At 58.1% G+C, this 114720-nt stretch carries 105 protein-coding genes and 1 tRNA gene (1 of these 106 only partly in view); 46 read left to right on the top strand and 60 right to left on the bottom strand.

Translation table 11 applies throughout. The annotated features are described in order from the left end of the window. A protein-coding gene (locus H3Z84_RS11470; RefSeq protein ID WP_058340887.1) for a phasin family protein crosses the window boundary here: on the top strand, positions 1 to 92 show its 3' portion. 331 nt of this gene lie to the left of the window's left edge; only the last 92 of its 423 coding nucleotides appear in the window; the start codon falls outside the window, past its left edge; its stop codon occupies positions 90 to 92. A 3-nt stretch (positions 93 to 95) separates the two neighbouring features. On the opposite strand, the gene H3Z84_RS11465 is transcribed toward H3Z84_RS11470, so the two are convergent. The 10 genes from H3Z84_RS11465 to H3Z84_RS11420 all read right to left on the bottom strand — a co-directional run bounded on the left by H3Z84_RS11465 (position 96) and on the right by H3Z84_RS11420 (position 8573). Beyond that, positions 96 to 725, bottom strand: coding sequence for a TetR/AcrR family transcriptional regulator (locus H3Z84_RS11465; RefSeq protein ID WP_199457547.1), 630 nt, complete (start codon positions 723 to 725; stop codon positions 96 to 98). Between the two features lie 18 nt (positions 726 to 743). Further along, complete coding sequence (gene xthA, locus H3Z84_RS11460) at positions 744 to 1556, bottom strand: exodeoxyribonuclease III (RefSeq protein WP_199457546.1); 813 nt, start codon at positions 1554 to 1556, stop codon at positions 744 to 746. A gap of 78 nt (positions 1557 to 1634) precedes the next feature. Next, positions 1635 to 2372 (bottom strand): hypothetical protein, encoded by a 738-nt coding sequence (locus H3Z84_RS11455; RefSeq protein WP_199457545.1) that lies wholly within the window; start codon positions 2370 to 2372, stop codon positions 1635 to 1637. Then, the gene (locus H3Z84_RS11450; protein WP_022988204.1) at positions 2369 to 2893 is read right to left on the bottom strand and encodes a DUF2878 domain-containing protein; all 525 of its coding nucleotides are present in this window, start codon (positions 2891 to 2893) and stop codon (positions 2369 to 2371) included. The genes H3Z84_RS11455 and H3Z84_RS11450 overlap by 4 nt, the downstream gene beginning before the upstream one ends. Then, entirely contained in the window at positions 2890 to 4164 is a 1275-nt protein-coding gene (locus H3Z84_RS11445; RefSeq protein ID WP_199457544.1) for an SAM-dependent methyltransferase, read from the bottom strand. Before H3Z84_RS11445 ends, H3Z84_RS11450 begins: the two co-directional genes overlap by 4 nt. Further along, the gene (locus H3Z84_RS11440; RefSeq protein ID WP_199457543.1) at positions 4152 to 5048 is read right to left on the bottom strand and encodes a DUF1365 domain-containing protein; all 897 of its coding nucleotides are present in this window, start codon (positions 5046 to 5048) and stop codon (positions 4152 to 4154) included. The genes H3Z84_RS11445 and H3Z84_RS11440 overlap by 13 nt, the downstream gene beginning before the upstream one ends. Before the next feature lie 2 nt (positions 5049 to 5050). Further along, on the bottom strand, positions 5051 to 6316 hold the full coding sequence (locus H3Z84_RS11435) for an NAD(P)/FAD-dependent oxidoreductase (RefSeq protein ID WP_199457542.1): 1266 nt from the start codon (positions 6314 to 6316) through the stop codon (positions 5051 to 5053). Between the two features lie 42 nt (positions 6317 to 6358). Further along, positions 6359 to 7147, bottom strand: coding sequence for an SDR family NAD(P)-dependent oxidoreductase (locus H3Z84_RS11430; protein WP_199457541.1), 789 nt, complete (start codon positions 7145 to 7147; stop codon positions 6359 to 6361). Further along, entirely contained in the window at positions 7144 to 7614 is a 471-nt protein-coding gene (locus H3Z84_RS11425; protein ID WP_058340894.1) for a nuclear transport factor 2 family protein, read from the bottom strand. Before H3Z84_RS11425 ends, H3Z84_RS11430 begins: the two co-directional genes overlap by 4 nt. Beyond that, a complete protein-coding gene (locus tag H3Z84_RS11420; protein WP_094624015.1) occupies positions 7611 to 8573 on the bottom strand; it encodes an acyl-CoA desaturase in 963 nt (320 codons plus the stop codon). Before H3Z84_RS11420 ends, H3Z84_RS11425 begins: the two co-directional genes overlap by 4 nt. Before the next feature lie 8 nt (positions 8574 to 8581). On the opposite strand from H3Z84_RS11420, the gene H3Z84_RS11415 reads away from it, so the two are divergent. Continuing rightward, positions 8582 to 9592 (top strand): NAD(P)/FAD-dependent oxidoreductase, encoded by a 1011-nt coding sequence (locus H3Z84_RS11415; protein WP_199457540.1) that lies wholly within the window; start codon positions 8582 to 8584, stop codon positions 9590 to 9592. Here the strand turns inward: H3Z84_RS11415 and H3Z84_RS11410 are convergent, their stop codons facing one another. Further along, entirely contained in the window at positions 9593 to 11077 is a 1485-nt protein-coding gene (locus H3Z84_RS11410; RefSeq protein WP_058340897.1) for an HD domain-containing protein, read from the bottom strand. Between the two features lie 114 nt (positions 11078 to 11191). Between H3Z84_RS11410 and H3Z84_RS11405 the strand changes: the two genes are divergently transcribed. From H3Z84_RS11405 to H3Z84_RS11375, 7 genes are all read left to right on the top strand, one after another. After that, positions 11192 to 12400 (top strand): PP2C family protein-serine/threonine phosphatase, encoded by a 1209-nt coding sequence (locus tag H3Z84_RS11405; RefSeq protein WP_058340898.1) that lies wholly within the window; start codon positions 11192 to 11194, stop codon positions 12398 to 12400. A gap of 14 nt (positions 12401 to 12414) precedes the next feature. After that, positions 12415 to 12906, top strand: a complete 492-nt coding sequence (locus tag H3Z84_RS11400; RefSeq protein WP_022988214.1) for an STAS domain-containing protein — start codon at positions 12415 to 12417, stop codon at positions 12904 to 12906. Positions 12907 to 12957: 51 nt separating this feature from the next. Further along, entirely contained in the window at positions 12958 to 14019 is a 1062-nt protein-coding gene (locus H3Z84_RS11395) for an NAD(P)H-dependent glycerol-3-phosphate dehydrogenase (RefSeq protein ID WP_199457539.1), read from the top strand. A gap of 25 nt (positions 14020 to 14044) precedes the next feature. Further along, the gene (gene sixA, locus H3Z84_RS11390; protein ID WP_199457538.1) at positions 14045 to 14494 is read left to right on the top strand and encodes a phosphohistidine phosphatase SixA; all 450 of its coding nucleotides are present in this window, start codon (positions 14045 to 14047) and stop codon (positions 14492 to 14494) included. Between the two features lie 40 nt (positions 14495 to 14534). Then, on the top strand, positions 14535 to 15431 hold the full coding sequence (locus tag H3Z84_RS11385; RefSeq protein ID WP_094624012.1) for a radical SAM protein: 897 nt from the start codon (positions 14535 to 14537) through the stop codon (positions 15429 to 15431). A 15-nt stretch (positions 15432 to 15446) separates the two neighbouring features. Then, on the top strand, positions 15447 to 16013 hold the full coding sequence (locus H3Z84_RS11380) for a DUF1285 domain-containing protein (RefSeq protein ID WP_022988218.1): 567 nt from the start codon (positions 15447 to 15449) through the stop codon (positions 16011 to 16013). A gap of 201 nt (positions 16014 to 16214) precedes the next feature. Further along, positions 16215 to 16676, top strand: coding sequence for an FKBP-type peptidyl-prolyl cis-trans isomerase (locus H3Z84_RS11375; protein WP_199457537.1), 462 nt, complete (start codon positions 16215 to 16217; stop codon positions 16674 to 16676). A 144-nt stretch (positions 16677 to 16820) separates the two neighbouring features. Here the strand turns inward: H3Z84_RS11375 and H3Z84_RS11370 are convergent, their stop codons facing one another. Continuing rightward, on the bottom strand, positions 16821 to 18473 hold the full coding sequence (locus H3Z84_RS11370) for an electron transfer flavoprotein-ubiquinone oxidoreductase (RefSeq protein ID WP_199457536.1): 1653 nt from the start codon (positions 18471 to 18473) through the stop codon (positions 16821 to 16823). A 233-nt stretch (positions 18474 to 18706) separates the two neighbouring features. Between H3Z84_RS11370 and H3Z84_RS11365 the strand changes: the two genes are divergently transcribed. Then, entirely contained in the window at positions 18707 to 19456 is a 750-nt protein-coding gene (locus tag H3Z84_RS11365) for an electron transfer flavoprotein subunit beta/FixA family protein (protein WP_199457535.1), read from the top strand. After that, positions 19457 to 20398 (top strand): electron transfer flavoprotein subunit alpha/FixB family protein, encoded by a 942-nt coding sequence (locus H3Z84_RS11360; protein ID WP_058340905.1) that lies wholly within the window; start codon positions 19457 to 19459, stop codon positions 20396 to 20398. A 30-nt stretch (positions 20399 to 20428) separates the two neighbouring features. Here H3Z84_RS11360 and H3Z84_RS11355 read toward each other — a convergent pair whose 3' ends face one another. Both H3Z84_RS11355 and H3Z84_RS11350 read right to left on the bottom strand, forming a co-directional pair. Then, positions 20429 to 20884: a hypothetical protein gene (locus H3Z84_RS11355; protein WP_199457534.1), complete on the bottom strand. Its 456-nt coding sequence runs from the start codon at positions 20882 to 20884 to the stop codon at positions 20429 to 20431. A 12-nt stretch (positions 20885 to 20896) separates the two neighbouring features. After that, positions 20897 to 21226, bottom strand: coding sequence for a hypothetical protein (locus H3Z84_RS11350; protein ID WP_022988224.1), 330 nt, complete (start codon positions 21224 to 21226; stop codon positions 20897 to 20899). A gap of 164 nt (positions 21227 to 21390) precedes the next feature. Here H3Z84_RS11350 and H3Z84_RS11345 point away from each other — a divergent pair, with 164 nt between their 5' ends. Next, positions 21391 to 22632 (top strand): saccharopine dehydrogenase family protein, encoded by a 1242-nt coding sequence (locus H3Z84_RS11345; RefSeq protein WP_022988225.1) that lies wholly within the window; start codon positions 21391 to 21393, stop codon positions 22630 to 22632. Positions 22633 to 22636: 4 nt separating this feature from the next. Here H3Z84_RS11345 and cydC read toward each other — a convergent pair whose 3' ends face one another. The 4 genes from cydC to H3Z84_RS11325 are packed head-to-tail and all read right to left on the bottom strand — an operon-like array spanning position 22637 to position 28378. Then, on the bottom strand, positions 22637 to 24259 hold the full coding sequence (gene cydC / locus H3Z84_RS11340; protein WP_199457533.1) for a thiol reductant ABC exporter subunit CydC: 1623 nt from the start codon (positions 24257 to 24259) through the stop codon (positions 22637 to 22639). Further along, positions 24252 to 25931, bottom strand: a complete 1680-nt coding sequence (gene cydD, locus H3Z84_RS11335; RefSeq protein ID WP_199457532.1) for a thiol reductant ABC exporter subunit CydD — start codon at positions 25929 to 25931, stop codon at positions 24252 to 24254. Before cydD ends, cydC begins: the two co-directional genes overlap by 8 nt. Beyond that, positions 25932 to 26933, bottom strand: a complete 1002-nt coding sequence (gene cydB, locus H3Z84_RS11330) for a cytochrome d ubiquinol oxidase subunit II (RefSeq protein WP_199457531.1) — start codon at positions 26931 to 26933, stop codon at positions 25932 to 25934. Beyond that, positions 26933 to 28378, bottom strand: a complete 1446-nt coding sequence (locus tag H3Z84_RS11325) for a cytochrome ubiquinol oxidase subunit I (protein ID WP_199457530.1) — start codon at positions 28376 to 28378, stop codon at positions 26933 to 26935. Before H3Z84_RS11325 ends, cydB begins: the two co-directional genes overlap by 1 nt. 180 nt (positions 28379 to 28558) lie before the next feature. On the opposite strand from H3Z84_RS11325, the gene H3Z84_RS11320 reads away from it, so the two are divergent. Together H3Z84_RS11320 and H3Z84_RS11315 are read left to right on the top strand one after the other, a co-directional pair. After that, positions 28559 to 29182, top strand: coding sequence for a class I SAM-dependent methyltransferase (locus tag H3Z84_RS11320; protein ID WP_199457529.1), 624 nt, complete (start codon positions 28559 to 28561; stop codon positions 29180 to 29182). 105 nt (positions 29183 to 29287) lie between these two features. Continuing rightward, positions 29288 to 29374 (top strand) — tRNA-Leu (locus H3Z84_RS11315). A gap of 19 nt (positions 29375 to 29393) precedes the next feature. Here the strand turns inward: H3Z84_RS11315 and H3Z84_RS11310 are convergent. Continuing rightward, positions 29394 to 30995: a diguanylate cyclase domain-containing protein gene (locus tag H3Z84_RS11310; RefSeq protein ID WP_199457528.1), complete on the bottom strand. Its 1602-nt coding sequence runs from the start codon at positions 30993 to 30995 to the stop codon at positions 29394 to 29396. A gap of 195 nt (positions 30996 to 31190) precedes the next feature. On the opposite strand from H3Z84_RS11310, the gene H3Z84_RS11305 reads away from it, so the two are divergent. Then, positions 31191 to 31982, top strand: coding sequence for an enoyl-CoA hydratase (locus H3Z84_RS11305; RefSeq protein ID WP_199457527.1), 792 nt, complete (start codon positions 31191 to 31193; stop codon positions 31980 to 31982). Between the two features lie 11 nt (positions 31983 to 31993). Here H3Z84_RS11305 and H3Z84_RS11300 read toward each other — a convergent pair whose 3' ends face one another. The 3 genes from H3Z84_RS11300 to H3Z84_RS11290 are packed head-to-tail and all read right to left on the bottom strand — an operon-like array spanning position 31994 to position 34190. Next, the gene (locus tag H3Z84_RS11300; protein WP_199457592.1) at positions 31994 to 32485 is read right to left on the bottom strand and encodes a DUF192 domain-containing protein; all 492 of its coding nucleotides are present in this window, start codon (positions 32483 to 32485) and stop codon (positions 31994 to 31996) included. After that, the gene (locus H3Z84_RS11295; protein ID WP_022988234.1) at positions 32485 to 33246 is read right to left on the bottom strand and encodes an ABC transporter permease; all 762 of its coding nucleotides are present in this window, start codon (positions 33244 to 33246) and stop codon (positions 32485 to 32487) included. The genes H3Z84_RS11300 and H3Z84_RS11295 overlap by 1 nt, the downstream gene beginning before the upstream one ends. Before the next feature lie 23 nt (positions 33247 to 33269). Further along, positions 33270 to 34190 carry an ABC transporter ATP-binding protein gene (locus H3Z84_RS11290; RefSeq protein WP_199457526.1) on the bottom strand — a complete coding sequence of 307 codons (921 nt, stop codon included), beginning with the start codon at positions 34188 to 34190 and terminating at the stop codon, positions 33270 to 33272. Positions 34191 to 34328: 138 nt separating this feature from the next. On the opposite strand from H3Z84_RS11290, the gene H3Z84_RS11285 reads away from it, so the two are divergent. Next, positions 34329 to 34778, top strand: a complete 450-nt coding sequence (locus H3Z84_RS11285) for a hypothetical protein (RefSeq protein WP_199457525.1) — start codon at positions 34329 to 34331, stop codon at positions 34776 to 34778. 40 nt (positions 34779 to 34818) lie between these two features. Then, the gene (locus H3Z84_RS11280; protein WP_058340923.1) at positions 34819 to 35115 is read left to right on the top strand and encodes a hypothetical protein; all 297 of its coding nucleotides are present in this window, start codon (positions 34819 to 34821) and stop codon (positions 35113 to 35115) included. Here H3Z84_RS11280 and H3Z84_RS11275 read toward each other — a convergent pair. The 4 genes from H3Z84_RS11275 to H3Z84_RS11260 form a co-directional block, all read right to left on the bottom strand. After that, the gene (locus H3Z84_RS11275; RefSeq protein WP_199457524.1) at positions 35108 to 35686 is read right to left on the bottom strand and encodes a hypothetical protein; all 579 of its coding nucleotides are present in this window, start codon (positions 35684 to 35686) and stop codon (positions 35108 to 35110) included. The two genes, H3Z84_RS11280 and H3Z84_RS11275, sit on opposite strands and share 8 nt — an antisense overlap. A gap of 142 nt (positions 35687 to 35828) precedes the next feature. Continuing rightward, positions 35829 to 37295 (bottom strand): PhnE/PtxC family ABC transporter permease, encoded by a 1467-nt coding sequence (locus tag H3Z84_RS11270; RefSeq protein ID WP_199457523.1) that lies wholly within the window; start codon positions 37293 to 37295, stop codon positions 35829 to 35831. A 17-nt stretch (positions 37296 to 37312) separates the two neighbouring features. Continuing rightward, complete coding sequence (locus H3Z84_RS11265; protein ID WP_199457522.1) at positions 37313 to 37963, bottom strand: ATP-binding cassette domain-containing protein; 651 nt, start codon at positions 37961 to 37963, stop codon at positions 37313 to 37315. Next, the gene (locus H3Z84_RS11260) at positions 37963 to 38841 is read right to left on the bottom strand and encodes a putative selenate ABC transporter substrate-binding protein (protein ID WP_094623996.1); all 879 of its coding nucleotides are present in this window, start codon (positions 38839 to 38841) and stop codon (positions 37963 to 37965) included. Before H3Z84_RS11260 ends, H3Z84_RS11265 begins: the two co-directional genes overlap by 1 nt. A 164-nt stretch (positions 38842 to 39005) precedes the next feature. Here H3Z84_RS11260 and senB point away from each other — a divergent pair, with 164 nt between their 5' ends. Next, the gene (gene senB, locus H3Z84_RS11255) at positions 39006 to 39977 is read left to right on the top strand and encodes a selenoneine biosynthesis selenosugar synthase SenB (RefSeq protein WP_199457521.1); all 972 of its coding nucleotides are present in this window, start codon (positions 39006 to 39008) and stop codon (positions 39975 to 39977) included. Positions 39978 to 39985: 8 nt separating this feature from the next. Here the strand turns inward: senB and H3Z84_RS11250 are convergent, their stop codons facing one another. The 5 genes from H3Z84_RS11250 to recQ all read right to left on the bottom strand — a co-directional run bounded on the left by H3Z84_RS11250 (position 39986) and on the right by recQ (position 45807). After that, entirely contained in the window at positions 39986 to 40600 is a 615-nt protein-coding gene (locus tag H3Z84_RS11250; protein WP_094623994.1) for a helix-hairpin-helix domain-containing protein, read from the bottom strand. 46 nt (positions 40601 to 40646) lie between these two features. Further along, positions 40647 to 41045: a hypothetical protein gene (locus H3Z84_RS11245; RefSeq protein ID WP_199457520.1), complete on the bottom strand. Its 399-nt coding sequence runs from the start codon at positions 41043 to 41045 to the stop codon at positions 40647 to 40649. A 158-nt stretch (positions 41046 to 41203) separates the two neighbouring features. Beyond that, a complete protein-coding gene (locus H3Z84_RS11240; RefSeq protein WP_199457519.1) occupies positions 41204 to 42724 on the bottom strand; it encodes a carbon-nitrogen hydrolase family protein in 1521 nt (506 codons plus the stop codon). An 84-nt stretch (positions 42725 to 42808) separates the two neighbouring features. Further along, positions 42809 to 43663 carry a transporter substrate-binding domain-containing protein gene (locus H3Z84_RS11235; protein ID WP_199457518.1) on the bottom strand — a complete coding sequence of 285 codons (855 nt, stop codon included), beginning with the start codon at positions 43661 to 43663 and terminating at the stop codon, positions 42809 to 42811. A 269-nt stretch (positions 43664 to 43932) separates the two neighbouring features. Further along, positions 43933 to 45807 (bottom strand): DNA helicase RecQ, encoded by a 1875-nt coding sequence (gene recQ, locus H3Z84_RS11230; RefSeq protein ID WP_199457591.1) that lies wholly within the window; start codon positions 45805 to 45807, stop codon positions 43933 to 43935. Positions 45808 to 45978: 171 nt separating this feature from the next. Here recQ and H3Z84_RS11225 point away from each other — a divergent pair, with 171 nt between their 5' ends. Next, positions 45979 to 47184, top strand: coding sequence for a 1-acyl-sn-glycerol-3-phosphate acyltransferase (locus tag H3Z84_RS11225; RefSeq protein ID WP_199457517.1), 1206 nt, complete (start codon positions 45979 to 45981; stop codon positions 47182 to 47184). A 1-nt stretch (position 47185) separates the two neighbouring features. On the opposite strand, the gene glgP (H3Z84_RS11220) is transcribed toward H3Z84_RS11225, so the two are convergent. The 3 genes from glgP (H3Z84_RS11220) to glgB are packed head-to-tail and all read right to left on the bottom strand — an operon-like array spanning position 47186 to position 53098. Further along, entirely contained in the window at positions 47186 to 49738 is a 2553-nt protein-coding gene (gene glgP / locus H3Z84_RS11220) for an alpha-glucan family phosphorylase (RefSeq protein WP_199457516.1), read from the bottom strand. 19 nt (positions 49739 to 49757) lie between these two features. After that, positions 49758 to 51206 (bottom strand): glycogen synthase GlgA, encoded by a 1449-nt coding sequence (gene glgA / locus H3Z84_RS11215; RefSeq protein ID WP_199457515.1) that lies wholly within the window; start codon positions 51204 to 51206, stop codon positions 49758 to 49760. Then, positions 51203 to 53098, bottom strand: coding sequence for a 1,4-alpha-glucan branching protein GlgB (glgB, locus tag H3Z84_RS11210; protein WP_199457514.1), 1896 nt, complete (start codon positions 53096 to 53098; stop codon positions 51203 to 51205). The genes glgA and glgB overlap by 4 nt, the downstream gene beginning before the upstream one ends. 210 nt (positions 53099 to 53308) lie before the next feature. On the opposite strand from glgB, the gene glgC reads away from it, so the two are divergent. The 6 genes from glgC to glgP (H3Z84_RS11180) all read left to right on the top strand — a co-directional run bounded on the left by glgC (position 53309) and on the right by glgP (H3Z84_RS11180) (position 61479). Beyond that, positions 53309 to 54568, top strand: coding sequence for a glucose-1-phosphate adenylyltransferase (glgC, locus tag H3Z84_RS11205; protein WP_228285824.1), 1260 nt, complete (start codon positions 53309 to 53311; stop codon positions 54566 to 54568). Then, positions 54558 to 56285 carry a glycoside hydrolase family 57 protein gene (locus H3Z84_RS11200; protein ID WP_199457512.1) on the top strand — a complete coding sequence of 576 codons (1728 nt, stop codon included), beginning with the start codon at positions 54558 to 54560 and terminating at the stop codon, positions 56283 to 56285. Before glgC ends, H3Z84_RS11200 begins: the two co-directional genes overlap by 11 nt. Beyond that, a complete protein-coding gene (malQ, locus tag H3Z84_RS11195) occupies positions 56282 to 57676 on the top strand; it encodes a 4-alpha-glucanotransferase (RefSeq protein ID WP_199457511.1) in 1395 nt (464 codons plus the stop codon). The genes H3Z84_RS11200 and malQ overlap by 4 nt, the downstream gene beginning before the upstream one ends. A gap of 122 nt (positions 57677 to 57798) precedes the next feature. After that, complete coding sequence (locus H3Z84_RS11190) at positions 57799 to 58158, top strand: PilZ domain-containing protein (RefSeq protein WP_199457510.1); 360 nt, start codon at positions 57799 to 57801, stop codon at positions 58156 to 58158. 28 nt (positions 58159 to 58186) lie between these two features. Beyond that, positions 58187 to 58957 (top strand): SDR family NAD(P)-dependent oxidoreductase, encoded by a 771-nt coding sequence (locus H3Z84_RS11185; RefSeq protein WP_199457509.1) that lies wholly within the window; start codon positions 58187 to 58189, stop codon positions 58955 to 58957. Positions 58958 to 58974: 17 nt separating this feature from the next. Then, positions 58975 to 61479, top strand: a complete 2505-nt coding sequence (gene glgP, locus H3Z84_RS11180; RefSeq protein WP_199457508.1) for an alpha-glucan family phosphorylase — start codon at positions 58975 to 58977, stop codon at positions 61477 to 61479. Positions 61480 to 61481: 2 nt separating this feature from the next. Here glgP (H3Z84_RS11180) and H3Z84_RS11175 read toward each other — a convergent pair whose 3' ends face one another. Further along, entirely contained in the window at positions 61482 to 62900 is a 1419-nt protein-coding gene (locus tag H3Z84_RS11175) for a TrkH family potassium uptake protein (protein WP_094623981.1), read from the bottom strand. 256 nt (positions 62901 to 63156) lie between these two features. Between H3Z84_RS11175 and H3Z84_RS11170 the strand changes: the two genes are divergently transcribed. Then, entirely contained in the window at positions 63157 to 63696 is a 540-nt protein-coding gene (locus H3Z84_RS11170; protein WP_022988260.1) for a porin family protein, read from the top strand. A 58-nt stretch (positions 63697 to 63754) separates the two neighbouring features. Here H3Z84_RS11170 and nhaD read toward each other — a convergent pair whose 3' ends face one another. Together nhaD and H3Z84_RS11160 are read right to left on the bottom strand one after the other, a co-directional pair. Next, entirely contained in the window at positions 63755 to 65008 is a 1254-nt protein-coding gene (gene nhaD / locus H3Z84_RS11165) for a sodium:proton antiporter NhaD (protein WP_199457507.1), read from the bottom strand. A 228-nt stretch (positions 65009 to 65236) separates the two neighbouring features. After that, positions 65237 to 65611, bottom strand: coding sequence for a hypothetical protein (locus H3Z84_RS11160; RefSeq protein WP_199457506.1), 375 nt, complete (start codon positions 65609 to 65611; stop codon positions 65237 to 65239). A 202-nt stretch (positions 65612 to 65813) separates the two neighbouring features. On the opposite strand from H3Z84_RS11160, the gene H3Z84_RS11155 reads away from it, so the two are divergent. After that, complete coding sequence (locus H3Z84_RS11155) at positions 65814 to 67082, top strand: tyrosine-type recombinase/integrase (protein ID WP_199457505.1); 1269 nt, start codon at positions 65814 to 65816, stop codon at positions 67080 to 67082. A 12-nt stretch (positions 67083 to 67094) separates the two neighbouring features. Here H3Z84_RS11155 and H3Z84_RS11150 read toward each other — a convergent pair whose 3' ends face one another. Both H3Z84_RS11150 and H3Z84_RS11145 read right to left on the bottom strand, forming a co-directional pair. Next, entirely contained in the window at positions 67095 to 68543 is a 1449-nt protein-coding gene (locus tag H3Z84_RS11150) for a malate:quinone oxidoreductase (RefSeq protein WP_199457504.1), read from the bottom strand. A 64-nt stretch (positions 68544 to 68607) separates the two neighbouring features. Further along, positions 68608 to 69180, bottom strand: a complete 573-nt coding sequence (locus H3Z84_RS11145; RefSeq protein WP_199457503.1) for a hypothetical protein — start codon at positions 69178 to 69180, stop codon at positions 68608 to 68610. A gap of 123 nt (positions 69181 to 69303) precedes the next feature. Between H3Z84_RS11145 and H3Z84_RS11140 the strand changes: the two genes are divergently transcribed. The 9 genes from H3Z84_RS11140 (at position 69304) to H3Z84_RS11100 (ending at position 78797) form a co-directional block, all read left to right on the top strand. Then, entirely contained in the window at positions 69304 to 70359 is a 1056-nt protein-coding gene (locus tag H3Z84_RS11140; protein ID WP_199457502.1) for an NAD(P)-dependent alcohol dehydrogenase, read from the top strand. A gap of 131 nt (positions 70360 to 70490) precedes the next feature. Further along, positions 70491 to 71459 carry a beta-ketoacyl-ACP synthase III gene (locus H3Z84_RS11135; protein ID WP_199457501.1) on the top strand — a complete coding sequence of 323 codons (969 nt, stop codon included), beginning with the start codon at positions 70491 to 70493 and terminating at the stop codon, positions 71457 to 71459. A gap of 109 nt (positions 71460 to 71568) precedes the next feature. Beyond that, positions 71569 to 72570, top strand: a complete 1002-nt coding sequence (gene cysP, locus H3Z84_RS11130) for a thiosulfate ABC transporter substrate-binding protein CysP (RefSeq protein WP_199457500.1) — start codon at positions 71569 to 71571, stop codon at positions 72568 to 72570. Positions 72571 to 72579: 9 nt separating this feature from the next. Continuing rightward, positions 72580 to 73452, top strand: coding sequence for a sulfate ABC transporter permease subunit CysT (gene cysT, locus H3Z84_RS11125; protein ID WP_199457499.1), 873 nt, complete (start codon positions 72580 to 72582; stop codon positions 73450 to 73452). Next, positions 73453 to 74310, top strand: coding sequence for a sulfate ABC transporter permease subunit CysW (cysW, locus tag H3Z84_RS11120; RefSeq protein WP_058340951.1), 858 nt, complete (start codon positions 73453 to 73455; stop codon positions 74308 to 74310). It begins immediately after the preceding gene. A 1-nt stretch (position 74311) separates the two neighbouring features. Further along, positions 74312 to 75433: a sulfate/molybdate ABC transporter ATP-binding protein gene (locus H3Z84_RS11115; protein WP_199457498.1), complete on the top strand. Its 1122-nt coding sequence runs from the start codon at positions 74312 to 74314 to the stop codon at positions 75431 to 75433. 100 nt (positions 75434 to 75533) lie between these two features. Next, entirely contained in the window at positions 75534 to 77030 is a 1497-nt protein-coding gene (locus tag H3Z84_RS11110; protein WP_199457497.1) for a flavin-containing monooxygenase, read from the top strand. An 87-nt stretch (positions 77031 to 77117) separates the two neighbouring features. Beyond that, on the top strand, positions 77118 to 77792 hold the full coding sequence (locus H3Z84_RS11105) for a FadR/GntR family transcriptional regulator (RefSeq protein ID WP_199457496.1): 675 nt from the start codon (positions 77118 to 77120) through the stop codon (positions 77790 to 77792). Positions 77793 to 77795: 3 nt separating this feature from the next. Beyond that, a complete protein-coding gene (locus H3Z84_RS11100; RefSeq protein WP_199457495.1) occupies positions 77796 to 78797 on the top strand; it encodes a bile acid:sodium symporter family protein in 1002 nt (333 codons plus the stop codon). Here the strand turns inward: H3Z84_RS11100 and H3Z84_RS11095 are convergent. Beyond that, on the bottom strand, positions 78771 to 79436 hold the full coding sequence (locus H3Z84_RS11095; protein ID WP_199457494.1) for a J domain-containing protein: 666 nt from the start codon (positions 79434 to 79436) through the stop codon (positions 78771 to 78773). The two genes, H3Z84_RS11100 and H3Z84_RS11095, sit on opposite strands and share 27 nt — an antisense overlap. A gap of 123 nt (positions 79437 to 79559) precedes the next feature. Between H3Z84_RS11095 and H3Z84_RS11090 the strand changes: the two genes are divergently transcribed. From H3Z84_RS11090 to H3Z84_RS11080, 3 genes are read left to right on the top strand one after another with little or no spacing between them, the layout of a single operon-like run. Next, positions 79560 to 81779 carry a TonB-dependent receptor plug domain-containing protein gene (locus H3Z84_RS11090; RefSeq protein WP_199457493.1) on the top strand — a complete coding sequence of 740 codons (2220 nt, stop codon included), beginning with the start codon at positions 79560 to 79562 and terminating at the stop codon, positions 81777 to 81779. 18 nt (positions 81780 to 81797) lie between these two features. After that, a complete protein-coding gene (locus H3Z84_RS11085) occupies positions 81798 to 82781 on the top strand; it encodes an ABC transporter substrate-binding protein (RefSeq protein ID WP_228285823.1) in 984 nt (327 codons plus the stop codon). After that, entirely contained in the window at positions 82778 to 84292 is a 1515-nt protein-coding gene (locus H3Z84_RS11080) for a sensor histidine kinase (RefSeq protein WP_199457492.1), read from the top strand. The genes H3Z84_RS11085 and H3Z84_RS11080 overlap by 4 nt, the downstream gene beginning before the upstream one ends. On the opposite strand, the gene gorA is transcribed toward H3Z84_RS11080, so the two are convergent. The 10 genes from gorA to gspE are packed head-to-tail and all read right to left on the bottom strand — an operon-like array spanning position 84289 to position 93437. Continuing rightward, entirely contained in the window at positions 84289 to 85650 is a 1362-nt protein-coding gene (gorA, locus tag H3Z84_RS11075) for a glutathione-disulfide reductase (protein WP_199457491.1), read from the bottom strand. The two genes, H3Z84_RS11080 and gorA, sit on opposite strands and share 4 nt — an antisense overlap. A gap of 56 nt (positions 85651 to 85706) precedes the next feature. Beyond that, a complete protein-coding gene (gspM, locus tag H3Z84_RS11070; protein WP_199457490.1) occupies positions 85707 to 86240 on the bottom strand; it encodes a type II secretion system protein GspM in 534 nt (177 codons plus the stop codon). Positions 86241 to 86244: 4 nt separating this feature from the next. Then, a complete protein-coding gene (gene gspL / locus H3Z84_RS11065; protein WP_094625116.1) occupies positions 86245 to 87552 on the bottom strand; it encodes a type II secretion system protein GspL in 1308 nt (435 codons plus the stop codon). A gap of 2 nt (positions 87553 to 87554) precedes the next feature. Next, entirely contained in the window at positions 87555 to 88544 is a 990-nt protein-coding gene (gene gspK, locus H3Z84_RS11060) for a type II secretion system minor pseudopilin GspK (protein WP_199457489.1), read from the bottom strand. Next, complete coding sequence (gspJ, locus tag H3Z84_RS11055; protein WP_199457488.1) at positions 88544 to 89299, bottom strand: type II secretion system minor pseudopilin GspJ; 756 nt, start codon at positions 89297 to 89299, stop codon at positions 88544 to 88546. Before gspJ ends, gspK begins: the two co-directional genes overlap by 1 nt. Beyond that, positions 89296 to 89673, bottom strand: a complete 378-nt coding sequence (gene gspI, locus H3Z84_RS11050; protein WP_022988991.1) for a type II secretion system minor pseudopilin GspI — start codon at positions 89671 to 89673, stop codon at positions 89296 to 89298. The genes gspJ and gspI overlap by 4 nt, the downstream gene beginning before the upstream one ends. After that, positions 89667 to 90197, bottom strand: a complete 531-nt coding sequence (gene gspH, locus H3Z84_RS11045) for a type II secretion system minor pseudopilin GspH (protein ID WP_094625113.1) — start codon at positions 90195 to 90197, stop codon at positions 89667 to 89669. Before gspH ends, gspI begins: the two co-directional genes overlap by 7 nt. 6 nt (positions 90198 to 90203) lie before the next feature. Beyond that, entirely contained in the window at positions 90204 to 90656 is a 453-nt protein-coding gene (gene gspG / locus H3Z84_RS11040) for a type II secretion system major pseudopilin GspG (RefSeq protein ID WP_058340998.1), read from the bottom strand. A gap of 57 nt (positions 90657 to 90713) precedes the next feature. Further along, positions 90714 to 91925 carry a type II secretion system inner membrane protein GspF gene (gene gspF, locus H3Z84_RS11035; protein ID WP_022988988.1) on the bottom strand — a complete coding sequence of 404 codons (1212 nt, stop codon included), beginning with the start codon at positions 91923 to 91925 and terminating at the stop codon, positions 90714 to 90716. A gap of 3 nt (positions 91926 to 91928) precedes the next feature. Beyond that, on the bottom strand, positions 91929 to 93437 hold the full coding sequence (gene gspE / locus H3Z84_RS11030; RefSeq protein WP_206768931.1) for a type II secretion system ATPase GspE: 1509 nt from the start codon (positions 93435 to 93437) through the stop codon (positions 91929 to 91931). Between the two features lie 200 nt (positions 93438 to 93637). Between gspE and H3Z84_RS11025 the strand changes: the two genes are divergently transcribed. Both H3Z84_RS11025 and H3Z84_RS11020 read left to right on the top strand, forming a co-directional pair. Then, positions 93638 to 94291, top strand: a complete 654-nt coding sequence (locus H3Z84_RS11025) for a type II secretion system protein N (RefSeq protein ID WP_094625112.1) — start codon at positions 93638 to 93640, stop codon at positions 94289 to 94291. A gap of 8 nt (positions 94292 to 94299) precedes the next feature. Beyond that, positions 94300 to 94971 (top strand): transglutaminase-like cysteine peptidase, encoded by a 672-nt coding sequence (locus H3Z84_RS11020; protein ID WP_094625111.1) that lies wholly within the window; start codon positions 94300 to 94302, stop codon positions 94969 to 94971. Here H3Z84_RS11020 and H3Z84_RS11015 read toward each other — a convergent pair. The 4 genes from H3Z84_RS11015 to H3Z84_RS11000 form a co-directional block, all read right to left on the bottom strand. Beyond that, complete coding sequence (locus H3Z84_RS11015; RefSeq protein ID WP_199457487.1) at positions 94961 to 96352, bottom strand: efflux transporter outer membrane subunit; 1392 nt, start codon at positions 96350 to 96352, stop codon at positions 94961 to 94963. The genes H3Z84_RS11020 and H3Z84_RS11015 overlap by 11 nt on opposite strands. 4 nt (positions 96353 to 96356) lie before the next feature. Next, positions 96357 to 98297 carry a MacB family efflux pump subunit gene (locus H3Z84_RS11010; protein ID WP_199457486.1) on the bottom strand — a complete coding sequence of 647 codons (1941 nt, stop codon included), beginning with the start codon at positions 98295 to 98297 and terminating at the stop codon, positions 96357 to 96359. After that, positions 98294 to 99439 carry an efflux RND transporter periplasmic adaptor subunit gene (locus tag H3Z84_RS11005; RefSeq protein WP_199457485.1) on the bottom strand — a complete coding sequence of 382 codons (1146 nt, stop codon included), beginning with the start codon at positions 99437 to 99439 and terminating at the stop codon, positions 98294 to 98296. Before H3Z84_RS11005 ends, H3Z84_RS11010 begins: the two co-directional genes overlap by 4 nt. An 88-nt stretch (positions 99440 to 99527) precedes the next feature. Next, on the bottom strand, positions 99528 to 101879 hold the full coding sequence (locus H3Z84_RS11000; RefSeq protein ID WP_199457484.1) for an EAL domain-containing protein: 2352 nt from the start codon (positions 101877 to 101879) through the stop codon (positions 99528 to 99530). 325 nt (positions 101880 to 102204) lie between these two features. On the opposite strand from H3Z84_RS11000, the gene H3Z84_RS10995 reads away from it, so the two are divergent. Beyond that, positions 102205 to 102411 (top strand): cold-shock protein, encoded by a 207-nt coding sequence (locus tag H3Z84_RS10995; RefSeq protein WP_022988980.1) that lies wholly within the window; start codon positions 102205 to 102207, stop codon positions 102409 to 102411. 333 nt (positions 102412 to 102744) lie between these two features. Beyond that, complete coding sequence (locus H3Z84_RS10990; protein WP_199457483.1) at positions 102745 to 103491, top strand: DUF3581 family protein; 747 nt, start codon at positions 102745 to 102747, stop codon at positions 103489 to 103491. On the opposite strand, the gene H3Z84_RS10985 is transcribed toward H3Z84_RS10990, so the two are convergent. Further along, on the bottom strand, positions 103473 to 104327 hold the full coding sequence (locus H3Z84_RS10985; protein ID WP_199457482.1) for a putative RNA methyltransferase: 855 nt from the start codon (positions 104325 to 104327) through the stop codon (positions 103473 to 103475). The genes H3Z84_RS10990 and H3Z84_RS10985 overlap by 19 nt on opposite strands. Before the next feature lie 247 nt (positions 104328 to 104574). On the opposite strand from H3Z84_RS10985, the gene H3Z84_RS10980 reads away from it, so the two are divergent. Continuing rightward, positions 104575 to 106800 (top strand): putative bifunctional diguanylate cyclase/phosphodiesterase, encoded by a 2226-nt coding sequence (locus tag H3Z84_RS10980; RefSeq protein WP_199457481.1) that lies wholly within the window; start codon positions 104575 to 104577, stop codon positions 106798 to 106800. Between the two features lie 53 nt (positions 106801 to 106853). Further along, positions 106854 to 108782, top strand: a complete 1929-nt coding sequence (locus tag H3Z84_RS10975) for a diguanylate cyclase (protein ID WP_323126985.1) — start codon at positions 106854 to 106856, stop codon at positions 108780 to 108782. Here the strand turns inward: H3Z84_RS10975 and H3Z84_RS17095 are convergent. The 5 genes from H3Z84_RS17095 to H3Z84_RS10955 all read right to left on the bottom strand — a co-directional run bounded on the left by H3Z84_RS17095 (position 108724) and on the right by H3Z84_RS10955 (position 113820). Continuing rightward, a complete protein-coding gene (locus tag H3Z84_RS17095; RefSeq protein WP_323126984.1) occupies positions 108724 to 110157 on the bottom strand; it encodes a molybdopterin oxidoreductase family protein in 1434 nt (477 codons plus the stop codon). The two genes, H3Z84_RS10975 and H3Z84_RS17095, sit on opposite strands and share 59 nt — an antisense overlap. Before the next feature lie 41 nt (positions 110158 to 110198). Next, positions 110199 to 111161: a 2Fe-2S iron-sulfur cluster-binding protein gene (locus H3Z84_RS17090; protein WP_228285822.1), complete on the bottom strand. Its 963-nt coding sequence runs from the start codon at positions 111159 to 111161 to the stop codon at positions 110199 to 110201. Between the two features lie 11 nt (positions 111162 to 111172). Further along, positions 111173 to 112888: an NADH-ubiquinone oxidoreductase-F iron-sulfur binding region domain-containing protein gene (locus H3Z84_RS10965; RefSeq protein ID WP_199457479.1), complete on the bottom strand. Its 1716-nt coding sequence runs from the start codon at positions 112886 to 112888 to the stop codon at positions 111173 to 111175. Positions 112889 to 112962: 74 nt separating this feature from the next. Continuing rightward, the gene (locus H3Z84_RS10960; RefSeq protein ID WP_199457478.1) at positions 112963 to 113160 is read right to left on the bottom strand and encodes a helix-turn-helix domain-containing protein; all 198 of its coding nucleotides are present in this window, start codon (positions 113158 to 113160) and stop codon (positions 112963 to 112965) included. A 45-nt stretch (positions 113161 to 113205) separates the two neighbouring features. Continuing rightward, positions 113206 to 113820 carry a TetR/AcrR family transcriptional regulator gene (locus tag H3Z84_RS10955; protein ID WP_058340978.1) on the bottom strand — a complete coding sequence of 205 codons (615 nt, stop codon included), beginning with the start codon at positions 113818 to 113820 and terminating at the stop codon, positions 113206 to 113208. Between the two features lie 274 nt (positions 113821 to 114094). Here H3Z84_RS10955 and H3Z84_RS10950 point away from each other — a divergent pair, with 274 nt between their 5' ends. Beyond that, positions 114095 to 114610, top strand: a complete 516-nt coding sequence (locus H3Z84_RS10950) for an alpha/beta fold hydrolase (protein ID WP_228285821.1) — start codon at positions 114095 to 114097, stop codon at positions 114608 to 114610. Positions 114611 to 114720 lie beyond the last annotated feature (110 nt).

The raw sequence follows: 114720 nt of genomic DNA, 5'->3' as shown, positions 1-114720 counted from the left end.
TCGAAGCCCTCGAACATCGTATTGCGGCTCTTGAATCTGAACTGACCCGCCTTCGCGATTCCGACTCGCTGGCCCGTGACGAAGAAGAATAAGCCTTACAGATACGTGTGGCTGGTGAGACGGATCTGTTCCTGTTCCTCAGCCGCCATGTAGGGCAGTAACAGGTGCAGCATCTGGTACACCCCTTTGCCTGGATCCACCGACTCCCGGTTATCCAGGTGTGACAGCGTGTCGAAACTGCTCCAGTAGCACACGGTCAGCGTGAGCTGTTCACACAGGGATTCTAGTTCTGCCTCTTCAATGGCCATGGTCTGCTGGCCGCGAAAACTCTCGCACAGGGTACGAAACGCTGTCGTTTTCTTTTTGAGAATGCGCCGGAAACGGACTTGCAACTGGCTGTAGCGCGACAGCACATTGACCAGGTCCTGGTACATAAACCGGTAACGGGCTACCGCCTCAAACAGCATGTGCAGGAAGAATCCGAACTGGTCCAGTGAAATCTCCACATCTTCCGGCACCGCCAGCAGGTCGAGCATCTCGGCCTCGAAGCCGTCGAACAGTTCCTCGACAATATCGCCCTTGCTCTTGAAGTGGTAATACAGGTTACCCGGGCTGATCTCCAGTTCGTCGGAGATCAGCAGCGTGGTGACATTGGGTTCGCCCAGGCTGTTGAACAGTTGCAGGCTGGTGTCGAGAATCCTGTCTCTGGTTTTGACCTTTTTCATAAGGGCAGTAGCGCGCCTTTACAGCTCGAAGCTGGCCCAGACCGGGCAGTGGTCGGATGGCCGCTCCATGGCACGGATGTCGTAGGACACCCCGGCTGCCCTGGCTTTCGGCAGCAGGCTGTCGCTGGCCATGATCAAGTCGATACGCAAGCCCCGTTTCGGCTCCCGCTCGAAGCCCTTGCTGCGATAGTCGAACCAGCTGAAGGTATCGGTTTCATCCGGGTGCAGGTGGCGGAAGACGTCGGTATAGCCACGTTTTTCCACTTCTCCCAGCCATTCCCGTTCTTCAGGCAGGAAGCTGCATTTTCCGGTGCGCAGCCAGCGCTTGGCGTTGTCCGGGCCGATGCCGATGTCTTTGTCGGTGGGGGAGATGTTCATATCGCCCATCACCACCACATGGCCCGGTTGCTGTTTCAGGTCGTCCAGATAGGCCATCAGGTCCGCGTAGAATTTCTGCTTGGCCGGGAACTTCACCGGGTGGTCGCGGCTTTCGCCCTGGGGGAAGTAACCGTTGATGACCGTCAGCGGCTCACCATTTACGGTAAAACGGCCGGCAATCAGGCGGCGCTGGGAATCCTCGCCATCAGACGGATAGCCTTTAACCACATGCTCCGGTTCCATCCGCGACAGCAACGCCACGCCATAGTGGGTTTTCTGGCCATGGAAATGCACGTGGTAGCCCAGCTGGCGGATGGCTTCTTCCGGAAATTCCGCATCGGTCACCTTGGTTTCCTGCAGGCCGATAAAGTCAGGATTCAGCTCTTTAATCACGGCTTCAAGCTGGTGCAGGCGGGTGCGGATACTGTTTACGTTAAACGACACAAACATCATGGCGTGGAATCTCCGGATCAGTTTGCCCGGGAGTTTACCATAAGGGATGGTCTATGCCGTGTGGCTGAAGGGGCGCAGTCAGTCTGTCAGTTCACACTCCGGGTATCGGATGACCCGGTAGTTGATTGCAGCGGTGTGATTGGCATCTGCGTTCTTGCGAATGTTGGTCAGCCCCAGGTAGTGGGTCAGGGCGCCCTGGCGGTTGTAGCCGAGCACAATCGGATCAACCAGCACTCTCAGCATCAGGCTGGTGGGGCGGATTTGCACCACAATGTCGGCATCTACCCGGTTTTTCGGGCCGGGTTCCAGCACAAAGCCGTAGTAATCGCCCCGTGTGGGTGCCAGGAAATCGAATTCCACAGACTGACCGCTGGTTACCGCGGCCCAGTTGGCGCGTACGAACTGGTCAAAGCCGGCATCCACCACCAGTTTGCTGCCAAAGCGCAGCTCGACCATGGCGGTTTCGCTGGAAGGCTTCTGCCAGGTGATGTCCAGTGTGTTGGCTTCGGGGTAGCTGATCTCCAGGCGCTCGTTGAACTCCGGCTGGTGAAAATCCACCTCCGGCAGCTGGACAGATTGCCGGTAAGTCAGTTGCTTGCTGGCAAAGCCCGTGTCGTCACTTGCCCTCAGGTAATCGACCCGGTGTTGCTCCGGAACGAATACGCCGGGTTCACACGTGCCGCTGACGGCATGGTGTTCCTGGTAGATCGGCCTGTCGTCATCAAGGCTCCGGGCGCTGCCATGGAACTCGAAGACAGCGGCACCGGCATGACTGCAACCGAGCAGGGCGCCAACAACCGCTGTTGTCATTTTCATGGCTCAAGCTCCGTGTACAAACTTTTCCGGATAAACAGCAGCAGCGGGAAGATCACCAGCCAGCCCAGCGCGATGGCCGCTACCGACAGGGCAGTGTCCGGCAGTGTGACTGCGCCTAGCTTGGCGGCAGACCAGTAAGCCAGTGCCCCGGCAAACGGTGCCAGCACAAACGGCAGCCATCGGTGCTGGCCGATCCACGCCAGTGAGTGACACAGGGTGGTCATGAACAGGGCCCAAATAGCCACCAGCCAGGGCGGCACAACGGCAATTTCTTCGATACCCGGGATGCCGAGAATGCCAAGCCGGAACCAGAGCGTGTCCAGCAGCCCGCCAAGTACAACACCGACCCCGATAAACTGCAGTTCCGAAAAGCGCTTCTGGCTCACCAGCAGCATATGGACCATGAAAAGCCCCAATGCCAGGGCTGTCACCGGCAGCCCCGGGTACAGCACACAAGCGAACCAGCCGGCCTGGAACAGTACGAAGTTCAGGACATTCCGGACCGTTTCCGAGGTGATCATAGGCTGATGATGTTGGCGCGCTTGTTGGCGGGCTTGGCCATCAGCAAATGGGCCACACCAATGGCACGCTCACTGAAGCCCGCTTCGCAGTAGGCGAAGTAGAAGTGCCACAGTCGCTGGAAGGCGGTGTCGTAACCCAGGGCATCCAGTTCGCTGCGCTTTGCCATGAAGCGTTCGCACCAATCCCGAAGCGTGCGGGCGTAATGGAAGCCGAAGTCTTCGTTATGGGTGAGTACCAGGTCTGACCCGCGGCCCATGGACTGCAGGATCGCCCCAAACGAAGGAATAAAGCTGCCCGGGAAGATATATCGCTGGATAAAGTCCACGTTCTTCAGGGCACGCTCGTAACGCTGTTCCGGCATATTGATCGCCTGCACCAGGGCCAGGCCATCCGGCTTCAGCAACTTGCTGATCTGGGACAGGTAGCTGTCCAGGAACTGCGGTCCTACCGCTTCAATCATTTCAATAGACACCAGCTTGTCGAACTGGCCGGTGAGGTCGCGGTAATCATCGAACAGCAGGGTAATGCGATCTTCCAGCCCTTCAGCCTTCACACGCTCCCGGGCCAGCTCCAGCTGTTCCTTCGAGATGGTGGTGGTGGTTACGTGGCAGCCGTAATGTTTGGCGGCATGGATGGCAAAGCCGCCCCAGCCGGTGCCGATCTCCATCACCTTGTCGCCGGGTTGCAGGTCGAGCTTTCGGCAAATGACATCCAGTTTGTGAACCGCAGCCTGTTCCAGTGTGGACTCCTCGCCCGGATAAATGGCGGAGGAATACATCATGGTGGGGTCCAGGAACAGCTGGAACAGGTCGTTGCCCAGGTCGTAGTGGGCGCTGATGTTCTTGCGGGACCCTTCCGGGGTATTGCGGTTCAGCCAGTGCAGGGCCTTCAGGGCCGGTTTGCTGATCCAGCTGAACTTGTCCTCGAAGGCATTCATGGTATCGAGGTTACGGGTGAAGAAGCGCAACAGGGCGGTCAGGTCCGGTGAACTCCAGTCCCCAGCCACGTAGGATTCCGCGGCACCCACGCTGCCACCGGTAACCAGGTCCCGCCAGGTGCTGTGGTTGTGAATGATCAGTTCTGCGGTCGGGTAACGCTCGTCGTTGTCGCCGAATACCTGGTCGTCGTAACCTTGTTCACGTACCACCAGTTTGCCGTGCCCCAGCATGGACAACTGATGGCACACCAGTTTGCGGGCAACCCGGCTAATGGTGCCGGTGTTGGCAACGCTGGATTCCTGGCTGGTGACGGAGGTATTCAGGTTCTCCATGAGCTTACCCTTCCTGAAGATTGTTCATTTGACGCGTTGATGGCCGGTTCACTGACATCGACCCCCTGATCTTCCACTCCCCGGCGGAACTCCGGTACCTGTGGCTCCAGTTTGTCCGGGTGGGTGTAGAAGGGGGCGCCCTTGAGTTTCAGTTTCAGGGCGTTCCAGTAAATACCGGCGGTGCCTTTGAGAGTTTCCAGGGGGAAACGTCGCAGGCTTCGATGCAGGGTTTTACGATCAAGTACCTGCCGTTGGACTACCAGGGTGGCATCAAAATGTTTGTGATCTTCCTGTTCCACGTTCATGTGGATGCGCAGTTCCGGGCCCCGGAAGCTGAATAGCCACTGGTAGTGCTGGTTCATGCCGTTAAACGGCGACACGTGGAAACGCTTGCTGAAGGAAAAACGCTCGGTTTGCCAGTTGCTTGCATCGCCCGGCCCGTGATTTCGGCATTCCAGGCAATACACGTGGCGTTCCTTCCAGGGGGTATTGGTAATCTGGGCCAGAATCACCCGGGGCACGTCACCCCGGGCCGGGTCCTGGCCCTTTTCGTAGCACAGGTAAAAGCTGACCGGGTTGAAAATATACCCCAGATACCGCGGGTGGGTGATCAGTTGAACCGGCCCGTCCGGCTGCCAGCCGGTGGCGATCTGAACCCGCTGCACCACTGCCTGGTGCAGGTTCGGGATGTGCGGGTCCAGGTAATCTTTCCGGCAAAGCCCCAGCCAGTTGAACCGTTCCAGTGAGAAAAAGCGGCTGATGGAAGTGACAGAAGACCACTCCTCAAGGTCCAGTGCCAGCATGTCAATGTTGTACAGAAACTCATGCTGTACCGGCAACTTACGGCGATGTCTTATAGTGCCTTCTAGCCACTGGCTGGCCATGCTCAAAGCTCCACACCAAAGGCCTGTGTCACCCGCAGGGCGCTGCGCACGCCGTCTTCGTGAAAGCCGTTAAACCAGTACGCGCCGCAGAAGTGCGTGCGGTTATGGTTGCCGATTTCGTCATAGCGCTGTTGGGCGGCAACAGCCTCCAGGGTGAACACCGGGTGGTCGTATTCGAACCGCTTGATCACCTTGGCTGGATCGATATCCCGGCTGCGGTTCAGGGTTACGCAGAATGTCTCCGGAGCGTCGTCGAAGTTCTGCAGGATATTCATATTGTAGGTGACAGATACCGGATGGGTGCTGTGCTCGGGAATCATGTAGTTCCAGGCCGCCCAGGCCCGACGGTTGGAGGGCAGCACGCTGGCATCGGTGTGCAGCACAACATCGTTCTTCTGGTAGCCGATGGCGCCCAGAATGTCCCGCTCTTGGTCACTCGCGTCGCTCAGCATGGCCAGTGCCTGGTTGCTGTGGCAGGCGAGGATAACCTGGTCGAAGCGGTGGTTTTTCCCGTTAACAACCAGCGTTACGCCGTTTTCATCCCGCTGGATGGCGGAGACAGGGCTGTTCAGGTGGGTTTTGTCGCCCAGCCTCTGCATCATGCGGGTGACATAGCTGGCGGAACCGCCGGAAATGACCCTCCAGGTGGGCCGGTCATCTACCGACAACATGCCGTGGTTGTTGAAGAACTGCAGGAAAAACCGGATCGGGAACTGCTCCAGCACGATTTCCGGCGCGGACCAGATGGCCGCTCCCATGGGCACGATGTAGTTGTTGCGGAAGTATCGGCTGTAATGGTTGCGGTTCAGGTATTCGCCCAGGGTTTCGCCTTCGGGAATGTCACCGGCGGCCAGGTCTGCCCGGGTTTCCTTGTTGAAGCGCAGGATCTCCCGGATCATTTTCAGGAAATGCAGGTTCAGGGCGTTCTTTCGCTGGGCAAACAGGGTGTTCAGGCTGGTGCCGTTGTATTGCAGGCCGCTGGTGTGGCAATCCACGCTGAAGCTCATATCGCTGACTTCCGAGGCCACGCCCAGCCGGTCCATCAGTTTGATGAAGTTCGGGTAGGTCCAGTCATTGAAGACGATAAAGCCCGTGTTGACCGGCCAGGTACGACCCCCGGCCTTGACCAGCTCGGTGTTGGTGTGGCCGCCGGCATAGTCGGCGGCTTCGAACAATTCTACGTCGTGGTGTTCACTGAGCAGCCAGGCGGCGGTCAGTCCTGAAACACCGGCGCCAATAACTGCAATGCGCTGACGGTCCTGATTCATTGATGGTTTTCCTTAAGCGGTTTGTTCACAAAATAGGTTTGGTCAGGAATTCTGGTCGGCTTTGCGGGCCATGGATGCTGCCATGCGATCCACCACTCCTTGAGGCAAGGCGCCCAGCGCTTTCAGCAGCCAGGTAAACCGTCTAGGGAAAGCAATCTCGTTGCGGCCTTTGGCCAGCCCGTTGGCAATCCTTTGTGCGGCATCGTCTGCGGTCACCATAAACGGCATGGGAAAGTCGTTCCGATCGGTCAACGGTGTTTTTACAAAGCCCGGTGAGACCACCACAACATCAATGCCTTCGGCAGCCAGGTCTGCCCGCAGGGCATGGGCAAAGTAGGTCAGGGCGGCCTTGGATGCGCCATAACCTTCGGCCCGGCCAAACGGAAACCACCAGGCCGACGAGCTGACAATCACCAGGGTTGATGGCTTGCCCTTTGCCCGGGTGGCCCGCAATGCGGGCAGGGCGATGTCCAGGCTGCGGGCGGTGCCCAGCACGTTGGTAGTGATATTGGCCTCGATGACCTGGCTGTTGTAGTTGGCGACTTCCAGGTACTCGCAGGTGCCGGCGTTCAGAATGGCCATGTCCAGGTCGCCAAAATGCTGGAGATCGCCCTGAATGGCAGACAAATCGTCCAGGCTGGTGGTGTCTGCCACGGCGGATGTAATCCGGTTCGGGTGTTGGCTGGCCAGCTTGTCCAGCGCCTCGGCCCGCCGGCCGGTAATCACCAGGTTGTGGCCCCGGTTTGCCAGTTCATGCACCAGGGCCTCGCCGATTCCGGAAGACGCGCCGGTAACCCAGATGTTCGATGCGGATTGCAGTCGTTTGTTCATCCTGCCTGCCTCTTCACCCAGCGGATAGCGCCACCGACCACCGGCAGGTTTTCGTAAAGCAGTTGCCCGGCGTCAAAATAGTCCCGATGGAAGCGCACCTTGCCGTTGCTGATTTCCAGGTGACTGATGCCGTCTACGAACACGGTCTTTCCGTTACGGATGCGCTTGTGGCGCAGCTCCATTACCCAGGGGATGGTGCACCATTGCTGCTGGATAACCGGCGAGCTGAAACGGAACTGGCAGTGGAGTACGTTGCCATAAGCCCCGGCCATGTATTCGGTAAGCTCGTTCAACCCGGACACCTGGCCGAACGGATCCTGGAAGTGGATATCCTGGCTGTACACGTCCTTGAGCTGGCTCAGGTTGCCTTTGTCGAGCTGGTTGTACAGTGTGCAGAAGCGCTCAAGCACTTCCGGTAGTTCAGCAACCGGTGTGCTGGTGTCTACGCTGGAAAGGTGTTGGCTCATTGGCTTGCCCTCCCGGTACGGTTGCGGTCGAGTTCGAGGGTTTCCTTACGGATATGGTCGGGGATCGGATTCAGGTCCCAGATAATGCCCAGTTTCGACAATACCCACAGGCCGTACCAGGTAATGTCTATTTCATACCAGCGGAAGCCCTGGCGAACCGCCGTCGGCCAGCGATGGTGGTTGTTGTGCCAGCCTTCGCCCAGCGTGATCAGTGCCAGCCAGAAGTTGTTGCGGCTGTCATCGCTGGTTTCAAAGCGGCGCTTGCCCCACACGTGGGACAGGGAATTAATAGAGACGGTGGCGTGAAACAGCACCACGGTGGAGATAAAGAAGCCCCAAACCAGTAGTTGCAGGCCGTTGGTGCCCAGCCCGGGCGCCCAGGCAGCCAGTGCTTCGCCAAGCAGGTAAATGGCGACTGCGAAGGCGGCAGGCACCAGGGAGTCGAAGCGATTGATAAAGCGCAGTTCCGGGAACTTGAGCCAGTCCTTTACCCGGCGCTCGTTCATGGCAAAACCGGCATCGCAGGTAAACCATCCCACGTGGGACCACCAGAATCCGCCCTGGTGGGGGGAGTGAAGGTCTTCCTCGCGGTCTGAATGCTGGTGATGGTGCCGGTGGTGCGCCGCCCACCAGAGAGGACCGCGCTGCGCGGCGCTGGCGCCCAGAACGGCAAACACAAATTGCGCGGGCCGGCTGGTTTTGAAGGATTTGTGGGAAAAGTAGCGGTGATAGAAGCCGGTAATCGCGAACATCCGAACCAGGAAAAATCCAAGGGCAAACACCATTGCGAAGGTGCTTGTGCCGGTCACCAATACCAGGAGACAAGCCAGGTGCAGTGCAATAAACGGGAGTACCCGTACCCAGTTAAAGGTTCGGGACGAGGTATCCAGGTGATCTGATCCCGCTTCGGAATCGAACCATCTCAGAATGTTTGTCAGCCAGTAATTCACTCGGGTCATAAATAACCATGCTCAATGTAACGTCAGACACCCCATCAATACGAAGTATCGCGATTATTGGTTCAGGCCTTGCGGGCCTTACCGCAGGAATTCTGCTTGGCCGAAAGGGCCATAATGTCAGGGTCTTCGAGAAAAGTCGTGGCCCCGGTGGCCGTATGTCGTCTAAACGGGTTTCGGGAAGCTCGGCGGACATCGGAGCCCAGTATTTCACGGCCCGTCACCCGGAGTTTCTGGCGTTTTTGAGGGCGTTTGCCGGAGCAGACAATTTTGGCCCCTGGCAGGGCCGTTTCGGCTTTCAGGGCGAGGATAAACAGTGGCAGGCGTTCCCCGAGGAAACCCGCTACGTAGGCGTACCCCGAATGACCGCCATTACCCGGGCGTTGTCCGAACACGTTCCGGTAACCGCGCAGGTACGGATTGCGAAACTGGAGCGGGTCGGGGAGCAATGGCGCTTGATCTGCACCGAAGGCAATGACCACGGCAGCTACGACCAGGTGATCATCACAGCGCCTCCGGCCCAGGCCCGGGATCTGCTGGAGGCGAGTGGGCTGAATGAACTGGCTGGCAACCTTGGCCATTCTGAAGACAGTATTCTGGCCTGCTGGGCAGTGGCCGCGCACTTTAAAGAAACTCCCAGCAATGAATTCGACGCCATGCGGCCGGATTCCGACGTGCTTTACTGGGTGGCTAACAACTCCTCCAAACCGGAGCGCAACGATCAGGGCCAGTGGTGGGTGCTGCATGCCACGCCGGAATGGACGCAGGCCCATGTAGAGGAGCCCGCCGAAAAAGTGTCGGAGAAACTGCTGGCTGCCTTTTACGAACTGACCGGGTATCAGGGCGTTGCGACCGATGCCGTAGCGCACAGGTGGCTTTACGCCCGCTCGGTGCAGCAGGAACAGCCCGGCTATCTGCTGGAGCCCGCGCTGGGCGTAGGCCTGGCAGGAGACTGGCTCAATGGCGGCCGGGTAGAAGGCGCCTGGGAAAGCGCCACTCGCCTGGTTGAAGCCCTGGGCTGATTATTCCATCAGGTCGGAAGGGGCCCGGGTGGTCACTTCCGGCCGGTGGTAGAAGTGGGTGATGGTGCCATCGCCAAACTTGGAGAAGAACGCGCTGACATCGGTGATCTTCCGCAGCGACCGCTCCCGGCTGACTGGATTCTTCACCAGTACCTTGATGCCGTTGAAATTGTCCTGGATGTTGGAAAACCGGGCCCGCATGGAGCAGGTGACCACATCCACCGGGTTCAGGCCCAGCTCTCCGGCCAGCCAGTTGCCGTGTTGGGTAATCTCTGCCTTGGCCATGTTCTCCCGGGTGTCCAGGTGCTTGAGCTTCACCCGGTTCACAATGCTGAAGGAATAGCTCTTCGGCTGCCGTCTTGCCACTTTCCGGAACGCCTCCCAGAAGAAACTGTCGGTCAGTTCGGCGAAGTAGTTCATATCGCTCAGGCAGGTATCGATCCACTCGAAACTTTCCGGGTCTTCCAGGACTTCGTTAATCGCCTCGCGCAGCAGCCAGTCAAAGCCCAGGGCGGTCTTGTGGGCATAGACCTTGCGGTACATCTGGTAACGGCTGTACACAAAGTCTTCCAGCGCGCCCAGGCCTTTCTGGGTAATGGCCAGCCCCATCCAGGGTTCGGTTACGTCCCAGCCAAACCGCAGGTTGCTGAGCAGGTGGTCCAGGTTAAAGCCACCGATGGTGACGGAGCTGTGGAAACCGTCCCGCAGCATGTAATCGGCCCGGTCGGCATCAATCTCGCCCGATACAATGGACGACAACAGTCCCATGACCAGCCCGGGTACGTCGCGTTCCGGAATCGCCCCGGCAACGGCATCGTCGCCGGCGATGAAATCCCAGAAGGTGCGTGCGTGGCGGCAGAAGGTGTCGCTGGGGGTGACGTCTGTGGTCTCCATAATGCCGATCACATCCACCGCATCCAGGCCGGCGCTTTCCAGGTCGACCGAGGTCAGCACTTCGTGCGCCACCCGCACCGAATAATGCTCATGCTCCAGTTCGTCCGGCTCGCCCTGGTGATAGCGCGAGTAATCCACGCCCTGCCAGAGGTCGGCAAACCGTCCGGGGCGGGACATCAGCTCCCGGATGCGCCGGGCCTGGGTAAACTGGTGGGAAAAGCTGGAATGGCCACTGTCGTGCAGCAGGCACCCCAGCCGGATGGTCTTGGCAAGGTAGTCGATGGCATCCAGCTGGCTCAGGCTCAGGTCCATGCGCTCGCTCAGTTGCCGCTCCCGCAGGTAGGCATCGATCATCGAACGGAACATCCGGGTGCCCACATGCATCACACCGATGCTGTGCAGAAACCGGGAGTGGGTGGCACCGGGGAACACCAGGCTGAGAATGTCGTTCTGGCAGATGTTGCGTAAACGCTGGAACAGCGGGTGGTCAATAACCTGTATTTCATGGCGGTACAGGGGAATACCCCCGTGAACCGGGTCCATGATCAGCTTGTCGTAGGCTCCGAGCAGGTCGTTGACGGCACGTCGCATGGTTACAATTCTCCCAAAATGATGACAGCGACCTTGTTATATCACAGGGGCATGCCAGAATAGGCGATATGACCCGAATTTCTCTTTTATCGCTGGTAGTTTAAGGCAATCAACATGAACTCGCGCACCGAGCGCATACTGATTATCGATGCCGACGAACAGGCTCGAAACGATTTGTCACGCTACCTTGAAGCGAGGGGTTTCTACGTGACCGGGTATCCCGATATCCAGTCCGCCCGCGGCTTGTTCGAAGATAAACTCCCGGACGTCATCTTTGCAGACCTGCCCGCCGACGCCATCCGTGATCTCACCACCCGGCTGGCAGACTCTGAAAGCTTTATTCCGGTGGTTACCTGCACGGCCAGCAACTCCAGTACCGATGTTATCCAGGCGTTGCGTGCCGGTGCCGCCGATGTGGTGCTCAAGCCCTGCAACGACGACAAAGGCGCACTGGATGATGTGATCGGTAAACTGTTCGACCGGGTGCGGGTTAACCGCCTGAACCAGCTGTACCGACAGGAACTGGAAGAAACCAACCGGGAGCTGCGCAGCGGTATTGCGGAGCTGAGGGCAGACCAGAACGCCGGGCGCAAAGTGCAGCTGCGAATGCTTCCGGACCACGATTTGCAGATTTCCGGGCTGCAGGTCGACCACAAGATCAAACCCTCGCTCTACCTGAGCGGCGATTTCCTCGATTATTTCCGCATCTCCGAAGACAAAGTGCTGGTGTACATCGCCGATGTTTCCGGCCACGGTGCCAGCTCTGCCTTTGTCACCGTCTTGCTGAAAAACCTGACCAATCGTTTGCAGCGCAACCTCAAGCGGCAGTCCAGCGACGACATCCTTCACCCGGAGCGCTTTCTCGAGCGGATCAACTCGGAACTGCTCGATACCGGCCTGGGTAAACACGTAACCGTGTTTGTGGGGATAATTTCCATATCTGAACGTATACTGAGTTATGCGGTGGGTGCACATTTCCCGATGCCGATTTTGTCGTTTGAAGACGGCGAAACCCGGTTTCTGGAAGGCAATGGCCTGCCGGTGGGGTTATTCGAAGATCCCGAATGGGAGGTGTATCAGGTTCATCTGGACCGGCCGTTCAGGTTGTTGATGTTTTCAGACGGCATTCTGGAAGTAATTGCTCCGAAATCGCTGGATGAAAAGGAACGAACACTACTTGAACTCGTGTCTGGAGGTAGTCACACTATCGCATCGCTGAGTGAGGCTCTGGGATTGGATACCATCTCCGAGTTGCCCGACGATATCGCGATAGTTTCGGTAACTGATGCCCTTGACGGGCCAGATAACACGTCGTCGACGTAGTGGCAGTGTGAAAAATGGCTGGTTATAAGATCCTGCAGGCAGAAAAGCAGGGAATTTACGTCCTGAAGTTTATTGGGGAAATCCGGCTGAACCTGTGTTCGACGCTGGACAATCTGGTTGAGACCATCACGGGTAACCCGCAGTTCAAAACGGTAATTATTGATCTGACAGAGACCGAAATTATCGACAGCACCACCCTCGGGTTGCTGGCCAAGATTGCCCTGGCTGCCCGAAAGCAGAGCCGCTTCCTGCCGACTCTGATCTCGACCAACCCTGATATTACCCGCATTATTACCTCAATGGGTTTCGACAAGATCTTTATCATTGTGCGCGAGCCCGCTTCCCGGATAGAAGAACTCGAAGAAATTCCCGTACTCAAGGCCAGCGAGCAGCAGGTGAGAGACAAGGTTCTGGACGCCCATAAAATCCTGATGGGTATGAACAGCAAGAACAGGGAAGAATTCAAGAATCTGGTGCGTGCCCTCGAGTGTGAAGAAACCGGCTAGGTTTCAGCACGCCACGGGTGCGCTGCCCGTACGCAATAAAACGGAAATGATATGCCTGAAAACACCACTCCCCCGAAAGACGGGGCGAAGTCTTACGACGTTGCAGTGCTGGGTGGCGGTAGCTTTGGTACCGCCATGGCCAAGGTTCTTGGCGAAAACGGCCACACCGTCCATTTCTGGATGCGCGATGAAGCCCAGGCGAAGGAAGTTCGCCGTACCCGTGTGAACAAGCGCTACATGCCGGATGTCACCATTGAAGGCGACGTGCAGCCCACCACAGACCTGGCCGAAGCCGTTGCCAGGGCCGAAGTGGTATTGGTCGCTATCCCTTCCAAGGCCTTTCGCTCTGTGATCCGCGAGAATGCCGACGCATTCCGGGAAGGGCAGATTGTAGTCAGCCTGACCAAGGGTATTGAAGAACACGGCTTCAAGCTGATGAGCGAAATCCTGATGGAGGAGCTTCCACGCTGTCGCTCCGGGGTGCTCAGCGGCCCGAACCTGGCGGCCGAAATCGTCAATCGTGAGCTGACCGCCACGGTCATTGCCGCCAAGGATCCGGAAGTTCGCCGCACAGTGCAGGATCTGCTGGGGTGCGAGTATTTCCGGGTATACGCCAACGTAGACGTGTATGGCGTAGAGCTGGCCGGCGCCCTCAAGAACATTTACGCCATTGTGGCCGGCCTGGCCTCGGCGCTGGAGATGGGTGAAAACGCCCGGGCCATGCTGATTACCCGAGGGCTGGCGGAAATGAGCCGCTTTGCCGTAAGCCTTGGAGCCAACCCGATGACCTTTATGGGGCTGGCGGGCGTTGGCGACCTGATTGCCACCTGCACATCGAACAAAAGCCGGAACTACCGGATTGGTTACGCGGTGGGCAAGGGCAAGCAACTGGACGAAGCGGTGAAAGAGCTGGGCCAGGTAGCCGAGGGCATCTACACCCTGAAACTGGTGCGGGAGAAATCGGAATCCATCGGCATTTACATGCCGCTGGTGCGGGGGCTTTACGAGATTCTGTACAACGGTGCTTCGATCAACGCGGTCATCAGCAGCCTGATGATGGCGGTACAGAACTCTGACGTAGAATTTATTCTGCCCCGGACTATCACCCAGTAAAGGCTTCTGCGAACGAGGAGCGCTTATGCAACTGATCATCATGCGCCATGGCGAAGCCGGCTGGCACAGCCTGGACCAGGAACGGGAGCTCACCGATGTGGGTCGGCACGGGGCTGCAGCCGTGGCCGCGGCAATCGGCAAATCCTCCTGGCGCCCGGACCGGATCTGGTGCAGCCCCTACACCAGGGCCCGGCAAACCGCAGCGATTGTCTCTGAAGTGCTGAATTGCCCGGTAGACGAAAAGCCGTTCATTACCCCGGACGATGATCCTGGGCTTTGCCTTGACGCTTTACTGGAAACCGATATTTCCCGTTTGATGCTGGTGTCCCACATGCCCCTGGTGGGCAGCCTGTCTACCTTGCTGGTGGACGGCCATCGCAAGGGCATTCCCTTTATGACCGCCCAGGCCGTGGTGCTGGATCTGCCGGTGGTGGGCCCGGGCTGCGCTGACTTGAAAGAGCAGTTTCTGCCCTGATCTTTACCCTGTCATTCCATTTCTCAAGTTTCGAGACGCCATGTACAGCTTTCCGATCGAGTATATCGAACCCGTGTTCCGCCCGCCGAGCGAGGCAAAGTCCCTGATCCTGCCGGTGACCAACGGCTGCTCCTGGAACCAGTGTACGTTTTGCGAAATGTACACCCAGCCCCAGAAGAAATTCCGGGCCAGGAAGCCTGAGGACATCCGGGCCGATATCGCAAAGGCTGCCGAGGCCTTCGGTGACGTCCGCCGGGTGTTTCTGGCCGATGGCGATGCCATGGTGCTGCCAACCCGCCGGTTGCTGGAAATCCTGAGCGACTTGAAAGCCGCCTTTCCGGGACTCCAGCGTGTTTCAAGCTACTGCCTGCCACGGAACCTGGCGAAGAAATCTGTTGAAGACCTGGTGCAGTTGCGCGAAGCCGGGCTTGGCATCCTGTACGTGGGCATGGAATCCGGCGACGATGAGGTGTTGAAACGCATCAATAAAGGTGAGAGCTGGGAATCCACCCGTTCCGCCCTGACCAAGATTCGCGAGGCAGGCCTAACCAGCTCTGTGATGGTGCTTAACGGCCTGGGTGGTGAAACCCTGTCGCGCCAGCATGCCATCAACACCGCCACCCTGTGCAACGAAACCCAGCCGGATTACCTGTCGACACTGGTTGTCAGCTTTCCCCAGGGCGAAGAGCGTTTCCGGGAGGGTTTTGGTGATGATTTCGTACCCCTGAGCCAGCAAGGTTTATTTGAGGAAATCCGCCTGTTCCTCGAGCACCTGGAACTGGAGAAAACCATTTTCCGCAGTGACCATGCCTCCAACTACCTGGTGCTCAAGGGCACCCTGGGCCGGGACAAGCAGCGAATGCTGGAGCAGGTCAACCTGGCCATCAGCAATCCCGGTGCGGCGGCGCTGCGCCCCGAGTGGATGCGCGGACTGTAAACGGAGTAGATCACTATGACCCGAAAGCCTGATGAACTGGCCTCAGCTGTTGAACAGAATGCCGGTGGCAAGGCCTTGCCACCGCTAGACCAATGGAACCCGGGGCTGCTGGGGGATATGGACCTGCTGATCACCCGGGACGGCTCCTGGCTGTTCGAGGGCAAACCCATCGGCCGGGAAGCGATCGTGCGACTGTTTTCCACGATTTTGAGAAAAGAGCAGGACGGCGCCTACTACCTGGTCACCCCGGTTGAGAAGTGGCGGATTGCGGTAGAAGACACGCCGCTGCTGGCCCACTCGGCAGAGGCCACGGGAGAGGGTGATAGCCAGGTGATTTCGGTGACCACCAATATGGGCGAAACCCTGGAAATCGGCCCGGACCATCCGCTTGAGGTGGGGGCCTATCCCGACAGCGACGAGCCCCGGCCAGTTGTCGCCGTCAGGCACGGCGTGGAAGCACGGTTGGTGACCAATGCCTTTTACCAGTTGGCAGAGTTTGTTGAAGAGCAAACGGTAAACGGCGAAACCGTGCTGGGAGTTTTTAGCCACGGAAAATTCTGGAAAATCGGGCAGGGCGGTTGAAAAGCCCCTGACCACCCCAATGAATGAGGTAGAAAACGCAGTCTGTCACTTGTTAAACTGTCTTTTCTTACTTGTTATCGAGCCTGGCTCTCTAACGAGGCCCGGTGGTCGTTAGTCCCTCTGTGCAGTATGGCTGTTCAAGATTACTTTCGATTACCTACATCTTAAATACACAGTCATTGCGACACGCAAGGAGATCACATGGCCCAACCTCGTGTTGTCACCATCCATTACACGCTCACTAACGACCAGGGAGAGCAACTCGATTCCTCCCGCGTAGAAGGCCGTGAGCCGCTGTCTTACCTGGAAGGTGCACAGAACATTATCGGTGGACTGGAAAACGCACTGAACGAAAAGAGCGCTGGCGACCAGGTTAAAGTCTCTGTAGCTCCTGCTGAAGGCTACGGCGAAGTTAACGAAGAACTGATCCAGCCGGTTCCGCGTTCTGCCTTCGAAGGCGTCGACACCATCGAGCCGGGCATGCAGTTCCAGGCCCAGACTCCGGGCGGCCCCCAGATCGTTCGCGTTGTTGAAGTGAGCGACGAAACCGTCACCATCGACGCCAACCACCCGCTGGCTGGCCAGACTCTGCACTTCGACGTAGAAGTAGTAGAAGCTCGCGAAGCAACCGACGAAGAGCAAGAGCACGGCCACGTGCACTGATCTCTTCCGAAAGGTTGATCAAAGAACGGCTCCTGCGGGGGCCGTTTTTTTTTGGTTTTGTGCCACGAAATCCACGAAAAAACACGAAAAAAGACACAAAAAAGCCGGAGACGAGCTCCGGCATTTTCTGGTCAGTACACCCGCTTACATATTCGGGTAGTTGGGACCACCACCGCCTTCCGGCGTTACCCAGGTGATGTTCTGGGCAGGGTCTTTGATGTCACAGGTCTTGCAGTGAACACAGTTCTGGGCGTTGATCTGGAACTTCTTGCCGCTGCCGTCTTCCGCTTCAACCACTTCGTACACGCCAGCCGGGCAGTAGCGCTGGGCGGGCTCGTCGAACTTGGGCAGGTTCTCCTTCAGAGGAATGTCCGGATCGGTCAGCTTCAGGTGAACCGGCTGGTCTTCCTCGTGGTTGGTGTTGGAGATAAACACCGAGGACAGGCGGTCGAAGGTCAGCTTGTTGTCCGGCTTCGGATAGGTGATCTTCTTGCACTCGGAGGCCGGCTTCATGGTGGCGTAGTCGGGCACCGTGTCGTGGAAGGTGATCGGCAGGCTGCGGCCCAGAATGTTCTGCTCGATGTAGGCGATAGCACCACCGACCATGCTGCCGAACTTGTGGATAGACGGGCCAAAGTTGCGCTCGTCATACAGCTCCTTGTAAAGCCAGCTGTCTTCAAAACGCTGCTGGAAGCTGGTGATTTCCTCACCGGCCTTGCCTTCCTTCAGGGCTTCGAATACTGCTTCCGCGCCCAGCATGCCGGATTTCATGGCGGTGTGGGAGCCCTTGATCTTGGAGAAGTTCAGGGTGCCGGCGTCACAGCCCAGCAGCAGGCCACCGGGGAAACTCATCTTCGGCAGGGCATTGTAGCCGCCCTTGGAGATAGCACGGGCACCGTAAGCTACGCGCTTGCCGCCTTCCAGGTACTTCTTGATTTCCGGATGGTGCTTCAGGCGCTGCATTTCTTCAAACGGGCTGACGTGCGGGTTGCTGTACGACAGGTCGGTAATCAGGCCCACGTAGACCTGGCCGTTTTCCAGGTGATACAGGAAGGAACCGCCAGTCGTGCCGGATTCGCTCAGCGGCCAGCCGGTAGAGTGAACCACCAGGCCCGGCTCGTGTTTGGCCGGATCGATGTCCCACAGCTCTTTAATGCCGATGCCATAGTGCTGCGGATCCTTGCCTTCATCCAGTTTGTAATCCTTGATCAGCTGCTTGCCGAGGTGACCGCGGCAGCCTTCGGTGAACAGGGTGTACTTGGCGCGCAGTTCCATACCCGGCATGTAGCCGTCTTTCTGGGAACCGTCACGGGCTACGCCCATGTCGCCGGTGATGATGCCTTTCACCTGGCCGTCTTCAACGATGGTTTCAGCTGCGGCAAAGCCCGGGTAAACCTCTACGCCCAGCTGCTCGGCCTGTTCGGCCAGCCAGCGGCACAGGTTGCCCAGACTGATAATGTAGTTGCCGTGGTTGTGCATGTTCTTGGGCACAAACGCGTTGGGAACCTTGGTGGCTTTTTCCTGGCTCTTCATCAGGAAAATGTCGTCCCGGGTAACCGGCGTATTCAGGGGAGCGCCTTTTTCTTTCCAGTCCGGGAAGAGTTCATTCAGGGCAGTAGGCTCGAATACGGTACCTGCGAGGATGTGCGCCCCGATTTCAGAACCTTTTTCTACTACACAGACAGTCAGTTCTTCGCCAGCTTCCTGCGCCAGTTGCATGACGCGGCAGGCTGCAGACAGGCCAGCAGGGCCGCCGCCGACGATCAGAACATCAAATTCCATCGATTCGCGTTCCACGTTGGTCTCCTCAAACAGCTTTTAATGAATGTTATTAACCCGAAGGATAGCGCATTTCAAGAATCAAACAAACGTTTGTTTGAAATCTGCCCTTACCTTTGGCATTGTACGTATACACCGAAAAATCGTGTGTTTTGAGTCGATTTTTAGTATCGTCTCATTGTCAGGTCGGGTCAACCCGGTCCTTTGACTGTGAAGACTCATTAAACCCATCGTAGAAGAACGAGGAATCTATGAAGGTTCTGGTCGCTGTAAAACGAGTTATCGACTACAACGTGAAGGTGCGTGTCAAGCCGGACAACACCGGCGTTGATCTCGCCAACGTCAAGATGGCAATGAACCCGTTCTGCGAAATCGCAGTTGAAGAAGCGGTTCGTCTGAAGGAAAAGGGCGTTGCCAGTGAAATCGTGGTTGTATCCATTGGCCCGAAGGCTGCTCAGGAGCAGATTCGTACTGCACTGGCGCTGGGTGCTGACCGTGGTATCCACATCGAGACTGACGAAGAAGTACAGTCCCTGGAAGCGGCCAAGCTGCTGAAGGCGGTTGTCGAGAAAGAAGAGCCCAAGCTGGTTATTCTGGGCAAACAGTCCATCGATTCCGACAACAACCAGACTGGCCAGATGCTGGCCGCTCTGACTGGCATGGGCCAGGGCACTTTCGCTTCCGAAGTGGTTGTTGACGGTGAAAAGGTTAACGTAACACGCGAAGTAGACGGCGGTCTGATGACAGTTGCCCTGAACCTGCCGGCGGTTGTTACCACTGACCTGCGTCTGAACGAGCCGCGTTACGCTTCTCTGCCGAACATCATGAAGGCCAAGAAGAAGCCGCTGGACGCCATGAGCCCCGCCGATCTGGGTGTTGAAATCGCCCCGCGCCTGACCACCCTGAAGGTCGAAGCCCCGGCTGCACGCCAGGCTGGTATCAAGGTGGCAGACGTAGCTGAGCTGGTGGATAAACTGAAGAACGAAGCGAAGGTGATCTAAATGAGCATCCTGGTAATTGCTGAACACGACAACAGCAGCCTGAAGCAGGCTACTCTGAACGTTGTAGCGGCTGCCAAGGCCATCGGTGGCGACATCGACGTGCTGGTTGCCGGTGAGAACGTAGGCGCCGTCGCTGAAGCCGCTGCCAAGGCAGAAGGCGTGAACAAGGTACTGGTTGCAGACAACGCCGCGTACGGTCATTTCCTGGGTGAGAACCTGGGTGACCTGGTTGCTGAAGTGGGTAAGGGCTACAGCCACATCCTGACTTCTGCCGGTACCACCGGTAAAGACTTCATGCCGCGCGTTGCTGCGCTGCTGGACGTTGCCCAGGTATCCGACATTATCCGCGTTGAGTCTGACGACACCTTCGTTCGTCCGATCTACGCCGGTAACGCTATCGCGACCGTAAAGGCCAGCGACAGCATCAAGGTTATCACTGTACGTCCGACCGCGTTCGACCCGGTTGCCGCTGAAGGCGGTTCTGCTTCTGTAGAACAGCTGGACGTTGTAAAAGACGCCGGCCTGTCTTCTTTCGTAGGCGAAGAGCTGGCCAAGTCTGACCGTCCGGACCTGGCTTCTGCTGGTATCGTAATCTCCGGTGGTCGTGGCATGCAGAACGGCGACAACTTCAAGATGCTGGAGCAGGTTGCTGATCTGATGGGTGCCGCTGTTGGTGCATCCCGTGCCGCAGTTGACGCCGGCTTCGTACCGAACGACATGCAGGTTGGTCAGACCGGTAAGATCGTTGCTCCGCAGCTTTACGTTGCGGTGGGTATCTCCGGTGCCATCCAGCACCTGGCAGGTATGTCTGACTCCAAGGTGATCGTTGCGATCAACAAGGACGAAGAAGCGCCGATCTTCCAGGTTGCTGATTACGGCCTGGTAGCGGATCTGTTTGAAGCAGTTCCGCAGTTCGAAGAAGAGCTGAAGAAAGTTCTGTAACTTTCGGATCTCTTTAGCAAAAAAGGCACCTCAGGGTGCCTTTTTTGTTTTTGAAACAATGCGTTTTTCGGCTTTACCGATAATCAGGGTATCCGCGAGGATATGCAGGGCCCGGTTGGTGGTACGGACCGCCTTGTACACCTGCTCGGTTTTTTCGTGATGGGTTTGCTGGACCTTCCTGGTACTGTTGCGAAACTCTTCATCGCTGGAAAACATGTCGATCAGGCCAAACGTGGTGTTGGCGATGGCCTTGTGCACCTTCTCGACCGCCATGGCGCCGCCAGAGACCGTATCCTCCAGCAATTTCGCACGGTTACGGACCTCCAGCAGTTCCATACGGCTTTTCTGGACGGCACTGCGGGCACTGATGCGGTGGGTGTTAAGAATCCTCAGATCACGGCGGCTCGCGCCGGATACACGAAAACCGGCAAACAGGCAGCCGGCGGTGGCGGCAAGGCTCAGGGCAACAAGAATCTGGGCGATCATGGCCGAGGCTCCTCAGCGGTATTCAATGTGCATTTCAACATCGATATCACGCTCTTCGAGTTCCACTTCGAGTTCTTTCATGACTTCCTGATAGACCATTTTCCGGGTCATTACCGGTAAGCGATCCGCAAGCAGCCGGCCGGTCCGGGATTCCCGCTTGGCCAGGGAAATCGGGTCCAGCACCCGAAGGGTCAGTATCAATTCCGGATCCTGGCTGGTCTCAGGGATACCTTCGTTCTCCAGCATCTGGGCGATCATCTTCTTCTGCTCGAGGAATTGCCAGAGCAGCAGGGCGCTGAACACCAGAAGAATCAGGCTGGTGAGTGCAAGCAACGTGTTCAAAGGGCACCTCCCGGGTGTCTTGTGTGCATGTACAGAGTGTGCCCCAGTCTGCATGACAAACGATTGGCCGGGAGGACGCCCCGGACAGCGTAAACAGGAAAGTAGAACCTGTGTTCAAACCTGTTACCATCGTAACCCAACACCCGTTTGAATAAGGATAAATAATGACCAACACCACACAGGCAGAGTTTGATCTGGTCGTATTTGGCGCCACCAGCTTTGTGGGCCAGATTCTTTCCCGGTATCTGATGGAGACTTACGGCACCGGTGGTGAAGTCCGTTGGGCCATTGCCGGCCGTTCCGAGAGCAAACTGGCCAGCCTCAAGGCTGAGCTCGGGGATAACGCCTCTGCATTGCCGGTTATTCTGGCAGATGCCTCTGACGACGACGCCCTTGCCGCCATGTGCCGACAGACCCGGGTGATTATTTCGACCGTTGGCCCCTATGCGCTGTATGGCGAGCCGCTGGTGAAAGCCTGCGTGTCCACCGGCACCGATTACTGCGACCTGACCGGCGAAGTTCAGTGGATTCGCCGGATGATAGAGCGTTATGAAGACCAGGCCAGGCAGACCGGAGCCCGGATTGTTCATTGTTGCGGTTTTGACTCGATTCCTTCCGATATGGGCGTCTGGTTCCTGCAGCAGAAGTCCGAAGAGACCTTCGGCCAGCCCTGTCGGGATGTGCGTATGCGGGTAAAAGTGGCCAAGGGCGGGCTGTCCGGCGGTACTGTGGCCTCCATGATCAACGTGGCGAAAGAGGCCGGGGCAGATCCGAAGCTCCGGAAAGAGCTGGCCAACCCGTTCTCCATCTGCCCGCCGGACCACCGTTCCAGCACGCGCCAGCCGAGCCTCAAAACAGCGGAATTCGATAAAACCTTCAATGCCTGGCTCGCCCCGTTCGTGATGGGTGCCATCAATACCCGGGTGGTTCATCGCTCCAACGCCCTGCAACAAGCCCGCTACGGCAAGGAATTCACCTACGACGAAGCCATCATGACCGGCAAGGGCACCAAGGGGCGCCTGACGGCCTATGGCATTGTGGCAGCTCTGGGCGCCTTCTTTACCGCTTCGGCCATCAAGCCAACTCGTTGGGTGGTGGAAAAACTGGTGCCCAAGCCGGGTGAGGGGCCAAGCCCGGAATCACAGGAAAAAGGCTTCTACGACATCCGCTTTGTTGGCCGTACAGAAGATGGCAAGACCCTGATCACCAAGGTGACGGGCGACCGGGATCCGGGCTACGGCTCTACCGGCAAGATGCTGGGTGAATCCGGTATGTGCCTGGCCTTTGATGTGAAAGACGAAGTGCCTGGTGGTTTCTGGACTCCGGCCTCTGCGCTTAACGGCAAGTTGCTTGAGCGCCTGACTGCCAAGGCGGGGCTGACTTTCGAGCTGCTCGAAACCCGCTGAGCCGCTAGTTCAAATGCAGAATGTGGCCGGATGGCAGCAATGCCTCCGGCCCGTGGCCCAATGAAATCACTGCGCGCCCGTCCAGCCACTGATCAATCCGGGGGGCTATGCGGCCCCGGGTATCGGCATCCACGCCGGTAAAGGGTTCATCCAGAATCACCAGCGGTGCTTTACTCAACAATACCCGGGCCAATACCAGCCGCCGGGCCTCACCGCCCGACAGGCGGCTGCCGCCGTTGCCCAGCCAGGTATCCAGGCCTGCAACCTCACGGCTGAAGCGCTCGGCCAGTTCCACCAGCTCCAGTACATGCCAGAGTTCGCCGTCCGTTGCTTCTGGATTACCCAGCAACAGGTTGGCTTTGACGGTGTCGTCGAACACAACCGTAGTTTGAGTCAGGTAGGTGCAGGGCAGGGACTCCAGAGAACCTGCAACGGGATCAATCAAACCGGCAAAGGTATCTGCCAGGGATGATTTTCCGCTGCCAGACACCCCGACTACGCCCAGGCGATCTCCGGTTTCGACCGCTACCGAGAAGTGGGTGATAACCGAAGACTGCCCCGGGTGGCCAACGGCCAGGTCGCTCGCGGTCAGCGCGCTTTGTTTTGCGCCCTGTCCGGCCGGCCTCTTCTGGAAGCCAGGCTGTTCATCTGCGGGTTGTACATCTTCATTGAGACGCCTGGCGGCTGCCAGTGTTGCACCAAACTTTCCAAAGGCTTCAGGCAGCATGCCGTAAACTTCTCCCAGACCAAGCAGGGCAATGGGCAGCAGCACCAGAACCGGCCCGGATACGAGATCCTGTTGGAACAAGCCAAAGCCGGCCCACAGGGCGATCACCGCTGACAGGTTTACAAGCAACACTGTTACCGAGAGGTGCCAGCCCACCCTGGCATCGACCTCCGCCTGGCTTTGTGAAAGCGCAAAGGCGTGGCGCATCAGCCGGCCCGAATGTTTGCCCGTACGGCCGGCGGCGGTGAGTTCTGCAAAGCCTTCGAGGTGTTCAATCACCTGGCCGCGAAGTTGTTCCTGCCGTTCGTTTAACTGTCCCGACAGCGCCCGGGTGCGAACATACAGCCCCCAGGTGGCGAGACCGAAGGCTGTTGCCAGAATACCCAGCAGTATCAGCGCAATGGTGCCGCTGAACAGCAGCCAGGCCAGGCCGACAATCATCAGGGTAACCAGCGCCGCCAGTGCGGTAGGGGCAATCAGGCGCAGGTACAGGGTGTCCAGGGCGTCTACATCGGCAGTCAGGCGTGACAACCACTGGGCTCCGGTTTTATCGCCTCGCTGGCGTTTACCCGCCTGCGCCAGCCGGTTGAACAGCGCTACGCGAATATCGGTAAGCAGGCTCAGCACCGTATTGTGGTTGTAAAGCCGCTCCAGGTATCGGGAAACCGTTCTGGACACCGCAAAGAATCGAATCCCGCTGCCGGGCACATAAAGATTGATGTACGCCTGAACGCCCGCCGCAAACAGCAATCCCACCAGGGCAGTTTCGGTCAGGAACCATCCGGACAGGGCCAGCAAGGCAATGCCGGAGATCAGTGTTGCCAGCAGCAGGGCACCGCCCACCACCAACCGACCCCGGCGGCGAAGAATCAGCTGTAACCAGGGCCTGAGTTCACGCATTGCGCACCTCTGCGCCGGAGACGATCAGAACCCGGTCGGCCAGTGCCAGCAGCGCCTGGTGATGGGTAGAGAAAATCACGGTCTTGCCGGCTTCGGAAAGCTTGTGCAGGGCTTCCAGTACACAGATTTCGCTGGTGGCGTCCAGGCCGGCGGTCGGCTCATCCAACAGAACCAGCTCATGATCCGCCAGAAAAATGCGGGCGAGACTGAGCCGTCGGGCCTGGCCGCCGGACAAGCCCTGGGCATCTTCGCCAATACGGCTGTTGATGCCCTGTTCCCGGCTGTCGAGCAACTCGGCAAGGCCGACCATGCGCAGGGCATTCTCAATGGCTATATCCGATGCGTCAGGGCTGGTCAGCCTCAGATTGTCCGCCCAGGAACCTTGAATCCAGAAGCCTTTCTGGCCCAGCAAGCCGAAAGGGGATGAGCCCGCAGGTAGTCCGAACACCGATATTGTGCCGGCATCGGGGCGGATAAACCCCGCTAACAGGTGCAGTAACGATGACTTTCCGCCGCCGGATGGCCCCGTGAGCGCGATCACTTCACCGCGCTTTACCTGCATGTCCAACTGATCAAACACTGGAGGGCTATCGGAATAGCGCAGGGATACGCCGCTCAGGGCGATTGTGTCCGCCGTGGCGGTGGGTTCGGTTTGTGCCTGGACATTTCCGGCGCCGGAAACGGGCTCCTGAAGCCGGGCAAGAATCTCTGCTCCGGCGCCCAGGGCGGCGGCCCGGTCGTGATAATGCTGGGATAACGTCCGTAATGGCTGAAAGAACTCCGGTGCCAGCAGCAGGATCAGCAGGCCGGAGAACAGGGTGAGCTGATCGCTGGGGCCAAAGGTGATATAGCCCAGCAACCCGAAACCGATGTAAATGGCGATGACGGCAATGGCGACCGAGGAAAAGAACTCCAGTACCGCCGACGACAGAAACGCCACCTTCAGGGTTTTCATGGTGATACGCCGGTACTGATCCGAGCGTTGATACAGGGTATCGCTGGCCTGGGCTGTCTGGCCGAACAGCTGCAAGGTTGTCAGGCCCCGAACCTTGTCCAGAAACTGCCCGGACAGCCGGCTGATGGTCTCGAAGTGCTGCTGGTTCACTTTCTCTGCCCCCATACCCACAAGGGCCATGAACAGAGGGATCAGGGGCGCGGATAACAACAGAAAGATGCCGGCCAGCCAGTCGAGCCAGAACACCAGCGCAAGAATCATCAAGGGGATAACGGTGGCCAGGATCATCTGGGGCAGGAACCTGGCGAAATAACCGTGCAAGGCTTCCACGTGGTCCAGCCATTCCCGGGCCAGGGAAGCGGCAGAGGCTTCCGACAGAGCTACGGGGCCGGCAGCTTGCCAGTGGTCATTCAGTTGGCGACGGGCATGCCGGCGTACCTGTTCGCTGCAGCGCGCCGCAAAGCGTGTTTGCAGGCCCTGGCAAACTGCCCGCACAACGAGCATGCCCACCAAAACCAGAAACCAGGGGGTGAGGGCAGAGACCGGCTCGCCGGCAATTACCCCCTGATAAACCAGCCAGGCCAGTAACACCATCTGCACGATGGTGGCCAGCCCGGCCAGGGTACCGGCGACTACTGTGGCGTTTATCCAGCGCTGGCTGGTTCGGGCAAGCCCGGCCAGCCAGCCTTTGACATCAGCCTGAGCCGGTTCTGCCACTCAGTGATACCCTTCGCCGGCCCGCACCTTGCCGCGGAATACCCAGTACGTCCAGGCGGTGTATACCAGCACAATGGGAATTACGAACAGCAGGCCCAGGAGCAGGAACAGCTGGGATTCATAGGCAGACGCTGCATCCCACAGGGTGTAGTTGGGCGGCACCATATAGGGCCAGCGGCTGACCACAAGCCCCAGATAGGTTGTGATGAACAGCCCCATTGTGGCCACGAAGGGCATGCCTTCGAAGCGGTTGCGCACAGAGCGCCAGATCTGGAAGGCGCACAACAGTGTCAGGGCCGGAAGGATCCAGATGATACCGATGTGGTCAAACCAGCGTTCACGCACCATGTCGTCCACAAACGGTGTCCACACGCTGATAATGGCGAAGATGGCCAGCACGGCGAACAGCAGCGGCGTTGTTACCCGGTAAGCCCAGTCTTGCAGGCGGCCTTCGGTTTTCAGGATCAGCCAGGTGGAGCCGAGCAGGGCATAGCCTGCCAGAGTGCCGAGGCCGGTCAATACGGTGAACGGGGTAAGCCAGTCCAGCGCGCCACCCACATACACGCCATCAACCGTGTTGAAACCCTGAATATAGGCACCAACCACCGCCCCCTGGGCGAAGGTGGCGACGGTGGAACCGCCGGCAAACGACCAGTTCCACAGGTAGCGGGACGTGCGCGCCTTGAACCGGAATTCGAACGCCACACCCCGGAAAATCAGCCCGGCAAGCAGCAGGAACACGCCAATGTAGAGCGCAGGCAACAAGATGGTGTACACCATAGGGAAGGCGGCCAGCAGCCCGGCACCGCCCAGCACCAGCCAGGTTTCGTTGCCGTCCCAAACCGGTGCCACCGAGTTCATCATGGTGTCGCGGTCTTCTTCAGAGGGGGCGAAGGGAAAGAGAATGCCCACGCCCAGGTCGAAGCCGTCCATCAGCACATACATGATGATGCCGAAGCCGATAATAAACGCCCAGATGAGGGCCAGATCAAACAGTTCCATCAGGATTGCCCTCCTTCGTTAACGGGTTTTGCGTGGTTAACCGCACCCTTGCCGGATTCGATCTCGAACGGAACATGGGCCGCCGAGAGTGGGCGGGCAGGGCGATCGGCTTCATGGTCGGCATCGTCTTCATCGCCTTCCAGGCCGACGAACAATACCCGCATCAGGTAGTAAACACCGGCGGAGAACACCGCTGCGTACACCAGGATGTAACCGATGAGGGTGAACAGCGCCATGCCCCCGGTCAGCGAGGGTGTTACCGAATCAGCCTGGTTCATAATGCCGTATACAAGCCAGGGAGCCCGGCCAACTTCGGTTACGAACCAGCCGGTCAGTACCGCGAAGAAGGGCGCAATGCTCATGGCGCGCAGCCCCTGCAGGAACCAGCGGGCCTTGTAGTAGCGGCCGCCGGCCCGAAGCACCAGCCCGGTTACCGCGAACAGGATCATCAGCATACCCAGGCCAACCATCACCCGGAACGACCAGAACACAATCGCCACCGGAGGCTGCTCTTCTCTGGGAACATCCTTCAGGCCAGGTACCACACCATCCCACTCGTGGGTGAGAATCATGCTGGCTAGGCTGGGGATGCCGATTTCAAAATGGTTGGTTTGTGCTTCCTGGTCCGGAATGGCGAACAGCAACAGTGGCACATTGGAAGAGGTTTCCCAGTTGCCCTCCATCGCAGCCACTTTCGCAGGCTGGTGTTCCAGTGTGTTCAGGCCATGGAAGTCACCGACCACCAACTGGGCCGGGGCAATAAACAGCAGCAGCCACAGGCACATGGACAGCGCCTTGCGGTTGGCTTCTACCTCCCGGCCCTTGAGCAGGTACCAGGCACTCACACCGGCCACTACAAAGCTGCCGGTCAGGAATGAAGCCAGGCCCATGTGCATAAAGCGGTAGGGGAATGACGGGTTGAAGATGGCTTCGCTCCATGACACCACATGGAACACACCGTCGCGCAGTTCAGTGCCCGCCGGAGTTTGCATCCAGCTGTTGGCCGACAGTATCCAGAACGAGGAAATGAACGTGCCGGTGGCAACCATAATGGCCGCAAACAGGTGAACGCCCGCAGGAACCTTGTTGCGCCCGAACAGCAGAACCCCGAGGAACGCCGCTTCCAGGAAGAAGGCCGTGATAACCTCATAGCTCAGAATCGGGCCAAGGAAGTTGGCAGAAGCCTGGGAGAAGTTACTCCAGTTGGTACCGAACTGGAACGACATCACGATCCCGGAGACCACCCCCATCCCGAAGACAACGGCGAAGACCTTTGTCCAGAATCCGGAAAGCTTCGTCCAAACCGGGTTACGGGTTTTGAAGGCAAGACCTTCCAGAACGGCTATATAAGATGCAAGCCCGATGGTAAATACCGGGAAAATGGCGTGAAATGACACGACAAACGCGAACTGGATTCGCGATAGGATGAGGGGATCTAGTTCCACAGGAACCTCCGGTAACTTTCACAAGTCACAACAGACAGGTGCTAACCTGCCCGGCCGCTGCCTTAGGCGATTTTGCTATGTTGTTATTACCGGCAGTTGATTATGATGCTACGGGAATTGTAGCAGAAAGAAATAGGGCAGTTTGTCGCACCTTTGATATAAAACAATGACGGTGAACCTATGAGCTTCTATGAAGACCGGATTCTTCCCCACATTATCGACAAGGCCTGCTCCATGGGCCAGGTGATGAAACTGCGCAGCCAACTTGTGCCAAGGGCTCGCGGCCGTGTGCTGGAAGTGGGAATGGGCTCGGGTATTAACCTGGAATTCTATAATCAGGACCTCGTAGAGATGGTGTACGGGCTGGAGCCATCGGAAGGCATGCGGCGCAAAGCCTTGCCGAACCTGGGCCGGTCACCGGTGCGGGTAGAGTTGCTGGATCTGCCGGGTGAGAAGATTCCGCTGCAGGACAACTCGGTCGATACCGTTCTGCTTACCTTTACCCTGTGCACCATTCCGGACTGGCACACGGCCTTGCTGCAGATGAAGCGGGTACTCAAGCCCGGTGGCGACCTGCTGTTCCTGGAACACGGAGAAGCCCCACACGACACCACGCGCAAATGGCAGCACCGGATAACACCGGGATGGCGAAAGCTGGCCGGCGGCTGCCACCTGAACCGGCACATCGCGGAATTGATTGAACATGCCGGCTTTGAGATTCAGGAGCTGGAGAATCTGTATATGCCCAATGCACCGAAAATTGCCGGTTATATCTACAAAGGCAGGGCAACCAAGCCCGAATAACCTGAGTCCCTGCCGGAAATTGCTTAATTACTGAGCGATTCTGAAAGCGGAATTGCGTTAGCCATCCGGGCCTTATACAATTCCGGCCTTCAGTTTTCCCCCGATGCTCCGGTGGTGAAATTGGTAGACACAAGAGACTTAAAATCTCTCGACCGCAAGGTCGTGCCGGTTCGATTCCGGCCCGGAGCACCATCCTGATTTCCCCGGCCCTTCAGCCGAAAATGTTTGCCGCATCCTCACCAAAGCAGGCAACCCGGTTCCGGCCTTGATCCTTCGCCTCATACAACGCCAGGTCTGCGCTGCGCATGAGTGTGGAGCCGGAAACATTGTCCACGTTTACACTACTGGCAACACCGACACTCACGGTGACGACATCGCTCACTGGAGAGTCTGCGTGGGGCAGTTTCAGGCCTGCGATGGCTTTACGGAGTTCTTCGGCACAGGTTCTGGCTTGTTCCAACCCTGTTTCGGGCATCAGCACACTGAATTCCTCACCGCCGGTGCGGGCAACCAGAAAGCCATGGGGCTTGACGGTTTGCTCCATGCACTCCGCAACGCTGGCGAGACATCTGTCACCTTCCGGATGGCCATAGCGGTCGTTATAAAGTTTGAAATGGTCAATATCCAGCATCAACACGGAGGTCGGCTTTTCCGGTTCATCCGACAGGCTTTGTTGCAAGCTGGCATCGAACAGTCGGCGATTGGCCAGGCCTGTCAGCGGATCGTGCTGGGACAGGTCCAGCAACATTTTTGACTGTTCCCGTTGCTGGCTGATCAACCTCTGGGCGTGGCGAGCGAGGGTGCCGAACTCGTCTTTCCGCTGCAACAGGCTGCCTGGTACGTCTGCCAGGTTCTCGCGCTGGGCAAGGGAATTCTCGCCCTGTTTCCCGGTAACAAAGCGGGTGAACAGGCCCAGTGGCTTCAGTACCAGGCCATATAGCAGTGCCAGCACCACCCCGATCACAACGGCCAGCAAAACGGCCGTCCAGGCGAGTGAATAGCGAAAATTTCGCGACGCCCTTTTTACGCGGTCTCTCGGAATTTCAGTACTCAACACCAGCTCGGGCCCACGGGAATGGGTTAACAGGGGCTTGGCGGCATGCAGCAGTTCTGGCCCTCGCTCAAGAGCAATTTTCCGTTCCGTATCGGCTGGGGCTGGCCGTGTGGAAATCTGTACCGGTAGCCCGGTCTGCTCCTCGAGCAAATCCGTCAGCCGTTCGTCAATAAGCCGAAGCTTGATAAGCCAGCCCCGGGACGGGCCTGTCCTGTCGGTTTGCAATATTGGTGCTATCGCAGCGAGTGCAGGCCACGGGGAGGCAAAGCTCAGTGACAGCCCCGTTGCTTCTACCTCGCCCAGAAACGGCTGAACCTCAGCGATGAGCGGTGCCGCCCAGCTGCAGTCGCCCGTTGCCGAGGTGCAGGTGCCGTAGGTGTTCGTATCCGGATCAATGCCGGCAATCCACATTGGTTGCTGGTCTTCACTGATGAAGATCATGGCCTGGTCGTGCAGGTCTTCGAACATCTCCCGGCTGAAGTTACTGGTGGCGTAGTCGCTGTTTGCATCCTGGATGAACTGGTAAGTGTCATCCCAGTGCGCCCAGTCCCGGGTTTGGGCGGTCAGCGCATTGTGGTTCTGCGCCAGCGAATTTTCGATGCGCGCGAGTTCCTGGCCAGCTTGCTGGTTCTCGGCTTTCATGAGGACCGGCTGGAATACAACTCTTTCGATCAGAAGCAGGGCGATCATGGCCAGTACAAGAAGGCCCGCCAGAAACAGAACAAACCTGGAGGCCAGTGAGTGGCGGACTTGCTTCATACTGCGTTTACCTGTTCGATGTTTTAAGACGCTTCAGGCTTGCTTGTTTTAAACATTCATCGTACCGGTCGGGGTTGCCTGCGAATACTCGGTAATAGCCGCAAATTGCAACTATTTGTATACGCCCAAAGTCTGTTCGACAGGCTGGCAGCTGTTGGCAATACTGGGACGATAGCCATCAAGGAGTTCTGAATTATGTCCGCCGCGCAAGAACGCCCAGTGCGAGTCCGTACAGAAAATGGTATTACCACGCTGACCCTGAACCAGCCGGAACGCCGGAACAGCCTGTCGATGGCCATGCTGGAAGGGTTGTCTTCAGCCCTTGAGAAAATCGCCCGGGATGACAGCAGCCGGGTAGTGGTGCTGGCTTCCGCCGGCCATGTGTTTTGCGCCGGCCACGACCTGCGGGAGATGCGGGATAAATTCGACAGCCACGAATTTCAGCTGGCTCTGTTCCAGCAGTGCAGCAAGGTGATGCAACAGATTGTGAACCTGCCGAAGCCGGTGATCGCCCGGGTAGCCGGTGTGGCAACGGCTGCAGGGTGTCAGCTGGTGGCCAGCTGTGACCTGGCGGTAGCGGAGCGGGGCAGCCGGTTTGCCACGCCGGGTGTGAACATCGGTCTGTTCTGCTCCACGCCAATGGTGGCGCTGTCGCGCAATGTTTCCCGCAAACATGCTATGGAAATGTTGTTGACCGGCGAAATGATTGATGCGGAAACCGCTGAGCATATCGGGCTGGTGAACCGGGTAGTGGAACCGGAAGCCCTGGATGAGACTGTCTACAACATGGCCGCAACCATTGCCGGTAAATCTGGCCACACCCTGAAGATCGGTAAAGAGGCGTTTTATCGGCAGCTGGAAATGCCCCTGGCCGATGCCTACGATTACACCGCCAGGGTGATGGCCACCAATATGACAGCTGAAGATGCACAGGAAGGTATTTCAGCGTTCCTGGATAAGCGGGATCCGAACTGGCAGCACAAATAGCCGGAGTTGTTTCAGGGCTTGCAGGCACCGTTGGCTGGCCATACCAGCCGGTCACCGGTGCCAATGCCGCGTTCATGGAAGTAGCCGGCATTCATTTCAACCGCGCTCAGGAAGGGCTTGCCGGCCGGATAAGCCGGGCAGTCGCTGCTGCGGGAGGATGCACAAGGGTGCATTTGCCGCAGGCTTACTATCTCGCCCTGTGCACCCAGATAGGCGATGTCGAGTGGGATCAGGGTCTGGTACATCCAGAATCCGTGGTCGGCCGGTCGCAGCTGCTGGTACTCGAACAGCATGCCGGCGTTGTCCTGCAGGTGTTCCCGGCCCATCAGGCCCCGGCGCCGCTGCTCCGGTTCGCTGGCTACCTCAAGCATGACCGGGTAGGAGCGATCAGCGGTTACAAAACAGGTCTCAATCACCGGCAAGGGTTGTTCGTCCCGGGCGTCTGCCGCGCCGCAGGCGGCCAGCGCCACCAGGGCACAGGTTGCCAGCAATACACGAAACATCACGAACGCAGCCGGTATCCGGTTTTGAAGATCCACCAGACGGTGGTCATGCACATGGCCAGGAATACCAGGGTCATGGCAACGCTGATGCCCACGTGCACATCAGATACGCCATAGAAAGCCCAGCGGAAGCCACTGATCAAATACACCACCGGATTGAACAGGCTGATGGTCTGCCAGACCTGGGGCAGCATATCGATGGAGTAGAAGGTGCCGCCAAGGAACACCAGCGGGGTTACGATCATCATGGGCACGATCTGCAACTTCTCGAAACCGTCGGCCCAGATGCCAATGATGAACCCGAACAGGCTGAAGGTCACCGCCGTCAGCACCAGGAAGGCCAGCATCGACACGGGGTGCAGTACCGAGTAATCGACAAACAGCCGTGCGGTCGCCAGGATAATCAGCCCAAGAATAACTGCCTTGGTGGCCGCAGCGCCGACGTAGCCCAGAACGATCTCGGCATAGGACACTGGCGCAGACAGCACTTCATAGATGGTGCCGGAAAACTTTGGCATATAGATGCCGAAAGAGGCGTTGGAGATGCTCTGCATCAGCAGGGACAGCATCAGCAGCCCCGGGATGATGTAGGCGCCGTAGTCGATGCCGTCGATATCGCCCATGCGGGAGCCGATGGCAGAACCGAATACCACGAAGTACAGGCAGGTTGAGATCACCGGCGACAGCACGCTTTGCATGATGGTCCGCTTCATGCGTGCCATTTCGAACTTGTAGATGGCTTTTACACCGTAAAGATTCATTCTGCTCTCTCCGTTCGGGCGGCTTATTCGTGCACCAGGCCCACAAAAATCTCTTCCAGGGAGCTTTCCCGGGTTTGCAGGTCCCGGTACTCGATGCCCAGATCCCCCAGGGTCCGAAGTAAGCGGGCAACGCCGGCTTGCTGTTGCTGGGAGTCAAAGGTGTAGATCAGCTCGTGGCCGTCTTCCGAAAGCTCGATGGGCTCCAGGGTGAGTTCGCCTGGCACCTTGTCGAGCTTGTGCTGCAGCTGCAGGCGCAGTTCTTTTTTGCCCAGCTTGGACATCAGGGTGTCCTTGTCTTCCACCAGGATAATCTGGCCCTGGCGAATCACCCCGATGCGGTCCGCCATTTCCTCGGCTTCTTCAATGTAATGGGTGGTCAGGATAATGGTGGTGCCGTTCTCGCGGAGTTTCCGGACCATCTCCCACATGTCGCGGCGAAGCTCTACATCCACGCCGGCCGTGGGCTCGTCCAGAAACAGGATGCGAGGCTCGTGGGACAGGGCCTTGGCAATCATCACCCGGCGTTTCATGCCGCCAGACAGCGACATGATGCGGTTGTTGCGCTTGTCCCACAGGGAGAGGTCTTTCAGTACCTTCTCTATGTGGGCCGGTTTCGGGGCCTTGCCGAACAGGCCGCGGCTGAACGACACCGCGTCCCATACGGTTTCAAAGGAATCGGTATTCAGCTCCTGGGGCACCAGGCCGATGGCTTCGCGGGCCTTGCGGTAGTTTTTCACGATATCGTGGCCGGCCGCGGTTACTTCACCGTTGCTCTTGTTCACTATCCCGCAGATGATGGAAATCATCGTGGTTTTGCCCGCACCATTGGGGCCAAGCAGGGCGAAGATCTCTCCCGGGTAGATTTCCAGGTTAACGTCTTTCAGGGCCTGAAAGCCGTCTTCGTAGATCTTGTTCAGGTGCTTTACGGAGATGTCCGGTTGCACAGCGGTATCCTGTTTCTTGGGTGATTCAAGCCTGAAAGCCGGGCATTTTCTCATGCTGGCCGCGGTTTAGAAACCTTTGCCATGTCGGCATTTATGCCCATAATGCCCCCTTCAAAAAGGGGATGAGAGGCTGCTGATATGATACGAGCCATCGTAACAGGGGGTTTACTGATCGCTGCTGTAGCGATACTGGCATTGGCTCCCGACTACCTGAACGAAGCCAGCAACGAGGAGCAGAAACCACCGTGCGACCTGCTTGCAGGCCCTTGCAGCTGGCAAACGGATCAAGGCCAGTGGCAGGTCATGCTGACCCCCGGCCCGGAAGGAGACCAGGGCGTGGAGTACCAGCTCCAGGTGACCGTGCCGGAAGCGCCGGATCGCTTTCTGGCGGTACTAAGGGGCGAAAACATGTACATGGGCGAGTACCCGGTGCCGCTGGTACGGGAAGAATCGCTGGAATACCGGGCCAGGTTTACCGCGCCGTTCTGTACCACTGGCAGTGAAATGATCTGGAGAATCGATTTTCAGGATGGCCAGGATTTAATCGAGAATGTGCCGTCAACACTGGTCTTTCGTGCGGAGAAATAGTTAAATTCCTGGAAAATACAACAATCTCCAGGGAAATGTGATGGATTACGGGGAAAGTGTTCAAAAGGTTCTGCTCAGAAAGATTCTCAAGGCAGAACAGGATTTGCTTCAGCTGAAACTCGATTACTGCCGCTTTGTCTTCGGGCTCACCCACCGGGCGCGTGTGAACGCAGGCGGGAAATCATGGCTGGTACGGTCTGTGGATGTCGACTCCATGCAGCACACTGACGACGGCGGATTTACCCGGCCGGTGATCGCCGGAGTGCCTGCAGAGGATGAAACCGGCACCACAGCGATTAACCTTGGTAGTAATTGGGAAGTTGAAGCCGTCAGATAAACGCGTTGCTGGTGGCTGCATCATAAAGGCTGGAGTGAGCCGGCACATACTGATGTTGCTGCCAGTGTTCAGCGCCTTCAAGGCCGGCCCGGTAGCAGGCCAGTAACACGGAACTGGAGGTGAGGGTGCTGATAGCCTGCAATGCTTCCGGTTGGCGAATGCCTGTTTTACGGCTGACAATGCGTGCCACCATGCCTGCCAGGGCATCGGAATGGCGCACCGGTTGGCGGCTCAGTGCACAACCGGCCCCATACAACCAGGCGGCTGCATACAGCCGCACCGCCACTGGCGCCTCGGCCAGCAAAAGCCCCTTATCCCGACAATCCCGCTCCTGGAGCCCCGCCAGAATGTGCAGCTGGGTGCGCAGTTCGGTGCCATGGGCGGAGGCAATTTTCACCTGCTTGCCGGTACGCGCCGTGCGCGTTGCCACCGGGCCGGGTGTTTCCGGCTCTGCTATACCACCTGCCAGTTGAAGTGCTTCTCCCCGGGACAGGGCAGCCATCCGGATTGCCAGAATGCCGACCAGTGCCAGCAAGCCGAGTTCAGTAACAGTGACCAGTCCGTTGACCATGAAGGGTATCTTGCCTCGCATTCCTGAAATTAGAACGATAAGGCATTGTAACGATATGTAACGATCGGCAAGGTAACCGGCTTCCCAATTCTGGCAGTACCGGCATTTCAGGCGCGGGAATTGTGATGCTGGTCTCAGCTGATCAGCAGGTTTGCATGGTCTGCAGGGCCAGTTTCCGGCGAATGTAGCGGCCCAGTGCATCAACGCCGATGTTCAGCAGGGCGGTGATCAGTATCAGCACCATGGCCCGGTCGAAACGGATGTTCTGTATGGCGCTGTCGACATAGAAGCCCAGCGTGTAGATGCCCAGGATGCCCAGGATGGCTGTTTCCCGCATGATGATTTCCCAGCGGTAGAACAGAAAGGCCAGGAAGGACCGGTAAACCCGGGGAACCAGTTCCCAGCTGTACCGGGTGAAGCCGATGGGCGCATCCGGGCGCAACTGAATGGTGTTGGTCTGGCGACCGATCAGGTGGCCGATAATGCCACCGTTGTGCAGGGCCAGTGCCACCACCGCCGGCAGCATGGACGGCCCCCAGAGTTGCAACAGGATGTAAGCCAGGATGTATTCCGGCGTGGAGCGGGCAATCACCAGCAACACATGGCCGGAGGTACGGCGCACCGGGCCACCAAAGTGGTTGGAAATCAGCGGGAATGCCAGCAGGGAAATAATACCCGTAGCCACCAGGGCAATCTGGGTAAGGACAATGGTGTTCCAGATGCCCGGCAGTGCCTCGGTGACCATCACATCTCCGAACCAGGCAGACAGGCCGGCAAGACCCTCGCCATTACGCAGCGGCGCCGGGATGATGTCTTCGGTGAAGAACCGCTCCACGTTGCCCCAGACAATGGGGAACCCGTCTCCCAGAAAGAACGGAGCGGCCAGAATGTAGAACGGCAGCAATTTCGGCCGAACCCACAGGGGCAGGGTGGCAATCAGGATATAGAACAGAATCAGCATGGCGCCGGCATCGGAATACATGCCCTGGGAGAATGACGATTCCAGGTAGAACCCCAGCGTAGGCAAACCCACGAAACCGAGAATAGCCGAGGAGCGCAGGCCGCATTCCAGGCGGTAAGAAGTGTAGGTGCGGATCTGTTCCCAGCAATCCGGAATACGGGCATACAGAAAGGCTGACACCGAACCAGTGCCAGGAGGCAGCAGGCGGCCGGGCTCCGGATCAGACTCTTCAAAGATCTCCGAGTACACCTTGGCAAAGATACCCGAATAGGGGATGGCAATGGCCAGCACGCCGGTCAGTGGGTGGAAACCGAAGAACTGCAGGAAGATCAGCGCCCAGAACAGCTCATGAATCGAGCGGATAAAGGCACAGAAGATTCGAACCGGCAGAAACCGATAACCCAGCGCCAGCAGAAATCCTGCCAGGCTGCCGATGGTTACACCCACGAAGGCGAACGCTACCGTGCGCAGCAGGGCGGTCATCAGGCCTTCGGTGCTGAAAAAGTTGGGGGTAGCTACGCCCAGAAAGAACCGGCCGAGATCCTGCCAGGGGTTGGCGGTGGTGATAGCAATATCGGCCACCAGCAAACCTCCGAGCGCAATGGCAAGGAAGATGAAACTGGCTCTGACGGTGGGGTAGGAAAACATAAACTGGTTCTGGCCCGTTAATACAGCGACATGATGTCGGATGCGACAAGCGAGGAAGCCGCTTCGTCCAGCGCTACCCTGCCGTCCTGAATGCCGATGATCCGGTTACAGTAACGCAGTGCCATGTCCACATCGTGCAAGGCAATAATCGAGGTGGAGAACCGGTTGGTGAGGGTTTTCATGACCAGGTGCGCCATGGGGCCATCCAGTGCCGAAATGGGCTCATCCGCTAACAGCACAGGGGCCTGCCGGTAGATGGCCCGGGCAATGGCCACCCGCTGGCGTTGCCCGCCAGACAGTGCAGCTGCCGGTATCCACTGTTTCTCGGGAATTTCCAGTTCTTTGAGCAAGGCCTTTACGGCGTCTCGGTCGCGACGGAACGGGCGAATCAGGGTCAGGGCGTTATACCAGCCGGGATGTCGGTCCAGTTGTCCCATAAACACGTTATGAAATACCGGCAGCGCGTTCACCAACCCCAGGCCTTGCGGAATCAGGGATGCCTCACTCTCAAGCCGGTCGTAAAGCAAACGGATCAGCGTAGACTTGCCGGCGCCACTTTTGCCGACCAGCGCCACATGCTCGCCTTCATTTACGTGCAGGGAGAGCGGGCCAATCACCCGCTCTCCGTTAAAGCTGGCTGTCAGACCATGAAAATCAAATCCTGGCATCAATCGAGGATTCCGATGTTTTCAGCGGTCTTGCGAATGGGCTCGTAATCATCGTTAGACGCCGGAATAAAGCCGGAACGGGGGAAGCTTTCAAGCAGTGCCGGATCGTCCAGTTCCAGCAGGGCCTTGGTCACCTTGTCTTTGAAACCTTCACCGAACCGCTCGTTCACGTCACCGCGGATGGTCCACTGGTAATCCGGGTACGCCGGGGTTTTCCAGATAACCTGAACGGCATCGGTATCGATGTTTCCATCTGCCAGCTCTTTTTCCCAGACCTGGAAGTTGAGCGCGCCCACTTCATAGGTGCCAGCCTCTACCAGGCGAAGAGTACGGGTATGGTTACCGCTGAAACCAACACGGGAAAATACAGATTCCGGTGCCTCACCAAAGGTGTCGCGCAGGTGGAACTCGGGCATCAGGCGGCCGGAGGTGGAACCCTTGGAACCAAAGGTAAAGGTTTTGCCACGCAGGTTGTCCTCAAGGTCCGCCAGGCTGCCTGCCGGCTCGATTTCGGTGCTGGTGTTGGCGATGAAATAGGTGACAAAGGCTTCGTCTTCCACGCCCTGGGCGATGGCTTCAGAACCCGGCACCAGGCGCCGCGCCTGCACACCGGACAGCCCGCCAAACCAGGCCAGCTGCACCTGGTTGTTGCGGAAGGCGGATACCGCGGCCGCATAGGATTTCACCGGGATATAACGAACGTCTACATCGAGTTGCTCGGAAAGGTAATCGGCCACGCCGCGAAAGCGCTCTACCAGCTTGGTTTCATCCTCATCAGGAATAGCCGTAAACACGAAGGTTTGTGCCTGTACGGCAGTGACGGCAGAAAAAGACAGAAGGCCGGAAACCAGCCATTTCCGTAGATGTTTGATGACCATGTTGATTCATTCCTTTGTGTCGGGGAGTTTGGGTGGCCCGGCGAGCGCCGAAGGCAGCCTCAGGATACCGTGAATTACTGAAAGTCTGAACCGGTATACGCAGGAATCCTTTACCCGGAGCACTGGCCCGTGCAGAATTTCGGTAAATTTATCGGACACCCTTTATGCATATTCTGATCATCACTCCTGCCGGCCCGGACTCCAAGGCCGGCAATCGAGCCACGGCCCTGCGCTGGCAGGTACTGCTGGAGCAATCCGGCCATCAGGTCCAGGTATTGACCGAATATGAAGGAGAAACGGCTGATCTTATGATCGCCCTTCACGCCTGGCGCAGTGCGCATGCGGTAGAGGCATGGAGAGAGCAAAATCCGGACAAGCCGTTAATTGTCGTGCTGACGGGTACCGATATTTATCATCACCAGCATGAATATCCCGGGGTTACCTTGGTTTCGATGGACACGGCGGATTTGCTGATAGGTCTGCACGACCTGGTAGGCCGGGACATTCCGGAATCGTTCCGCGACAAACTGGTTACTCTTCGCCAGTCTGCGGCGCAGCCTGCCGTGCGTGGCGGCTCCCGGCCGGAATCAGGGCAGTTCAATATCTGTGTGATCGGCCACCTGCGTGATGAAAAAGACAGTCTGCGGGCCGCCCTTGCCGCGCGCCACCTGCCGGAAGATTCCAGCATTGTCGTTAATTGTGCCGGCCGCCCGCACACCGAGGAGTGGTGTGAGAAAGTGCTGGCAGAAAGCAAGGATAACCCGCGCTTTCACTGGTTAGGGGAGCTGGATAAACCGGGTCTGGAAAACCTGATGGCCGTGAGCAGTGTGATGGTCATCAGCTCTGTGATGGAAGGTGGCGCGAATGTGGTCTCTGAAGCCTGCAGGGCAGGTTTGCCCATTCTGGCGTCGGATATTCCGGGCAATAAGGGGCTGTTGGGTGAGGATTATCCGGGCTATTTCCCGGTTGGGGATGACAAGGCACTGGCCCAGTTGATGAGCCGGGCAGAGCGGGAACCGGAGTACCTGGCAAAACTGAGAGCGGCTGTGTCGGCGCTCGCTGAAACCTTCACTCCTGAAAAAGAACGCCAGAGCCTGGACGAGGCTCTGGCGCGGGTACTCGACATTCGAGGCTAAGGTACGTTTTACAGTACTTTTTTCGCCTCGGCGGTCAGCTGGCTGTAGCCTTTCATGCTCTTGAAGGCTTCCAGCTTCTGCTTGTCTTCGGCGCTCGGGTTGGCAATCTGCTCGATGGAAGTAATGCCTGCTTCTTTCATCTTCTTCGCAGTCGCCGGTCCGATACCCTTCACGCGGGTAAGATCAGACTTGTCCGCAGGCTTGGCTGCCTTCGGAGTAGCAGCTTTCCTGGCGGCAGGCTTTTTGGCAGGCGCCTTTTTTGCAGCCGGCTTGCTGCCTGTAGCGGATTTGGCCGCAGACTTGGCCTTGCTGGCTGTTTCGTCCGCCGCTTTGCGGGCTTCCTTGGAGGCAATACCCACACGCTCCAGCAGGGTGGCCTGCAATTCGTGGAACTCGTTCATCCGGCGCTCGAACTCTTCGTTAAAACGCTTCATTTCCCGGTCACGCAGCTCGTCCATGTCTTTGAGCAGCTTGCGCACGGGGTCCTGAATCTGGTGCTGCAGGTGGTCGAACTGTTGCAGGGCATCGCTAATCAGCCCCTCGATCTGGGCAGAGGTTTTCTCGAACTCTTTGTTCACCTTCTTGACGATCTTATCTACGCTCGGTTTGGCTTTCTTTGCCATGGGGACGTCTCCTTGCAGACGGATGCTTGGTAAGTACTACGGGGTATCAGGCCAGTTGCCTCATGCTCGCGACGGGGCCCGGGGCACGGCGGGATTTGAGGCTTTGTTTTTTCAGAAGTACTTCGTGAATGCGCCGGAGTTTTTCTGACAGGGGAGATGCGTCTTTGGTGTTAAGGTCAGAAAAATCAATCGAATAGAAGAAATTGCTACAGTGCTTTCTCTTTTCGGTGACCAGGCCGGAGACACCCTCGGCCCGGATTTCCTCAAACGGCATATCCATTACCAGCTCCAGAACCAGAGTATCGCCCGGCTCGAAAACCTTGTCGGTTTTCATTACGCAGCCATAGCTGTCCAGCTCGTACACGCGGGCCTCGACGGTTTCTTTACGAAACAGTCCCTGGCGAACACGGAAGCGGGCAACCAGATCCGGTAGTGGGTCGTTCATTAACCTGTATCTCTGCGTTTTTCAGTACATCAGAATGTGTATATAGATCAAACAATAGACGGCGAAAGCAATTATGGCAATGCTGTCAGCCGTCTACGGTAACCCTTTCAGGGAATGGTTCAAGCCTGGCCGGTGATTCCGGGCCAGATCCGTTACCGTTAACGGGTTTTGATTTCGTACATATCAACACGGCGATCTTTAAGATTAGTGACAGAACCTTCGTTACGTACCAGTTTCAGCTTTTCCAGGTCCATATCCGAGAACATGATCATCTCGGTGTTTGGCGTGGTTTCCGCCATCACGGCATCGTGGGGGAAGGCGAAGTCCGAAGGCGAGAACACGGATGACTGGGCGTACTGAACGTCCAGGTTTTCCACCTTGGGCAAGTTACCCACGCTGCCGGTGATCACCACATAGCATTCGTTTTCAATAGCCCGGGCCTGGGCGCAGTGGCGCACCCGCAGGTAGCCGTTCTTGGTGTCTGTCCAGAAGGGCACACAGATAATATCGACGTTCTGGCTGGCTGCAATACGACCCAATTCCGGGAATTCGATGTCGTAGCAGATCTGGATAGCCACGCGGCCGGCATCTGTTTCGAACACCTCGAAGCTGTTGCCTCCTTCGATCACCCAGTCACGGCGTTCATGGGGTGTGATGTGAATCTTGCGCTGCTCATCAACCCGACCGTCCCGGTGGCAGAGGTATGAGACGTTGTATACCCGGTCGTTCTCGATCAGCGGCATGGAGCCGGTGATGATGTTTATGTTGTAGCTGACCGCCATTTCCGACATTTCGTTACGGAACTGTTCGGTAAAGCCGGCCAGGAAGCGAACGGCGCGGGTCTGGTCCATCTGATCGGTCAGGCCCATCAACGGCGCGTTGAAGAACTCGGGGAACAGGGCGAAATCGCTTTTGTAGTCCGACAGCGCGTCGACGAAGTACTCTACCTGCTTGAGCACTTCCTCAACCGAGGTGAACTCTCGCATCTGCCACTGAACTGCACCCATACGCACCTGGGTTTTCTTCACGTCCAGTACTGAAGAGGGCGGGGTATACAGGATGTTTCGCCACTCGAGGAGCGTGGCATAGCCCATGGATTTCTCGTCTTCCGGCAGGTATTTGTGCATCAGCCGGGTAACCTGGAAGTCATTGGAGAGCTGGAAGCTCAGAATCGGATCGTAGATCTCTTTGCGGTCTACCCGATGGATGTACTCTTCCGGGGTGTACTGCTCGGAATACTTGAAGTAATTGGGAATTCGGCCGCCGGCCAGGATGGCACGCAGGTTCATGGAGCGACACAGTTCCTTTCGGGCTTCATACAAGCGCCGACCCAGACGATATCCGCGATATTCATGGTGGATGAACACATCCAGCCCGTACAGGGAATCACCATTGGGGTTGTGCCAGATCTTTTCGTTGCGAAGGATCAGGTCGTCGTAGGCGTGGGGGTTGCTGAAGCGCTCGTACTTAACGCTTACGGTTAGTGCTACGGCTACCAGGTGGCCATTGTCTTCAATACAGATCTGGCCGTCCGGGAATTGTTCCACCAGCGCCTTGATGGTTTCTTTTGGCCATGCACCGCCGATGTCGTCATAAACATCGTCCATCAGTTCCTGGAGCTGTGGGTAATCCTCGAGGGTGAGGTTGCGCAGGTTCAGGTGCAGTTCTTCGTGGGCCATTCAGAGATTCTCCGTTTTTGACGAGCGGATGCACGGTTCAGGATGCATCAGTTTAACAGAGGTTCCTGAATACTTCGCCCGGGACTATTGGTCCAGGTATTTGATACGCCGGTCCAGCTCTTCCAGCGTTTTCCGGCCAACACCATTGGATTCATCACTGAGGTACGGGTTCTTGAGGGTGATGATGGTGCGATGCTTGAGGTTAAGTTCGTTCATCGCGCGGCCGAAGTATGTGTTCAGATAGTCCGCAAAACTGCCATCATTGATGGCGCGCTCAATGCCAAGCTGGAGCCGGTAGGCGGTGTCGTGATCGTGTTTTGCGGCAAACAGGTATGAAGGTAGCGGGTAAGCAATCAGAAGATCGGGTTCAATCACCAGGGCACTGGCGCGAGGCTGTTCGAGGTCAAAAAGCACTTCACTGATTCCCCTCGCAAAGCAGTCGAAACGTTGGTTCAGCAGCATCCCGAACAGCACTTCGAACCGGGGGTTGGTGATGACTCTCAGCCCGTTGGCCTCGAGAATCGGGGTGTCTGGCCAGTGCGTTCCCTGGCCAATACTGATTTTACGGGCTTTGAGGTCTTCAAGGCTGGAAATATCTTTGAACTTCGGCAGGTTTTCCGGCATTACCAGGCAAACCCGAAAGCCCAGCAAGCCGCCATCTACCGGAACGGGGATCGGGTTCAGGCTGTCTTCCCGTTCAGCCGTGGTGGCAACGTTGGCAATATCAAGGATACGGTTGTTACGTTTGGTCAGTTCCAGCAATGCCCGCCCCTGGCTGACCTCCACACTGCGAAGTAACTCGTAGCTGCCGTACTCGGGGGTTTTATCCAGGGCCAGCAACACCAGGTTGCGAATTGCCGGGCTGTCGTAGTTGCGGTACCAGAGGGTGAGCTCCCGGTGGTTGTCTGTTGTTTCGGCAACTACATGGGTAGCGGGCACCAGGCTTGCGAGCAGGCAGGTCGCGAAAGAAACGACGCGGAAAAGGGGAGTACAACCCAAGTCGGCTTTCCTTCTGGAAGATGCGTGAAATGTCGTTGTATTGTTCTGATTTGCATTGTTGTTGCTTTACGGGCAATTTTGCAACGCAAATTCGCGGTAACTGGAACCAGGACACCAGATTCATGGCTTTGATCGACAGTATAGAGGAGGTTGGGCCGGACCGGGTGCGGAAAAAGGGCTTCAAGGCGGAATAATCCGCCCTCGCTTGATTAGCCAGCGCCCAGTTCGGCGATGGCCTGAAGGAAAGTTTCGCCATACTTCTCCAGCTTGGCGGCACCAACCCCGCTGATTTCGCCCAGCTCTTCGATGCTGCCAGGGCGGCGCTGGAGCATTTCGAACAGGGTGGTGTCGTGGAAGATCACATAGGGCGGCACACCCTGCTTGTCTGCCAGTTCCTTGCGGCAGGCCCGTAACGCGTCCCAGCCAGCGTGGTCGGTGATCTGGTCCCGGACATCCTGCCCGCTGGTGCGACTGCCGGATGACTTGCTGCCGGAGCCCTTCTTCTGTACCGGGTCTTTACGCAGCTGGATAGGCTGTTCACCTTTGAGCAGGGGGCGACAGCGTTCGGTCAGCTGCAGGGCGCCGTAGCCTTCCGGATCTGCGCGGAGATATCCGTTAGCCACCAGTTGCCGGAATACCGACTTCCATTCGGTAGCCGACAGATCCTGCCCGATGCCATAGGTGGAAATGGCCTGGTGGCCGGATTGCAGGATGCGTTCGTTCTCTGAGCCGCGTAGCACATCAATGACATAGTTGACGCCAAAGCGCTGGCCGGTACGGTACACGCAAGAAAGGGCTTTCTGTACAGCAACCGTGCCATCCCAGGTTTCCGGCGGGTTCAGGCAGGTGTCGCAGTTACCGCAGGGCTGCTCTAGGGTGTCACCGAAGTAGCGCAGCAGAACCTGCCGGCGGCATTGAGTGACTTCACACAGGCCCAGCATGGCATCCAGCTTCTGCCGCTCGACACGTTTAAACTGGTCGTTGCCCGGGGACGCTTCCAGCATCTGCCGCAGTTTGATGACATCCTGCAGGCCGTAAACCATCCAGGCCGTCGAGGGTTTGCCGTCACGACCGGCCCGGCCGGTTTCCTGGTAGTAGGCTTCCAGGCTCTTGGGAAGGTCCAGGTGGGCAACAAACCTGACATCCGGTTTGTCGATGCCCATGCCAAAGGCGATGGTCGCCACAATGATTACGCCATCTTCGCGCAGAAAGCGTTCCTGGTTCCTGGCTCGTTCCTCGGCAGTCAGGCCGGCGTGGTAGGGCAGTGCCAGGTAGCCTTTGCTGGCCAGCAGCTTGGCAGTGGCGTCTACCTTGTTCCGGGAAAGACAGTAAACAATGCCGCAGTCACTTTCATGTTCGGCTTTAATAAAGTCCAGTAACTGTTTATTGGCATTGGTTTTCGGGGTGATTCGATACTGGATGTTAGGGCGGTCGAAACCGCTGATGAAGTGCCGGGCCTGGGTCAGCGACAGGCGCTCGGCTATTTCCTTTCGGGTACGCTCATCGGCGGTTGCGGTCAGGGCAATTCGGGGAATGCCGGGAAATTCTTCCGCCAGCATGCTCAGTTGCAGGTAGTCAGACCGGAAATCATGGCCCCACTGGGAGACACAGTGGGCTTCGTCGATGGCAAACAGCGACAGCGACGCGTTGTGCAGCAGTTCAATGGTACGAGGCTGAATCAGCCGTTCCGGTGCGCAATACAGCAGGTCCAGTTCGCCGGTCATCAGGGCATATTCGGTGGCCCGGGCCTGCTCGAAATCCATGGTGGAATTCAGGAACGCCGCTTTAACGCCCAGTTGTTTCAGGGCGGCGACCTGGTCCTGCATCAGGGCGATCAGCGGCGAGATGACCACCGCCGTACCCGGTCGAACCAGCGCCGGCACCTGATAACACAAGGACTTACCGCCGCCGGTGGGCATCAGTACCAGGGCATCACCACCGCCCACCACTTCCTGCACTATATCGCCCTGCAGCGGCCGGAAACTTTCGTAACCGAATACCTCGTGCAGAACCTGCTCCGGGCTTCGGCCGGTGGCAGAAGGGGGTTCGCGGGTCAGTTGGTCAAAATCCTGGTCCGGATACATGCTGGTCTTTGCCTGTGGGCGGGAAATGTTCAGGGCGGGGATGATAACAGATCCGCCGGCGGGATTGGTTAACCCCGCCATTTCGGTGGAGGAAATCAGTGCCAAGACAGGATAGAATACCGCCAATTTCCAACCACTTGATTAACCGCTTCGAACAACAACAGGGCTTGCATGCAGGAATTTGACGCAATCCGTCCCTATTCGGATGAAGAGACAGCGCCGGCCATCAAACGCCTGGTTAATGATCGGGAGTTCCTCGACATGGTGGGCCGCTTCAAGTCCCCCCTGGCGGCGAAGTGGGCGCCGGCGGTCTTGCGGATGTTTGTACGGCGCTGGCTGGTTGGCAACTTCGGCCACTATCACCGGGTGGATGACCTGCAGGCGGAGCTGTCAAAGTACGTAGGCGAACTGGTTGAAAGCACCACCTCCCGGGTAACCCACAGCGGCCTGGGGAACCTGAGCAAGACCAACGCCCATTTGTTTATCTCCAACCACAGGGACATCGTGTTTGACCCAATGGTGGTGAATTACCTGCTGTTCCAGAACGGTTTCCTGACCACCCGCATTGCCATTGGCGACAATCTGCTGCAGAACCGGGTGTTTGCAGAGATGATGCGCCTGAACAAGAGCTTTGTGGTGCGTCGTAACATGACCAGCCCCCGGGAAATGCGCGATGCCTACCTGACGCTGTCCGGGTTTATCAACCACAGCATCGACACCAACCACAGCATCTGGATAGCCCAGCGTGAAGGCCGCGCGAAGGACGGTATAGACGCCACGGACCCTGCCATCATCAAGATGTTCTACATGAGCCGGAAAAAATCCGGGCTGGACTTTGGCGAGGCCATGAACCGGCTGCATATTGTGCCGGTGTCTATTGCCTACGAGTACGACCCCTGCGATGCCGACAAGGCCCGGGAGCTGGAAGTGAAGGCCCGTACCGGCAGCTACCAGAAAACCGAAGGGGAAGATTCCGAGCAGATTGTAAAAGGCCTGACCGGTTACAAGGGGCATGTGCATGTGCACTTCGGTGCGCCTATTGCCGATGCACCGGACAATCCGAAAGCCCTGGCCGCCCGCATCGACCACGAAATGCACGCCAATTACCATCTGCATGCATCCAACCTGGTGGCTTACCAGATGCGGGGCGTTCACCCGGAAGCCCGGGAAACACCGGGCAGTGTCAGTGAAAGCGTGGTGACGGCAGAAACCTGGTCGCCGGCGGACCTGGATGCGGCCCGTGCGGAAATGGAGCGCCGGCTGGAAGCCTGTGATCCGGCTATCCGGCCTTACCTGCTGGATATGTACGCCAATCCCGTGGTCAACGCCCTGGCCGCCAATAACAACGGCGAGGCGCTGACGCCAACCGAAGAATAGCCTAGGCCCAGAGCATGGCGCCCATCTCCAGCGGATGGGTGAGGGCGTCATGGTAGGGATAGGCCCTCAATCGCAGGGTTTGCAGGCCCGGGTAGGGCGCTTTGATGCGCGCGGAGAACAGGGTTTTGCCATCCTGGTCACCTGCCGGCTCCAGGATGAAACTGTCCGGCCCGGGCTCGCCGTGGCTGCCGGTACAGTCCGGTGACACCACACATTCCACCCGGATATCCTCCGGTGCCAGCCCGTTCAGGGCCACTTCTACGCTCAGCTCCACTTCTTCATCCCAGTTGCAGCGGTCTGTGACACAACCGTGCATCTGAATGTTCACCCCGTGCCAGGCCGCCCGTATCCGCGCCTTCCATTGCGCCAGCTCATTGGCCAGTTCGCCTTTGTTTGCTGCCAGGCGGTGGCCCTGGGCGCTGGCCGGCTGGTAATAGTTCCGTACGTAATCCATCACCATGCGCTGGGAATTGAACCGGGGCGTAATGGTTTTCATGGACGCCTTGGAACGGGCCACCCAGTCTTTCGAGTAACCTTGGGCTTCCCGTTTGTAGTACAGCGGGATAATTTCTATTTCCAGTAAGTCGAGCAGGTCCCGGGCTTCTTCACGGTTGCGGAATTCCTGGTCCAGACGGATATCCCGGGGGGCAATGGCCCAGCCGTTGTTACCGTCGTAACCTTCGCCCCACCAGCCATCCAGCACGCTCAGGTTGAGGGCGCCGTTCATGGCGGCTTTCTCGCCGGAGGTGCCGCTGGCCTCTTTCGGATATTCCGGCGTATTCAGCCAGACATCCACGCCGCTTAACAGCCGCCGCGCCATGGCCTGGTCGTAGTCTTCCAGAAGTATAATGTGGCCCATCAGGGACGGCTGCATGGACAGGTCGTGGATGACCTTGATCAGTTGCTGCCCCGGGTTGTCCTTGGGATGGGCCTTGCCGGCGAAGACCAGGACTACGGGGTTGTCAGGGTCTGTCAGTAACCGTTCCAGCCGCGGCAGGTCGGAAAATATCAGGGTGGCCCGCTTGTAGGTGGCAAAGCGCCGGGCAAAGCCGATCACCATGGCGTCTTTTTCGGGGGATACCAGCTTTCGGGTCATGCGCTCGGTGACCGAATGGCCGGTACCGTTGCGCTGATGCTGGCGCCTCAACCGGCGCACGATGAATTCTGCCATCTGTTGTTTCAGGGCTTTATGCACGCTCCAGTAGTGATAATCCGGAATTCTGTCGACAAAATTCCAGAAATCCGGGTTTCTCAGCTCGCTTTTCCAGGTGGGCGCCTGCATATCAAACAGGCTGGCCCATTCCGGCGCCAGGAAGGTAGAAACATGCACGCCGTTGGTGATGTAACCGATGGGGTTTTCTTCCGGAGGAATTTGCGGCCAGATGCTGCCTTCCATTTCTGAGGCGACCCCGCCGTGGATACGGCTGACACCGTTGTGGAACCGCGAGCCCCGCAAGCCCAGGCTGGTCATGTTGAAGGTGCCATCGCCGTTCTTGCTGCCCAGCTCGAAAACCTGGTCAAAATCCAGCCCTGCGGTTTCCGTATACGGGCCCAGGGCATGGGCAACCAAATCCCGGGGAAAAATGTCATGGCCGGCGGGAACCGGCGTATGGGTGGTAAACAGGGTGCAGGCGGCAACGGATTCCAGGGCGGCCTCGAAGCTGAGGCCGTTCTCCATGGCCATCCGGCAGCGCTCCAGAATCTGGAAGGCGGCGTGGCCTTCGTTGATGTGCCAGGCGGTGGGCTTGATGCCCAATGCTGCCAGCGCCCGGGTGCCCCCGATGCCCAGCAGGATTTCCTGGCTGATGCGGGTGTCTGAATCGCCGCCGTACAGTTGCAGGGTCAGTTCCCGGTCCTGCTCGTTGTTCTCTGGTGTATTGGCATCGAGCAGGTACAGGCGGATATGGCCAACCCGCGCCTGCCAGACCCGGGCCCACAGCTCCCGCCCCGGGAAGGGCACGGAAATCTTGAGTTGCTCGCCATCCTGTTCTACCGGGCTGATGGGCAGCTCGTCGCTGTCGTGGCACTGATACCGGGCTACTTGCTGGCCCTGGGCATCAATGGTCTGCATGAAATAGCCCTGCTGGTACAGTAGCCCGACGGCCACAAAGGGCAAGCCGAGATCGCTGGCCGCCTTGCAGTGGTCACCGGCCAGGATGCCCAGGCCACCGGAATAGATCGGAAAGCTTTCGTGAAACCCGAACTCGGCGCAAAAATAGGCCACCAGGCTGGTTTCGGGGTTGAGCAGCTCCACTACTTCTGCACCCGGCCCGGCCTCCACGTAGGCATCGTAACTGGACAGCACCCGACGGTATTCGGCGAGAAAGGCGCGGTCGGCAGCGGCTTCTTCGAGCCGGTGCTGGGATACCCGCCGCAGAAACAGCTTTGGGTTGTGCTCCACTTTCTGCCACAGGCGCAGATCAATACGGGCAAACAGCCCCCTTACGCCGTGGTTCCAGCTGTAAAACAGGTCGTTTGCCAGCTCCCCCAGCCGATGCAGGGCTTCGGGCAGTTGGGGGCGGGCTTCAAGCCGGAATTCCGTCGCCTTGTGCATGTTCAGAACCTCCCTGTGGTTACTGGTTATGCCTGAGCTTGTTGTAGAGGGCGGCGTATTCGCCGGCCCGGTGCTTCCACGAGTAATCTGCGGTCATGCCGTTTTGCTGCAGCTGTTGCCAGGTTTTCCGGTGCTTGCGGGCTTCGAGCGCCCGGTTCACGGCGCGCTTCAGCCCGTGGGCGTTGGGCTCCCGGAAAACAAATCCGTTGGCGTCCCGTACCGGCACCTCGCCGGGGTCCAGTACGGTATCGTTCAGCCCGCCCGTGCCGTGCACCACCGGAATAGTGCCGTAGCGCAGGCTGTACATCTGGTTCAGGCCACAGGGCTCAAACCGGGATGGCATCAGGAAGATGTCCGCGCCGGCGGTTATTTCGTGGGCCAGGGCCTCGTTATAACCCAGCGTAAGTGACAACTGTTCGGGCCAGTCCCGGGCCAGGTGTTGCAGCGCCTGTTGGTAACGGGCCTCTCCGGAACCGAGAATGGCAAACTGACAACCCTTTTCCAGTAAAGTCGGCAGTGCTTCCAGCAGCCAGTCCAGCCCCTTCTGTTCTACCAGACGCCCGACAAATCCCAGCACCGGAGCGCCGTTGACTTCCAGCCCCAGTTTGCGCTGCAGGGCTGCCCGGCACTGGGCTTTTCCGGAGGTATCGTCCGGGCTGTAGTGGAAATCCAGGTGCTGGTCTGACTTCGGGTTCCAGTAACGGTTATCGATGCCGTTCAATATGCCGGTCAAAGCATGGGACCGGTGCTCCAGCAAACCGTCGAGCCCATAGCCAAACTCCGGCGTGCGGATTTCCCGGGCGTAGCTCGGGCTGACAGTGGTGATGGCATCGCTGAACACCAGGCCGCCCTTGAGAAAGGAAAACTGGCCGTGAAATTCCAGCTGGTCAAAACGCCAGAGATGATCCGGCAACCCCAGCGCCCTGAACGTTTCATGCGAGAAAAGGCCCTGATACGCCAGGTTATGGATGGTAAAGACAGTGGCGGGCGCGTGCTTGTCGTTGTGCAGGAACACGGGGATCAGGCCGGTTTGCCAGTCGTTGCAATGCACGATATCCGGCTTCCAGGATAACCCCAGTTGCCCCAGCGCCATCATGGCCCCGATACGGGCAAACAGGTGAAAACGATGGGCGTTGTCCCACCAGTCTTCACCGTTTTCGTTCTGGTACGGGCTGTCACCTTGCCGGTCGAACAGGGCCGGACAATCCACCAGCCAGAGCAGTACCTGGGTCTCCGGCACCTGGGTTTGCCAGAGTGATACATCGTATTGGCCGAAACGGAAGCGGGCCTTGCGCTGAGAACCGGCGTCCCGGGCCGCCTTGAGTGCAGCGGGATAACCCGGTAGCAGGATCTGGCAATCGTAGCCGAGCCGGCACAGGGCTTCCGGCAGGCTGCCGGACACATCGGCCAGGCCGCCGGTCTTTACCAGGGGAAAGACTTCGCTGGTGGCAAACAGAATTCGGGTCATGCATCGGCCTTCAGAATAATCAGCCCCAAGGGTGGCAGGGTAACCTCCACCGACGCCGGCCTGGCCATCCAGCGGGTGTCGGTGGCAGTCAGGGTAAACGGATTGCCCAGATTACTGCCGCCGTAGTAGGTGGAGTCGGAATTGAAGATCTCCTGCCAGTTGCCGGCCAGGGGAACACCAATCCGGTAGTGATGCCGGGGCACGGGGGTAAAGTTGACCAAGATCACCAGGGCCTCGCCACCGTGCTGGTCCGGTTTGCGCAGGTAGCTGACCACCGACTGGGTGGAGTCGTGGCAATCAATCCATTCAAAACCGGCTGCATTGTAGTCCAGCCGGTGCAGGGCAGGTTGTTCCCGGTACAGGCGGTTAAGGTCCTGCACCAGTTTGTGGATGCCCTGATGCCCTTCGTGTTGCAGCAGGTGCCAGTCCAGCTCCCGTTTTTCACTCCACTCCTGCCGTTGGCCGAACTCACCGCCCATAAACAGCAACTTGGCACCCGGGTAGGTGAACATGTAGCTGAACAGTAGCCGCAGCGATGCCCGTTGTTGCCAGTCGTCTCCGGGCATTTTCTGGATCAGGCTGGATTTGCCGTGTACCACTTCATCGTGGGACAGCGGCAGCAGGAAGTTCTCGGAAAAGGCATACAGCAGCCCGAAGGTGAGCTTGTCGTGGTGGAATTGCCGGTAAACAGGGTCCTGCTGGAAGTAGTGCAGGGTGTCGTGCATCCAGCCCATGTTCCACTTCAGGTTGAAGCCAAGCCCGCCGACTTCCGGTGGCCGGGTAACCTGGGGCCAGGAGGTGGATTCCTCCGCCATCATCAGCACCCCGGGGAAGCGGCCCTGGCACACCTGGTTGAGCTCCCGAAGGAAGGCAATAGCCTCCAGGTTCTCGTTGCCGCCGTATTCGTTCGGCAACCAGTCTTCTTCATTGCGGGAGTAATTCAGGTACAGCATGGAGGCAACGGCATCTACCCGCAGGCCATCCACATGGAAGGTGTCCAGCCAGAACAGGGCACTGCCAATCAGGAAGTTTTTAACTTCATGGCGGCTGTAGTTGTAGATCAGCGTGCCCCAGTCCTGGTGCCGGCCCCGGCGCGGGTCTTCGTGTTCGTACAGGGCGGTGCCGTCGAACTTTGCCAGGGCGTGTTCGTCGTCCGGAAAGTGTCCGGGAACCCAGTCGAGAATTACCCCGATATTGTGTTGGTGGCACTGGTCAATCAGGTAACGAAGGTCATCCGGGCTGCCGTAGCGGCTGGTGGGCGCGTAGTAGCCGGTGGTCTGGTAGCCCCAGGATTCATCCAGGGGATGCTCGGTCACCGGCAGCAATTCAATATGGGTGAAGCCGGTCTCCAGTACATAGGGAATCAGCTGCTCTGCCAGCTCCCGGTAACTCAGCCAGCGACCGGAGCCGTGGTGGCGCCATGAACCGGGATGCACCTCGTAAATGGAAATGGGGCTGCGTTGCCAGTCAAACCGGTTGCGGCTTTCCAGCCAGTCGCCATCTTCCCAGCAATAGCCCCGGCGCTCGGTAACCCGTGCGGCGGTTGACGGCCTGAGTTCGAAGGCCTGGCCGTAAGGATCCGTTTTGGTGAGCTGGTGACCGTCGCGGGTTGTAATTGAAAACTTGTACAGGGCGTCAACCTGGACTTTCGGTATGAACACAGACCATACGCCGAATCCTTCATGCAGCTGCATGGCGTCTGCGTCGGCCTGCCAGTGATTGAAATCACCGACGACACTGACAGCCTTGGCACTGGGGGCCCAGACCGCAAAACGCACACCTTCGGTGCCTTCATGGGTCATGGGATGTGCGCCAAGCACATTATAGATATGCCAGTGCCGGCCTTCGGCCAGCAGGTAGAGGTCGAACTCGCTCAGGGTGGGGCTTTCCATAGTCCTCGGGTTCCCGTTCAGAATGGTACGGCTGGAGGTTAGACCATTGGACGTTTTTGCCGCTGATCGAAAAATGACCTGAGACAATATTACGTCATAATTGAATGGTAGTGTTCTAGAATCTTAGAAATCGTCAATGCAGTGTCTATTACCGTTCGCTCAGAACGGGCAGAAGACCAAGCGGGTTTTCAGGGAAGCAGAACTATGCAAATGGCAAAGCGTTACGTCAGCCGCCTGACACGGCAAACCCTCGCGCTGGTGCTGGCCGGGGGCCGGGGTAGCCGGCTGGAAGACCTCACCAAGTGGCGGGCGAAGCCGGCAGTGCCTTTCGGCGGCAAGTTCCGGATTATCGATTTTCCACTCTCCAACTGTATCAACTCCGGCATCAACCAGGTGGGTGTGATTACCCAGTACAAGTCCCACTCATTGATTCGCCATATCCAGCGGGGCTGGGGCTTTTTGCGGGGCGAAATGGGGGAGTTTGTGGAGCTGCTGCCAGCCCAGCAGCGCATCGAAACCTCCTGGTACGAAGGCACCGCCAACGCAGTACTGCAGAACCTCGACATTATCCGCAGCCACAATCCGGAGTATGTGCTGATCCTGGCGGGTGACCACGTTTACAAGATGGACTACGGCACCATGCTGGCCGCCCATGTGGAGCAGGAGGCAGACGTTACGGTCGGTTGTATAGAAGTGCCCCTGGAAGACGCCAGGGCCTTCGGGGTGATGTCGGTGGACGACAAGCTCCGGATTACCGAGTTTGTTGAAAAGCCGGACAACCCCAAACCCATGCCCGGGCAGCCGGAAAAAGCCCTGGCTTCAATGGGCATCTACGTGTTTAGTACCAAAATCCTGTTTGATGAGCTGCTGCGGGACCACGAACTCAGCACACTGTCATCCCACGATTTCGGCAAGGACATTATCCCGTCCATTATCGAACGCCTTCGGGTGTCTGCGTTTCCGTTCCGGGACCCGGTCAACAACAAACCGGCCTACTGGCGGGATGTCGGCACCATCGATTCGCTCTGGCAGGCGAATATGGAGCTGATCGGCGTCAGCCCTGAACTCAACCTGTACGATTCGGAATGGCCCATCTGGACCTACCAGGAACAGATGCCCCCGGCCAAGTTTGTGTTTGATGACGATAACCGGCGGGGCTATGCCGTAGATTCCATGGTCGCCGGCGGCTGCATTGTGTCCGGCGCGCAGGTGCAGCGTTCACTGCTGTTTTCCAAGGTGATTGTCCATTCCTTTTGTACTGTAGAAGACACGGTTATTTTCCCCGATGTGGATATTGCCCGAAACTGCAAAATCCGCCGGGCGGTCATCGACCGGGGCTGCCGGATTCCGGAAGGGACCCGTATCGGCTATGACACAGAACAGGATGCCAAACGCTTCTACGTATCACCCAAAGGCATTGTGCTGGTAACCCCGGAGATGCTGGAGCAGGACTACCCCCATGGCCTCTGACCACCGCACACCGGTCGTGCTTTGCTGGCACATGCATCAGCCGGACTATCAGGACCAGAGCACCGGCGAATTCCTGTTCCCCTGGGTGTACCTGCATTGCATCAAAGACTACGCCGACATGGCCGCCCACCTGGAAGCCCACCCGGATGCCCGGGCCGTGGTGAACTTTGCGCCGGTGCTGCTGGAACAGATTGAAGAGTACCTGGTGCAGATCGAGTGCTGGCGACATAAAGGCACCGGTATTGGTGATCCGGTACTGGCAGCCCTGGTGAGCGAGTCCCTGCCGGAGCCCGGTTCGCCCGGCTTCCTGGATCTGATGGACAAGTGTCTTCGGGCCAATGCCGACCGAATCATAAAGCGTTTCCCCCCGTACCGCAGGCTGTCTGAGCTGGCCGGTTTCTATCGCGCCCGGCCGGATATACAGCGCTATATCTCCGCCCAGTTCCTGGAAGACCTGCTGGTGTGGTACCACCTTGGCTGGATGGGAGAAACCGTTCGCCGGTCTCACCCCGTTATCCGCAGCCTGCAGGAAAAAGGCCATCAGTATTCCCGGGAAGACCGGCTGGCCGTGCTGGATGTCATTGCCGAGCTGTTGGCAGGCATCGGCCCGAGATACCGGCACCTGGAGCAGAACGGGCAGGTAGAACTGGCAATGAGCCCCTGGGCGCACCCCATCATGCCGCTGCTGCTGGACCTGAAATCCGCCAGTGAAGCGATTCCTGATATCCGGTTGCCCGAACACGGGCACTACCCCGGAGGAGATCAGCGGGCGGGATGGCACCTGGAAGAGGGCAAGAAAGTGTTCCAGCGGTTTTTCGGAAAACAGCCCACCGGTTGCTGGGCTTCCGAAGGCGCGCTGAGCCAGTCACTGTTACCCCTTCTGAATGACCATGGATTCCGCTGGACCGCCAGTGGCGATTCCGTGATCCATAACAGCATGAAACTGGCCCGAAACAAAGGTGCCGACGATGGCGGCGGCAGTATCCACCGGCCATTCCGGTTCGCTGAACAGCCGCTGACCGTGTTTTTCCGTGATGACGGGTTGTCTGACCTGATCGGCTTTACCTATGCCAACTGGCACGCCCGGGATGCCGTGGGTGACCTGGTACATCACATGGAGAATATTGCGAAGGACAACCGTAACAATGCCAATGCGGTGATTTCGGTGATTCTGGACGGAGAGAATGCCTGGGAATACTACCCGGAGAACGGCTACTACTTTCTGGACGAGTTGTACCGGGTTCTGGAGAACCATCCGGATCTGAAACTGACCACCTACCGGGATTACCTGGATACTCCTGACTGCCAGCCCGAGGGCCTGCCTCACCTTGTTGCCGGCAGCTGGATTTACGGAACCTTCTCAACCTGGATTGGCGACCCCGACAAAAACCGTGCCTGGGATTTGCTGTGTGAAGCCAAGCAGCATTACGACAAGGTGATGGACAACGGCTCGTTAAACGCAGAACAGAAGGCGGCGGCTGCACGGCAGCTGGGCTTGTGTGAGGGTTCGGACTGGTTCTGGTGGTTCGGGGATTACAACCCGGCTGCTGTGGTGAAAGATTTCGAACACCTTTACCGGCGCCACCTGGTCAACCTGTACGATGCCATCGGATACCCGGCACCACCGAGCCTGTTCCAGCCCCTGAGCCAGGGCGGTGGCGAGCCAGCCCGGGGCGGCGCCATGCGGCCGGGGCACGAATCGGGTGAGGATGCATGACTCAAGCCCTGCCGCCCGTTTCTGTGTTTTCCCGGCGCCGTGCCGGTGTGCTGCTGCACCCGACAGCCTTGCCGGGCAGCCACGGCAAGCTGGGCGAAAGCGCTCGCAGGTTTGTGGACTGGCTTGCAGCGGCCGGTGTAACGGTGTGGCAAACGCTGCCTATCGGGCCGACCCATCCGGATCTTTCACCCTATCAGTCGCTGTCGGCCCACGCCGGTAACCCGGAGCTGATCGACTTCAGGGAACTGCCCGGCAAGCTGGAAAGCCGGGAGATTGACGATGCCTGGCCACAATTTCTGGCCAGCCACAGCCATTGGCTGGATGACTACGCACTGTTTATGGCCATCCGGGCCAGATACCCGGGGACAGCCTGGCCGGACTGGCCCGACCCCCTGCGACGGCGCGACTCCAGTGCACTGGCAGAGTTTTCCCGGGCCAATGAATCAGCCATCGAACAGGTGAAATACGAGCAGTTCCTGTTCCACCGGCAATGGCATGCGCTCAGGCAATACGCCCGGGACCGGGGCGTGCTGATGTTCGGGGACATTCCCATCTTTGCGGCCCATGACAGCGCCGATGTCTGGGCCAATCCGGAGCAGTTCAAGCTGGATGAAAACGGTCAGCCGCTGGCAGTGGCTGGCGTTCCGCCGGATTATTTTTCGCCGGACGGCCAGCACTGGGGTAACCCGCTTTATAACTGGCAGGCCATGGCGCGGGATGGTTACCGGTGGTGGCTCAGCCGCCTGGCCAGCCAGCGGGAAAAGTTTGATCTGTTGCGAATCGATCATTTCCGGGGCCTGCAGGCGTTCTGGGAAATTCCTGCCAGTGACCCCCGGCCGGTGAACGGCTACTGGGTGCCAGGCCCGGGGGATGACTTTCTGTCGGCCTGTTTCCGGGAACTGCCGGACCTTCCCCTGGTAGCCGAGAATCTCGGCATTATCGGCGACGATGTGGAGCAGTTGCGCCACCGTTTCCGGTTGCCCGGTATGACGGTTCTGCAGTTCGGCTTTGACGGCAGCCCGGGCAATCCACACCTGCTGCATAACCACAGGGCGGAAGACCTGGTGTACACCGGAACCCACGACAACGACACCACCCTGGGCTGGTACCACAGCCTTGATGAGCGCACGCGGCAACACGTAAACCACTACCTGAGAATTACCGGCGAAGAGGCAGCGCAGATGCCCTGGCCAATTATCCAGGCTGCCATGGGATCGGTCTCCGGGCTGGTGGTTGTGCCCGTACAGGACTTGCTGGGCCTGGGCTCTGATGCCCGATTCAACACCCCCGGTACCATCGAGAACAACTGGATATGGCAGCTTCCAGAGCATTATCAGGAGCTTGTGGATATTGCCCGGCTCAGGGAAACGGTTCAGCTATACGGGCGGTAATGTTGCTCCGGTTATTTATTGATCAGAGTCAAGTTGATCAATAAACAAACAGATATAACTGGTGAATGAACAGGTCTAACCTGTATCCGCCAGAAAACAAAAGTTTGTGAAAGGGGGCTCTAATGGAACACCGTCTTAGCCAGCGAATTGAAGGGGAGTTGCCTATACTGGTGTACAAGCGTGGTATGCCTGTAGCCACCGGGGCGATAAAAGATGCGTCCAGGCGGGGGCTTTTTATTGTCACCGGCTTTGATGATGTGCGGCTGAACCAGGCCCTGCACTTGTCGTTCCGGTTTCCCGAGCAACCCGATAAACACCATACGCTGAAGGCCCACGTGGTTCGTAGGGCCGACCAGGGGCTCGGCGTCGATTTTGACAGCGCAGAGAATGACGCAAGGGTCATTTCCGAGCTGATACTCTGGCTGGAAGACCACAAAGACGCAGACGGCCGCGCAGCCCTCAGACATCGCAAGATTCACTGAAAACCCGAAACGAAAGGAAGAAACAGTAATGGCTAGACTGGAAGGCAAGGTAGCAGCGGTAACCGGCGGAGCATTGGGCCTGGGCCGGGCCATGGTGGAACGGATGGTAGAGCAGGGCGCGGCAGTAGGTGTGCTCGACGTGCTTGATAAAGAAGGCGAAGCCCTAGTGCAGGAACTCACCAAAAAAGGTTTCCGGGTCGCTTACTGGCATTGTGACGTGGCCGATGAAAGCCAGGTGAAAGCAGCGCTGGATGGCGTGGCCGAGCGCTTTGGCAAGCTCAACGTTATGGTGAGCAATGCCGGTATCTCCGGTGCCAACAAGCCGACCCACGAAGTGACCGAGGCAGAGTGGGACAAGGTTCAGGATATCAACGTAAAGGGTGTGTTTTTCTGCACCAAGCACTCGGTTCCGCACATGCTGAAAGCCGGAGGCGGCAGCATCGTCAACCTGTCCTCCATTTATGGCCTGGTAGGGGCACCCGACGCACCGCCATACCATGCCTCCAAGGGTGCGGTACGGCTGATGTCCAAGACAGATGCCATGATCTACGCCAAAGACCGAATCCGGGTGAACTCTGTACACCCCGGCTTTATCTGGACACCGATGGTAGAGGGCCACATGAAAACCACCGGAGTGGATCCGGAAGAGGCCAGGAACGCCACCGCCGCCCTACACCCGCTGGGCCATATGGGCGAGCCGGACGATATTGCCTGGGGTGTGGTTTACCTGGCGTCGGATGAATCCAAGTTTGTAACCGGCAGCGAGCTGGTGATCGACGGTGGCTACACCGCACACTGACGGCTTGAGGCCAGCCCATGACACTTGCCGCCTATTCCATGCGGGCCCTGCCAGACCAGTTGTCGGGGCTTATCTCCCTGGCACTGGACCTGCGCTGGACCTGGCATCACGGCGGCGATCAGTTATGGCGGGCCCTGGACGAAGAAGCCTGGGAAGCCACCCATAATGCCTGGCTGGTGCTCAACGGGGTTGCAGTGGAGCACCTGCAGGCGTTATCCCAGGATCCGGATTTCCTGACGCTCTATCAGGAGCAGGTCAGCCGGCACGAAGAGTTTACCCGGGCTGCCACCTGGTATTCGGATTCCTGCAATAACAATCTCGATGGCGGAATCGCCTGGTTCTGCATGGAATATGGCGTTTCCGAATCCCTGCCTCTGTACAGTGGCGGGCTCGGAGTACTCGCTGGCGATTTCCTCAAAGCTTCCAGTGACCTCGGTGTTCCGGTGATGGCCGTGGGCCTGCTGTATCAGCAAGGATACTTCCGGCAAGCCCTGAACACGGCAGGCGAACAGATCGAATTCCATCCCTACAACGATCCCACCATGTTGCCGGTATCGCCCTTACGGGACAGCAACGGCGAATGGGCGAGGGTAACCGTGCCTTTTCCCGGAAGGGAGGTTCGGCTTCGGGGCTGGAAAGGCCAGGTGGGGCGTTGCGAGCTCCTGCTGCTGGACAGTAACGACCCCCGCAACGAACCCGGCGACCGGGGTATCACCAGTGAACTTTACAGTGGCGACCCGGAAAAGCGCCTGCAACAGGAAATGGTTCTGGGCATCGGAGGCTGGCGTTTGCTGGAGCTTCTGGATCGGAAACCGGCACTTTGCCACATTAACGAAGGCCACAGCGCCCTGGCCCTGGTAGAGCGGGCCCACCAGTGGCAGCGCAGCCAGCAAACCGATTTCGAAGTCGCCCGCGTTGCCACCCGGGCCACTAACCTGTTTACCACCCACACTTCTGTGGCCGCCGGGTTCGACCGTTTTCCCCGCGCACTGGCGGCCCTGTACCTGGAACCCTGGCTTTCCGGGCAGGGCAACCGCCTGGAGAACCTGCTGGGCATCGCCAATGGTGGCACATCAGACCTGAATATGGCGGGGCTGGCCCTGGGCATGAGCGGCCGCTTCAACGGTGTCAGCCGGATACACCAAAAGGTGACTCAGACCATCTTCCAGCCCTGGTTTGGTCGCTGGCCCACGCCGGATGTCCCTGCAGACTACGTGACCAACGGAATCCATACCCCGAGCTGGGATTCTCCGGAATCCGACCAGCTCTGGACTCGCGCCTGTGGCAAGGACCGCTGGCGCCAGCCAATGCTCGAACCGGAACCCATGTGCGACGTTGATGACCTGTCTATCTGGGAAATGCGCCGCAGCCAGCGCCGCCGGCTGGTGGGTTATCTGCGCAAACGCCTGCACGCACAACATTGCGAACACAACTACGGCAGCAACCCGGACGCCGCCTGCGGCCTGTTGCTGGATGCAGAAACCCTGACACTGGGTTTCGCACGGCGGTTCACGGCCTACAAACGCCCGGACCTGTTGCTGAAAGACCCGGAAAGGCTGGTCCGGTTACTGACCAACCGTGACCGGCCCCTGCAGATTGTGCTGGCTGGCAAGGCACATCCGAAGGACAAGGTTGGCAAGGAACTGATCCGGCGCTGGAAAGCCTTTTCGCAGCGCCCGGAAGTGGAAGGCAAGGTAGTGTTCATTGAAGACTACGACCTTGCCGTGGCCGGCCAGCTGATTCAGGGCGTTGATGTGTGGCTGAACACCCCGAGCCACCCGTGGGAAGCCTGTGGCACCAGTGGCATGAAAGTTCTGGTGAACGGCGGACTCAACCTTTCCCAGTTTGATGGATGGTGGGCGGAAGCCTGGAACGATCAGGTTGGCTGGGCGATACGGCCCGGGGCCAGCTTTGAAGAACTGGCACTGGATGGCAGCCATGACGACTCGGATGCCCGGGAACTTTATGAACTGCTGGAACAGCAGGTGATTCCGGAATTCTACCACCTGGATGACAAGGGCTTGCCCGGTACCTGGCTGCAACGCATCCGTGCCAGTATGGACCAGCTGACCGCCCGCTATTCGGCAAACCGCATGGTGCGGGAGTATGTTTCCGACTTTTACCTGCCGATGGCGGCCCAGGGTAACGAGCGCACTCCGGAAATCGCGGCCGAGCTGGTCGCCAACCGAAAGAACGTCTGCCGGCACTGGCCAAAACTCAGGTTTGGCGAACTGACCGAACAGACGGGTGACAACAGCCAGACCTTTTCACTCTGCGTTTACCTGGATGGCCTGGGCCATGAACAACTGACGGTGGAACTGGTGGCGGAAGCGTCGGAGTTCGGGCCAAGACTGGTGCAACCCATGGCTATGGAGCATGCACTGGAGGGATCAGAAGACAGCTATCTGTATCGGGCAACCGTGCCCCCGCGCCCGGCAGGCCACTTCACTCCGAGAATCCGGGTAAAGGATGCCCGCCTGAACCTGCCGCTTGAAGACAGCCACATCCTTTGGTACCGATAGAATCAGCCGCGCCAGAATCCCGGTGATAACACAATCACCACGCTGAGAATCTCCAGCCGGCCCATCAGCATACCCACCGAAAGAATCCACTTGGCGGCATCCGGCAGCGGGCCGAAGTTACCGGCCGGGCCGATAATGTCGCCCAGTCCAGGCCCAACGTTGGTGAGCGATGTCAGCGCGCCCGACAGCGAAGTGACAAAGTCCAGCTGCAGGGATGCCAGCAGTACCGTAATAATCAGCAGGCACAGCAGGAAAATAAAGGTATAGGCGATCATCGAGGAGATAATCTCGTCGCTGACCGCCCGGCCGTTGTAATTCCGGGTAAACACCGCGCGGGGGTGCAACAGGCGCATCAGCTGCTCCCGCAGGATGATCAGAGACAGCTGGAAGCGGAAAATCTTCATACCGCCGGCCGTAGAGCCGGAACAACCGCCGACAAACATCAGGAAGAAGAAGGCGACGAACGCCAGCGGGCCCCAGGCTGAATAGTCTTCCGAGGCGTAACCGGAGGTACTCACCACCGAGGTAACGTTGAACAGCGTGGAAACATAGTTATGGAAGGGGTCGAATGCTACCGGCGATACCCACCACCGGTGCAGCGTGAGCAACAGTGGCACTACCAGCAGAATCGCCAGGAACAGGCGTACCTGCTGATCCTTGAACAGCACAAAGTGCTGGCCGTGCATTTCCCGCACAAACAGGAAGAACGGCAAGCTGCCGAGCATCATAAAGAAGGTTGCTTCCATAAGGATCAAGTCGTTGAACTTGCCCATGGACATGTCGGAGGTGGAGAAGCCACCGGTAGCGATACTGGTCAAACCGTGGTTGAACGCATCAAACAGGCTCATACCGGATAACCAATAGGTCGTTACTGCGATGACCGTGAACACCAAATAAACGAACAGAAGGCCACGGCTGAGGGTTTTCATCCGGGGCAGGGCCTTGTCAGTCCACTCCGAGGATTCGGTCGCAAACAGGCGCATTCCGCCCACCCGCAGGAACGGCAGAACGGCAACGAACATACCGATAATCCCGATGCCACCGAGCCATTGCAGAATGGAACGCCAGAGCAGCAGGTCCCGGTCAAAGTTGTCCAGCCCGCTGAACACGGTAGCGCCCGTGGTGGTAATGCCGGAGGTGCCTTCAAACACCGCATCGGCAGCAGAAATACCGTTATCGCTCAGATAAAAAGGCAGGGACGAGAGCAGGGCGATAATAAACCAGCTGGATACGGTCAGAACAAACATGTATCGGGGCTTGAGCTCCCGATTATTGTTGCGGGTAAGCAGGATACCCAGAATACCCAGCACACAGACGATCGCAGCAGACTCTGCAAACGCCATGGCATTAGGCGCGCCAGAGGGCGTTCCAGCCAGGAGAAACACCGGTAACGTCATGAAAGCACTCAAAAGTACAAACATCACGCTGACAATAAAAATAACAGGATTTAGATTTCTCAAGGTGCGCCCGTACCAGCTGACAGTGAGAGGCCGTCAGGATACCCGCGGTGCCCTGTATCCGCAAGGTAACAGCCCGCGTGGCGCAGGATTACCGGCAAATTAAAACACTGTAAATTCCGGGTAAATGCGGAACCTTACTATGGCCACTGCCGTTGAGTTGGTGCAAGTTGATAACAGGAGTGCAACACAGCTCCGTTTTTCACCAAGGAGAAACGCTATGACTATCAAAAAGAATGTTCTGATTGCGTCTGTGGCTACGGCCGGCATTGCCATGGCTGGCGCCGCATCGGCCCAGGATATGTACAAATCTGGCGTTGGAGGTTTGTATGCGGGTGCGAATTACACGTTTATGAACGCGGATTTTGAAGGAATTGGTGATGCCGACGCGGGAACACTGTCCGGCAAGGTTGGTGTAATGGCCACCGAATACTTTGGAGTGGAAGCTCGCGCGGGTTTTGGTGTAGATGACGATACCGTTCGGGGCGTTGACGTTAAACTGGACAACTTCTTCGGCGGCTACGCCACCTTCAACATGGTAAATGAGAGCCCGATTACGCCTTACGGGGTGCTGGGTTTCACCCGTATCGAAGCTGAGGCAGGTAATGCCAAGGACGACGACTCCGACTTTTCTTATGGCGCTGGCGTGAACTTCGCCTTCGCCCCGAACCTGTCCGCGAACCTGGAGTACATGCGTTACTACGATGATAACGATGTAACCGTGGACGGCCTGGGCATCGGCATGCAGGTCAATTTCTAACCCCGCGCCCAACGGCTCAAAGCCCGCCGGAAGCCTCTTCCCGCGGGCTTTTTCATGCTCAGCCGTTAATAAAGGATCCGAGTAACAACACCCCGCCATAGCCCAGCGTATAGGCAGCCAGCAAGTGAAGGGCGTAGCGCATGTAGGTGCCAAAGGTGAGTCCCTGAATCTTGCTCATGGCCACAATGCCTGCGGCAGAGCCGATCACCAGCAAAGAACCGCCCACGCCCACGGCGTAGGTAAGCCCCATCCATTCCGCAGGGCTCATATCAATCCCGGATTTCAGCAGTGCAGCGGTCAGCGGAACGTTGTCGATAATGGCCGAGAAAATGCCCATCAGATAGTTGGCGTAGACCGGCGGCAGTACGTCATAGATGGCAACCAGCGAATCCAGCGCGTGGATTTCCTTGAGCATACCCACCAGCAACAGAATACCGAGGAAAAACAGCAGGGTTTCGAACTCGATCACCCGGATGTACTCCAGGATCGGGTCCAGGTCTTCGTCGCTGCTCATGAACCGGGACACCAGGAACATGATAGAAAGACCGAACAGAAAGGTAAGAACCGGCGGGATGCCAAACAGGGCATTTCCGCTGATGGTGCCGATAATGGTCGCCAGGAACAGAATCGCGATGACCACATCAACCTTTCGCACTTCATTGGAGCTGGCTTGCAGCGTCACCGTTCCGGACAGCCCGCCGGAGAGGAGCACCGCCAGGATAAACACCGTGATCGAAGCCGGAATGGCCAGCGTCAGCAATGTCAGAATCTCTACCTTGTCGGCCAGGAAGATCATCAGCGTGGTTACGTCGCCGGTAATCAGCGAGACACCACCGGAGTTCACCGCAAACACAACCAGAACAATAAATTGCAGGCGTTTCTTGAGTTCAAGGTTCAGGGACAGGATCAGTGAGCAGGAAACGAGGGTAGCGGTGATATTGTCCGCCAGGGACGAGAACACAAAACAGAACAGGCCGGTGAGAAACAGCAACCGGCGTTCCGTCACTTTGCGTGGCATGATCAGATAGATCATGTTCTCGATCATGCCTTTCTTGTTCAGGTAAGCCACGAAGGTCATGGCCGCCACCAGGAACAACCAGAGCCCGGCAATCTCGGCAATACTTTCAGACAGCCCGGCAGAGACCGCGGCAGTTTCATCCGGGCTGACACTGAAAAGAAACAGCAACACCCAACTCAGGGTGCCAAAAAACAGGGTCGTCTTTGCCTTATTAACGTGGATGACTTCTTCGAAAATCACGCCAAGAAGCGCAAGTACCGCAACCGCAATCAGAACAGCATCAAGAACAGGCATATTAGGATCCTGAACCGCAGAAAAGGAATAGCTGCCCCTGAATGAGCCGCCGGGAAAGTCGTTGGCGATTCTAAACCTGTATGGCGCTTATCACAAAGTGTGAGTGGGCAGATCTCTATACTACATTTAACATAATATACATTATACGCAGTACGGTATGGGGGGTATCTGTTCAAACAGGTAAGCCCTTCATGTCGTCAGAATGGCAAACACAGGCCCCGCCGTATTTCACAGAAATGCCTCTAAAGCTTCAATCAGGCCCTGGTGGGGATTCTGCACACGCAGCCGGCCACTTTCTAGCTCTGTGATAACGGTAAAACGCAGAACAACCTTGCCGGCCATCACAATCTGCACGGGCTGGCCCAGATTTGCCCTGGTCATGTCGTGGAGTTCAGTTCGGCCCTGGTCGTCGAGAATAATCCATAGAAGCCCGTCTTCCGAAATCGACGCTTTCTCCACCCGTTCGACGGGCACAGAAAACTCCACGACCGCAGGTTGTTTATCCCATAGCGTCTCTGCACCTGAAATACCTGGAAACGCAAACAGGCACACCGAGAACGCAGCGGCGGTTACCAATCCCGATAAGCCGTTTTTTATATCCATAACTCGCTGTGAAACTCCATTATCGTCGCATCAACTGAAGCAGAGAAATTCCTGAGGCGCCGAAACGCTTGAGAGTTACTGCATGAAGAATTGGCGATAACTCACTGAATTGTATAAACTCTCATTATGTCCAATATTTAGGAGTATTGGACATTTCAGGCTTCCCGACCGTACAACACACTTCGCAAACAAGGCTGCCCAGATGAACGCCAGGCCCGGATTTCCCGGTTTTCCGCTGTTTGACACTGCTGATCTCATCCACGAACAGGCCGAGCTTGCGCTGTATCCCGATCTGCGTGCAGCGCTGGATGCGGTACCCGTCACCCCGGATAAAGCCCGTCAGGACTTCTACACCGCCCGCCGCTTCCTCGAAAAATACAGCGATGTTTCCGGCACATACAACCGTTTTCGAAGCGAAATCCAGCGTTTTCTCAACTACACCTGGCTGATTGCCCGCCGTCACCTTGCCCAGGCAGACAGCGACCTGATCACAGGCTACTTTGCCTTTCTGAAAACCCCTCCGGCTCCCTGGATATCCCGTGGGATCCATTCGGCATTTGTCTCACAAGCGGACCTGCGTCGTTCCAATCCGGACTGGCGACCCATGGCGCTCCGATCCAAAGCCGTACAGGCGCCCTACTCTGTTACCCAGGCCAGCCTGAACGCCAGCCGCACGGCACTGCAGACCTTCTTCAAATACCTGGTGGCCCACGATTATCTGCCCAAAAATCCGATGATTGATGTCCGCAAGCGCGACCGGAACGCCAAACCCAGCCTCAACCAGGACCGGGACGCCGAAGTGCGGCGTCTGACAGACTGGCAATGGTCGTTCCTGCTGGAAACCCTCACCGAACTGGCGGACAGCAACCCGAAATTCGAGCGTAACCTGTTTGTGATCGTGACCATGAAAAGCCTGTTTCTGCGGGTCAGCGAACTGGCACTGCGGCCGGTGGACCGGAACCAGGTGCGTACCCCCTGCTTTGGTGATTTCCGCCGAACCATTGTCGATGGCGAACCCTACTGGGTGTATTCGGTGTTCGGTAAAGGCGACAAAACCCGGCAAGTTACCCTGCCAGACGCCTACCTGGATTACCTGAAGCGCTGGCGAGGCCATCTTGGGCTGCCCTCTCCGTTGCCGGTGCCCGGAGAATCCACGCCCATTCTGCCCTCAGCCAAGGGCGATGCCATCGGCAAGCGCCAGGTGCAACGGATCTACGAACAAGCCATGGTCGCCACCGCGGACCGTATGGAACGTGAAGGGTTCATGGATGAAGCCAGGCAGATGCTGGCGATTCGCTCCGAAACCCACTATCTGCGCCACACCGGTGCCAGCCAGGCCATTGAGGCCGGAGCGGATATCCGCCACATCAGTGAAGAGCTCGGCCACACCAATGCCACCTTCACGGAATCCGTCTACGTAAACTCGGAACAGGCCCGCAGGCGAACAGAAGGCCGTCGCCGGCGGGTGTAACTGCTGGTTCTGTTAAACGATGCCCAGCGATTGGTTTACCCCGTCACGAATTTCGCGGTAGCGCTCGGCATCGTTGGCAAGGATTTCCAGGTTATCTTCCGGAAAGATTTCTTTTAGCTTGCTCCTGGCTTTCTCTGTGTTTAACCGCGCCGGCATCAACTGTTCCAGTGCGCGCAACATCACTTCCGGCGAAACCGAGGCTCCGGGCGATGCACCCAGCAAGGTGCCATAGGTCTTGTCGCTGGAGACGATTATCTCCGTGCCCATCTGCAGGTCGCCATCTTTAATGATCTGTACCCGCTGCCCGGCTTCCACGGCTTGCCAGTTGAACTTGTCACCAAGCCCGGGGGCAAACTTCTCCAGCGAATCCAGCATGCTCTGCTCGCCTTTGAAGGTTTCGGAGACCAGGTATTTCACCAGCGGGAAGTTCTCTATGGCCACGCTCAACAGGCCCGGAATGTCGTGCAGGCGCATGGAACGGAGGTAATCAACAAAGCCCCGTCCTTTCTCAAGAACCGGCTTAAACGAGGCAAACGGCCCGAATAACAGGTAATGCTGGCCATTGGCCACCCGCAGATCCAGGTGCGGAACAGACATCGGGGGTGCGCCCACTTCTGCCCGGCCATAGGTTTTGGCGCGGTATTGGTCCGCCTGCTCCGGCGTAACCGGCGCCTGCAGGAAACGGCCACCCACCGGGAAGCCGGCAAAGCGCCTGGCAAACGGAAGATGGCTCCGTTTCAGGAGCGGGAAGGCGCCACCGCCGGCGCCAACAAACAGTACGTCAGCTTTATATTGGGTGGACGTACCGTTGCGCTCGGTTTCCAGCACCCAGCTACCGGCGGGGCTGCGGTGTGCCCGCTTTACGTGTACACCGTACTCAATGGCCACGCCCAAATCCCGGTCAGCGTACGCAGCCATTTGTTCTGTCAGAGAGCCGAAGTTCACATCCGTGCCGGTTTCAATCACCGTGGCAGCCATCTTTTCATGGCGCGGCCGGCCTTCCATGGTGAAAGGGATCCAGCTTTTTATCTCATCAAAATCATCGGAATACCGCATACTTTCGAAGAAATGATGGCCAGACATTTCCTTGTGCCGAAGCGCCAGCTCTTCAATGAAGGATTCCGAGACCAGGGTGCAGTGCTTGGTCTGGTTGATGAACGTAGAGGGGTCTTTAATGGCACCCTTTTCTACCAGGTAGGCCCAGAATTGCTTGGCCACGTTGAACTGGGCGTGGATTTTCAGGGCTTTCTCAACAGAAATAACCTCGCCATCCACCGGGGTGTAGTTGAGCTCGCAGTTGGCTTCGTGGCCGGTTCCTGCGTTGTTGAACACCCAGGAGTTGCCTGCTCCCGGGCCATCCAGCCGTTCCAGTACGGTGATATCCAGCTCGGGTGCCAGTTCCTTTGCCAGTGTGGCAAGGGTGACACCCATAATGCCTGCGCCGATAACAATTACCTTCATAGCCTGTGCCCGCCCGAGTCGGTTGTAGGAGTTTGTTCATCAAAGCCTTTTGGCCAGTGTACTCCTACTGCTGCATGTGCTCTACATCCTCACGGGCATCACGCAAAAAGGACTCCACGGTTTCTCCGGGCAGAAGCAATTGCTGTTCTATCATCGAATCCCGCCAGTCAGACTCTGCAAAGATGCAGCGGTATTCGTTCGGGAACTCTACATAAAGGCGTTTGAAATACTCCCTTGCCCGCACCTTGTTCGGCTCTTTGCGGCGGGATTCCAGTACAGCCATGTTGTACAGCGCCCCGGCCCTGACCTGGTCCGGCTGGCTATCGTCTTTGTAAATCCGTTCAAGGCGGCTGAGCACTTCATTCACACCGGTCAGCCGGTATTCCCTGAGGATCTCTGTGGCGGATTCCATCACCCGGTCTTCGCCGTGCCGGCAGGGTGAGTTGGCATGGTCCTGCACATATTGATCGACGGCCCGCTCTACTTCATGGCGGTGTTTGTGGTCCTGCTTCTGTTTATACACAAAGCCGGTACCCACGCCGGTGGCGATGGTGCCGGGCATACAGCCGGCTACCAGCCCGGCCAAGGCCAGGGACCCGGCAACGCCGAACGCCCTGAGAGATTTCATCTGTGTCATCTGGTCATCCCTGATGGTCTGGAATACGTAGGTTACAATCGACGAATGTCGGGTAACATACGATAACGGTCATATCGTACCGGTACCGTGACCCCTGTATTAAAACCGAAAAGGAGTAATCGAATGGCAAATACCAAAGCATACGCGGCCACTGCGCCGGATTCCGGCCTGGCCCCCTACGCCATTGACCGCCGGGAGCTGCGTGCCGACGACGTAGCCATCGAAATCGACTACTGCGGTGTCTGCCACAGCGATCTCCACACCGTCGAGAACGATTGGGGCGGCTCGAAGTATCCGGTTATTCCCGGGCACGAGATTGTGGGCCGGGTAACCGCCGTAGGTCCGCATGTAAAAGCCTACAAAGAGGGTGACCTGGTAGGCGTGGGCTGTATGGTAGACAGCTGCCGTACCTGTTCCGCCTGCGAATCCGGGCTGGAGCAATATTGCGATGAAGGCTCTACCATGACCTATGGCAGCCTGGACCGGCACGATGGCACCGTTACCCACGGCGGCTACTCGGAACGAATCGTGGTCAGCGAACGCTTTGTGGTTCGCGTGCCAGAGAAACTGGACCCGGCCGCCGCCGCACCGATTCTGTGTGCGGGCATCACCACCTACTCGCCCCTGAAGTACTTCAACGTCGGCAAGGGCCACAAGGTCGGCGTTCTGGGCATGGGCGGCCTTGGCCACATGGGTGTGAAATTCGCCAAGGCGCTGGGCGCGGAAGTGACTATCTTCACCCGCTCCGAGGCCAAGGTGGCGGAAGCGAAGAAGCAGGGCGCAGACCATGTGATCATCTCTACCGATGAGGCGCAGATGAAGGCAGCGGCCAACTCCTTCGACTTCCTGCTCGACACCATTCCGGTGGCCCACGACCTGAACCCCTACCTGAAATGCCTGAAGCACGATGGCACCCATATTCTGGTGGGCCTGCTGACGCCGGTTGAGCCAGCGCTGCAAGCCGGGCTGCTGGTTACCAAGCGCCGGGTGATTGCCGGTTCCCTGATCGGTGGCATGCCGGAAACCCAGGAGGTGCTGGATTTCTGTGCCGAGCACGACATCACCTGTGATATCGAGATGCTGGACATCCGCAACATCAATGAAGCCTACGAGCGCATGAAAAAAGGCGACGTGAAGTACCGTTTCGTGATTGATATGAAGACGCTCAAACAGGGCTGATCAGCCCGCCGAAAGCGCCCGGGCGGGAAATATCCTGCCCGGGCGGTCTTTGACAATCCGCTAATAACCAATCCGGTTGCAAAGGGTTAGCATGGGTCTATTGTTATCGACTCTGACCCTGGACAAGCCGAATGACCTTTGCACGCATTGCCGGAACCGGCTCCTACCTGCCGGACAACATTGTGACCAACAAGGACCTGGAACAGCGGGTAGACACCTCTGACCAGTGGATCCGTGAACGCACCGGCATCGAACAACGCCATATCGCCCTGCCCGGCCAGACCACCGTAGACCTTGCCGAACAGGCTGCCCTGAGGGCCATTGAAGCCGCGGGCATCGATGCCAAAGACATCGACCTGATTGTGTTTGCCACCACCACGCCCGATAAAGTCTTCCCCAGCTGTGCCTGTATTCTGCAGGCCCGCCTTGGCATCGAGGGCTGCCCCGCGTTCGATATCCAGGCCGTGTGCAGCGGCTTTGTGTACGCCCTGGCCACTGCAGAAAAGTTCATCCGCACCGGCTCCAGCAAGAAGGCGCTGGTGATCGGAGCCGAGGTATTCTCCCGCATTCTCGACTGGGACGACCGGGGCACCTGCGTATTGTTCGGCGATGGCGCCGGCGCGGTTATTCTCGAGGCCAGTGAAGAAACCGGCATTCTGTCTACACACCTGCACGCGGATGGCCGCTATGAAGAGCTGCTGCACGTGCCCTGCGGTGTCGCCAACGACTTCGATGCGGTCAAGGCCGGCAAGGCGTTTGTGGAGATGAAGGGTAACGAAGTGTTCAAGGTGGCGGTAAACACTCTGGGCCGGATCGTCGATGAAACCCTGGAAGCCAACCAGATGGAGAAATCCGACATTGACTGGCTGGTGCCGCACCAGGCCAACCTGCGGATTATTTCCGCCACCGCCCGCAAGCTCGGTATGTCGATGGACCAGGTTGTGGTCACCGTTAACCGCCATGGCAACACCTCCGCCGCCTCTGTGCCCCTGGCGCTGGACGAAGCCGTTCGGGATGGCCGCATTCAACGTGGCCAGGTGGTGTTGCTGGAAGCGTTTGGCGGTGGCTTTACCTGGGGTTCCGCCCTGTTGAAGTACTGACGCATATTCCCTGAGGCACTTTGATTATTTATTTTTAGTATTTTTAGTTCTTAGAAACCTTTGCTAGATTGCTCCTCAGATTCACTGATTCCAATCTGAGGAGCTTTCCATGAAACACCTGCTAAAAGGATTTGCACTGGGCGCTGCCCTGCTCTCCGCCCAACCAGCCCTTGCCGCTGACCGGGAGCTACTCAATACCTCTTACGATATTGCCCGCGAGCTGTTCGCCGCCTACAACGTGGAATTCAAGAAGCACTGGCAGGAAAAGACCGGTGAAACCCTTGAAGTTAACCAGTCCCATGCCGGTTCGTCCAAGCAGGCCCAGGCCATCATTCAGGGCCTGAAAGCCGATGTAGCTACCTTCAATCAGGTAACAGACATCGACATCCTGCACGAACGCGGCAACCTGATCCCCGAAAACTGGGCCGAGCGCCTGCCCAACAACAGCTCCCCCTACTATTCCACCATGGCGTTCCTTGTTCGCAAGGACAATCCGAAGAACATCCAGAACTGGGATGATCTGGTTCGCGAAGACGTGGCCCTGGTAATGCCGAACCCGAAAACCTCCGGTAACGGCCGTTACACCTACCTGGCCGCGCTGGGTTATGCCCAGGACACCTTCGGCGACGATCAGGACAAGGTTGACCAGTTCCTGGCAGATTTCCTTGGCCAGGTACGGGTATTCGACAGCGGCGGCCGTGGAGCCACCACCACCTTCGTTGAGCGTGGCATTGGCGATGCGCTGCTGACCTTTGAATCCGAAGTACTCAACCTGGCCGACCGTCTGGGCGATGAGTACGAAGTAGTCACCCCTAACGTGAGCTTTCTGGCCGAGTTCCCGGTCACCTGGATTGATGACTACGTAAGGCAGAACGGCACCGAAGAACTGGCGAAGGAATACCTGACCCACCTGTATTCTGAAGAATCCCAGCGCCTGCTGGCCGGCTTTAACTACCGGGTTCACAATGAGGTTGTGAAAGCCGAGAACGCCGACCGCTTCAAGGAGCTCAAGCTCAAGTCCATCGATGAAATCGCCGGTGGCTGGGAAAACGCCATGAAGGTTCACTTCACCAGTGGCGGCAAACTCGACCAGCTGCAGCGTCGGCGGTAAGAGGCGAGCATGTCGGTATCCGCTCAAGCAGGCGCCGCCCCCGTGCGGCGCTTTGCCGGTCGAAGCAAACGGGTGTTACCGGGGTTTGGTCTGAGCCTCGGTATTTCTCTGTTCTTTGTCAGCCTCGTATTGCTGTTGCCCCTGACCGGACTGGTCGTGGAAACTTCCGGCATGACCTGGGATCAGTTTGTATTCACCATCACCGATCCCCGGGTAGTCGAGTCCTACAAGGTGACTCTCTGGACCGCGCTGGCAGCCTCGTTGTTCAACGGTCTGTTCGGGTTGCTCCTGGCCTGGGTGCTGGTGCGCTATGAATTCCCCGGCAAGCGGCTGATCGATGCGGTTGTCGACCTGCCCTTCGCCCTGCCCACGGCGGTTGCCGGCATCACACTGGCTACCCTGTTCGCCCAGAACGGCTGGTATGGCCAGGCGCTGGCAAAAGCCGGTATTGAGGTTGCCTTTACCCCGCTGGGTATCGTGGTTGCCATGGCCTTCACCAGCATTCCGTTTGTGGTGCGCACCGTTCAACCGGTACTTGAAGAATTATCTCCGGCGGATGAAGAGGCCGCTGTCAGCCTTGGTGCCTCGGATTCCCGGGTTTTCCGGAAAGTGATTTTCCCGCCCCTGTGGCCAGCCCTGGTGACCGGCATTGCCTTGTCCTTCACCCGCAGCCTGGGTGAGTTCGGCGCCATTATCTTTATTGCCGGCAACACCCCCTATGTCAGCGAAGTGACCAGCCTGATGATCTTCGTGCGCCTGCAGGAATACGACTACGCCGCCGCCAGTGCCATTGCCTCTATGGTCTTGTTGGTCTCCCTGGTGCTGCTGTTCGCCATCAACTTGTGGCAAGGCCGGTATCTGCGCCGGCTGGAGGGTCGATAGATGTCGGCGGAACAGCACAGAGTCGGTGACCAGCCCTGGGTTCGCCGCAGCCTGATCGGCCTGGCGGTGAGCCTGACCGTGATCCTGCTGGTCATTCCGGTGGTGGTGATCTTTACCGAAGCGCTGAGTGCCGGCTGGAGCACCTTCAGCGATAACATTCTGGACGAATACAGCCTGCACGCCATCGGGCTGACGCTGCTGGTGGCCCTGCTGACGGTGCCGCTGAACCTGGTGTTCGGCACGGCACTGGCCTGGGCCGTTACCCGGTTCCGCTTTCCCGGCCGCAAACTGCTGATCACCCTGATTGATATTCCCTTTGCCGTGTCTCCGGTGGTGGCCGGTTTGCTTTACCTGCTGCTGTATGGACGCAACGGCTGGCTGGGTGGCTGGCTGAGCAGCCACGATGTTCAGCTGATGTTTGCCTGGCCCGGCATTGTCATGGTTACGGTGTTTGTAACCTGCCCCTTCGTGGCCCGGGAACTGATTCCTCTGATGCAGCAACAAGGCAGTGAAGAGGAAGAAGCCGGCGTGGTTCTGGGCGCATCCGGCTGGCGGATTTTCCGCAAGATCACCCTGCCCAACATCAAATGGGCACTGATTTACGGCGTGGTGCTCACCAACGCCCGGGCCGTGGGCGAGTTTGGTGCAGTGTCTGTGGTGTCCGGTAATGTTCGCGGACAAACCAATACCTTACCGCTGCATGTTGAACTGCTTTATCAGGATTACAACGTGGCCGGCGCGTTTGCCGCGGCCTCGCTGCTGGCGGCTATTGCCATACTGACACTGATCGCCAAGGCCATTGTGGAATGGCGACAGTCCCGAATTGAACACCCGGCGCCGAAAACAGGAGGTGCATGATATGAGCATCACAATCGATCGCATCAAGAAATCTTTCGGCAAGTTCCAGGCCCTGAACGATGTCTCGCTGGATATACCGGAAGGCAAACTGACCGCCCTGCTCGGGCCATCCGGTTCCGGCAAGACCACCTTGCTGCGGATTATTGCCGGGCTGGAATCGTCGGATTCCGGCCGGGTGCTGTTTGGTGGCGACGATGTCAGTAACCTGCACGTTCGGGACAGAAACATCGGTTTTGTTTTCCAGCACTACGCCCTGTTCAAGCACCTTACGGTCGCCCAGAACATCGCCTTCGGCCTGGAATCCCTGCCCCGCAGGAGCCGGCCCTCGAAGCAGGAAATCAACGAACGGGTAGCGAAACTGCTGGAAATGATTCAGCTGCCACAGCTGGCAGACCGCTATCCGGCCCAGTTGTCCGGTGGCCAGAAGCAGCGTGTCGCGCTGGCGCGGGCCCTGGCTACCAAGCCACGCATCCTGCTGCTGGACGAGCCGTTTGGCGCGCTGGACGCCAAGGTGCGTAAGGATCTGCGCCGCTGGCTGCGTGCCTTGCACGATGAATTCCACTTCACCAGTATCTTTGTAACCCACGATCAGGAAGAAGCACTGGAACTGTCTGACCAGGTGGTCGTAATGAGTCAGGGCAAGGTGGAGCAGGTCAACAGTCCGACTGGCCTGTATGGCCGCCCCGAAAGCCGCTTTGTGTTCGACTTCCTCGGTCACGTAAACGTGCTGTCCGGTGTCGTGAAAGGCCAGAGCCTGGTGCAGGGCAACGCACGGGTAGCCTTGCCCGGTGTGGTAAATAACCAGGAGGCCCAGTTGTACCTTCGCCCCCATGAAGTGCAGCTGGCCAAGGCTCCGGCCGCCCACGCCCGCTTGCCGCTGCGGATCGAAGCCATCAGCCTGATTGGTTCGGAGGTGCGCATCGAGCTGGCTCCTGAAGGCTGGGAAAGCAATGAAATCTGGGAAGTGGGCATGAGCCATGGCGAGTTTGCCCGCCATAACCCCACCCGGGGTGAATTGTGGTACGCCATCCCTGCGGTGGGTCACCTGTTTGCCGGAGACAGCGCCCAGCCGGAAACCGTCGACTGGCACAGCACGGCCCATGCCAGCGCTGCCAATATGTGAGCGTCCCGGCCATCGGATCTGATTGAAACAGTCTTTTGGTTCCGGCGTTAGCCGGTTATAGTCGTGTCATATAAAAACAAACGTCCAGGAAGCAGTATCCATGACACGACGCCGGAAACAGCAGCACAAATCCCCTTCGGTTATTATCATCGGCACCGGTTTTGGTGGCATTGGCATGGCCATCCAGCTGCAGAAAGCGGGTATCCGCGACATTACCCTGCTGGAAAAAGCGGGGGCCGTGGGCGGAACCTGGCGGGACAACACCTACCCCGGCGCTGCCTGCGACGTGCAATCGCACCTGTATTCCTACTCGTTTGAGCCCAAACACGACTGGACCCGGAAATTCGGCACCCAGCCCGAGATTCTGGATTACATCGAATCCTGCGTTCGCAAACACAACCTCGAGCCCCTGATCCGCTTTAATCAGACGGTGGAATCCGCCGAGTTTGATGAACAGACCAACCAATGGCAGATAACCACCGGCGCCGGCGACACTTTCCGGTCCGATGTACTGATTACCGCAACCGGTCAGCTTAACCGCCCTGCCATGCCGGATATTCCAGGCCTGGAGGATTTCGGCGGTGAGAGTTTCCATTCCGCCCGCTGGAATCACGACATCAACCTGGAGGGCAAACGGGTTGCAGTCATTGGCACCGGCGCCAGTGCCATCCAGTTTGTGCCGGAAATCACCGCGAAGGCGGCCCATCTGGACCTTTACCAGCGCTCTGCCGCGTGGGTGCTGCCCAAACCGGACAAAACCTTCACCCCGCTGGAACAAACACTGTTCGCCAAGTTGCCTCTGTGGGACCGGCTGTATCGCGGGATGATTTACCTGAAGAACGAAGTGCGCGCCCTGGCGTTCACCCGGTTCTCGGGATTACTCGAGTTCTTTGCCAATCGCGCCCGCAACGAAGCGCGCCGCTGGGTAACTGACCCGGATAAACTCGCCGAATTGATTCCGGAATACCGGATTGGCTGCAAGCGCATCCTGATTTCCAACGACTGGTACCGGGCCGTAAACGAGCCCCACGTGAACCTGATCACCGGTGGCATCACCCGGTTTGACGAAACGGGCGTGGTGTCGGAAACCGGTGAACACCGGCCTGCGGATGTGATCATTTTCGGCACCGGCTTCCGGGCCACCGAATTCCTTTCGCCCATCCACATCACCGGTCGCAACGGCGTGTCCCTGAACGAGGCCTGGGCCAATGGCAGCAAGGCATTCAAAGGCATCACCGTAAGCGGATTTCCGAACCTGTTCATGTTGTATGGCCCCAATACTAACCTGGCCCATAACTCTATTCTGTACATGCTGGAATCCCAGTTCCGCTACGTGCTGAGCGCGCTCAGGGCGCTGTCCCGTTATCCGGGGCAGGCAATGGATGTGCGGGAAGACCGCCAGAGCCGTTACAGCCAGGTGGTACAAAGAGGGCTGGACGGCAGCGTGTGGGAGGCCGGCTGTACCTCCTGGTATCTGGATGAGCACGGTCGCAACACTGTGAACTGGCCAGGCTTTACCTTCAGTTACCGCTTTGCCACGCGGTTTGTCGATACAGCCGACTATCAGTTCCTGAAACCCCGTTCCGAAAACACCTGACTCCCACTCAAGCCGATGCCCTGCACGGCTTGAACTTATCGTAAATTCATAGGATGATTGGTTCATCATGTTGAAGGATGATCCACAATGCTCAAACCGATCCGAAAAGGCTCTCTGGTGGAAACGGCCATTGAAAGCCTTCGTCAGAATATTGAAAGCGGTGAATGGCCAGTAGGTACTCGCTTACCTGTAGAAGCAGAGCTTTCGGAGGCTCTGGGTATCAGCCGTAACACCATCCGGGAAGCGGTCCGGGTACTTGTTCACGTTGGCATGCTGGAAACCCGCCAGGGCGACGGTACCTACGTAAGGGCCAATCGGGATGCCGGAGAGACGCTCCGGCGCATTGCCCGCAGCAAACTGGCGGAGCAGATAGAGGTTCGGATCATGCTGGAAACCGAAGCGGCCAGGCTCGCCGCCGGGCGGAGAACCGAGCAGGACCTGAAGGCCATGACCAGTGCCCTGGACGCACGGGCTGCCGCCGGAGAGCGGGTTGCCGAGCGCATACAGCACGACGAGCACTTTCACCACGCGCTGGTACGGGCGTCCGGCAATTCGGCACTGATTGAGCTCTACGACTACTTTTCCCACGCCGTCAGTCAGACTATTGAACAGACAGAAACCGACTCGGACCTTCCGGAACCCTCCCAGGAAGACCATGAACTGCTGCTGGCGGCTATCCGCCGTAAAGATGCAGCCAAGGCCGAGGCGCTGTCCCGCGCCCTGCTCACTCCAAGCCTGAAAGCCCTGACCGGGGAGGATTAAGCGGTGAAGTTCCGGATCGATACCTTCACATTGTTGTTGCTGGGCGCCATTGTCCTGGCATCTTTCCTGCCGGTAACCGGAAGTGCGGCCGATGCCCTGGCCACCACCGGCACCATTGCGGTTGCGCTGCTGTTCTTTTTTCACGGTGCGGCACTGTCACGACAACAGATTATTGACGGCGCCACCCACTGGCGGCTGCACATCCTGATCACTTCCCTCACCTTTGTGTTCTTTCCGCTGGCAGTACTTCCGGTCAACGCACTTAGCGGCATAGCACCGGACTGGATGCCGAAAGACCTGGGGCTGGGATTCCTCTATCTGGGGGTACTGCCTTCAGCGGTGTCCTCTTCCATTGCCTACACCGCTATGGCCCGGGGCAATGTGCCGGCAGCCATCTGCAGTGCGGCCGCCTCCAATGTGTTTGGCATGATGCTGACACCGTTTCTGTTGCTGTTGCTGGTTTCCACGTCTGGCACCGGCGAATTTGCGGTGCTTGAAGCACTCAAGGACATTATCCTTCAGTTGCTCTTGCCGTTTGCGGTGGGCCACGCCCTGCGGCCCTGGCTGGGCGGGTTCCTGGGCAGGAACGAGAAGCTGATGGCACGCTACGATCAGTGCGTTATCTGGATTATCGTCTATTCCGCCTTCTCCCATTCTGTGGTCAGCGGGCTCTGGCAGAACCTGCCGGTTCAGGCCATTGTGCTGGCGATTGTCCTCTGCTTCGGGTTGCTGGCGCTGTTTATGCTGATTGCAAGGCTGATGGTGAGAAAACTGGGCTTCAGCCTGGAAGACGAAGCCGCGGTGGTGTTCTGTGGCTCCAAGAAGAGCCTGGCGTCAGGACTGCCGATGGCCAAGGTGCTGTTCTCCGGCCACCCCGGGTTTGGCATGATCGTGCTGCCCATTATGTGCTACAACCAGATCCAGGTGATTGTAGGGGCCATCCTGGCCCAGAGGTACCGGGTAAAGATCGAGCAGGCCTCAGCCGCCGCCCATACCACCGAATAATGCGGCCAGAATAGCCAGCCCGACAATCCAGCCGATCACCGCCGGCCAGAAATTCATCATCTGCGGCGGCTGTTCGGCCTGGTTGTCAAAACCCTGGTCATCGGCCATTCCGGATTCCGGATAGTTTCTCTCATCCGGTTCCGGATTGGCTTCCTGCACGCTGAACCATTCAAACCAGTCCCCCAGAAAGCGGGCAACCGGTGCCGGGAAACTGCCGTTTTCGGCCATGGGCCGCACCTGGTGCTCCAGCTGGCTGGCAATCTCGCGCCGTAACGGCATCTGATCTGCTGGCGGTTCACACAGTATCGCCTTCCAGATATTTACATCCTGCTGTCGATAGTTATCGTTCAGCAGTGCACGAACCTGGATAATCACCTCACGGACGATCTGGGCGTCGTTACCATCCATTGGGGCTGTCGATTCCGGGGCATCTGCAGCAGCAACCCGAGGCTCAGGCCGTGATTCAGGCTCAGACGGTGCCTTTGCCGCCGACGGGGCACGGCCCGTTGCTTCCTGGTAGGCCTGCCTGAGGGCTTCGGCTTCGTGGTCAGAGGCGAACTTCATCTGTTGTTCGTATGCCTGCCGTATCCGCTCCCGGTTATCGGTTGGCTCGATACCCAGAATGTCCCAACAATTCATAAATTCGCAACTCCGGTCATGGAAGATTTGTAATGTTTCTCGAGACAAATCGCCCGATCTACCCTACGATTAGGCAATAAACGCAACTAATCTGCCTGCTCGGCAAATTATAGAACGACACCCATGCCCATTACGAATTACCTGGCAGCAACCCTGCCCCGAAAACCGGCACTTTCAGCCCGATTCACGCTCGGCTTGTTAGCTGTTTCCATAACCGCTGCGGCTGCGCCACAGGCCCTTGCCCAAAGCGAGCAGGAATTCAGCAATGGTTTCTATGCCGGTTTCAATGAAGACATCCCGGAAGTGCTTACCACTACCCGGTTGCGCCAGCCCAAAACCCGGGTGCCCGGCAGCACCACCGTGATCGATGGCGACCTGATTCGCAACCTGGGCATTGTTAACCTGTACGAAGTGTTCCGCCTGGTGCCTGGCATGGTGGTCAATTTTGTTGGCAGCCACACACCGGTAACCACTTACCACGGCACTGTTCACTACGAGCAGCGCCGCATGCAGGTTCTGGTGGATGGCCGCACGGCGCACCGGGCCACCCTGTCGGATATGGACTGGGAAACCATGCCGGTGCCGCTGGAGATGATTGAGCGCATCGAAGTAGCCAGGGGTCCAAACTCGGCCGCCTACGGCATTAATGCGTTTCTCGGTACCATCAATATCATTACCCGGGACCCGGCTGACACCGGTGGCGCCGAGTTCAAGGTTACCCGGGGCTCGCGGGGGCACCTGAGAACCTTCGGGTCTGTCGGTCATACGGGGTCTGACTATGACTGGCGCCTGACTTACGAAAAGCGCAAGTTTGACGGCTTCGACTATCAGATCGAAGGGGGCGAAAAGGAACCGTTTGACGACGGCCACGACATCAACTCGTTTACCTACGACTCCCGCCTGCAATTGAACAGCCAGGCAAACCTGGAGCTTCGCGGTGGTGTGGTCGATGGCACCAATTACCAGGATCGCTTCAAAAGCGGCGATCTGGAGCCGCTGGAAAACCCGGATATCGAGGTCAGGGATTTCTACCTGCAAACCCGGTTTAACTATGCCACGTCAGACCGGCACTTTTTCCACATCCAGGCAGCCGTCGAGAATTTTGATCGCCGGCAGGCCTACGCCGTTTCCTTCCCCGACAATACTGCCCAGTGCCTGCGCGACGGAACTCCGCTTTACCAATATACCTACTTCGACAATGGAGATGACCGTGAACGACTGTGCTTTACCAGCAGCGGCGGAGAAATGGCCTTTACTACGGTAAACGCCAACTCCGAAGACACCCGCCTGGAATTTGAGCTTCAGGACACCCTGCTGTTCAGCGACAACCTGAAGCTTGTTTCTGGCGCTGGCTTCCGCAAAGACACCTATCGCTCGGAAACCTACTTCAACGGCCGTGGCAACAGCTATCAGTCCCGCTACTTCGGTAACCTGGAATACACGCCGATCTCCTTTATGACCCTGAACGCCGGCGGCAACTGGGAACACACCAGCACCACCGACGAAGGTTATTTCTCACCTCGCGTTGCCGCCAACTTCACGCTGAGCAACCGCCATGCGCTGCGACTGGTCTATTCCGAAGCCGTGCGTACACCGGATGAATTCGAACAGAACCCCGACTGGGGTTACACACTCTCGAATGTGCGGCCGGCGATCTATTCAGACCTCGAGGGTTTTCGGGTTGATACCTATGCAGCTGCGGAAGACCTGGATGTTTTAACTCTTGGCAAAGACTTGCAGGAAGAGCGCATAACCTCCCGTGAAATAAGTTATTTTGGCCAGTTCCCGATGGATTCCGCATTGTTTTCACTGGAGGTCAGAGGTTTCAAGGACGAGCTCAGGGATATGATCAGCGGAGTCATTCAGCTCAAAGAATGGACCATCGACAACAACGTGGCGGTCGACCAGAAAGGTTTCGAGGTCGAGGCATCGCTGGACTTCCCGGGCACCACCCTCCGGGCCAGCTACGGCTACCTGGACCAGGACACATGGTACTCGGGCACTCCGATTATCGGGGCGGACGGCAATGTCGACACCGATACCCAGGACAAGGCAGCAGCCCTGCTCACCCGCATGTCTGTGCGCCATTCAGGCAGCCTTGCCGCCATCCAGAATTTGCCACTGGGGTTCCGGTTCGCCTCGGCGTTTTACTGGGCAGACGAGTTCAATACCCAGTTTGAACGTATAGACACCCGGGTCAGCAAGAGCTTTTTCGGCCCGCGATACAGCGCCGAACTGGCATTCACCGTGCAGCACTACCTGAACCGGGATCCGGAGCTAAGCTCCGACAATAATATCGAAGACCATAACCAGTTCTTTGTCGAAGCCGGCCTCCGGTTCTGATGGAAACAGAACGCACCCATGATGCATGTCGACACCAGCCAGGAAGGTATGACAATAACCGTGCATAAAACTTTACGACATTCGCTTGGCATGGCCTTATGGCTGTTGCTCTGTTCCTTGTGGACGGCTTCGGTTGTCCAGGCGGCCACCGTTACCCAACCGGTGGCCTATATTGAAGGCTCAGGCAATGCCGCGCTGGACCAGCATATGACCAACCTGGTCAGCAAGGAGCTGGATGGCCGGGTTGACCTGGTGCCCCTTGAAGCAAAGCATTTGCCCGTAGCCTCGGGCAGACCGGTTATAGCCATAGGGCCCGCAGCCTTTTCGGGGCTCCTGGATAAGGAAATCACGGCACCGATTATCGCCTTACTGGTGGAAAAGCGGGCGATATCGAATTACCTGGACAAGACCGGGGAGCAGCTGACCGCGGTGTTCTACGACGTCCCGCTACTGCGCCAGGCGCTGACAGGCAAGGCGATCCTGCCCCAAGCTACCCGCGTCAGCGTGCTGGCCACGCTTGATTCAGCAGACATGTATGAGCCTTTGATCGAACAGTTGCCAGCATACGGGCTGGAAGGCCGAATGTTTATCGTCAGCAGCGACGACCAGCTGATTCCAAGCCTTAACCGCGCCCTGACCTACGGTGACTTTGTACTGGCGGGGCTGGATGACAAGATCTACAACCCCCGGAACATCAAACATATCCTGCTGACCGCCTACCGCCGTAACCGAATCCTGATCGGCCCCAGCCAGGCCTACGTCAAGGCCGGCGCCCTGGCCTCCAGCTACGCACCTTTTACGACCATGGCAAAACAGACCGCGGAGTATTTGCTGGCATTCTTTGAAACCGGAAAGCTGCCGGCACCCGCCTATCCGGATGAATATCGCGTAGAGGTCAACCAGCAGGTCGCACGCTCTCTGAACATTCCCCTGCCCGACCGGGAATGGATTGCACAGGCGGTTGACCGCTTCATCCAGGAACAGCAGGAGGCTGGAGAATGAGTCGCCCGGAGCATAAGTCCGGCATGTCGCTGTCCCGCCGGTTATTGATCGGAGTCTTGCCCGCTGCCGTGATGTTTGTGGTGCTGATGGCGTTCTTTACCTCCGCCCGGCTGGAAGATTCACGCCGTGACCTGGCTGAAAGCAGCCAGCTGTTCGCGGACAGCCTGGCACCGGCCCTGGAATACGCCGTGGTTTCCGGTAACCGCGGGGCCCTGGAACAGGTGCTGCGGCAGTCGCTCAGGCGCAGCAAGGCGGAATGGCTCCGGGTAACGGATGTGGTTGGCGAAGAAATCGGATTTGTTGGCAATAGCACCGAATCTGGTGATCGCACCGCGGGCTCACCAATGATCTATTCCGCAGAGATACTGCAGGAACCGGTCGAGCTTTCCTCAGGCGCGGACTGGCTGGCGGGCCAGTGGAACTTCAGCACCGGCTCACTGCGTGTGGGCACCCTTGAGGTGGCTGTCAGCCCCCGGATCCTGGAAGAAAGACAGCAGGAAGTGCTGTGGTCGTCGTTGTCGGTGGGCATTGCCATGCTGTTATTCACCATGCTGTTGGTGAATCATTTCCTCAGCGCCATTTTCCGTGCCATCAACCAGTTATCCGGCCGGGTGAACCTGTTGATGCAGGGGGATTACGAAGAACAGCCCATCGAAACTCACGGCGGAGGCCGCGAAATTGCCAGTATTCAGCAGCAGCTGAACCAACTGGCCCTGCATCTGGGACAGGCCCGGGAATCCCGGGAAAAGACCCTCGCCCTCTCGGAAACCGCCAGGGAAAAGGCCGAACACGCCAGCGAGGCCAAGTCGGAGTTCCTGGCCGGCATGAGCCAGGAATTGCGAACACCCCTGAAAGGTGTGCTGGGTATGATTGACCTGGTGCACCAGGAGCCGTTGAGCAAACAACAGATGGATTATCTGGAAACTGCCCGTAAGTCTACCCAGGATTTGATGACGGTTATTTCCGACATGCTGGACTTCGCGCAGATGGAAAACGGTCACTTTGAACTGGCGCACCAGGAGTTCGACCTGCGCAACCTGATCAGTAACTGTGCGGCTTCGTACCGCCTTGCGGCCGAGCAACAAGGGCTGATGCTGGAGCTGCACTTTCAGGGAAGCTGGCCGGAAAAGGCCCTGGTTCTTGGGGATTCTGCCCGGGTTCGGCAGGTTCTGGCGGGCTTGCTGGGCAACTCACTCAAATACACCACAGACGGCTATATCAGCGTCAGGGCGAGCTGGTCATCCGCTGATGGCAAGCAAGCGGTGCTCAACTGCACCGTCAGTGATTCCGGCTCGAACAATGCCGGCCAGAGGCTCGACAACCTGTTGCCGCACTATGAGCAGTCGCTGGCAGGAACCGCAACCCGCATGCAGGCCAGCAGCGGGCTGGGTTTATCCATGGTGCAGCGGCTGGTAGAGCTGATGGGAGGCCACGTCCAGGTCGATACCGACCTTGGACAGGGAGCCTATTTCCGCTTTGACCTGCCCTTCCAGCTATCCGGTGAGGATTAAGCCACCGGCTCCCGCATGGTGACAAACTCCTCCGCAGAGGTAGGGTGAATGCCGATGGTGGAATCGAACTGGGCCTTGGTGGCTCCGGCCTTGATGGCCACCGCCAGGCCCTGGGTGATTTCACCGGCATCCGGGCCGACCATGTGGGCGCCCAGCACCTTGTCGGTCTCTTTATCGACCACGAGCTTCATCAGGCAGCGCTCTTCACGGCCACTCAGGGTGTATTTCATAGGCCGGAATTCTGACCGGAAAACACTCACCTGATGGCCCGCTTCCCTCGCCTCTTCTTCAGTCAGGCCCACGGTACCGATATTCGGCTGGCAGAACACTGCCGTCGGGATAGCGCTGTAATCCATGTCGCCCTGACCATCGCCAAACAAACGGCGTGACAGCACCATGGCCTGCGCCAGGGCGACCGGGGTCAGCTGCGGCGTTCCGATCACATCACCCAGCGCATACACAGACGGGACGGCAGTCTGGAAGTGGTCATCCACCTTCACATGGCCCGACGCCGTCAGCTCCACACCGAGATCGGTCAGACCAAGCCCGTCCACCAGCGCACGACGGCCCGTTGCCGCCATAACCAATCCGGTTTCAAGGGTGTCGCCATTACTGAGGTTGACCTGGTAGTGGTCGTCTCTGGATTCCACCGAGTTGATGGTTACGCCAAAGCGCAGATCCACGCCTTTCTTGCGCATTTCCGTTTCGGTAAAGCGGCGAACGTCGCCATCGAAACCGCGCAGGAACAGGTCACCCCGGTACAGCAAGGTGGTTTCCACACCCAGCCCCGCCAGAATGCCGGCGAATTCAACGGCAATATAGCCGCCACCCCAGATCACCGCGTGACGTGGCAACTGAGGCAGGTAGAACATGTCATTGGAGGTGAGCAGGCATTCCTTGCCGGGGATATCCGGCACTACCGGCCAGCTACCGGTGGCTACGGTAATGTGTTTTGCGCTGTAGGTCTTGTCACCGACGGCAACGGTGTTGGGGCCCTGAAGGCTGGCCGTGCCGTTGATAATTTCAACACCGGCGTTTTCCAGCAGCCGGCCATAGATGCCGTTCAGGCGCTCGATTTCGGCATTCTTGTTGGCCACCAGCGTGGGCCAGTCGAAGCTTACGTCGTCTGTGGGAATGTTCCAGCCATAGCCGGCGGCGTCTTCCAGCTCTTCCCTGACGTGTGCCCCGTAAACAAACAGTTTTTTCGGAACACAACCAATATTCACACAGGTACCGCCCAGGTGGCGGGATTCCACAACCGCTACCCGCGCGCCCCGTTGGGCAGACATTCTTGCCAGCCGCACTCCACCAGAGCCGGCGCCGATCACTATCAGGTCAAAATCGTGGCTGTCAGACACTGTATCTCCCGTTCTACATGATGAATCTGTATCGGATACTATCAGTTACCAGCCAATCATATCGCAAGAGTCAGTCGTACGGACACCATTCCCGATTCATTACCACGATCCATGGAAGCCTGGTCAATAATCACGCCATGGTTTCCGTTCATTCTCTCGAGCCAGGCAGCGACTTCGGCAAACGGTACGCCTTCCAGCCACACGCGGATTGCACTATCGCCACTGGGCTCAAAGCGTTGAAGCGCCAGCCCCGCTTCACCGGCAGACCGGGTAACCAGGGCCATCAGCTCCCGGCCGCTTTCAGGCTTGTCTGCGTTAGCCGAGCCACTCGCCGGTGCCCCGGTGGAGCCCAGCCGTTTGATTGTGGCTTCATTCGCCTGCATCCAGGCCAACAATTCGCCGGCATTCTCACGGCTTGCCCGGGCTTTTTCGTTGAACGCAGATGCCGGAGCCCAAACTGCGAAATACAGCACGGCCAGCAGCAAAGCCACCACTAGCACGACCAGTGCCTGCCGGTCCCGGGAAGGCAGCTGGTCGTACTTTGCAATCAGTTTGCCGACCGCCGGCTGATCCTTGATTCTTGCCCACATGTTCTTAACCTCCGGAAACAGTCAGCCGGCCACGGGCGCCTGTTGCTTCATTCACCACCGAGCCAATCTGGGCCTGCAGCCCCTGATTGGCCAGGCCGTTACGTAAACGGCTCAGGCGGTCGTAATTGTCGGCCCGCACATCCACCACCAACTCGCCACGGGTTCGGCTGTAGTTGATGGAGTTAAAGGTAATGGCGCTGGCATTTGGTACACGGCTGTACTGGTCACCGGTAAATTTCATCAGCGTGATAAAATCAACATCCTGGCTACCCGACCCCGCAACCCGCAACTGGCCTTCAATCACCCGGCGCACATTGCCGGCATGGGTTCGACGGTCGCCAGGAAAGGCTTCCCGGTAGACAGCCATGGCCTGTCCCTGCAGTTCCTCAGCCTTTTGCTGGTGATAGAAGCCCATACCCACCTCCAGCGCCACCTGAACCACAAACCAGACGGCGGCAACCGCAATCAGCGGCTTCCAGGGCTTGAGCGGGCTGGCACCGGAAGTCTTTACAGAAAACGCACCCTGACAAAGGTTGACCGGCTGGGACAGATGTTGATGGTGAGCCCACGCCAGCAGTTCCAGCACCGAGAATTCCAATGGTTTGGTTTGTACCTGCAACCGGCCACTGCTGCCGGAGAATTCACTGATTGCGCCCTGCCAGCTGTCCAGGTCTGTTTCAGTACCAAACACCTGTACCGGAATTTCCGCCACTACCTCGTCTTCCGACGGCGTCGCCATGGTCATGGCAAACAGTGGCAGGTTGTCGGCCTGCATGCGCAGCCATTCGCCACGCTGGCTCAGCAGCATCACAGACTCGCCATCCAGGCACAGGCTCCAGCCTCCCTCGGTGGCTGGCAGCAGTGCCGCATCCGGATAGATGGCATCCAGGCGGACGTGTTGCCAACCGCTGAACAGTTGCTGCCAGCGCGCCATTTGCAGATTGTCGATAGCCGCTACCTGGTAGCCGTCCGGCGTGTGGCGGCCGAGGGCCAGGTGCACCGTTTCGATGTCCTGCGCCACCTGTTCTTCTACCGCAAACGGCAGAGCCTGCTGTATAAAACGGCTCTGCCTGGCGGGGATATCCGCCACACAGAAGGTGGTCTCATCACCGGGAATCAGCCCGATGAGAATGACTTTTTCCAGCGCGTTCTGCGCCAGGGTCTGCTCGATGTGTGCGCGGGTGCTGGCCTCGCCATGGGCCTGGGTATCACCACTGGCATCCTGCAGAACCCAGTCAAACAGCTGGGCGTCCGGATTCTGCTCCGGATCCGCAAACGGCGGCAACGGCCGTGCGTACAGGCGGTAAGACATGGTTATCCTTCTGAGAACGTAAAGGGTTCTTTTGTGATCCGGTTTTTCTGTCCGGTATCCCTGTGAACTGTCCGGACTTCACCCTCGGGATTGCGAAACACCGTACTGACCATATTAACGACACGATTATCGTAGGTAATCCGTGATACAACTTCAAAAAACCGCGTTTGCAGCGTAAGGCCGGCGGGCTTCAGGCCGAGGCCGGAAAACTCGGACAGTGCGAGAAAATCCTGGAGATCCTCGAAACGCTCCTCTTCACGCTGGGCCACGATAGACTGCGCCTGGGCCTCGTTCAGCTCATTGTGCAGCGACATCAGCACCGGCACCGTAGCCGAGTTTACATTGATACCAATTCCACTGACCGGAACCGCTGTCACATGGGGCCTTAATGCCACATAGATTTCTTCGGTCATGCCCTCGATCAGCCGCAATTCGGTGGTAGAGACAAAGGGCTGGTTTGCGGTTCGGAACGGTTGATCGGCCATCAGGTACTGGCCATCTTCGGCACCGTAGGCGCTCACGGTCTGGTCGTCCGAATCGATCCAGTCAATCAGCGCATCCACGTTCAGCCCGGTAATCCCCAGGGCTACGAACAGCCGGGTCAGGCGGTCTTTGGTGAGTGTATCCACCTGCCCGTTGGTGGTCACCAGGTCGTTCAGGTTTATCCGCCCACCCAGGTCGTCAATCTGTACTTCGGCCACACCGTTTTCATCCAGCGGCAGTATGGCAGCGTTCATGGCCCAGAACTCGTCGGGGCTGTCGACCATCAGGCTGTTTTCCCGGTCTTCCTCGAAATCCCTCACCAGGATCCGGCGGGCGAATTCCTCGGCGCCGAGGGCAATGTTGTAACCTTGCTGCTGGGCCAGGTAGTGGCCGGCCTTGAAGACCCGAAGGCTTTGCTGACGGGTCATACCGGAGGCCAGCATGACCACCAGGGCCATGGCCAGCAGCACCATGATCAGCGCCACGCCTTTCTGGTTCCGGAAAAGCATCAGCTACCCCCTCCGTCTTGGGTAGCGGCCTGTTCTTCCGCTTCTTCTTCATCCGTGTCGGACTCTGCGGCTTCAAGTTGCTGGTTGATCACGCCCTGGGCTTGCTGGGGATCAAAATCCGGCAGGGTAAAAGTTCTCACCAGTTCACCAAAGCGCTCGTGCTCCAGGGTAACTTCCATGCCCCGGGGCAAGGCGATATCGGGCCGGGCACCCGGAGACAAACCCGCCAGGGCTTCGTCATCGGGCCATTGTTCATGGCGGTTACCATCGGCATCGATAAAACGGATTTCGAATTCAGTCACGTTCTCAAGCAGCAGCAGGTCCCGGCTGGAATCCTCCTGGCCTTCATCCACCACCGGCCAGTAACGCCGGCGCAGTTCGCTACCGGTAAACTCCCAGGCCGACCGCTGCAGACCACTGCGCCGCAGCCCCAGGGGATTGCGCCAGCCCTGCCGGGTAATCATCAGGGCAAAGGCGTCGTCCCGGGTGGTCAGTGCGGGTGAAAAGTCGCCGTACACATCCCGTACCGGCCGGTTAACAACCTGGGTGATATCCCGTTCCAGCAGCAACATGGCCTTCTGCAAGCCATCGAACTGCTCGGCAAGCTCGTTCACCCGGTCCCGGGAATTGACTACGCCGTTCACCACCTGCCACACGCCAAGGCCAATGACCGCCGTAATGGTGACGGCAATCAGCACTTCCATCAGGGTGAAGCCCTGCTGGTGCGGCAGCACCGGTTCTTTAAGCGGCGTCATTTCTCCCCCAGAAAGGCAGAGAGTGTGTGCACGGAAAACGGATTGCTCTGGCCATCCGGGTACTTGGCCACGGTCACTTCCACCCGGCGCATGGTCGGCTCGGCGGTACCCAGCACCACGGTAGTTACTCGCCAGCGGTAGTTGCCGTAGTCGGTATCTTCAGAGTTATCCGAGATATCTGGCAGCTGTTCCTGCAGGCGCAGTTCATTCACGCGGTTTTCGGCCAGCCAGCCGGCCAGGGTTTTGTCCCGCACCCGCTCGAAGCTGGAAATGTAATTGCTGCCCACCTCCGCTGCCGCTGTGGCAATCAGGCCGAACACCAGCAGTGCCACCAGAACTTCCAGCAAGGTAAAGCCACGGTTCCGGTTTACCATTCGTCTTCCCCGGCACCCGGCTGTCGCCATTCCATAGGCGAAATGCCGTCAGAGGCAAGCACATGCATGCTGTCAGTCTCACGGCCCATGGTAAATTCGATTTCGAACGGCGTGGTTTCGCCACTGGAGAAGAACACAAGGTCTGGCCGGAGTTCATCTTCGGCACTGGTCAGGCGCGGGGCGTCGTTCTCGACGTATTGGGTAACCGTCAGCCATTCCGGCAGGGTTCGTTTGCGGTACATGCGCTCGGCAGGTGGTTTCCATTCCCCGGATTCGTCCTGGAAGGCGACAAAGCGGTAGCCGTCTTCCTCAAACAACAAACCCAGCTCCAGGTTGTTCAGAACCGCCTGCTCCGAGGCGGTCTGCATCAACAGGTAAAGGTCCCTTACCTGGCTTTCCAGTTCGCGCTGCTGGGAGCTGCCGGCCATATTGAACACAGCAAGGGCCGCCAGCAGCCCGACAATAATCAGGACAACCAGTATTTCGATCAGCGTAAAGCCGGCTTGGTTCGCCCTGTTGCGCACAATCGCTTACTTCCCGGTGTTCCAGGCGCTGATATCGGCTGCATCGCCCTCACCGCCTTCGTTGCCGTCAGAACCGTAGGAGTACAGATCATAGGGGCCTTCCCGGCCCGGGCTCACGTACTGGTACTGGTTGCCCCAGGGATCTTCCGGCACGCCCTTCAGGTAACCGTCGGCATTCCAGTTTTTCGGTTCCGGGCTGCCACTGGGCTTGCTCACCAGTGCTTCCAGGCCCTGCTGGGTAGACGGGTAATGGCTGTTATCCAGGCGGTACAGGTCGAGTGCGTTGGCAATGTTACTCAACTGGGTTTCGGCAACGGTTACCTTGGCCTGGTCACTGCGGCCCATGATGTTCGGCGCCACGATGGCCACCAGCAAGCCCAGGATGACCATAACCACCATGATTTCAATCAGGGTGAAGCCCCGGCTGCGTGCAATGTTGGCGTTGTCGATGTTTTTCATAGTTTCACTCATGTCAGACCTGTGTTTTCCCTGTTTTACTTCTGTGCGGTGGGGCTGTCAGCCCACCAGGTTACTCATGTTAAGAATCGGCAGCATGATGGCCAGTACGATAATCAGTACCACCACGCCCATCACCAGCAGCATCAGTGGCTCGAATAACCCGACAATCGCGGCAATCTTGGACTGCAGCGTGTTCTCCTGCATGCGCGCGGTGCGCTCGAGCATGCTGTCGAGCTCACCACTGGCCTCGCCACTGGCAATCATGTGCAACATCATGGGCGGGAAATAGCCGGTCTGGTCCAGCGAGCGGTGTAACGAGCCACCTTCACTGACCTTTCGTGCCGCTTCCCGCAGTTCCCGGCGCAGGTAATCGTTGGATAACACCTCGCCGGCGATTTTCATGGCTTCGACCAGGGGCACGCCACTGGTCGTCAGAATGCTGAGTGTGCTGGCATAGCGCGCCGTGTTAACGCCCCGAACCATGCCGGCAAACAGCGGCAAGTGCAGCAGCTGCTTGTGGAATTTCATCCGGAATGCCGGTTTGGTGAGCGCCACCCGGAAGCCGATGATGGCAATCACCAGCAGTATCAGAAGATAGACACCGTAAGAGCCGAGAAATTCCGAAACCGACAGCATCGCTACCGTCAGCCCCGGCAGGTCCTGGCCCTGCTTGAGGAATACTTCGATGATATCCGGCACCACGTAGGTGAGCAGAAACACCACAATGGCGATGGCCACCACACTCAGAATGATCGGATAGATGGCTGCCAGCTGGATTTTCTGTCGCGCTTCCTGGCGGCTTTCGGTGTAGTCCGCAAGCCGGTTCAGTACCAGGTCCAGGTGCCCGGCATGTTCACCGGCAGCTACTGTTGAACGGTACAAACGGGGAAAGGCTTTGGGGAACTCCCCGAAACTGTCCGCCAGTGTGTAGCCTTCCATGACCTTGGCCCGGATGGCGATGAGCATACTGCGAATGCGAGGCTTGTTGGACTGCTGGGCGGCAGCACTCAAGGCCTGTTCGATGGGGATACCCGACTGAATCAGCGTTGCCAGCTGCCGGGTTACCAGGGCAAGGTCTGCCGCGCTCAGGGAACCACGACTGCTCAGCGGGTTGTTGCGGGCCTGTTTTTCGACCGCCGGCGTTACCGCCAGTGGCGTAAAGCCTTTTTCGCGAAGTTGCTGGCGTACCGCCCTGGGCGCGTCCGCTTCCAATACCCCTTGCTTCTGCTTGCCCCTGGGGTCCAGTGCCTTGTATTCGTACGCTGGCATGGATTACTGGCTCCGGTGGGTTACGCGCAGAACTTCTTCCACGGTGGTTACGCCATTCAGGATTTTCTGAACGCCGTCGGCATGAATGCTGGGGCTGTGCAGCCGTGCTTCCCGCTCCAGGTCGAGCTCCCCTGCCCGTTTATGGATCAGGCTGCTGATCTCTTCCGTTATTTCCACCACCTCATAGATACCGATACGCCCGCGGTAGCCCAGTTGGTTGCAATGCTCACAACCCTTGGCGCGGAAAATCGTTGGCGGATTGGCCGGGTCCTGCTGCAGGAACTGGCAATGCTCTTCAGTCGGGATATAGGGATCCCGGCAGTGGGTACACAGCACCCGCACCAGCCGCTGGGCGACAATGCCCACCAGGCTGGAGGAAATCAGGAACGGCTCGATGCCCATGTCCATCAAACGGGTAATGGCGCCCACAGCGGTGTTGGTGTGCAGGGTGGACAGCACCAGGTGGCCGGTCAAACTCGCCTGCACGGCGATCTCGGCGGTTTCCAGGTCCCGGATTTCACCAATCATCACCACATCCGGATCTTGCCGGAGAATGGCACGCAGGCCACGGGCAAAGGTCATATCAACCTTGGGGTTTACCTGGGTCTGGCCGATGCCCGGCAAGTTGTATTCGATGGGGTCTTCAACGGTCAGAATATTGCGGGTGCGGTCGTTAATTTCCTGCAGCGAGGCGTACAGCGTAGTGGATTTACCGGAACCCGTCGGGCCGGTGACCAGCATGATGCCGTAGGGCCGGTGAATCAGCTTGCGCAGAACCTTGAGGTCTTGCCCGGCCATGCCGAGGGACTCCAGGCGAATGGTGCCTGCCTGCTTGTCGAGCAGACGCAGCACAACCCGCTCGCCACTGGACGACGGCATGGTAGACACCCGGATATCCACTTCCCGGCCCGCTACCCGAAGGGCAATACGGCCATCCTGGGGCACCCGCTTTTCGGCAATATCCAGCTTCGCCATAACCTTGATTCGAGACACCAGCAACGGAGCCAGGGCCCGCTTGGGCTGCACCACTTCCCGTAACACGCCATCGATACGGAACCGCACAACCAGCTGCTTTTCGTAGGTTTCAATGTGCACGTCCGAGGCATTGGTTTTCACCGCCTCGGTGAGGATGGCGTTGATCAGCCGGATAATCGGCGCGTCGTCTTCCTGCTCCAGCAGGTCTTCGGTTTCCGGCACGGAATCGGCCAGCGAGGCCAGGTCCATATCATCGCCGATACCTTCGACCATCTGCATGGCTTCGGCGGAATCGTTCTGGTAGGCAGCGTTCAGCGCCTGGTCAAAGCGGTCGGCTTCAATAGTGGTAAAGCGGGCCCGGCCACCACTGATCCGGTTGGCCTCGGCCAGCGCAGTGTGGGAAGCTCCCGGTTTTACCAGAATGACCGCCTCGCCATCGTCGTTGCGGGTAAGGATCACCCCGTTGCGCTTGGCAAAGGTAAAGGGAAGTCGGCCCAGCGGAGCATCCTGCGGCTGAATTTCGGTCTCGGTGGTCAAGCTCTTCCTCGTTTAAATCCGTCAGGTCACGATTGTTGTTATAGGCCAGGTTCCTGGCGCTGGCAGCAATGCCCGAAAAGGTACCACAGGAATGGGAACCACTGAACAACTCTGTACACTATACTGCCACTAATTCATTGCAGTCTGATAACCTGTGGGCTTTTTAGGATTTTCGACTTTTATCGCAATCAGGAACGCCGATGTTTGCACTTGACCGAAGGATTCCACTGTTACTTGCGCTGGCAGCCGCACTGGCCATGGTCGCCCTCACAGGCTGGCAAGGCTACCGGTTCTGGCAGTCTGAAACCCGCCAGGCTGCGCCGGTAGCAACGGCTGCAAATGGCCCCGAAAGCAGTGGTCCGGAAGTGCCAGCCGTTGACCTGGCAAGCCTTTCGCTGTTTGGCACCCGCACCAGTGGCGATGGCCCGGCGGTAACCGATACTGAAAACCTGCCGGAAACCAACCTGCGGCTGTCTCTGCGCGGTGTGCTGGCCGCAGACGGTGATTTCCCGGGCAGCGCCCTGATTGAAGACGACAAAAACGACACCGAAGCCTACCTGGTGGGTGACGAATTACCCGGCAACGCCAGGCTCCGTACCGTATTCGCCAACCGGGTTGTTATCGAACGGGCCGGCAAGCTGGAAAACCTCTACTTCCCGGAAAACGAAGACCGCACCCGCTTTGAAGTCGCCAGTTCCAACCAACCGGAGCCCGCCATGGAGACCCAGCCGGTTCGCCAGGCAGCTCCCCGCCCCGCCGCCAATAACAGCAGCTCCGCCAGTGACCAGCAGCGCCGTGAGGAAATCCGCCAGCGGCTGGAGCAATTACGACAACGCCTGCAGAACAACAACTGAGGCCGGCCATGGCAGCGGTCATCGTTCAACGTGTTCGCCGCTCCTTTCTGGTCCCATTACTGTTGCCGGTGATTCTCGGCATTTCCCTCGCAAGCGCCATTAATCTGAGCGATCGCTTGATGGACTACGTGCTTCAGGAATTTGGCCTGGAAGCGCAGCAACGGTTACAAAACTGGCAACGGCTGCATGGCCTGGCTATCAACGCCCCCATCGATCGCAAGCTGCACCTGGTCAACTCCTTTTTCAACCGGGCGGAGTTTGTCAGTGACCAAAGCCACTGGGGCGAGGAAGACTACTGGGCGACCCCGGTGGAACTGCTGACCACCAACGGCGGCGACTGCGAGGATTTCTCCATCGCCAAGTACCTGACCCTGCGTGCCATGGGGGTGCCCGACGAACAGCTGCGCATTGTCTATGTTAAAGCCCTGGAACTTAACCAGGCCCACATGGTGCTGGCCTGGTACAAGACGCCTGATGCCGAGCCGCTGGTTCTCGACAACCTGATAAATCACATTAAGCCTGCGTCGCAACGCCCTGACCTGGAACCGGTTTACAGTTTTAACGGTGAGGGCTTATGGCTGAACCAGCAGTCCGGGGTGCGCAAACGGGTCGGTGATGCGGAAAAGCTTGAACACTGGCGCAAACTGAACGAAAGGCTCGAACAGCAACTCAGGCCTTAGGGCCGGATGCCTCCGGCACCCAACCGCCACCGAGCGCCTTGTACAGATCCACTGCGGCAATCAGCCGGTTCAGCCGAACCTGGCTCAGTTGCTGGCGGGCATCGAATACGCTGCGCTGGCTCTCGAGCAGGGTGAGCAAGTCATCCGCCCCTTCCCGGTAGCGGATTTCCGTTAACCGCAACGTTTCTTCCGCCTGCTCCAGAATGCTTTGGAGCCGTGTTTCCTGCCCTTTGTACAGTGCCTCCCGATCCAGGGCATCGCCCACTTCCTGGAAAGCCGTCAATAAACTGGCCCGGTAGGTTTCCAGCAAGGCAACCCGGCGGGATTCGGAAATCTCCATGGTATTGCGGCGCTGCCCGCCATCAAACAGGGTCTGACTTAACCCCAGCACGGCGCTTGCCGTTCGCAGCGGGTCCGACAGGCTGAAAAAGCTGTCGGTCGACGCACGCACTGCACCACTCAGGGATAGCGAGGGTAGCAGTGCGGCCCTGGCCTGCTCGATGTTGGCACTGGCGGCGGCTAAACGCGCTTCCCCGGCAGCCAGGTCCGGCCGGCGGGTAACGATACTGGCAGGGGTTTGAGGGTCGATCGCCGGCACCGACACATCCAGAAGTGCGGCCCTGGGCTCAGCCTCGGTAAACGGATAGTCACCGGTCAATAAGCGAAGTGCCGCCAGGTGCTGCCGGGCCTGGTATTCCAGCGGAGGCACGGCATTTTTGAGGTTCAGCACGGCCGTTTGCTGCCGTGACAGCTCGGAACGGTCCGCCACACCGTTTCGGTAGCGAGCCTCAACCAGTTTCAGGGTCTGTTCGCCCAGTTCCAGGTTCTTTCGGGCTACCTCAACCCGCTGCTGTAACTCCTGCCATTCGAACCAGGTGCTGGCCACAGACGCGGCTAGGGTTATCCTGGCAGCATCGTAGTCGTAACGGGTAGCCTCAAAATCGGCCAGGGCCGCGGATTGTGCGGCCGACAAGCGGCCCCAAAGATCCACCTCATAATCTACAGACACACCCAGGCTGGTTGAGCCCCCGGTTACCCTGTCCTGCCCAGACACCTGACTGGCCTGCTTACCGGCGCTGCCGGATGCGCCGACTGTTGGCAACAGTGCTGCCCCGGCATTACGCAGCTGAAGGTCGGCCTGGATAACGGCCTGTGCCGTTGCGGCAAGGCCCGGATTGTTGGCATAGGCACGGTTGACCAACCGGTTCAGCTGTTCGTCACCAAAGGCCTGCCACCAGTCAGCATCCACCGTTTCGCCGGCATTTGTTTCCTGGTGCCATTGAGCGGGTGGCGTTAGCGGCTGCTCAACAGGCTGGGGCTGGAAACCGGCGCAGCCTGCCAGCAATAAAACGGACCACAAAGGGCTAGTGCGAAAGATCATGGCATTACTCCGAAGCCAGCGCATGAACAGGATCGAGCCGCGCAGCCTTTCTGGCCGGCAGAAAACCGAAAATCAGGCCGGTGGCGAAGGCACAACTGAAAGCCAGCACCATGGGCAGAACCGTCATATGCACCGGCGTACCGAATGAGCCGATAAGCTGGGTAGCGGCAATGCCCAGCCCCACGCCGATCAGCCCGCCAATCGCCGACACCAGCCAGGCTTCCGTCAAAAACTGTTGCAGAATGTTCCAGGCCCGGGCACCGGTGGCCATGCGGATGCCGATTTCCCGGGTGCGTTCGGTCACGCTTACCAGCATGATGTTCATCACGCCAATGCCGCCCACCAGCAACGAGATAGCGGCAATGGAGCCCAGCAGCCAGGTCAGCGTATTCTGGGTTTCGGAAATGGTGTCAATCAGCGACGCCATGTTGCGGATGGTGAAGTCTTCAACACCGCCATGGCGGGCCAGCAAGGTATCGTGGATGATGGCCTCAATCTCCGCCATGCGGTCGATATCCGCCACCGCTACGGTAATATTCCGGAGATGGGTTTGCCCGAAAATCCGCAAGCTGCCGGTGGTATAGGGCACAAACACCACTTCGTCCTGGTCCTGGCCCATGGGGGATGCTCCTTTCTCCTCCATCACGCCAATCACCTGGAACAACACGTTGTTCACCATCAGGTGCTTGCCCAACGGACTTTCATCCGGAAACAACACCTGTGCGGTGGATGTCCCCAGCACCGCAACGGCGGCATAGTTGGCTTCATCCTGTGCGCTGAAGAAGGTGCCTTCCGCCACCGGCCACTGCCGTGCCACCGGGAACTGGAACGAGGTGGCGTTGATTTCCGCCTGGTGATCCCGGTTTGAGTAGCGTAAGGTCTGGCCGCCCGTCAGTTCAGGTATTGCGGCAAGAACACCTTCTATCTCGTTGATTGCACGATAGTCATCTGCCACCAGCGTGGTAACAGACCAGCGCCCTCCCCGCTGGTCCGGGCCGCCGGGGCGAACCAGTAACAGATCGCTGCCCATGGTACTGATTCGATCGACCACATCTTTCTTGGCGCCTTCACCGATGGCCAGCATGGTGATGACCGACGCCACGCCAATAACAATGCCAAGCAAGGTAAGCGCAGTACGGAACAGGTTGCTGCGAAGCGACCGCAGGGCGCTTTTCAGGGCTTCCTGCCAATCGCTCAGCACGGCGCCATTGCGAATATCGGCCGCCTTAACCGGTGCCGTTCTGGTTGTGGTTTCCACGCCGGTATCCCGCACCACCTCGCCGTCGGCAATGTGGATCTGGCGCCGGGCCACATCCGCTACGTCCTGGTCATGGGTAATCAGGATAACCGTGTGCCCCTGGGCGGATAGGTCAGTCAGCAACCGGATCACTTCCTGGCTGCTTTTGCTGTCCAGGGCACCGGTGGGCTCATCGGCAAAGATTATCTGGCCGCCGTTCATCAACGCCCGGGCAATAGATACCCGCTGTTGCTGGCCCCCGGACAACTCAGACGGCCGATGGGTCAGCCGTTCGCCCAGCCCCAACCCGGTCAGCAGTTCATCCGCCCGCTGGTGGCGCCTGGCGGGAGCCATGCCCGCGTAGATGGCCGGAATTTCCACGTTTTCCCGGGCCGTTATACCCGGCAACAGGTTGTAACTCTGGAACACAAAGCCGAAGGCTTCCCGTCGTAGCAAGGCCAGTTCATCCCTGCTGAGGGCCGAGACATCCCGGCCGTCAAACCAGTATTCACCGGAACTCGGCTGGTCCAGGCATCCGAGAATGTTCATCAGGGTCGACTTGCCGGAACCGGACGGGCCCATGATGGCCACGAATTCGCCCGGCCAGATCTTCAGGTCGATCCCCTTCAGCACAGGCACCGCCAGATCCCCTTGCCCGAACGAGCGGGTGATGCCTTTCAGTTCAATCAGCGGGGTATTGCCGGTCATCTCAGCATGCCCCGGAAAGACGGGTTACCGCCGGCACCGCTGCGGGGGTCGCGGGATACCAGGACCACTTCCTGACCCTCTTCCAGCCCGCTCAGAATTTCAGTCTGCACCCGGTTAGAGATGCCGGTGGTGACTGTCTGTGCTTGCGGATTGCCGGCAGCATCAAGAACCTGCACCGTGTTGCCCTGCACCGCACTGGCAGGCACCCGCAATACATTCAGGGCCTCTTTCTGGATAAAGAACACCTGGGCGGTCATGTTGGGCAACAATTTGCCCTGCGGGTTATCTGCCTCAAACAAGGCGTTGTATAGCACCACGTTATTGGTCACTTCCGGTGTCGGTTCGATGTAGTCGAGTTCGCCGTATAACTTGAAATCCGGATCGCCCAGGGTGGTGAAGTACACCCGCATGCCCGGTTCCAGTTTGCCAATATCCGCTTCCGAAACCTGGGCCCGCACCCGCATGGTGGCCAGGTTGGCGATGCGCATGAGTACAGGCGCGGTCTGGCTGGCGTTCAGGGTCTGGCCCTGGCGGGCTTCGATGGATACCACGGTGCCGTCCATGGGGGCATAGATTCGGGCGTAGCCAAGATTGGCTTCTTCGGCACGCAGGGTTGAGGAGGTCTGTTCAATCTGGGCTTCCAGCATTGCCAGCTGGGCCTTTGCAGAGGCCAGGGTTGCCTCGGCGGTTTGCAGGGATTCCCGGGTAGTTGCTTCCTCCCGGTAGAGGTTCTGCTGGCGCTGGAACTGGATTTCGGCAAGCCGTAACTGGGCCTTGCGGTCGGCAATCTGGGCCTGCTGATTCTTCAGCTGTGCCCGGGTGGCGTCTACCTTGGCGGTGTAGACCGTAGGGTCAATCTCCGCCAGCAAGTCCCCTTCCTTGACGTTCTGGCCGACACGAACATGGATGGTTTCCAGCTGGCCCGAGACCTGTGCACCCACATCCACATAGTTACTGGGCTCCAGCACCCCGGTGGCGCTGACCAGCAGCTGGATGTCACCGCGGGTGACTTCAACCGTATTCAGGGGCTCGGGGGCTTTACGGGCATCGCCGGTAAACCACCAGGCAGCAAACCCGGCAGCGGCAACCACCAGCAATACTGCAAACCATTTGACTCCGCGCTTAGGGGAACCAGACGCCATTGACCTTCTCCATGGGTGAACAACCAGAGGCAACCATAGAGAAGCCGCGCATCGAAAAAAAGAGCGAAGTCAGGCTTTTGCCAAACCTTTACATTGCCGGCCAGCTGAAATTCCGGGCCCATTCCAACGCGTTGTCAAAAGGCATAGGCTCGGCATAGAAATAGCCCTGCCCGAGATCGCAGCCGAGCCGCACCAGCCGTTCGTGAACTTCGCGGGTTTCCACCCCTTCAGCGATCACCCGGCGGCCAAAGCTTTTCGACAGGCCCAGAATGGCTTTAACCACCATTTCATCTTCCCGGTCGCTCACCATATCGCCAACGAACGTGCGGTCGATCTTGATTTCCTGCACCGGCAACCGGCGGAAATAATCGAGCGACGAATACCCGGTGCCGAAATCATCCATGGAAACCTCAACGCCCATGGCCTGGCAGACTTTCAGGATATCGATCACTTTGCGGGTATCATCCAGCGCCGTGGTTTCCAGCACTTCCAGTATGAGCCGGTGCCGGATGCCGTCTGGCAATTGCCCCAGCCCTGCTTTCAGGTCAGGCAGGAAAGCCTGCCCCAGAAAATAGGACGGACTCAGGTTGACGCTGATCGAATACGGCAAACCCTGCTCGTTGCAGTGCAATAACCTTTTGATGGCTTCGCCGAGCACAAACCGACCAACCTGGCTGGCGTATTCCGTGTACTCGATGTGGTCCAGAAAACGACAAGGCAGCAGCAGGCCGTCGTCCGGATGGTTCCAGCGGATCAGTGCCTCGAACCCCTCAACCGTGCAGCGATTGAAGTCCACCTTGGGCTGGAAATAGAGCTCCAGCTCGTCCCGGGCCAGCGCTGGCCCGATCTGTTCGAGCACCCTCACCCGCTCCTTGCGGGTAAAGTGTGACTCAAGGTCAAACATCTTGAAGGCATTCTTACCGGCCTCCTTGGCAGCATACATAGCCTGGTCTGCGTGCCGGAGCAGCATGTCCGGTTCCACATCGTCATCCGGGTATACGGTAATGCCCATACTGCAGGACAACTGCAGCACGTAATGGCGGTAATTCACCGGCTGGCGGATGGCTTCCAGAATCCGGGAATAGACGCGGCTGTCATTCACATCCCGCAAAATGGCCACAAACTCGTCGCCACCGAGCCGGGCAATCACATCGTGGCTGCGAACAATGGTTTTCAGGCGTTCGGCTACCGCCCGCAGCACGGCATCGCCCACGGAGTGACCGTGCTCGTCGTTGATTTCCTTGAACCCGTCCAGGTCCAGGAAACAGACCGACACCGTGCCTTTACGCTGGTCCGCCTCGTACAGTTCCTGGGTAAACAGCTCTGTCAGCCTGCGGCGGTTCGGCAGCCCGGTCAGTGCGTCGTAGTTGGCGGCTTTCTCAAGGCTGGTCTGATGTTCCTGGCGCTCGCGGTACAGGCGCTTGCGCTCCAGCAAGGTGCCCACGGTCTGCAACAAGGGTGCAAGCCGGTCAGACATTTCTTCAGTATAACCGGCATCGCGGTTGGCCAGGCCCACCAGGCCAATCATCTCACTCTTGGAATACACCGGCATGCCAATGTAGCAACGGATCGGGGGGTGCCCCGGAGGCAGGCCGCCTTTGCGGGGATCGCTGCTGTAATCGTGAGCCACCACCACGGCACCGGACACCATGGGCGCACCCAACAGGTTGTCGAGCCGCTCAAACAACATGCCCCTGCGCTCCACCTGCTGGAATAGCCCCTGGGTTTCCGGGCTCCAGGCAATATTGGTGATGGCTTCAACCTTCAGGTAGGGCGTGTCATCTTCCTTTCGCAACACCTCACCAATAAAGCCGAACTGGCTGCCGGTGATGGCCAGCAAATCCGACAGCATCAATTCAAAGGCAGCCCGGTCGCTGTCATTGGTCAGGAAGGCATTCTGCGCCCGCTGGATAGCCCGGGTAATGTGGGTAAAACGCACCTCGTCGTCACCACTAACTGCCGCATAGGCCCGTTCCAGTTCGTCTTCAATCAGGCTGGCCAGTGTTCGAAGCACATCCAGGTCAACTTCCCGGATGTCCCTGGGTTTGTCGTCAATAATGCAGACAGTGCCAAGCTTGTAGCCCCCGGGCTCCCTGACCGGAATACCGGCATAGAAGCGGATTTGCGGCCCGCCGGTTACCAGTGGATTGTTGCGAAAACGAGGATCTTTGCTGGCATCTTCAACAATAAAGGGCTTTTCCTGCCTGATGGCATGGTCACAAAACGCGAAGGAGCGATGGGTTTCACGGACATCCAGCCCCTCCTTAGACTTGAACCACTGGCGTTCCTCGTCCACGATCGAGAACAGGGCAATCTTTACGTTGTATACCTTCCGGGCAATACGCACCAGGCGGTCAAACCGCTCCTCGGGTGGCGTATCCAGGATGCCCAGCCTGGTCAGGGCGGCAAGGCGGCGTTCTTCGATTGGGTCCATCGGCATCAGCGTTGGGCTCCGGTTATAAAGGCTTACAGTATTGTACTGTGTTCCTTGCAATGGCGATGAGTACAATTCCCGAAACCGTTACTTTTTCTAATGAGTGCTATTGCTTATAAAAAATAGCTTTGCATTCCGGGCTGGCAAGAGTAAAGTGGCGGTCGTTGGAAAGATTTAGCAAAGCATTCATCAATAAGACGTACCGCTGTTGTAGCAAGTAGTTCTCGTCCTGTTTTTGATCACGCCAGTTTTTTGTTTCCGCACACCGCTGATCCCGCCTCACAACGATGTTGGACAGCACATAAAATGATTGAATTCAGGATAGTAAAATATGTCTACTGTTACCGGTACTGTTAAGTTCTTCAACGAAGCTAAAGGTTTTGGTTTTATCACTCGTGAAGGCGGCCCGGACGTTTTTGTTCACTACAGCTCCATTCAGGGCGGCGGCTTCAAGACTCTGGCAGAAGGCCAGCAGGTTGAATTTACCGTATCTCAGGGCCAGAAAGGTCCTCAGGCGGAAAACGTAGTTGGTCTGTAAATAACAGCCCAATACGATATGAAAAAGGCAGCTTCGGCTGCCTTTTTTGCGTTATTGCCCTGGTGCTGCGTGCCGGTGCATGACGGCAACGACAAAAGGCGACCAGGTCCCTACCCTGATGAACGCACTGGATGTACTGAGCGACCAACTGTTCCATGAATTGGAAACACTGATGGAGCACATTGCCTGACGCCGATTCCCGGGGTTCGTGCCCTCGGTTCCTGCGTAGTACCATGGTCGGGCTACCGGTCTGGCCATGCGAGGCATAGAATGGCCGCGGATTGTACTATCGGCCAGATTCCCCCGGCTGCTGCAAATCAGAAAAGGCAAAGCATGTTTTCAGAACAGTTCTTTTCCGTCCAGGACGGACGCATCGTTATTACCGCACCCCAGGCCAGTTTCTTTGCCAAGGAAGTGGCCGGCGACTTCAACCCCATCCACGATCCGGATGCCCGGCGTTTCTGTGTGCCCGGAGACCTCCTGTTCGCGCTTGTGGTGTCCCGCTTCGGGCTGTCTGAAAACATGACCTTCCGGTTTCGCAACCTCCTGGGCGCCGAGGTTCCACTGGAATTCCGCGAGAGCGACAACGGCGGCACCATCGAAGTGGTCGATGAGGGTGGCAAGGTGTACCTGGAGGTAACCCGCAGCGGCGACATTACCCGCGATGAACGGGGCATCGAGGAATTTACCCGCTGCTACGTGGCGGCTTCCGGCAAAAACTTTCCTCACACCCTCAAGCCGCTGATGGAATCCCACGGGGTGATGTTTAACCCGGATCGCCCGATGGTGATGTACGAAAGCATGAGCCTGGCCCTGAACCAGCTGGAACTCCAGCAACCGGACCTGGAATTAAGCAAGGCCGACCTGGAAGTGGCAGGCAAACGGGGCAACGTAACCCTGGACTATCAGCTGATGTCATCCGGCAAAGCCGCCGGCGAAGTATCCAAGCGCCTGATGCTGGGCGGCCTGCGGGAATACTGCCCGGACGCCATGGCCGGCATTGTTGAAGAGTTTTACCGGCTGAAAGCCCGTGGCACCCGCGTGGGAATGGACGGCGCCGATCAGCCTGCCGGGGCGTAACGCTCGAAGGTTTGCAGGCACACATCGACCGTCAGGGAGATGCTGTCCAGTTGTGCCGCCCGCGCCCTGCCCTCGGCACTGGCGCGGTACAGGTGGGGAGTCATGGCCAGCAGGTCAGCAATCGGCTCCGCACCTTCCAGATGCAGGGTGAAGCGCAAATCCTGCGTTTCCACTCGACGGAAACCTTCCGGCACCTCATCCACCTTTTTCGACTCTGCGCGCACCTGCGGATAAATAATCTCCCGCAGTTCCCGCAAATGATCCTGCCCGGCATCTACCTGAATCAGCTTGCCTCCCGGTTTCAGGCCCCGGGCAAACTCGGCATATACCGGAAAGCCGAACATGCAAAGCACCCGGTCCAGAGACGCAGGCTGCACCGGCAGATTGGCATTGCTGCCAACCACCCAGTTCGGAGCGCGATCCTTCCTGGCTGCAGCGAGAACCGCCCACTTGGAAATATCCAGCCCAAGCACCGCCAGTGACACCCTACCACCCGCTGCAGACGCCAGCTGGCGCAGGTAATAACCTTCACCGCAGCCAGCATCCAGGCAATCAAGGTGACTGCCTTCCGATACATCCTTCAAAACCGCTGCTGAAACCGCCTCGGCTATCGGCTGGTAATAACCGGCCCCAAGAAAACGCTGGCGGGCCGCAACCATCTCCTTGCTGTCACCGGGGTCTTTCGAGCGCTTCTTCTGTACCGGTAACAAATGCACATACCCCTGCCGTGCCACATCAAAGTTATGGCCATTGGCGCAACGCCAGGAAGAAGATTCTCGATATAGCGGCTCGCCGTCTAACGGGCAGGCCAGGGCTTCGAAGGCTTTGGTTGTCATGGGGTTACACTCTGATGATGCGGTTCCGGTGGCGCCAATACTAACAGTTAGAGGCCTGGATTGCCTTGTTGGAACCTGCCTCTCTATCCTGATTACAAATCGATATATCCCTTTTGCAAGTTTTCACAAGAACGACACACGACACCTATTGATGAAAACCATGATCGTCTACAGAATGTGAGTCACATCACACCCCGAGCTTGTGGTGGCGACACTGCCCTTTCTAGTTCCCAGAGTAACCCTCGGTATGCAGTCTCACGATTTTTCTCTGCTGGAAATGCAGCAAAACATCCATGAATTGATCGCTCAGCAGCACCCGCTTGAGGAAACACTGGCAGCGATCACAGACTGGGTCTCGCTGATGATGCCCGGCGCCCTGGTTTCTATTATGCGGTGTGACCCCGACACGCAAACCCTGAGCATGGTGCCGAGTAATCAGTTCTCTCCGGACTACGTGGATCAAATGCAGAACATCCCAATTGGGCCAGATCAGGGAACCTGTGGTTCGGCGGCTTATTTACGGGATCCCGTGGTTACGGATAATATCCAGAATGATCCGAAATGGGATGGGTACCACCATCTTGCAGAAACTGAAGGGCTCCGCGCCTGCTGGTCCGTGCCCATTCTGACTGCCGACGGCGCGCTGTTGGGCACCTTTGCATCCTACTATCGCTCGGCGGTCTCCCCCACTAACGGTGCACAAAGGAACCTGAGCCGTGGTGCAGCACTGGCAGCGCTGACTATTCTCCGGCACCGGGATCTCACGGCTCGCAAAGCACAAGAAGCAGAACTGCACCAGTTGCAGCGAGGCATTGAAGCCAGTCCCCACGGGATTTTGATGGCGGATGCCCAACAACCAGATCATCCCGTGGTTTACGTGAATCCAGCGTTCTGTGAGATCACCGGTTACCCCCGAGAAGAGGTTTTAGGCCAGAACTCCCGTTTTCTTCAAGGCTCAGACACGGATCCGAAGGCCATCAAGGCTGTTCGTCTCGGCCTGGAGCAGAAGACGGATGTTGATGTCACCCTGCTCAACTATCGGAAAGATGGAACTCCATTCTGGAACCACCTGATCATCCGGCCAGTCCTGGATACGACTGGAGAATGCACACATTTTATAGGCATCCAGCAGGACATCTCGCAGCAAAAAGAGCAGGAAGCCAAGATACGGTTCCAGGCCACCCACGACCTCCTGACCGGCCTGCCCAATCAGGCGGCTTTTACCGAAACCCTTGAAGAACTTCTCGGGCATACATCCGGGACAGACATGCTCGCTATGTTCTATCTGGACCTGGATGGATTCAAACCAATCAATGAGGGGCTGGGACACCGGATCGGCAACCGGATTTTGCAGGCTGTAGCCCAACGCCTTAAGGCCGTGATGCCCGAACGGGCCACGATTGCCCGATTGGTTGGGGACGAATTTGGTATTGTTCTTCCTGACTGCCCTGGCCGCAACGCTATCATTCAACTGGCAGAGAAGGTTTTGCAATCCCTTGGCGAACCTATTGAAGTGGATCAGCAAATGATTCACATCAGTGCCAGTATCGGCATTGCAAGCAACAGTGATAAGGCCGTACAGCCCCACCAACTGCTGCAGTTTGCCGACCTGGCACTGGACCGGGCCAAGCGACAGGGCCGCAATACCTGGCAATGGTATGGCGCGGATAAAGCCGAACACTCCCGACACAGCGTCACCCTGCGACATGAACTACAAACAGCTTTGAAAGAAAACCAGTTCGAGCTGTATTACCAACCCTTAGTAGATGCTGTGACCGGCCGCAGGCGAAGTGTCGAAGCCCTGGTGCGCTGGCACCATCCAGTCCGGGGCATGGTGTCGCCTGCCGAATTTATCCCGCTGGCAGAGCAGACCGGGCAGATTGTACCGCTAGGGCTCTGGGTTCTTCGGCAAGCCTGTCAGGAAATGGCCGAGTTCAATGGGCGGCGGGAGCGCAGCCTGCGTGTGGCCGTCAACATTTCATCGTTGCAGTTTATTCGCGATGGATTTCTGGACGACGTCTTCCGGATTCTGGAAGAGACCGGCCTTTCGCCCCAGTTACTGGAACTGGAAGTCACTGAAAGTGTATTGATCGACGGTGTCGAGCACGTCATCAAGTTGATGGAAGCTCTTAAAGACCGGGGCATCCGCGTGGCTTTGGATGACTTCGGAACCGGGTTTTCCAGCCTGAGCTATTTGCGGGACCTGCCGACACACAAAGTGAAACTGGATCGAAGCTTCGTACAGAATACGGCTACAGACCGACGCATTGCTGCGATTGTTCAAGGGGTGATCACTATGGCTCACCACATGGATATGATGGTTGTGGCTGAAGGCATCGAAACGCGGGAGCAGCAAGAAGACCTGGCCCGACGGCACTGTGACATTCTGCAGGGTTACCTGTTTGCCCGACCAATGCCCCTTGCCGAATTATGCTTACTACCTGAAATTTTGCCGGCCAACTCCAACGAATGAGGATACCTAGGTCCCTCACCCACCGCCTTGTAATAGCAAGTGTTCTAGCCATTGTGCTGGTCACCCTTGTGCTCATCCCGATTACCTGGTCGAACACCACAACCCGGTTTGAGAGCTCGCGCCTCACGGCTAAGACACTGCTTGAAGCCGAATACGATGCCTTGCTTCAAGGCATGAATGAAAGCCTCAACCATGCCCTTGCGATTGCAGAGTTCCCCAGTGTCCGGCAGCACCTCGATCGGATACGGCAGACACAGAACCCTTATCAGGATGTTTGGTCTGACCAGAACGAAGATCAGATACGCGGCATGCTCAGTACCCTGCTGACTCACTTCGGGCGCTACACCCGACTGGTGGTGATGGATACCGAAGGGCAGGAACGCCTGTCTACCGAAGACACTCCGGAGGCTGAGATCCTGCACCAGAATCAGCTGTATTTTAGAGAAGCCATGACAATGAACTCTCGCAGCCTCTATCTCTCGGCGCCCTACCCGGATCCCTCCCGGAGCGGACAGGAGATATACGTTATTGATATTTCGACGCCGATTGTGGACTCGGAAGGCGAGCAACTGGGAGTGTTGTTGCTAACCCTGAACTGGAACTACCTGCTGAGCACCCTTCCCCATGCAATGGGCGCACATACAAACGCGTCTGCCCTTCTTGTTGATAGAAAAGGGCATTCCCTGCTACCCGGCAACCATGGCCCAATCGCCTTTGGAGACTCTCTGAAGGACCATACGCCCGGAATCTGGCGCGAAATGGAGCCCCGTAACCGGGGTGAATTACTACTGGATGACCAACTTGTGGTTTTCCAGACCCATGACCTTCGTATCCATCATTTCCGTACTGCGGCCATGCAGGTTCTCAGTGTGCCGGGCAGCCAGCCCTGGCGCATCGCGATAAGCGTACCCCGCCCCGACGCGGCGTTCCTGATAGCAGAAAGTCCATGGAAAACGAGCCTGGTGGTTCTGACCTACGGATTAGCCATCGGGTTCAGTGTGTTCTGGGTACTGAGCAACCACCACCAGCGCTCTTTGAAAGAAAAGGCGCAGAACCTGTCTCAAAACGCGAGATCCTACGCCCGTGAACTGACGGACCTCTACGAGAACGCACCCTGTGGCTACCACTCCCTGGATGAACAGGGCGTCATACAGAAGATCAACCGCAAGGAACTTCAGTGGCTGGGTTATTCCCGGGACGAGTTGGTTGGAAAGCGCTACTACCGGGACCTGGTCAGCCCGGAAACCCGGGACGCTTTCGACGAGGCCTTCAAGGCGGTGCTGGCTGACGGCCATGAAGGCTCCGCCGAGATTGAACTGATGTGCAAAAACGGCGAGAAACTCCCCGTCGCCATCGAAGCCACAGCCCAGACAAACGCCAACGGTTTCCAGTACAGCAGGGCCATGGTGTTCGATCTTACCGATCGTAAACAACTGGAAGACCTGCTGACCACGCAGGCTATGACAGATCCCCTGACAGGTCTGGGGAACCGGAGATTCCTGGAAACCCAGGCGGAACTGGAAATACCCCGGGCCCGCCGGAGCGGCGAGCCTCTTGCCCTGATTGCCGCAGACCTGGACCGGTTCAAGCGAATCAATGACGACTATGGCCACGATGTGGGTGACCGGGTACTCCAGGAGTTCGCAAAAACGGCTCAAACCGAATTACGTGACGGCGATATCCTTTGCCGTATGGGCGGTGAGGAATTCACCGTTCTACTGCCCAACACCAGTAAAGAACAAGCCTTGATGGTGGCAGAGCGGCTTCGGGCAGCCGTCGAGACTAACCCGGCAGAGGTTGGCATTGATACATCGGAGGATGGCAGTTTGGCTTACACAACTTCTTTGGGGGTGACTCTGGTGCGTTCGGATGAAAGCTCATTAAAGCCGGCCATCAAGCGCGCGGATAAAGCGCTTTATGCCGCTAAAGAGGCTGGCCGGAATCGGGTGGAATGGCGCTCAACCGACATGCAGCATACTTGAACTCCGGAATCTTCCCGTCCGGGTCCAGGGCCGGGTTGGTGAGCAGGTTGGCGGCTGCCTCCACAAAGGCGAAGGGCACGAACACCATGCCCTCGGGCATAGCCTGATCGGCCCGCGCCGTCAGGGTGATGCTGCCACGCCGGGTGGCAATCTTGATTGCATCACCCGGTGTTACGCCCAAGCGATCCAATTCCGCTGATGCCAGAAAAGCGGCCGCTTCAGGCTCCCGCTCATCCAGTACCCGGCTGCGACGGGTCATGGCACCGGTGTGCCAGTGTTCAAGCAATCGCCCGGTGGTCAACACGATGGGATAGGCTTCATCCACCGGCTCGTCCGGCGGCAGTGGCCAGGCCGGCGAAAATCTGCCCCGGCCCCCGGCTCGCGGGAAGGCATCCGAGAAGACAACGTCCTGCCCTGGCGCATCATCGGCGGAGCAGGGATAGGTCACAGAACCTTCGCGTTCCAGTCGGGACCAGGAGATGTGATCCAATGAATGCATGCCCTGCTTCATCTCAGCGAACACTTGCTCCGGGCCGTGATAGTCCCAACCCAGTCCGAAACGCCGGGCCATTTCCTGAATAATCCACCAGTCAGGTCTTGCCTCCCCTGGCGGCGACAGCGCAGCACGGCCCATTTGCACCTGCCGGTTGGTGTTGGTGACGGTACCTGATTTTTCCGACCAGGCGGCCGCAGGCAGAATAACGTCGGCGAACTGGGCGGTCTCGGTGACGAACAGATCCTGTACCACCAGATGCTCAAGCGCAGCCAGCGCGGCCCTGGCGTGGGTCAGATCCGGATCTGACATGGCGGGGTTCTCGCCGAGGATGTACATGCCCTTTATTCTGCCCGCCGTGATGGCATCCATAATCTCCACCACGGTGAGCCCGGGCTCCGGGTCAAGTTCAGTGCCCCAGAGTTCTTCGAAAGCGGCCCGTAGCTGGGCATCTCCTACCGGTTGGTAGTCGGGCAATACCATGGGGATCAGCCCGGCATCGGAGGCACCCTGCACATTGTTCTGGCCACGCAACGGGTGCAGGCCCGTGCCCGGCCGGCCCGTATGCCCGCATGCCAGGGCCATTGAGATCAGGCAGCGAGCGTTATCGGTGCCGTGCACGTGCTGGGAAATGCCCATGCCCCAGAAGATCATCGCTTTGTCAGCCCCCGCGTAGGCTCGGGCCATTTCGCGAATAACCTCTGGTTCAACACCGCAGAGCGGGCTCATCACCTCAGGTGTCATATCTGCAACACTTGACGCCAGTGCCCCGAAGCCCTCGGTGTGGGCATCAATGTAGGCCTGGTCAAAGAGTGCCTCGTGGATGATCACGTGGAGCATGGCGTTGAACAGTGCCACATCGCCTCCGGGTGAAAACCGCACGCTGCGCCAGGCATAGGCATCCAGGGCCTGCCCTCGGGGGTCTATGATGAGCCGAAACGCCCCTTAACACAGAGCCGGCCCTGGTTTGACGGCCCATCTTTGCCTTCAACAAAAAGGATGCGGGCACGATGCTCGCATGTTTCTGTTTCGGCAGGCGCAGGTTCGTCCTTCACGTGATAGGTCAGTTGGCAGCCCACACCGCAATAGGGGCAAACGGAATCCACAGTGCGGTCGGCGGTGGCAGAGTCTCCGCGGCCCTCGGCATCAATCAGGGTGGCGGGCATCAGGGCCCCGGTCGGACAGGCCTGCACACATTCGCCGCAGGCAACGCAGGTGCTGTCGCCCATGGGGTCATCAAAATCAAACACCACTTTGGACGCAGCACCACGGTGCGCCAGGCCTATGACGTCGTTGCCCTGCACTTCGCGGCAGGCACGCTCGCACAAGCCGCAGGTGATGCAGGCGTCCAGATTGACGTTCATGGCAGAATGAGTGGTGTCATGGCCCCGGGCGTGGGCCAGAGACTCCAATCTCGGCGCCACATGGTGAACCGTGGGCTCGTTGCGCTCTGAACGGGCCGGGAGACGTTGACGCACAGCACCGGCATCAATGGCCAATTGATCCGCCATTTCCCATAGATGACTTGAACGATCGGGGCTGCTATCTCGCTCAGGTTGATCGGCCAGCAGCAATTCCAGCACCGCTCTCCTGGCATCCTGGGCACGGGCGGAGGCTGTGCTTCGCACCACCATGCCGGGCGCGGCCTCGCGGATACAGCTTGCGGCAAGTACCCGTTCGCCTTCCACTTCCACCATGCAGGCGCGACAATTGCCATCGGCGCGGTAACCCGGGGCGTCTTTGAAGCAAAGGTGCGGAATGGTCTCGCCGGCGCGTTTGGCCACTTGCCACAGGGTTTCACCGGGGTAGGCCTGAACGTCCACGCCGTCCAGTGTCAGGGTAAAGCTTGTCGTTGCATTGCTCATGGCGGTTTTCAATTCGCTCATGGCTGCCTCCCTTAACCCTTGGCGATCAGCTTGCTGCTGGCCAGTTCGCTGCGGAAGTCCCGCAGCAGGCTCAGCACCGGATTAGGGGCCGCCTGGCCCAGACCGCAGATAGAAGCATCCGCCATCACCCTGGCCAACTGCCGGAGCGTCGCCTCATCCCAGGTATCGCGCTCAAGCAGCGTGAGCATCTTCTCTGTGCCCACCCGGCAGGGCGTACACTGCCCGCAGGACTCATCGGCGAAAAAACCCAGAAGGTTGGTCGCCGTGTCGGCCAAATTGTCCTGATCCGACAGCACGATCACAGCTGCAGCGCCGATAAAACAGCCATGCTCCTGCAGCGTGTCGAAATCCAGGGGTATGTCGGCTTTGCTGGCCGGCAGTATGCCGCCGGAAGCCCCGCCAGGCAGATAGGCCCGGAGCCGGTGCCCTTCCGCCATGCCGCCGCAGTATTCCTCGATCAACTCGTTGAGGGTGATGCCCGCAGGGGCAAGATGAACCCCGGGCCTCGCGACCCGTCCGGAGACCGAAAAGCTCCGAAGGCCGCGACGACCATGCCGCCCCTGGCTGGCAAACCAGTCGGCGCCCTGGGCATGGATGCGAGGAATCCAGTAAACCGTCTCGACGTTATTCACCAGCGTGGGCTGACCAAACAGCCCTTTCTGCGCAACAAACGGCGGGCGATGGCGGGGCTTGCCGGGCTTGCCCTCCAGGGACTCGATCAGGGCGGATTCCTCGCCGCAGATGTAGGCGCCCGCACCACGGCGCAGGATGACAAAGCCCTGCTCCACAATGGCGGCTGCTTCCAGCTCCGCAATGGCATCTTTCAACACACGGTGCAGGCCGGGATATTCATCCCGCAGGTATATGTAGAGAGCCTTCGCCTCAACCCCCCAGGCGCTAACCAGCGCACCCTCGAGGAATCCGTGGGGTTCACGTTCCAGGTAATAGCGATCTTTGAACGTGCCCGGTTCACCCTCGTCGGCGTTGATCACCGCATAGCGTGGCCCCGGTTCCGCCCGCACGGCCTGCCATTTGCGGAAGGTGGGGAAACCGGCGCCGCCGAGGCCGCGAAGGCCCGCATGCTCAAGTTCCTTCTCCAGCGATTCGATGCTCACCCTGCCTTCGCGGCAATCTGTGAGCAACTGATAACCGCCAGCCGAACGATAATCCGACAGACGTTGCCAGAAAACCTCCTCTGGCTGAATCCGCCCCTGCTCTACCGCGGCCTCAACGGTCTGGGCGTTGGCATTCAGCACATGGTGATGCCCTACAGCTACAACCGGCGCGGTGTCACAGCGACCCATGCAGGGCGCTCGCTGTACCCTCACCGTGGCGGGATCAGCTCCATCAGATAGCGCTCGATGCAATGCCTCCGCTCCTGCCAAACGACAGGAAAGCGAGTCACACACCCGCAGAGTTATCCCGGGCGGTGGCGTTTGTTCGTCGTGAATGACATCGAAATGGGCATAGAAAGTGGCCGTCTCATAAATGGCGGCCATGGGCAGATTCATGAAAGTCGCAAGGGCCCGGAGACGGGGCATGGACAGGTAACCGTAGGTGTCCTGCAGTGCATGAAGGTGCTCGATCAGGCGATCGCGGTGTCGCAATGACGGATCGACATCTTCGTCACCGAGCAGGACCCGCAGCTCCGGCAATACGGCCGGTTCCAGTTGACGGCCACGAAGGGCTGAGCACCGGCGTTTGAGCTTTTGTTCGTTTGAACTCATTGTTGTTTTACCAGGCCCGGGGTACAAAAAGTGGCTTGTTGGATCTGCCGTGTTCGCCGTTGAATAGATTACGCTTATCGACGCAAACTACTCAAGGATCCAGTCATCGCTGCGGAAGGGTTCTGACTTCCGGTGAGTCGGTTTCGTTGACAGAGTCGCAGGTCCGTCTCTGCGGTAATCGAACGTTTTCCCGCGATGATCTGGCCTATTCTCTGAGCAGGCACCCCGATTTCTTTGGCGAGGCGGTATTGAGAAGTGTCCAGCGGAAGCAAACCCGGAACTGTTTGTTGATTCGAATGCTGTGCTGGCCTTAGCGGTCACCTCTTTAACGAGCGCCATGCAGATTCCGCAAATTCTTTTCGGTACTCCTGCGGTGATGTCTTTACCCGACCAGATAGCCAAGCTCTGCAATAGTTTTCCGACGGACCTATGATGAGAGAGAAGAGCATCTCGAAGGGCTGGACAATTTTGATATCGCCCTTGCCCAAACCAATTAACTGCTCTTTCAGCTTCTGGTAATTCTGGATATTTCGATCCTTCAGTTCCTGCTGAAATGGTCCCTTAGCCAATGGGGAACGTGCCTGATAAAGGAATCTGGCCCATTCGCGGTTGGCCGCCACCCAGTCCAGATAGCTCTCGATAATGCAAAACACCGCCTCGCGCAGATTGTTTGCCCCGGCCAACTCTCGCTCCAGTTGCTGTCGCTGATCATCCATGGCCGCAAAAAAGAGCGCACTCAGGATGCCCTCTTTGTTCCCGAAGTGATGGTAAATCGCCCCCACACTGGTGTCGCATCGGGCTTTGATGGCATCGATAGTTGTCGCCTCCACCCCCAGATCGTTAAAGCAATGCAGCGCCTGTTCCAGAATCTCTCTTTTCAGCGCAGCTCTGCGGCCCGGAAACCGATTCTCTAAAATATTGGATTGGTTCATTAAATGGATATTCGCCTGATTGAACTCGCCATGGCCTGCATTCTACCGTTTGACAGCTTTGGCCGAAACAGAATATCCTTCTTTTAAAGAATATTGTTCTGTTTTTTTGTGCCACACCTTCAAGAAAAGAAATCACCATGAACGTGAAACTGAACGGATACCTCAGGATTCCGGGCTGAGGGTTAATCCACATGCCCGGCATCTTGGCCAATACAGCCTGTTTGCCGCAATTTATGCGCTTTCTATTTTTAGCTGATGATTAAATGGTCCGACAATGGAAAAAACCCTAATAACCTGTGAAGACGGCTATAGGCTCACCGGGCACTTTTTCAGGCCAGCCACAGAGTCACCTCGCGGTGCCGTCCTGCTCTCCCCGGCCACGGGGTTTCGGCACCAGGTCTATTTCAATTTTGCCACCATGTTGAGCGAACAGGGCTTTGCCGTGCTGGCGTTTTCCAACAGGGGCATCGGGGACTCCCGCAACGATACCCCCCTGGCGGAACTCTCTGCCGACCTGGTGGACTGGGGGACCCTGGATTTGGCGGCAGCGCTGGACCAGCTGATCGCCCTGGCTCCGAACCTGCCGGTGACTCTGGTGGGCCACAGTGCCGGTGCGCAGTTGATCGGTTTGATGCCCAATTTCGCCCAAATTGACCGCTATGTTCTGATTGCCGCATCGTCGGGGCATTTCAACAACCTGAAACCCAAAACCAGGCTGGCAGCCAAGCTGCTGTTCCATGGCTGGCAACCCGTTTCCGTTGAGGTGGACCCCATCAGTTGGACAGCCTGAAGGTGCAGTTAAGCTCTGATCCGGCTGTATTCCCGGCTCAAGCTGCCAGGGTCATGGGTTGTTGGTAGTACACCTCATCCGGTGTTTGGTAATCAAGGGTTTGGTGGTAC

The organism is Marinobacter sp. bablab_jr003, from assembly GCF_016464245.1.
GTDB lineage: Bacteria > Pseudomonadota > Gammaproteobacteria > Pseudomonadales > Oleiphilaceae > Marinobacter > Marinobacter vinifirmus.
This window is presented reverse-complemented; position numbering and strand designations above follow the sequence as displayed.

Bases quoted from the DNA above. Each gene is read 5' to 3' on its own strand.
- H3Z84_RS11465 (WP_199457547.1), bottom strand. From the start codon at position 725: ATGAAAAAGGTCAAAACCAGAGACAGGATTCTCGACACCAGCCTGCAA.
- xthA (WP_199457546.1), bottom strand. From the start codon at position 1,556: ATGATGTTTGTGTCGTTTAACGTAAACAGTATCCGCACCCGCCTGCAC.
- H3Z84_RS11455 (WP_199457545.1), bottom strand. From the start codon at position 2,372: ATGAAAATGACAACAGCGGTTGTTGGCGCCCTGCTCGGTTGCAGTCAT.
- H3Z84_RS11450 (WP_022988204.1), bottom strand. From the start codon at position 2,893: ATGATCACCTCGGAAACGGTCCGGAATGTCCTGAACTTCGTACTGTTC.
- H3Z84_RS11445 (WP_199457544.1), bottom strand. From the start codon at position 4,164: ATGGAGAACCTGAATACCTCCGTCACCAGCCAGGAATCCAGCGTTGCC.
- H3Z84_RS11440 (WP_199457543.1), bottom strand. From the start codon at position 5,048: ATGGCCAGCCAGTGGCTAGAAGGCACTATAAGACATCGCCGTAAGTTG.
- H3Z84_RS11435 (WP_199457542.1), bottom strand. From the start codon at position 6,316: ATGAATCAGGACCGTCAGCGCATTGCAGTTATTGGCGCCGGTGTTTCA.
- H3Z84_RS11430 (WP_199457541.1), bottom strand. From the start codon at position 7,147: ATGAACAAACGACTGCAATCCGCATCGAACATCTGGGTTACCGGCGCG.
- H3Z84_RS11425 (WP_058340894.1), bottom strand. From the start codon at position 7,614: ATGAGCCAACACCTTTCCAGCGTAGACACCAGCACACCGGTTGCTGAA.
- H3Z84_RS11420 (WP_094624015.1), bottom strand. From the start codon at position 8,573: ATGACCCGAGTGAATTACTGGCTGACAAACATTCTGAGATGGTTCGAT.
- H3Z84_RS11415 (WP_199457540.1), top strand. From the start codon at position 8,582: ATGCTCAATGTAACGTCAGACACCCCATCAATACGAAGTATCGCGATT.
- H3Z84_RS11410 (WP_058340897.1), bottom strand. From the start codon at position 11,077: ATGCGACGTGCCGTCAACGACCTGCTCGGAGCCTACGACAAGCTGATC.
- H3Z84_RS11405 (WP_058340898.1), top strand. From the start codon at position 11,192: ATGAACTCGCGCACCGAGCGCATACTGATTATCGATGCCGACGAACAG.
- H3Z84_RS11400 (WP_022988214.1), top strand. From the start codon at position 12,415: ATGGCTGGTTATAAGATCCTGCAGGCAGAAAAGCAGGGAATTTACGTC.
- H3Z84_RS11395 (WP_199457539.1), top strand. From the start codon at position 12,958: ATGCCTGAAAACACCACTCCCCCGAAAGACGGGGCGAAGTCTTACGAC.
- sixA (WP_199457538.1), top strand. From the start codon at position 14,045: ATGCAACTGATCATCATGCGCCATGGCGAAGCCGGCTGGCACAGCCTG.
- H3Z84_RS11385 (WP_094624012.1), top strand. From the start codon at position 14,535: ATGTACAGCTTTCCGATCGAGTATATCGAACCCGTGTTCCGCCCGCCG.
- H3Z84_RS11380 (WP_022988218.1), top strand. From the start codon at position 15,447: ATGACCCGAAAGCCTGATGAACTGGCCTCAGCTGTTGAACAGAATGCC.
- H3Z84_RS11375 (WP_199457537.1), top strand. From the start codon at position 16,215: ATGGCCCAACCTCGTGTTGTCACCATCCATTACACGCTCACTAACGAC.
- H3Z84_RS11365 (WP_199457535.1), top strand. From the start codon at position 18,707: ATGAAGGTTCTGGTCGCTGTAAAACGAGTTATCGACTACAACGTGAAG.
- H3Z84_RS11360 (WP_058340905.1), top strand. From the start codon at position 19,457: ATGAGCATCCTGGTAATTGCTGAACACGACAACAGCAGCCTGAAGCAG.
- H3Z84_RS11355 (WP_199457534.1), bottom strand. From the start codon at position 20,884: ATGATCGCCCAGATTCTTGTTGCCCTGAGCCTTGCCGCCACCGCCGGC.
- H3Z84_RS11345 (WP_022988225.1), top strand. From the start codon at position 21,391: ATGACCAACACCACACAGGCAGAGTTTGATCTGGTCGTATTTGGCGCC.
- cydC (WP_199457533.1), bottom strand. From the start codon at position 24,259: ATGCGTGAACTCAGGCCCTGGTTACAGCTGATTCTTCGCCGCCGGGGT.
- cydB (WP_199457531.1), bottom strand. From the start codon at position 26,933: ATGGAACTGTTTGATCTGGCCCTCATCTGGGCGTTTATTATCGGCTTC.
- H3Z84_RS11320 (WP_199457529.1), top strand. From the start codon at position 28,559: ATGAGCTTCTATGAAGACCGGATTCTTCCCCACATTATCGACAAGGCC.
- H3Z84_RS11310 (WP_199457528.1), bottom strand. From the start codon at position 30,995: ATGAAGCAAGTCCGCCACTCACTGGCCTCCAGGTTTGTTCTGTTTCTG.
- H3Z84_RS11305 (WP_199457527.1), top strand. From the start codon at position 31,191: ATGTCCGCCGCGCAAGAACGCCCAGTGCGAGTCCGTACAGAAAATGGT.
- H3Z84_RS11300 (WP_199457592.1), bottom strand. From the start codon at position 32,485: ATGTTTCGTGTATTGCTGGCAACCTGTGCCCTGGTGGCGCTGGCCGCC.
- H3Z84_RS11295 (WP_022988234.1), bottom strand. From the start codon at position 33,246: ATGAATCTTTACGGTGTAAAAGCCATCTACAAGTTCGAAATGGCACGC.
- H3Z84_RS11285 (WP_199457525.1), top strand. From the start codon at position 34,329: ATGATACGAGCCATCGTAACAGGGGGTTTACTGATCGCTGCTGTAGCG.
- H3Z84_RS11280 (WP_058340923.1), top strand. From the start codon at position 34,819: ATGGATTACGGGGAAAGTGTTCAAAAGGTTCTGCTCAGAAAGATTCTC.
- H3Z84_RS11275 (WP_199457524.1), bottom strand. From the start codon at position 35,686: ATGGTCAACGGACTGGTCACTGTTACTGAACTCGGCTTGCTGGCACTG.
- H3Z84_RS11270 (WP_199457523.1), bottom strand. From the start codon at position 37,295: ATGTTTTCCTACCCCACCGTCAGAGCCAGTTTCATCTTCCTTGCCATT.
- H3Z84_RS11265 (WP_199457522.1), bottom strand. From the start codon at position 37,963: ATGCCAGGATTTGATTTTCATGGTCTGACAGCCAGCTTTAACGGAGAG.
- H3Z84_RS11260 (WP_094623996.1), bottom strand. From the start codon at position 38,841: ATGGTCATCAAACATCTACGGAAATGGCTGGTTTCCGGCCTTCTGTCT.
- senB (WP_199457521.1), top strand. From the start codon at position 39,006: ATGCATATTCTGATCATCACTCCTGCCGGCCCGGACTCCAAGGCCGGC.
- H3Z84_RS11250 (WP_094623994.1), bottom strand. From the start codon at position 40,600: ATGGCAAAGAAAGCCAAACCGAGCGTAGATAAGATCGTCAAGAAGGTG.
- H3Z84_RS11245 (WP_199457520.1), bottom strand. From the start codon at position 41,045: ATGAACGACCCACTACCGGATCTGGTTGCCCGCTTCCGTGTTCGCCAG.
- H3Z84_RS11240 (WP_199457519.1), bottom strand. From the start codon at position 42,724: ATGGCCCACGAAGAACTGCACCTGAACCTGCGCAACCTCACCCTCGAG.
- recQ (WP_199457591.1), bottom strand. From the start codon at position 45,807: ATGTATCCGGACCAGGATTTTGACCAACTGACCCGCGAACCCCCTTCT.
- H3Z84_RS11225 (WP_199457517.1), top strand. From the start codon at position 45,979: ATGCAGGAATTTGACGCAATCCGTCCCTATTCGGATGAAGAGACAGCG.
- glgP (WP_199457516.1), bottom strand. From the start codon at position 49,738: ATGCACAAGGCGACGGAATTCCGGCTTGAAGCCCGCCCCCAACTGCCC.
- glgA (WP_199457515.1), bottom strand. From the start codon at position 51,206: ATGACCCGAATTCTGTTTGCCACCAGCGAAGTCTTTCCCCTGGTAAAG.
- glgB (WP_199457514.1), bottom strand. From the start codon at position 53,098: ATGGAAAGCCCCACCCTGAGCGAGTTCGACCTCTACCTGCTGGCCGAA.
- glgC (WP_228285824.1), top strand. From the start codon at position 53,309: ATGGCAAAGCGTTACGTCAGCCGCCTGACACGGCAAACCCTCGCGCTG.
- H3Z84_RS11200 (WP_199457512.1), top strand. From the start codon at position 54,558: ATGGCCTCTGACCACCGCACACCGGTCGTGCTTTGCTGGCACATGCAT.
- malQ (WP_199457511.1), top strand. From the start codon at position 56,282: ATGACTCAAGCCCTGCCGCCCGTTTCTGTGTTTTCCCGGCGCCGTGCC.
- H3Z84_RS11190 (WP_199457510.1), top strand. From the start codon at position 57,799: ATGGAACACCGTCTTAGCCAGCGAATTGAAGGGGAGTTGCCTATACTG.
- H3Z84_RS11185 (WP_199457509.1), top strand. From the start codon at position 58,187: ATGGCTAGACTGGAAGGCAAGGTAGCAGCGGTAACCGGCGGAGCATTG.
- glgP (WP_199457508.1), top strand. From the start codon at position 58,975: ATGACACTTGCCGCCTATTCCATGCGGGCCCTGCCAGACCAGTTGTCG.
- H3Z84_RS11175 (WP_094623981.1), bottom strand. From the start codon at position 62,900: ATGTTTGTACTTTTGAGTGCTTTCATGACGTTACCGGTGTTTCTCCTG.
- H3Z84_RS11170 (WP_022988260.1), top strand. From the start codon at position 63,157: ATGACTATCAAAAAGAATGTTCTGATTGCGTCTGTGGCTACGGCCGGC.
- nhaD (WP_199457507.1), bottom strand. From the start codon at position 65,008: ATGCCTGTTCTTGATGCTGTTCTGATTGCGGTTGCGGTACTTGCGCTT.
- H3Z84_RS11160 (WP_199457506.1), bottom strand. From the start codon at position 65,611: ATGGATATAAAAAACGGCTTATCGGGATTGGTAACCGCCGCTGCGTTC.
- H3Z84_RS11155 (WP_199457505.1), top strand. From the start codon at position 65,814: ATGAACGCCAGGCCCGGATTTCCCGGTTTTCCGCTGTTTGACACTGCT.
- H3Z84_RS11150 (WP_199457504.1), bottom strand. From the start codon at position 68,543: ATGAAGGTAATTGTTATCGGCGCAGGCATTATGGGTGTCACCCTTGCC.
- H3Z84_RS11145 (WP_199457503.1), bottom strand. From the start codon at position 69,180: ATGACACAGATGAAATCTCTCAGGGCGTTCGGCGTTGCCGGGTCCCTG.
- H3Z84_RS11140 (WP_199457502.1), top strand. From the start codon at position 69,304: ATGGCAAATACCAAAGCATACGCGGCCACTGCGCCGGATTCCGGCCTG.
- H3Z84_RS11135 (WP_199457501.1), top strand. From the start codon at position 70,491: ATGACCTTTGCACGCATTGCCGGAACCGGCTCCTACCTGCCGGACAAC.
- cysP (WP_199457500.1), top strand. From the start codon at position 71,569: ATGAAACACCTGCTAAAAGGATTTGCACTGGGCGCTGCCCTGCTCTCC.
- cysT (WP_199457499.1), top strand. From the start codon at position 72,580: ATGTCGGTATCCGCTCAAGCAGGCGCCGCCCCCGTGCGGCGCTTTGCC.
- cysW (WP_058340951.1), top strand. From the start codon at position 73,453: ATGTCGGCGGAACAGCACAGAGTCGGTGACCAGCCCTGGGTTCGCCGC.
- H3Z84_RS11115 (WP_199457498.1), top strand. From the start codon at position 74,312: ATGAGCATCACAATCGATCGCATCAAGAAATCTTTCGGCAAGTTCCAG.
- H3Z84_RS11110 (WP_199457497.1), top strand. From the start codon at position 75,534: ATGACACGACGCCGGAAACAGCAGCACAAATCCCCTTCGGTTATTATC.
- H3Z84_RS11105 (WP_199457496.1), top strand. From the start codon at position 77,118: ATGCTCAAACCGATCCGAAAAGGCTCTCTGGTGGAAACGGCCATTGAA.
- H3Z84_RS11095 (WP_199457494.1), bottom strand. From the start codon at position 79,436: ATGAATTGTTGGGACATTCTGGGTATCGAGCCAACCGATAACCGGGAG.
- H3Z84_RS11090 (WP_199457493.1), top strand. From the start codon at position 79,560: ATGCCCATTACGAATTACCTGGCAGCAACCCTGCCCCGAAAACCGGCA.
- H3Z84_RS11085 (WP_228285823.1), top strand. From the start codon at position 81,798: ATGATGCATGTCGACACCAGCCAGGAAGGTATGACAATAACCGTGCAT.
- H3Z84_RS11080 (WP_199457492.1), top strand. From the start codon at position 82,778: ATGAGTCGCCCGGAGCATAAGTCCGGCATGTCGCTGTCCCGCCGGTTA.
- gspM (WP_199457490.1), bottom strand. From the start codon at position 86,240: ATGTGGGCAAGAATCAAGGATCAGCCGGCGGTCGGCAAACTGATTGCA.
- gspL (WP_094625116.1), bottom strand. From the start codon at position 87,552: ATGTCTTACCGCCTGTACGCACGGCCGTTGCCGCCGTTTGCGGATCCG.
- gspK (WP_199457489.1), bottom strand. From the start codon at position 88,544: ATGCTTTTCCGGAACCAGAAAGGCGTGGCGCTGATCATGGTGCTGCTG.
- gspJ (WP_199457488.1), bottom strand. From the start codon at position 89,299: ATGACGCCGCTTAAAGAACCGGTGCTGCCGCACCAGCAGGGCTTCACC.
- gspI (WP_022988991.1), bottom strand. From the start codon at position 89,673: ATGGTAAACCGGAACCGTGGCTTTACCTTGCTGGAAGTTCTGGTGGCA.
- gspG (WP_058340998.1), bottom strand. From the start codon at position 90,656: ATGAAAAACATCGACAACGCCAACATTGCACGCAGCCGGGGCTTCACC.
- gspF (WP_022988988.1), bottom strand. From the start codon at position 91,925: ATGCCAGCGTACGAATACAAGGCACTGGACCCCAGGGGCAAGCAGAAG.
- H3Z84_RS11025 (WP_094625112.1), top strand. From the start codon at position 93,638: ATGTTTGCACTTGACCGAAGGATTCCACTGTTACTTGCGCTGGCAGCC.
- H3Z84_RS11020 (WP_094625111.1), top strand. From the start codon at position 94,300: ATGGCAGCGGTCATCGTTCAACGTGTTCGCCGCTCCTTTCTGGTCCCA.
- H3Z84_RS11015 (WP_199457487.1), bottom strand. From the start codon at position 96,352: ATGATCTTTCGCACTAGCCCTTTGTGGTCCGTTTTATTGCTGGCAGGC.
- H3Z84_RS11010 (WP_199457486.1), bottom strand. From the start codon at position 98,297: ATGACCGGCAATACCCCGCTGATTGAACTGAAAGGCATCACCCGCTCG.
- H3Z84_RS11005 (WP_199457485.1), bottom strand. From the start codon at position 99,439: ATGGCGTCTGGTTCCCCTAAGCGCGGAGTCAAATGGTTTGCAGTATTG.
- H3Z84_RS11000 (WP_199457484.1), bottom strand. From the start codon at position 101,879: ATGCCGATGGACCCAATCGAAGAACGCCGCCTTGCCGCCCTGACCAGG.
- H3Z84_RS10995 (WP_022988980.1), top strand. From the start codon at position 102,205: ATGTCTACTGTTACCGGTACTGTTAAGTTCTTCAACGAAGCTAAAGGT.
- H3Z84_RS10990 (WP_199457483.1), top strand. From the start codon at position 102,745: ATGTTTTCAGAACAGTTCTTTTCCGTCCAGGACGGACGCATCGTTATT.
- H3Z84_RS10985 (WP_199457482.1), bottom strand. From the start codon at position 104,327: ATGACAACCAAAGCCTTCGAAGCCCTGGCCTGCCCGTTAGACGGCGAG.
- H3Z84_RS10980 (WP_199457481.1), top strand. From the start codon at position 104,575: ATGCAGTCTCACGATTTTTCTCTGCTGGAAATGCAGCAAAACATCCAT.
- H3Z84_RS17090 (WP_228285822.1), bottom strand. From the start codon at position 111,161: ATGAGCGAATTGAAAACCGCCATGAGCAATGCAACGACAAGCTTTACC.
- H3Z84_RS10965 (WP_199457479.1), bottom strand. From the start codon at position 112,888: ATGAGTTCAAACGAACAAAAGCTCAAACGCCGGTGCTCAGCCCTTCGT.
- H3Z84_RS10955 (WP_058340978.1), bottom strand. From the start codon at position 113,820: ATGAACCAATCCAATATTTTAGAGAATCGGTTTCCGGGCCGCAGAGCT.
- H3Z84_RS10950 (WP_228285821.1), top strand. From the start codon at position 114,095: ATGGAAAAAACCCTAATAACCTGTGAAGACGGCTATAGGCTCACCGGG.